At 34.4% G+C, this 115,343-nt stretch carries 102 protein-coding genes, 1 tRNA gene and 1 other RNA gene (1 of these 104 running past the window's edge); 66 read left to right on the top strand and 38 right to left on the bottom strand.

Features of this window, described 5'->3' with window-relative positions; translation table 11 throughout:
* The 19 genes from BUB89_RS10025 to BUB89_RS09935 form a co-directional block, all read left to right on the top strand.
* Positions 1-753 carry the 3' portion of a SusC/RagA family TonB-linked outer membrane protein gene (locus BUB89_RS10025; protein WP_073244600.1) on the top strand. Its footprint begins 2,277 nt before the window's first position, so 753 of the gene's 3,030 nt are visible here — the last part of the coding sequence; the start codon falls outside the window, past its left edge; it ends in the stop codon at positions 751-753.
* Between the two features lie 12 nt (positions 754-765).
* Complete coding sequence (locus tag BUB89_RS10020; RefSeq protein ID WP_073244597.1) at positions 766-2,373, top strand: RagB/SusD family nutrient uptake outer membrane protein; 1,608 nt, start codon at positions 766-768, stop codon at positions 2,371-2,373.
* Position 2,374: 1 nt separating this feature from the next.
* Complete coding sequence (locus BUB89_RS10015) at positions 2,375-4,015, top strand: glycoside hydrolase (RefSeq protein WP_073244595.1); 1,641 nt, start codon at positions 2,375-2,377, stop codon at positions 4,013-4,015.
* A 382-nt stretch (positions 4,016-4,397) separates the two neighbouring features.
* Positions 4,398-7,208, top strand: coding sequence for a sugar-binding domain-containing protein (locus BUB89_RS10010; RefSeq protein ID WP_083552666.1), 2,811 nt, complete (start codon positions 4,398-4,400; stop codon positions 7,206-7,208).
* Positions 7,209-7,516: 308 nt separating this feature from the next.
* On the top strand, positions 7,517-9,952 hold the full coding sequence (locus BUB89_RS10005) for a glycoside hydrolase family 2 TIM barrel-domain containing protein (RefSeq protein ID WP_083552696.1): 2,436 nt from the start codon (positions 7,517-7,519) through the stop codon (positions 9,950-9,952).
* Positions 9,953-10,268: 316 nt separating this feature from the next.
* Complete coding sequence (locus BUB89_RS10000) at positions 10,269-11,636, top strand: glycoside hydrolase family 27 protein (protein ID WP_073244593.1); 1,368 nt, start codon at positions 10,269-10,271, stop codon at positions 11,634-11,636.
* Positions 11,636-13,567: a glycoside hydrolase family 43 protein gene (locus tag BUB89_RS09995; RefSeq protein ID WP_073244591.1), complete on the top strand. Its 1,932-nt coding sequence runs from the start codon at positions 11,636-11,638 to the stop codon at positions 13,565-13,567. The genes BUB89_RS10000 and BUB89_RS09995 overlap by 1 nt, the downstream gene beginning before the upstream one ends.
* Positions 13,568-13,713: 146 nt before the next feature.
* Complete coding sequence (locus tag BUB89_RS09990) at positions 13,714-15,276, top strand: rhamnogalacturonidase (protein WP_073244589.1); 1,563 nt, start codon at positions 13,714-13,716, stop codon at positions 15,274-15,276.
* A 12-nt stretch (positions 15,277-15,288) separates the two neighbouring features.
* Positions 15,289-16,662, top strand: coding sequence for a TolB-like translocation protein (locus BUB89_RS09985; RefSeq protein ID WP_073244586.1), 1,374 nt, complete (start codon positions 15,289-15,291; stop codon positions 16,660-16,662).
* Positions 16,663-16,746: 84 nt separating this feature from the next.
* Positions 16,747-19,095, top strand: coding sequence for a hypothetical protein (locus tag BUB89_RS09980; protein ID WP_073244584.1), 2,349 nt, complete (start codon positions 16,747-16,749; stop codon positions 19,093-19,095).
* 88 nt (positions 19,096-19,183) lie between these two features.
* Positions 19,184-20,215 (top strand): GntR family transcriptional regulator, encoded by a 1,032-nt coding sequence (locus BUB89_RS09975; RefSeq protein ID WP_073244582.1) that lies wholly within the window; start codon positions 19,184-19,186, stop codon positions 20,213-20,215.
* Positions 20,216-20,411: 196 nt separating this feature from the next.
* Positions 20,412-21,482 carry an L-rhamnose/proton symporter RhaT gene (gene rhaT, locus BUB89_RS09970; RefSeq protein ID WP_073244580.1) on the top strand — a complete coding sequence of 357 codons (1,071 nt, stop codon included), beginning with the start codon at positions 20,412-20,414 and terminating at the stop codon, positions 21,480-21,482.
* 33 nt (positions 21,483-21,515) lie between these two features.
* Entirely contained in the window at positions 21,516-23,651 is a 2,136-nt protein-coding gene (locus BUB89_RS09965) for a bifunctional aldolase/short-chain dehydrogenase (protein ID WP_073244578.1), read from the top strand.
* 175 nt (positions 23,652-23,826) lie between these two features.
* Positions 23,827-24,141, top strand: a complete 315-nt coding sequence (gene rhaM, locus BUB89_RS09960; protein WP_073244576.1) for an L-rhamnose mutarotase — start codon at positions 23,827-23,829, stop codon at positions 24,139-24,141.
* Positions 24,142-24,156: 15 nt separating this feature from the next.
* The gene (locus BUB89_RS09955) at positions 24,157-25,431 is read left to right on the top strand and encodes a sugar isomerase (protein ID WP_073244574.1); all 1,275 of its coding nucleotides are present in this window, start codon (positions 24,157-24,159) and stop codon (positions 25,429-25,431) included.
* A 224-nt stretch (positions 25,432-25,655) separates the two neighbouring features.
* Complete coding sequence (locus BUB89_RS09950; RefSeq protein ID WP_073244572.1) at positions 25,656-27,008, top strand: FGGY-family carbohydrate kinase; 1,353 nt, start codon at positions 25,656-25,658, stop codon at positions 27,006-27,008.
* A 171-nt stretch (positions 27,009-27,179) separates the two neighbouring features.
* Complete coding sequence (locus BUB89_RS09945; protein ID WP_073244570.1) at positions 27,180-27,914, top strand: (Fe-S)-binding protein; 735 nt, start codon at positions 27,180-27,182, stop codon at positions 27,912-27,914.
* The gene (locus tag BUB89_RS09940; protein WP_073244568.1) at positions 27,911-29,299 is read left to right on the top strand and encodes a lactate utilization protein B; all 1,389 of its coding nucleotides are present in this window, start codon (positions 27,911-27,913) and stop codon (positions 29,297-29,299) included. The genes BUB89_RS09945 and BUB89_RS09940 overlap by 4 nt, the downstream gene beginning before the upstream one ends.
* Positions 29,299-29,886 carry a LutC/YkgG family protein gene (locus BUB89_RS09935; RefSeq protein WP_073244566.1) on the top strand — a complete coding sequence of 196 codons (588 nt, stop codon included), beginning with the start codon at positions 29,299-29,301 and terminating at the stop codon, positions 29,884-29,886. Before BUB89_RS09940 ends, BUB89_RS09935 begins: the two co-directional genes overlap by 1 nt.
* Positions 29,887-30,051: 165 nt before the next feature.
* Here the strand turns inward: BUB89_RS09935 and msrB are convergent, their stop codons facing one another.
* From msrB to BUB89_RS09920, 3 genes are read right to left on the bottom strand one after another with little or no spacing between them, the layout of a single operon-like run.
* Positions 30,052-30,498 (bottom strand): peptide-methionine (R)-S-oxide reductase MsrB, encoded by a 447-nt coding sequence (gene msrB / locus BUB89_RS09930; protein ID WP_073244564.1) that lies wholly within the window; start codon positions 30,496-30,498, stop codon positions 30,052-30,054.
* Positions 30,499-30,516: 18 nt separating this feature from the next.
* Positions 30,517-31,446 (bottom strand): aldo/keto reductase, encoded by a 930-nt coding sequence (locus BUB89_RS09925; protein WP_073244562.1) that lies wholly within the window; start codon positions 31,444-31,446, stop codon positions 30,517-30,519.
* Between the two features lie 4 nt (positions 31,447-31,450).
* A complete protein-coding gene (locus BUB89_RS09920) occupies positions 31,451-31,918 on the bottom strand; it encodes an META domain-containing protein (protein WP_073244560.1) in 468 nt (155 codons plus the stop codon).
* Between the two features lie 171 nt (positions 31,919-32,089).
* Here BUB89_RS09920 and BUB89_RS09915 point away from each other — a divergent pair, with 171 nt between their 5' ends.
* Positions 32,090-32,554: an OsmC family protein gene (locus BUB89_RS09915; RefSeq protein WP_073244558.1), complete on the top strand. Its 465-nt coding sequence runs from the start codon at positions 32,090-32,092 to the stop codon at positions 32,552-32,554.
* A 69-nt stretch (positions 32,555-32,623) separates the two neighbouring features.
* Here the strand turns inward: BUB89_RS09915 and BUB89_RS09910 are convergent, their stop codons facing one another.
* Positions 32,624-35,014, bottom strand: a complete 2,391-nt coding sequence (locus BUB89_RS09910; RefSeq protein ID WP_073244557.1) for a TonB-dependent receptor — start codon at positions 35,012-35,014, stop codon at positions 32,624-32,626.
* A 231-nt stretch (positions 35,015-35,245) separates the two neighbouring features.
* Between BUB89_RS09910 and BUB89_RS09905 the strand changes: the two genes are divergently transcribed.
* The 6 genes from BUB89_RS09905 (at position 35,246) to BUB89_RS09880 (ending at position 44,265) form a co-directional block, all read left to right on the top strand.
* Positions 35,246-35,788, top strand: coding sequence for an RNA polymerase sigma factor (locus BUB89_RS09905; protein WP_234982619.1), 543 nt, complete (start codon positions 35,246-35,248; stop codon positions 35,786-35,788).
* Positions 35,789-35,888: 100 nt separating this feature from the next.
* Positions 35,889-36,812: a FecR family protein gene (locus BUB89_RS09900; RefSeq protein WP_073244555.1), complete on the top strand. Its 924-nt coding sequence runs from the start codon at positions 35,889-35,891 to the stop codon at positions 36,810-36,812.
* A gap of 82 nt (positions 36,813-36,894) precedes the next feature.
* Complete coding sequence (locus BUB89_RS09895) at positions 36,895-40,344, top strand: SusC/RagA family TonB-linked outer membrane protein (RefSeq protein ID WP_073244554.1); 3,450 nt, start codon at positions 36,895-36,897, stop codon at positions 40,342-40,344.
* Between the two features lie 10 nt (positions 40,345-40,354).
* Entirely contained in the window at positions 40,355-41,782 is a 1,428-nt protein-coding gene (locus BUB89_RS09890) for a SusD/RagB family nutrient-binding outer membrane lipoprotein (RefSeq protein ID WP_073244552.1), read from the top strand.
* 13 nt (positions 41,783-41,795) lie between these two features.
* Positions 41,796-43,370 (top strand): calcineurin-like phosphoesterase family protein, encoded by a 1,575-nt coding sequence (locus BUB89_RS09885; protein ID WP_073244550.1) that lies wholly within the window; start codon positions 41,796-41,798, stop codon positions 43,368-43,370.
* Between the two features lies 1 nt (position 43,371).
* A complete protein-coding gene (locus tag BUB89_RS09880; RefSeq protein ID WP_073244548.1) occupies positions 43,372-44,265 on the top strand; it encodes a glycerophosphodiester phosphodiesterase family protein in 894 nt (297 codons plus the stop codon).
* Positions 44,266-44,354: 89 nt separating this feature from the next.
* On the opposite strand, the gene BUB89_RS09875 is transcribed toward BUB89_RS09880, so the two are convergent.
* Positions 44,355-45,407 (bottom strand): glutaminyl-peptide cyclotransferase, encoded by a 1,053-nt coding sequence (locus BUB89_RS09875; RefSeq protein ID WP_073244546.1) that lies wholly within the window; start codon positions 45,405-45,407, stop codon positions 44,355-44,357.
* 88 nt (positions 45,408-45,495) lie between these two features.
* Here BUB89_RS09875 and ffs point away from each other — a divergent pair.
* The 3 genes from ffs (at position 45,496) to fsa (ending at position 47,404) form a co-directional block, all read left to right on the top strand.
* Positions 45,496-45,593: signal recognition particle sRNA small type (gene ffs, locus BUB89_RS09870), an RNA gene on the top strand.
* A gap of 270 nt (positions 45,594-45,863) precedes the next feature.
* The gene (locus BUB89_RS09865) at positions 45,864-46,667 is read left to right on the top strand and encodes an SDR family oxidoreductase (RefSeq protein WP_073244544.1); all 804 of its coding nucleotides are present in this window, start codon (positions 45,864-45,866) and stop codon (positions 46,665-46,667) included.
* 80 nt (positions 46,668-46,747) lie between these two features.
* On the top strand, positions 46,748-47,404 hold the full coding sequence (gene fsa / locus BUB89_RS09860) for a fructose-6-phosphate aldolase (RefSeq protein WP_073244542.1): 657 nt from the start codon (positions 46,748-46,750) through the stop codon (positions 47,402-47,404).
* A 241-nt stretch (positions 47,405-47,645) separates the two neighbouring features.
* On the opposite strand, the gene fahA is transcribed toward fsa, so the two are convergent.
* Positions 47,646-48,929, bottom strand: a complete 1,284-nt coding sequence (gene fahA, locus BUB89_RS09855; RefSeq protein ID WP_073244540.1) for a fumarylacetoacetase — start codon at positions 48,927-48,929, stop codon at positions 47,646-47,648.
* A 106-nt stretch (positions 48,930-49,035) separates the two neighbouring features.
* Between fahA and glyA the strand changes: the two genes are divergently transcribed.
* The 4 genes from glyA to BUB89_RS09835 all read left to right on the top strand — a co-directional run bounded on the left by glyA (position 49,036) and on the right by BUB89_RS09835 (position 52,926).
* On the top strand, positions 49,036-50,310 hold the full coding sequence (gene glyA, locus BUB89_RS09850) for a serine hydroxymethyltransferase (protein ID WP_073244538.1): 1,275 nt from the start codon (positions 49,036-49,038) through the stop codon (positions 50,308-50,310).
* Between the two features lie 95 nt (positions 50,311-50,405).
* Positions 50,406-51,032, top strand: coding sequence for a MiaE family protein (gene miaE / locus BUB89_RS09845; RefSeq protein WP_304364771.1), 627 nt, complete (start codon positions 50,406-50,408; stop codon positions 51,030-51,032).
* Between the two features lie 351 nt (positions 51,033-51,383).
* On the top strand, positions 51,384-52,427 hold the full coding sequence (guaC, locus tag BUB89_RS09840; RefSeq protein ID WP_073244930.1) for a GMP reductase: 1,044 nt from the start codon (positions 51,384-51,386) through the stop codon (positions 52,425-52,427).
* Between the two features lie 4 nt (positions 52,428-52,431).
* Positions 52,432-52,926: a GNAT family N-acetyltransferase gene (locus BUB89_RS09835; protein ID WP_073244536.1), complete on the top strand. Its 495-nt coding sequence runs from the start codon at positions 52,432-52,434 to the stop codon at positions 52,924-52,926.
* 132 nt (positions 52,927-53,058) lie between these two features.
* Here the strand turns inward: BUB89_RS09835 and BUB89_RS09830 are convergent, their stop codons facing one another.
* The gene (locus tag BUB89_RS09830) at positions 53,059-53,718 is read right to left on the bottom strand and encodes an HAD family hydrolase (protein WP_073244534.1); all 660 of its coding nucleotides are present in this window, start codon (positions 53,716-53,718) and stop codon (positions 53,059-53,061) included.
* Positions 53,719-53,978: 260 nt separating this feature from the next.
* Here BUB89_RS09830 and BUB89_RS09825 point away from each other — a divergent pair, with 260 nt between their 5' ends.
* The 4 genes from BUB89_RS09825 to BUB89_RS09810 all read left to right on the top strand — a co-directional run bounded on the left by BUB89_RS09825 (position 53,979) and on the right by BUB89_RS09810 (position 58,329).
* Positions 53,979-56,231 carry an acyl-CoA dehydrogenase family protein gene (locus BUB89_RS09825; RefSeq protein ID WP_073244532.1) on the top strand — a complete coding sequence of 751 codons (2,253 nt, stop codon included), beginning with the start codon at positions 53,979-53,981 and terminating at the stop codon, positions 56,229-56,231.
* A 70-nt stretch (positions 56,232-56,301) separates the two neighbouring features.
* Positions 56,302-57,528 carry a multidrug effflux MFS transporter gene (locus BUB89_RS09820; protein WP_073244928.1) on the top strand — a complete coding sequence of 409 codons (1,227 nt, stop codon included), beginning with the start codon at positions 56,302-56,304 and terminating at the stop codon, positions 57,526-57,528.
* Positions 57,529-57,637: 109 nt separating this feature from the next.
* Positions 57,638-57,967, top strand: a complete 330-nt coding sequence (locus BUB89_RS09815) for a type II toxin-antitoxin system HigB family toxin (RefSeq protein ID WP_073244530.1) — start codon at positions 57,638-57,640, stop codon at positions 57,965-57,967.
* Entirely contained in the window at positions 57,967-58,329 is a 363-nt protein-coding gene (locus BUB89_RS09810) for a helix-turn-helix domain-containing protein (RefSeq protein WP_083552662.1), read from the top strand. Before BUB89_RS09815 ends, BUB89_RS09810 begins: the two co-directional genes overlap by 1 nt.
* Positions 58,330-58,699: 370 nt before the next feature.
* Here the strand turns inward: BUB89_RS09810 and BUB89_RS09805 are convergent, their stop codons facing one another.
* From BUB89_RS09805 to BUB89_RS17875, 3 genes are all read right to left on the bottom strand, one after another.
* Positions 58,700-59,539: a hypothetical protein gene (locus BUB89_RS09805; RefSeq protein WP_073244528.1), complete on the bottom strand. Its 840-nt coding sequence runs from the start codon at positions 59,537-59,539 to the stop codon at positions 58,700-58,702.
* Between the two features lie 72 nt (positions 59,540-59,611).
* Positions 59,612-60,568: a S41 family peptidase gene (locus BUB89_RS09800; protein WP_073244526.1), complete on the bottom strand. Its 957-nt coding sequence runs from the start codon at positions 60,566-60,568 to the stop codon at positions 59,612-59,614.
* A 159-nt stretch (positions 60,569-60,727) separates the two neighbouring features.
* Positions 60,728-61,495: an abortive infection family protein gene (locus BUB89_RS17875; RefSeq protein WP_083552659.1), complete on the bottom strand. Its 768-nt coding sequence runs from the start codon at positions 61,493-61,495 to the stop codon at positions 60,728-60,730.
* Between the two features lie 373 nt (positions 61,496-61,868).
* Here BUB89_RS17875 and BUB89_RS09790 point away from each other — a divergent pair, with 373 nt between their 5' ends.
* On the top strand, positions 61,869-62,687 hold the full coding sequence (locus BUB89_RS09790; protein WP_073244524.1) for an SDR family oxidoreductase: 819 nt from the start codon (positions 61,869-61,871) through the stop codon (positions 62,685-62,687).
* A 4-nt stretch (positions 62,688-62,691) separates the two neighbouring features.
* Here BUB89_RS09790 and BUB89_RS09785 read toward each other — a convergent pair whose 3' ends face one another.
* The 3 genes from BUB89_RS09785 to prfB all read right to left on the bottom strand — a co-directional run bounded on the left by BUB89_RS09785 (position 62,692) and on the right by prfB (position 66,427).
* The gene (locus BUB89_RS09785) at positions 62,692-63,261 is read right to left on the bottom strand and encodes a pentapeptide repeat-containing protein (RefSeq protein WP_073244522.1); all 570 of its coding nucleotides are present in this window, start codon (positions 63,259-63,261) and stop codon (positions 62,692-62,694) included.
* 217 nt (positions 63,262-63,478) lie between these two features.
* Positions 63,479-65,119 carry a DUF4139 domain-containing protein gene (locus BUB89_RS09780; RefSeq protein WP_073244520.1) on the bottom strand — a complete coding sequence of 547 codons (1,641 nt, stop codon included), beginning with the start codon at positions 65,117-65,119 and terminating at the stop codon, positions 63,479-63,481.
* A gap of 209 nt (positions 65,120-65,328) precedes the next feature.
* Positions 65,329-66,427, bottom strand: a protein-coding gene (gene prfB / locus BUB89_RS09775; protein WP_141384399.1) for a peptide chain release factor 2 whose coding sequence is annotated in 2 segments (ribosomal slippage) — positions 65,329-66,363 and positions 66,365-66,427 — 1,098 coding nt in all. Because the reading frame shifts where the segments join, the coding sequence is not laid out codon by codon here.
* An 84-nt stretch (positions 66,428-66,511) separates the two neighbouring features.
* Between prfB and BUB89_RS09770 the strand changes: the two genes are divergently transcribed.
* A complete protein-coding gene (locus tag BUB89_RS09770; RefSeq protein ID WP_073244518.1) occupies positions 66,512-67,531 on the top strand; it encodes a threonine aldolase family protein in 1,020 nt (339 codons plus the stop codon).
* 266 nt (positions 67,532-67,797) lie between these two features.
* Here the strand turns inward: BUB89_RS09770 and BUB89_RS09765 are convergent, their stop codons facing one another.
* On the bottom strand, positions 67,798-68,118 hold the full coding sequence (locus BUB89_RS09765; protein ID WP_073244516.1) for a YbaB/EbfC family nucleoid-associated protein: 321 nt from the start codon (positions 68,116-68,118) through the stop codon (positions 67,798-67,800).
* A gap of 145 nt (positions 68,119-68,263) precedes the next feature.
* On the opposite strand from BUB89_RS09765, the gene BUB89_RS09760 reads away from it, so the two are divergent.
* From BUB89_RS09760 to BUB89_RS09750, 3 genes are all read left to right on the top strand, one after another.
* The gene (locus BUB89_RS09760; RefSeq protein WP_073244513.1) at positions 68,264-70,324 is read left to right on the top strand and encodes a S9 family peptidase; all 2,061 of its coding nucleotides are present in this window, start codon (positions 68,264-68,266) and stop codon (positions 70,322-70,324) included.
* Positions 70,325-70,395: 71 nt separating this feature from the next.
* Positions 70,396-71,436, top strand: coding sequence for a cysteate synthase (locus BUB89_RS09755; protein WP_073244510.1), 1,041 nt, complete (start codon positions 70,396-70,398; stop codon positions 71,434-71,436).
* Positions 71,437-71,824: 388 nt separating this feature from the next.
* Positions 71,825-73,942, top strand: coding sequence for a TonB-dependent receptor family protein (locus BUB89_RS09750; RefSeq protein WP_234982617.1), 2,118 nt, complete (start codon positions 71,825-71,827; stop codon positions 73,940-73,942).
* Positions 73,943-74,084: 142 nt separating this feature from the next.
* On the opposite strand, the gene BUB89_RS09745 is transcribed toward BUB89_RS09750, so the two are convergent.
* Positions 74,085-74,951, bottom strand: a complete 867-nt coding sequence (locus BUB89_RS09745; protein WP_073244505.1) for an AraC family transcriptional regulator — start codon at positions 74,949-74,951, stop codon at positions 74,085-74,087.
* Between the two features lie 282 nt (positions 74,952-75,233).
* Here BUB89_RS09745 and BUB89_RS09740 point away from each other — a divergent pair, with 282 nt between their 5' ends.
* On the top strand, positions 75,234-75,998 hold the full coding sequence (locus tag BUB89_RS09740; protein ID WP_073244503.1) for an SDR family NAD(P)-dependent oxidoreductase: 765 nt from the start codon (positions 75,234-75,236) through the stop codon (positions 75,996-75,998).
* 139 nt (positions 75,999-76,137) lie between these two features.
* Positions 76,138-76,992 carry a fumarylacetoacetate hydrolase family protein gene (locus BUB89_RS09735; RefSeq protein WP_073244501.1) on the top strand — a complete coding sequence of 285 codons (855 nt, stop codon included), beginning with the start codon at positions 76,138-76,140 and terminating at the stop codon, positions 76,990-76,992.
* 62 nt (positions 76,993-77,054) lie between these two features.
* On the opposite strand, the gene BUB89_RS09730 is transcribed toward BUB89_RS09735, so the two are convergent.
* The gene (locus BUB89_RS09730) at positions 77,055-77,366 is read right to left on the bottom strand and encodes a DUF3861 domain-containing protein (protein ID WP_073244499.1); all 312 of its coding nucleotides are present in this window, start codon (positions 77,364-77,366) and stop codon (positions 77,055-77,057) included.
* 101 nt (positions 77,367-77,467) lie between these two features.
* On the opposite strand from BUB89_RS09730, the gene BUB89_RS09725 reads away from it, so the two are divergent.
* A complete protein-coding gene (locus BUB89_RS09725; RefSeq protein WP_073244497.1) occupies positions 77,468-77,746 on the top strand; it encodes a putative quinol monooxygenase in 279 nt (92 codons plus the stop codon).
* Between the two features lie 118 nt (positions 77,747-77,864).
* On the top strand, positions 77,865-78,443 hold the full coding sequence (locus BUB89_RS09720) for a DUF4142 domain-containing protein (RefSeq protein ID WP_073244494.1): 579 nt from the start codon (positions 77,865-77,867) through the stop codon (positions 78,441-78,443).
* A gap of 258 nt (positions 78,444-78,701) precedes the next feature.
* Here BUB89_RS09720 and BUB89_RS09715 read toward each other — a convergent pair whose 3' ends face one another.
* The 3 genes from BUB89_RS09715 to BUB89_RS09705 all read right to left on the bottom strand — a co-directional run bounded on the left by BUB89_RS09715 (position 78,702) and on the right by BUB89_RS09705 (position 80,120).
* Entirely contained in the window at positions 78,702-79,382 is a 681-nt protein-coding gene (locus tag BUB89_RS09715) for an SRPBCC family protein (protein ID WP_073244492.1), read from the bottom strand.
* Between the two features lie 62 nt (positions 79,383-79,444).
* A complete protein-coding gene (locus BUB89_RS09710; protein ID WP_073244490.1) occupies positions 79,445-79,651 on the bottom strand; it encodes a YtxH domain-containing protein in 207 nt (68 codons plus the stop codon).
* A 46-nt stretch (positions 79,652-79,697) separates the two neighbouring features.
* The gene (locus BUB89_RS09705) at positions 79,698-80,120 is read right to left on the bottom strand and encodes a hypothetical protein (protein ID WP_073244487.1); all 423 of its coding nucleotides are present in this window, start codon (positions 80,118-80,120) and stop codon (positions 79,698-79,700) included.
* A 312-nt stretch (positions 80,121-80,432) separates the two neighbouring features.
* On the opposite strand from BUB89_RS09705, the gene BUB89_RS09700 reads away from it, so the two are divergent.
* Positions 80,433-80,951, top strand: coding sequence for a CinA family protein (locus BUB89_RS09700; protein ID WP_073244485.1), 519 nt, complete (start codon positions 80,433-80,435; stop codon positions 80,949-80,951).
* A gap of 31 nt (positions 80,952-80,982) precedes the next feature.
* Here BUB89_RS09700 and BUB89_RS09695 read toward each other — a convergent pair whose 3' ends face one another.
* Positions 80,983-81,363 carry a SpoIIAA family protein gene (locus BUB89_RS09695; protein WP_073244482.1) on the bottom strand — a complete coding sequence of 127 codons (381 nt, stop codon included), beginning with the start codon at positions 81,361-81,363 and terminating at the stop codon, positions 80,983-80,985.
* Between the two features lie 364 nt (positions 81,364-81,727).
* On the opposite strand from BUB89_RS09695, the gene BUB89_RS09690 reads away from it, so the two are divergent.
* On the top strand, positions 81,728-82,303 hold the full coding sequence (locus tag BUB89_RS09690; protein WP_073244480.1) for a hypothetical protein: 576 nt from the start codon (positions 81,728-81,730) through the stop codon (positions 82,301-82,303).
* 10 nt (positions 82,304-82,313) lie between these two features.
* A complete protein-coding gene (locus tag BUB89_RS09685) occupies positions 82,314-83,432 on the top strand; it encodes a YCF48-related protein (RefSeq protein WP_073244478.1) in 1,119 nt (372 codons plus the stop codon).
* 467 nt (positions 83,433-83,899) lie between these two features.
* On the opposite strand, the gene BUB89_RS09680 is transcribed toward BUB89_RS09685, so the two are convergent.
* Entirely contained in the window at positions 83,900-84,529 is a 630-nt protein-coding gene (locus BUB89_RS09680) for a nitroreductase family protein (RefSeq protein ID WP_073244476.1), read from the bottom strand.
* A gap of 268 nt (positions 84,530-84,797) precedes the next feature.
* Here BUB89_RS09680 and BUB89_RS09675 point away from each other — a divergent pair, with 268 nt between their 5' ends.
* The 4 genes from BUB89_RS09675 (at position 84,798) to BUB89_RS09660 (ending at position 88,640) form a co-directional block, all read left to right on the top strand.
* Entirely contained in the window at positions 84,798-85,850 is a 1,053-nt protein-coding gene (locus BUB89_RS09675) for a DUF1852 domain-containing protein (protein WP_083552652.1), read from the top strand.
* Between the two features lie 30 nt (positions 85,851-85,880).
* Positions 85,881-86,957: a methionine synthase gene (locus BUB89_RS09670; RefSeq protein WP_073244473.1), complete on the top strand. Its 1,077-nt coding sequence runs from the start codon at positions 85,881-85,883 to the stop codon at positions 86,955-86,957.
* 13 nt (positions 86,958-86,970) lie between these two features.
* The gene (locus tag BUB89_RS09665) at positions 86,971-87,963 is read left to right on the top strand and encodes a bile acid:sodium symporter family protein (protein ID WP_073244471.1); all 993 of its coding nucleotides are present in this window, start codon (positions 86,971-86,973) and stop codon (positions 87,961-87,963) included.
* Between the two features lie 224 nt (positions 87,964-88,187).
* Entirely contained in the window at positions 88,188-88,640 is a 453-nt protein-coding gene (locus tag BUB89_RS09660; RefSeq protein WP_073244469.1) for an Lrp/AsnC family transcriptional regulator, read from the top strand.
* A 116-nt stretch (positions 88,641-88,756) separates the two neighbouring features.
* Here the strand turns inward: BUB89_RS09660 and BUB89_RS09655 are convergent.
* Positions 88,757-88,830, bottom strand: a tRNA-Arg gene (locus BUB89_RS09655).
* 92 nt (positions 88,831-88,922) lie between these two features.
* On the opposite strand from BUB89_RS09655, the gene BUB89_RS09650 reads away from it, so the two are divergent.
* The gene (locus BUB89_RS09650) at positions 88,923-89,435 is read left to right on the top strand and encodes an adenine phosphoribosyltransferase (protein WP_083552649.1); all 513 of its coding nucleotides are present in this window, start codon (positions 88,923-88,925) and stop codon (positions 89,433-89,435) included.
* Here BUB89_RS09650 and BUB89_RS09645 read toward each other — a convergent pair.
* The 3 genes from BUB89_RS09645 to BUB89_RS09635 all read right to left on the bottom strand — a co-directional run bounded on the left by BUB89_RS09645 (position 89,432) and on the right by BUB89_RS09635 (position 91,907).
* Entirely contained in the window at positions 89,432-89,572 is a 141-nt protein-coding gene (locus tag BUB89_RS09645; RefSeq protein ID WP_073244465.1) for an SsrA-binding protein, read from the bottom strand. The two genes, BUB89_RS09650 and BUB89_RS09645, sit on opposite strands and share 4 nt — an antisense overlap.
* 80 nt (positions 89,573-89,652) lie before the next feature.
* On the bottom strand, positions 89,653-91,545 hold the full coding sequence (locus BUB89_RS09640; RefSeq protein WP_073244463.1) for a M56 family metallopeptidase: 1,893 nt from the start codon (positions 91,543-91,545) through the stop codon (positions 89,653-89,655).
* 2 nt (positions 91,546-91,547) lie between these two features.
* Positions 91,548-91,907: a BlaI/MecI/CopY family transcriptional regulator gene (locus BUB89_RS09635; RefSeq protein WP_073244461.1), complete on the bottom strand. Its 360-nt coding sequence runs from the start codon at positions 91,905-91,907 to the stop codon at positions 91,548-91,550.
* 292 nt (positions 91,908-92,199) lie between these two features.
* On the opposite strand from BUB89_RS09635, the gene BUB89_RS09630 reads away from it, so the two are divergent.
* The 5 genes from BUB89_RS09630 to BUB89_RS09610 all read left to right on the top strand — a co-directional run bounded on the left by BUB89_RS09630 (position 92,200) and on the right by BUB89_RS09610 (position 95,861).
* Entirely contained in the window at positions 92,200-92,802 is a 603-nt protein-coding gene (locus BUB89_RS09630) for a DUF1684 domain-containing protein (RefSeq protein WP_073244459.1), read from the top strand.
* On the top strand, positions 92,802-93,455 hold the full coding sequence (locus tag BUB89_RS09625) for a TatD family hydrolase (protein ID WP_073244457.1): 654 nt from the start codon (positions 92,802-92,804) through the stop codon (positions 93,453-93,455). The genes BUB89_RS09630 and BUB89_RS09625 overlap by 1 nt, the downstream gene beginning before the upstream one ends.
* Positions 93,456-93,481: 26 nt before the next feature.
* A complete protein-coding gene (locus tag BUB89_RS09620) occupies positions 93,482-94,198 on the top strand; it encodes a tRNA threonylcarbamoyladenosine dehydratase (protein ID WP_073244455.1) in 717 nt (238 codons plus the stop codon).
* Between the two features lie 88 nt (positions 94,199-94,286).
* A complete protein-coding gene (locus tag BUB89_RS09615; RefSeq protein ID WP_073244453.1) occupies positions 94,287-94,961 on the top strand; it encodes an HAD family hydrolase in 675 nt (224 codons plus the stop codon).
* Between the two features lie 54 nt (positions 94,962-95,015).
* Positions 95,016-95,861 (top strand): DUF2911 domain-containing protein, encoded by an 846-nt coding sequence (locus BUB89_RS09610; RefSeq protein ID WP_073244451.1) that lies wholly within the window; start codon positions 95,016-95,018, stop codon positions 95,859-95,861.
* Between the two features lie 64 nt (positions 95,862-95,925).
* On the opposite strand, the gene BUB89_RS09605 is transcribed toward BUB89_RS09610, so the two are convergent.
* The 12 genes from BUB89_RS09605 to BUB89_RS09550 form a co-directional block, all read right to left on the bottom strand.
* Complete coding sequence (locus BUB89_RS09605) at positions 95,926-97,647, bottom strand: sodium:solute symporter family protein (protein WP_073244449.1); 1,722 nt, start codon at positions 97,645-97,647, stop codon at positions 95,926-95,928.
* Between the two features lie 173 nt (positions 97,648-97,820).
* The gene (locus tag BUB89_RS09600) at positions 97,821-100,346 is read right to left on the bottom strand and encodes a PIG-L family deacetylase (protein WP_073244447.1); all 2,526 of its coding nucleotides are present in this window, start codon (positions 100,344-100,346) and stop codon (positions 97,821-97,823) included.
* Between the two features lie 136 nt (positions 100,347-100,482).
* The gene (locus tag BUB89_RS09595) at positions 100,483-100,962 is read right to left on the bottom strand and encodes a hypothetical protein (RefSeq protein ID WP_073244445.1); all 480 of its coding nucleotides are present in this window, start codon (positions 100,960-100,962) and stop codon (positions 100,483-100,485) included.
* 351 nt (positions 100,963-101,313) lie between these two features.
* Entirely contained in the window at positions 101,314-101,793 is a 480-nt protein-coding gene (locus tag BUB89_RS09590; RefSeq protein WP_073244443.1) for a hypothetical protein, read from the bottom strand.
* Between the two features lie 153 nt (positions 101,794-101,946).
* Positions 101,947-102,255, bottom strand: a complete 309-nt coding sequence (locus BUB89_RS09585) for a hypothetical protein (RefSeq protein WP_073244441.1) — start codon at positions 102,253-102,255, stop codon at positions 101,947-101,949.
* An 86-nt stretch (positions 102,256-102,341) separates the two neighbouring features.
* Positions 102,342-104,156: a BamA/TamA family outer membrane protein gene (locus BUB89_RS09580; protein WP_073244439.1), complete on the bottom strand. Its 1,815-nt coding sequence runs from the start codon at positions 104,154-104,156 to the stop codon at positions 102,342-102,344.
* Positions 104,157-104,192: 36 nt separating this feature from the next.
* Complete coding sequence (locus BUB89_RS09575) at positions 104,193-104,723, bottom strand: mechanosensitive ion channel domain-containing protein (RefSeq protein WP_073244437.1); 531 nt, start codon at positions 104,721-104,723, stop codon at positions 104,193-104,195.
* 11 nt (positions 104,724-104,734) lie between these two features.
* Positions 104,735-105,319, bottom strand: coding sequence for a Maf-like protein (locus BUB89_RS09570; protein ID WP_073244435.1), 585 nt, complete (start codon positions 105,317-105,319; stop codon positions 104,735-104,737).
* A complete protein-coding gene (locus BUB89_RS09565; protein WP_073244433.1) occupies positions 105,306-106,238 on the bottom strand; it encodes a geranylgeranylglycerol-phosphate geranylgeranyltransferase in 933 nt (310 codons plus the stop codon). Before BUB89_RS09565 ends, BUB89_RS09570 begins: the two co-directional genes overlap by 14 nt.
* Before the next feature lie 96 nt (positions 106,239-106,334).
* Complete coding sequence (locus BUB89_RS09560) at positions 106,335-106,862, bottom strand: KdsC family phosphatase (RefSeq protein ID WP_073244431.1); 528 nt, start codon at positions 106,860-106,862, stop codon at positions 106,335-106,337.
* Positions 106,846-107,619 carry a Rossmann-like and DUF2520 domain-containing protein gene (locus tag BUB89_RS09555; protein WP_073244429.1) on the bottom strand — a complete coding sequence of 258 codons (774 nt, stop codon included), beginning with the start codon at positions 107,617-107,619 and terminating at the stop codon, positions 106,846-106,848. The genes BUB89_RS09560 and BUB89_RS09555 overlap by 17 nt, the downstream gene beginning before the upstream one ends.
* 85 nt (positions 107,620-107,704) lie before the next feature.
* The gene (locus BUB89_RS09550; protein ID WP_073244427.1) at positions 107,705-107,923 is read right to left on the bottom strand and encodes a DUF6500 family protein; all 219 of its coding nucleotides are present in this window, start codon (positions 107,921-107,923) and stop codon (positions 107,705-107,707) included.
* A gap of 220 nt (positions 107,924-108,143) precedes the next feature.
* On the opposite strand from BUB89_RS09550, the gene BUB89_RS09545 reads away from it, so the two are divergent.
* The 7 genes from BUB89_RS09545 to BUB89_RS09515 all read left to right on the top strand — a co-directional run bounded on the left by BUB89_RS09545 (position 108,144) and on the right by BUB89_RS09515 (position 114,494).
* Complete coding sequence (locus BUB89_RS09545; RefSeq protein ID WP_073244425.1) at positions 108,144-109,763, top strand: ABC-F family ATP-binding cassette domain-containing protein; 1,620 nt, start codon at positions 108,144-108,146, stop codon at positions 109,761-109,763.
* Positions 109,764-110,251: 488 nt separating this feature from the next.
* Positions 110,252-110,791: a bifunctional pyr operon transcriptional regulator/uracil phosphoribosyltransferase PyrR gene (pyrR, locus tag BUB89_RS09540; protein WP_073244423.1), complete on the top strand. Its 540-nt coding sequence runs from the start codon at positions 110,252-110,254 to the stop codon at positions 110,789-110,791.
* Positions 110,792-110,844: 53 nt separating this feature from the next.
* Positions 110,845-111,771, top strand: a complete 927-nt coding sequence (locus BUB89_RS09535) for an aspartate carbamoyltransferase catalytic subunit (protein ID WP_073244420.1) — start codon at positions 110,845-110,847, stop codon at positions 111,769-111,771.
* A 50-nt stretch (positions 111,772-111,821) separates the two neighbouring features.
* Positions 111,822-112,157, top strand: a complete 336-nt coding sequence (locus tag BUB89_RS09530; protein ID WP_073244418.1) for a ribonuclease Z — start codon at positions 111,822-111,824, stop codon at positions 112,155-112,157.
* 85 nt (positions 112,158-112,242) lie between these two features.
* A complete protein-coding gene (locus tag BUB89_RS09525; protein WP_073244416.1) occupies positions 112,243-113,148 on the top strand; it encodes a ribonuclease Z in 906 nt (301 codons plus the stop codon).
* Positions 113,149-113,175: 27 nt separating this feature from the next.
* Positions 113,176-113,829 carry a pyridoxamine 5'-phosphate oxidase gene (pdxH, locus tag BUB89_RS09520; RefSeq protein WP_073244414.1) on the top strand — a complete coding sequence of 218 codons (654 nt, stop codon included), beginning with the start codon at positions 113,176-113,178 and terminating at the stop codon, positions 113,827-113,829.
* Between the two features lie 158 nt (positions 113,830-113,987).
* On the top strand, positions 113,988-114,494 hold the full coding sequence (locus tag BUB89_RS09515) for a CAP domain-containing protein (RefSeq protein WP_073244412.1): 507 nt from the start codon (positions 113,988-113,990) through the stop codon (positions 114,492-114,494).
* Positions 114,495-114,615: 121 nt separating this feature from the next.
* Here the strand turns inward: BUB89_RS09515 and BUB89_RS09510 are convergent, their stop codons facing one another.
* Positions 114,616-114,990 (bottom strand): flagellar motor protein MotB, encoded by a 375-nt coding sequence (locus BUB89_RS09510; protein ID WP_073244410.1) that lies wholly within the window; start codon positions 114,988-114,990, stop codon positions 114,616-114,618.
* Positions 114,991-115,343: the final 353 nt, after the last annotated feature.

Here is a 115,343-nt window from a genome sequence, read left to right as displayed (position 1 = left end):
GCAAAAGGAGAAAAACTATTTGGTGCTAGTAACAGAACATTGACTGTTGAAGGGGATGAGCCAGGGTATTTTTATGGTTATGTAGCGGATGGTTTGTTCCAAAACCAAACGCAATTGAATTCGCATACTGACGACCATGGAACTAAATTACAGCCTTATGCTAAAGCTGGAGACATTCGTTTTAAAGATGTAAATGGTGATGGTAAATTAGACGATAAAGACCGTACCAAAATTGGTTCGCCTTGGGCTGATTACAATGTGGGATTGAATTTAAATTTTGCTTACAAAAATTTCGATTTAGTAGCTAATTTCTATTCAAGTATCGGTAATGATTTGGTTAACCAAAACATTTCAGATTTATACAATGGTACGAGTTTGACAAACAAAGTGAGTGGATTAAACGACATGGCTTGGCATGGTGAGGGAACTTCAAATTATGTTCCTCGCTTATCAAGAGATGATAACAACGAAAACTTTACAAAATTCTCTTCTTTCTATGTTGAAGATGGTTCTTTTGTACGTATGAAAAACCTGCAGTTAGGATATTCATTGTACAATAAATTTGGATTAGATAAATTGAGAATCTCATTATCAGGTCAAAATTTATGGACATGGACAAACTATTCAGGTGTAGAACCTGAAGTAGGTGGAGGAGATTCTAGCAAAGGTGATGGTGTTAAAGGATCAGGTTTCGGAGGATGGAATTACCCGGTTCAACCTACAATTCTAATGGGGCTTAATGTAGCATTTTAACAATAAACGAATATGAAAAAAATACTAGTATCAATACTAACTTTTGCAGCTGTTGCAGTTTCTTGTAGCGATTTTATCGAAAAAGAAGCAAGAGGAACTCAAACTTTAGAAAATTATTTTCAAACAGCACAGGAATGTGAAAATTACACCAATGAATTAACGCAGCGATTATTGCTGGCTAAAGATTGGTATACTTTACTTGCGCCAAGATTAGTTAATGAAGCATCTACAGATGATGCCTGGATGGGTAACACTGGTCAGGACAATGGTGCGTTTAGACCTTGTGCACAATATGTAGTAACTCCTGAGAATATGGGAGCTATGAATAGTATCTATACAGCACACTACTACACTATTCAATCTGCTAATATTGGGTTAGAGAGAATGGATGTTGCGCCAATTACCGATGCTCAAAAAAATCAGTATATGGGGGAATCTTTATTTGTTCGTGCTTATTGTTATTACGAATTGGTAAACCTTTTTGGAGGAGTTCCTTTGTACACACAATCTTTGGGTACCGGCGATTTGAATTTATCCCGTAGCTCAGCTGCTGAAGTTTATGCTCAAATTGAAGCTGATCTTAAAGAATCGGCAGAAAAATTAGAAAACGTTACTGTATCAAGAAATGGTAGAATAAATAAATGGGCTGCTTATGCTTTATTAGCGCGTGTGACTTTGTTCCAGGAAAAATGGGCTGATGCTAAATTATATGCAACTAAAGTAATTGCAGAAGGACCTTTCCAATTAGAAGAAAATTTCTTAGATATCTGGAGTGTAGATAATCATAACGGAGTTGAATCAATATTAGAAGCACAAACTTCATCAGTACAAGACAGATCTTTAGGTGCTGCTCTTCCTACTTTTGCCGGAGCTAGAGGAGAAGACAAGGAAAACTTTCCAAGTAATAGTACTGCCGATGTTATTGACGGATGGGGATGGTGTATGCCTACAAGCGATTTAGAAAACGCTTATATTTCTGAAGGTGACGTAATTCGTCGCAGAAGTACTATCACTAAATGGGGAGAAGCTGCTTATGGTGATGAAGTTTTGAACCCAACTCATAAATTCAGTTTGAATGATAATAAATCAGGACGTATTTGTCGTAAATATTATATTCCTATCGCTACACGTCGTGCATTAGATAAAAAAGACGGTCACTTACCATTGAATGTGCCATTGATTCGTTTGGCCGAAATGTACCTTACAAGAGCAGAAGCTAATTATCATTTAAATGATGCCGGTGGAGCCATGGATGATATTAATGTAATTAGAGATCGTGTAGATTTACCTTTAGTAGAAGGATTGGCAGGACCAAATCTTTTGAGAAAAATCTACAAAGAGCGCCGTTTAGAATTAGCTTTTGAAGGATTGCGTTTGTTTGATATTCGAAGACAAAAAGATCCAGGTTCAGGGAAAAAAGTAATTGAAACTTTGATGGGACCAAACGGAACTTTTGTACAATACAATTTGAATTCAACGGATCCTTATGAAACTACTAATACAAGAGAAGCTCAGGATAAAGGAATTAATTTTGATCCTAGTAAACACTTATTGTGGCCAATACCTCAGATTGAAAGAGATTTAAGTAATAACGTAATTACTCAAAACCCAAATTATTAAGATGAATTTATTAAAAAAATATAAAGTAAGCCTACTGTTAGTAGGTTTACTTTCCCTTAATTCAGCGTTTGTTAGCTGTTCATCTGATGATGCTAAGGATTCAGAAACTGAAGTTGAAACTACAACAGAACTGAAAATTAATCTCGATATGAACCTTCAAACTATGGAGAGTTTTGGAGCATCAGATGCCTGGCAATGTAATAATATTGGGAAAAACTGGCCTGCTGATAAAAAGAAAGCCATTGCTGATATGTTATTTAGCAGAGAGCTTGATAGTGAAGGAAATCCTAAAGGAATCGGATTGTCATTATGGCGTTTTAATCTGGGTGCAGGAAGTGCTGAACAAGGTGATGCAAGTGATATTACTGATGAGTGGAGACGTACAGAGTGTTTTACTACTGATGGCGTAACTTACAATATGAGTAAACAAGCAGGACAGGTGTGGTTTATGAAAGCTGCTAAAGAACGTGGAGTAGATAAATTATTAGCTTTTACTAATAGTGCTCCTGTTTATTTAACTCAAAATGGAAAAGCACATGCAACAATCAATACTTTTTATAACCTAAAGGATGGTAAAATGCCTGAATTGGCTGATTTTTGGGTTAATGCCATTGATAAGTTAAAATCAGAACACGGTTTAACAATTGATTATGTGAGTCCGTTTAACGAACCACAATATGAATGGGATGGTTCAGGACAAGAAGGATCACCGGCTTCTAATGCTAATATTTACAGTTTTGTAAATACATTAGCTCCAAAATTACAAGCTAAAGGATTGAATTCACAAATTATAGTGGGAGAAGCAGGTGCTTTTGAACCATTATATAAAACGGTTGTAGGAAAAGAAAATCGTTCTAATCAGATAGATTATTTCTTTGGTGTGAATTCATCAAAAAATATTGCGGGATTAACGAATGTTAAGAAAACCATTTCGGGACATAGTTATTGGCAAGCATGGCCGTTAAGCGAATTGATTTCTTCCAGACAGTCAGTTGCAGCCAGAGCAGCTACAGTTCCGGGATTAAGTGTTTGGGCTTCGGAATATTGTATTCTTGAAAGTCCGGGAACTGCTGAACTTCCGGGTGGAGCAGGACCAGGCAGAGATTTAGGTATGAAAACAGCACTTTGGGTAGCCCGTATTATCAGTACTGATATTTCCATCGGAGGAGTTACTTCCTGGCAGTGGTGGACGGCTGTTAGTCGCGGAGATTATAAAGATGGATTGCTTCATGTTGATGACGGTTCATCAAATGGTGCAGGTGATGCTAACTATTGCAAGTATGATGGTAATGTAAGAGAAACTAAAATTCTTTGGGCTTTAGGAAACTTTTCATACTTCGTAAAACCAGGAATGGTAAGAGTAATGATTCCGGAGTTTGATAATGCTGCTGCAACAACTAGTGTGATGCTTACAGCATACAAAGATGCAGCGAATAAAAAATTAGTAATTGTTGCAGTAAACAATAGTGCTACGGCAAAAACATACAAATTAAATCTTGCAGGTGGTACTTTAGTTGATAATAAATTCACACCTTACATAACTTCTGAAACAATGAGTTTGAAAAAAGCAGCAGCTGTTGATGCAACTGCTTTTGATATTCCGGCTAAGTCTGTTGTCACTTATGTAGGAACTTACAATTAAGAAATTTGATAAAATTAAAAAATGAGAATCAATACTCTCATTTTACAGATAAGAGTTTGCAGTGTAAAAACAGTAAACTCTTATTTATAAGACAAACTGGAGAAAAGCAAACTTTAAAAGTGACTTTAATAAGTCAGTTAAAGTCAGCTGAAGTTATTGTCAATGCAAAATAAGAATTAGTTAAGTTAGTTTATTTGGTGTCAATCAAGCTGTCTGTTTTTGGTTTGACAAACAGCTTGATTGTTTTTTTAGACTTTATAATAGGATCAAATAACACTTGACTTTTATGTTCGGGAAACTATTTTTTTGCTGAAATTACTAATCCAAAGGATTTATAAAAAAGCCTCGCAAAATAGTATCTGACAATAAAGAAATGTTAATAATGAAAAATAACAGCATGCAAATCAAACACATTCTAGCATCAGTTTTACTATTACTTTTTCTCTCTTCCTGGGATTCGAAAGATAAGCTGGTAATGAATATAGCCGGAGAATGGACTGTTCAGTTAGACAGTACTGATATTGGATTTAAAAACGGCTGGCAAAACAGGAGTTTTAAGCAGTCAATGAAATTACCTGGAACCACGGATGATGCAGGTCTTGGAGTTGCTAATACGTTAAAGCCAAGTCTGGAAAAACTCCAAATGACTCATTTAACTAGAAAAAACAGTTATCTGGGAGCTGCCTGGTACACACGTGAAATTACAGTTCCTAAAAATTGGAAAGGGAAAGAATTAATATTAAAATTAGAACGTGTTATTTGGAAAACAAATGTTTGGATTGATGGAAAACAAGTCGAAACAGAACAAAATAGTCTGATTGCACCGCATTATTTTAATCTTAGCAAATATCTTATTGCTGGAAAAACACATCGAATAAGCATTTGTATCGACAATCGAAAACTATTTGATATTAGTGTGGATAACATGGCGCATACATATACTAATCATACACAAATTATTTGGAATGGAGTTATTGGAAAAATGGAAATTGAAGCATTTGATGCTGTGCGAATCGCTAATTTACAAGTAAAACCAGATATCAGTACGGGAAAAGCAAAGTTGGCATTCACATTAAATAACAATACTAAGAAAACAGCAAAAGGCGTTTTAACGATTACTGCTGTAAATAAAAAAAGTAAAGTCTCCGTTGAAGCACTTCAAAAAGATATCCAAATAAAAACCGGGCAATCTATTGTGGAAGTGGAGTATGATATGGGTAAAGATGTAAAGCTTTGGAGCGAATTTTCACCGGAGTTATATGAACTAAAAGCAGAGCTTAAGGCAGGAAAAAACAAATCACAAACAGCTGTCGATTTTGGAATGCGTAGTTTCTCTAAAAAAGGATCGGTTTTAACCATTAACAATCATCCTGTGTTTTTAAGAGGAACATTAGAATGTGATATTTTTCCGCTTACCGGGCATGCGCCAATGGACAAAGAAGGCTGGCAAAAAGTATTTGTAACAGCTAAAAATTGGGGATTGAATCATTTGCGTTTTCACTCTTGGTGTCCGCCTAAAGCTGCTTTTGAAGTGGCTGATGAAATGGGTTTTTATCTTCAGGTTGAATTACCGGTCTGGACGCTTAAAATAGGTGAAGATCAAAAAACAACCGAATTTTTATATGCCGAAGCCCAACGAATGATAGAAGAATATGGTAATCATCCTTCTTTTTGTATGTGGTCGATGGGTAATGAATTACAGGGTGATATGACCGTTTTGACCTCATTAATGAATAGCCTAAAAGCGAAAGATAATAGACATTTGTACACTACAACTTCTTTTACTTTCGAAAATGGGCATGGAAAATGGCCGGAACCGGAAGATGATTTCTTTATTACACAATGGACTAAAAAAGGATGGGTACGTGGTCAGGGCGTTTTTAACAGTGAATCCCCTAATTTTAATAAAGATTATGTAGCTTCAGTGGAAGGAATGACAGTACCACTAGTTACGCATGAAATAGGACAATATGCAGTTTATCCTAAAATAGATGAAATTTCGAAATATACAGGAGTCTTAGATCCTATTAATTTTAAATCGGTTAAAGAAGATTTAGAACGAAAAGGATTAATCAATAAAGCCGCTGATTATACGCAGGCTTCAGGTAAGTTAGCTGTAATACTTTATAAAGAAGAAATAGAAAGAGCTTTAAAAACAGCTGGAATCAGTGGTTTTCAACTATTAGACTTGCATGATTTTCCGGGTCAGGGAACGGCTTTAGTGGGTTTACTGGATGCTTTTTGGGATAGTAAAGGTTTGATTTCGGCAGAAGAATTCAGAGAATTTTCAGCTCCAGTTGTGCCATTGATGCGTTTTGCTAAAGCAACTTATACTAATAATGAATCTTTTACAGCTTCTCTGGATGTCAGTAATTATGGAGAAAGCGATTTGAATAATCAGGAAATTCAATGGAGTATTAGCGATGAAAATACAGTAATAGCTTCGGGAAGTACTAAGGCCACAATTACCGTTGGCTACAATCATAAAGTTTTAGATTTAAACGAAAGTTTGCTTAGAATAACCAAAGCTTCAAAACTTACGATCAAAGTAAATTTAAAAGGTACAAACTATAAAAACCAATGGAATGTTTGGGTTTATCCTCAAAAACAGACTATTGATTACGGAAAAGTAGTGTACACCAGAAATTTGGACGAAGCCTACAAATTATTAAACGCCGGGAAAAAAGTATTATTAAACCCGGATTGGAAAAAGATTAAAGGAATCGAAGGAAAATTTGTTCCTGTATTTTGGAGTCCTATTCATTTTCCAAAACAAGCAGGTACTATGGGAGTTCTTTGTGATCCTTCGCATAAAGCCTTGGCTCATTTCCCAACAGATATGAATACTGATTGGCAATGGTGGGATTTGAACGTGAACTCAACAACACTTATTATGGATAGTGTTGTGGGAGGAAATCCTATTGTAGAAATGGTGGATAATTTTGCTAACAACCGCAAATTAGCTTCACTTTTTGAAGGAAGTGTAGGATCTGGAAAATTAGTAATTGCATCGTTTGATTTAAGTACCGATTTAGAAAAACGTCCCGTGGCAAAACAGATGTTGATTTCGATATTAGATTATATGAATAGCTCTTCATTTAATCCGGATACTATTAAAAATCCTGATGCTTTGAAACTGATTCTAAAAGAAGAAAAAGAAAAAGCTAAAGAAGGAGCTACAAGTATTTATTAGAGTAATTATCAAATTCAAAACAATAAACCTATTTGTAATAATTTATTTGAATAGGTTTGTTTTGTGGAATTATAAAGAACAATATGTTTGAAATACCCAAAAAATCAATTGTTACTTATGTAGGGTCTTATAAATGAAATTAGCGGTTAAAAGTAGGATTAATTAACTGAAAAAGTATATTTGTACTACTTAATTTGCGAATTTACCCCTCATTATTATAATTATTAAATCATTTCTTTGCTTCTGTAAGCTGTATTTATAGAATTTCTGAATTGTATAGCACTCTTATTTATTAAAAAATGTTAATTATGTTTAAAACAAAAAAAATCGCACTGGCATTTCTTATGCTTTCTTATGTATCTGTTTTTAGTCAGATCGCATTTGGAGATTCCCAAAAAATTAATAACCAATGGAAGTTTATTCTACAGGATAATCAGGATTTCCAAAAAGCGAGTTATGATGACAGCAAATGGCAATCTGTTTCGCTTCCTCATGATTGGAGTATCAAAGGACAATTGAGTCCTACTTTGGCCAGTGCTACAGGATTTTTACCTGGAGGAATTGGCTGGTATAGAAAAACGATGGATATTCCATCAGCAAAAAAAGGTCAAAAAGTATATTTGTATTTTGAAGGAGTGTATAACAGAAGCGAAGTTTTTATCAACGGACATTCGTTAGGAAAACGTCCTAATGGTTATATTTCTTTTGCTTATGATGCTACACCGTACGTTAAGTACGGAGCTGAAAATACGATTTCTGTTCGCGTGGATCACAGCAAGAGCGCCGATTCTCGTTGGTACACCGGTTCAGGAATTTACAGAGATGTTTGGGTAGTGTATGCAAATCCGGTGCATATTGAGCAATGGGGTGTTTATGCGTATCCGGAAATAAATAAGAAAACAGGAACTTTGAATGTTGAAGTCGCTGTAGAAAACGGTTTGGCAGAAAAAAGCACTGTAACTGTGGTAAACGAATTGATTGCAAATGATGGTAAAATTGTGGCAAAAAGTTCCAATAATGTAGCTATTGCTGCCAATCAATCGGGTAAAATTGCAACGAAAATAAAAGTAAATAATCCTAAAATATGGGATTTACAAAATCCTAATTTGTACCAATTAAAAACAACCGTTTTAAAAGACGGACAAGTTATTGATCATTCGATAACACAGACAGGTTTTAGAAATTTTACTTTCGATGCTAATAAAGGATTTGCTTTAAATGGCAAATGGATGAAAATAAAAGGAGTTTGTTTGCATCACGATGCGGGAGTTTTAGGTTCTGCTGTTCCTCGTGAAGTTTGGGAAGACAGATTGAAAACTTTGAAAGAAATAGGAGTAAACGCCATACGTACGAGCCATAATCCACAAGCGCCAGATTTTTATGAATTGTGTGATGCGTTAGGATTGTTAGTTTTAAATGAAGCTTATGACGAATGGGAATTTCCTAAACGCAAATGGTTAGAAGGTTGGAATCAGGGAACACCGGGATTTGAGGGCTCGTTTGATATTTTTGCTGATTGGGCAGAGAAAGATTTGGAAGATTTTGTACGTCGTGACAGAAATCATCTTTCTGTTTTTGCCTGGAGTATTGGTAACGAGGTAGATTATCCTAATGATCCGTATTCTCATCCTGTTTTAGATGGAGGGGGAGATTCAGGTTTCTCGCAAGCAGCTTATGGAGGCTATAAAAAAGATGCTCCGGATGCGATGCGTTTGGGAGCGATTGCAAAACGATTGGTTGCTGCAGTTAAAAAATACGACAAGTCTCGTCCTACTACTGCCGGTTTAGCTGGTGTTGCGATGTCTAACGAAACGGAATATCCGGGAGCATTGGATATTACAGGATACAATTATACTGAAAGTAAATACCAGTCAGATCATAAAAAATATCCTAAAAGAGTCATTTTTGGTAGCGAAAACCGTCATGATTATGAAGCCTGGTTAGCGGTTAAAAACAACGAGCATATTTTTGGACAATTCTTGTGGACAGGAATTGATTATTTAGGGGAATCAGGAAGATGGCCATCAAGAGGATTTTATTCAGGATTAGTTGATTTTGCTGGTAATATTAAGCCTAGAGGATATTTCCGTCAATCGCTTTGGTCAGATACTCCAATGATTTATATTGGAACTTATCTTTCGAGAAATCCTAATAAAAAAGACCTTTCTATGGATGCGTGGTCAATTTGGAATTACAAGGAAGACCAAACGGTAAAAGTGGTTTGTTATACCAATGCTGCCAAAGCACGTCTGGAATTAGACGGAAAAGTAGTGGGTGAGGTAAAAGATTACGATCAGGAAACCGGAATTATTTCCTGGGATATTCCGTTTCAATCCGGGAAATTAGAAGCAGTAGGATTGGATAAAAACAATAAAGAAGTAAGCCGTTATGCAATTACTTCTTCAAAACAACCACACGCAATAGTAGTTAAAAATGCCGATTCGGTTATCAATAAAGATAAAGGCGTTGCGGAAATTAAGTTACAAATAGTGGATGAAAACGGAGTTCCTGTAATGATTTCTGATAACGAAATTACATGTAAAATAATCAGTGGTTCAGCTAGTTTATTAGGCTTAGAAGCTGGAAATAATTCGGATATGACTGATTATACTGATAATGAGCAACGTGCTTATCACGGACGTATTTTAGCTTACATTCAGGCAAATGGAACAAACGAACCTATTAAAGTTCAGTTTTCAAGCCCATGGCTAAAAGCAGTTGAAGTTACTGTCAACGTAAAATAAGCGGCTTTTCTACAGTAATTTATCATTAAAAAATATCCGTTTCTTATACCAATTATTGAGAATGACACACAGATTAAACTGATTTAGATAGATTATCGCAGATTGTAATTTATAAAGAATTATAAAAAATCCGTTTTTACCTGTTCAATCAGTGTCATCTGTGGTCTATTTTTTTATTTAGTCCGCTTAGCGGACAGTCATTAAATAAAATATTTCTATAGAATTAAGCTGTTTGTTTTTTAACAGGCAGCTTATTCTTTTGATAAAAATGTTCACTATATTTGAAGTGTAATATTAACACATATAAAACCAAAAAATGAAATTAAAGAATAAAATTGCTCTGGCACTAGGAGTGGTATTGGTAGCGTTCACTACCAATGCACAAAAATCAGTTTTCCAAAAAGAGGAATTCAAACAATGGGCACAAACTCCGCCCATGGGATGGAACAGCTGGGACTGTTATGGCTCTACTGTTGAAGAACATGAAGTAAAAGCCAATGCTGATTACATGGTTAAAAAATTAAAAAAATCAGGTTGGGAATACATAGTGGTTGACATCAGATGGTTTGTAGAAAATGACAAAGCGGGAGGTTACAACCAGAAAGATCCACGTTATGTAATGGATCAATACGGGAGATATCTGCCGGCATTAAACCGTTTTCCTTCGGCAAAAGACGGACAGGGTTTTAAACCATTATCGGATTACATTCATAAAAAAGGATTGAAATTTGGAATCCACATCATGCGCGGTATTCCTAAAAAAGCAGTTGAAGAGAAGTTGCCAATTAAAGGAGCAAACGGAATTACGGCTGACCAAATTTACACGACGGCTTTACAATGCCAATGGCTGAAAGACAATTATACCATTCTTGCCGATAAACCGGGAGCTCAGGAATATTATGATTCATTGTTCGAATTGTATGCACAATGGGGAGTAGATTTTATCAAAATTGACGATTTGTCAAGACCGTATCACGAAGCAGAAATCAACTTAATTAGAAAAGCAATTGATAAATGCGGACGTAAAATAGTTTTGAGTACTTCGCCTGGAGAAACGCCAATTTCGGCAGCTGAACATGTAAGTTCACACGCTAATATGTGGCGTATGGTGGATGATGTTTGGGATACCTGGCCACACATTACACATTTAATGGATGTTGCTCAAAAATGGTATCCACACATTGCACCTGGAACCTGGCCAGATTGCGATATGATTCCGTTAGGAAGAATTTCGTTAAGAGGAGAACGTGGCGAAGACAGAATGTCCCGTTTAACAAAAGACGAACAATATACTTTGATTACCTTCTTTAATATTTTTAAATCGCCGTTGTTTTTTGGTGGAGATTTACCAAGTAATGATGCGTTTACTTTATCATTATTAACGAATAAAGAAGTCCTAAAAATGCACCGTGAAAGTACTGATGTAAAACAGCTTTTTCAAAAAGACGGAAAAGTGGCAGTGACTTCAAAAAATCCAAAAGACGGAAGCATTTACTTAGCATTGTTTAATATTTCAGATAAAAATGACGAAAAAGTATCCGTTTCTTTATCTGATTTGGGAATTAAAAATGCCGATGTTACTAATATGTGGACTGGGAAAAAAGTTGGTTCCGTTTCTAATGAAATTTCAGCTTCGTTAGCGGCTCATAGCTCGGTTCTTTATAAATTAAAAGCGAAAAAATAATGGGCAAATTACAATTCAGTTTAATTCTATTTTTACTATTAACTAGTTTTTCAAAAGCACAAAATAAAAGCGGTGTTCCGCCAGTTATTGCCGAAAAAGATCTGACCGCTTACCTGTTTGTTTATTTCACAGGAAATACAGTTGAGGAAGAGGCTGTGCGTTATGCAATTAGTGCTGATGGCTACCATTATTATCATTTAAACGATAATAAACCCGTTATTGACAGTAAATTAATTAGTTCAACTGGTGGCGTTCGTGATCCTCATATTTTAAGAGGAGACGATGGTAAAACATTTTATATGGTGTTGACTGATATGACTTCTTCTAAAGGTTGGGATTCTAATCGTGCGATGGTGTTATTAAAAAGCACCGATTTAGTCAACTGGAAAAGCAGTATAGTCAATATACAAACCACTTTTCCCGGAAACGAAAACTTAAAACGTGTTTGGGCTCCGCAAACGATTTATGATGCTAAAGCGGGTAAATACATGATTTATTTCAGTATGCAGCATACCGGTGGTCCTGATATTATTTATTATGCTTATGCCAATAAGGATTTTACAGCCTTAGAATCTGAGCCAAAAGTGTTGTTTGTTCCAAAGGCTAAAAATGCCTGTATTGATGGAGATATTATCGAAAAAGATGGTGTTTATCATCTTTTTTATAAGACTGAAACCAATACACCAGGGATTAAAGTCGCTACTACAACTGATTTAACTTCTGGGAATTGGAGAGAAAATGACAATTATTTGCAACAAACTAAAGAAGCTGTTGAGGGAGCTAGTGTTTTCAAATTGAATCATACTGACGAATATATTCTGATGTATGATATGTACATGAAAGGAAAATATCAATTTACTAAAACCAAAGATTTGGAGCATTTTACAGTAATTGATAATGATATTTCAATGGATTTTCATCCGCGTCACGGAACAATTTTACCTATTACCCGTTCAGAATTGAAAGCTTTGATTGCCAAATGGGGAAAACCGGCAGCTTATCCTCAAATTAATAATAATCCTGCTCTTGAAGGTTATCATGCTGATCCGGAGGTTTTATATGCTGAGAAAACGGGTAAATATTATATTTATCCTACCAGTGATGGATTTGACGGATGGGGCGGTTATTATTTTAAAGCTTTCTCATCAGATAATCTGGTAGATTGGAAACCGGAAGGAATTATTTTAGATCTTAAAAAAGATGTTTCCTGGGCAAACAGAAACGCTTGGGCTCCTTGTATTGTCGAGAAAAAAATAAAAGGTAAATACCAGTATTTCTACTATTTTACAGCAGCACAAAAGATAGGAGTAGCTGTTTCAGATAATCCTACAGGTCCTTTTATCGATAGTGGAAAAGCATTGGTAAGCACCCGACCTGAAGGTATAAAAAATGGTCAGGAAATTGATCCGGATGTTTTTACGGATCCCAAAACAGGTAAAAGTTATTTGTATTGGGGAAATATGTACATGGGAGTTGCTGAGTTAAATCATGATATGATTTCGCTAAAACCGGGAACTACAAAGGTAATTGCCGTAAATGATAGTTACCGCGAAGGTACTTATGTAATTTATCGAAATGGTAAATATTACTTTATGTGGAGTGAAGACGATACCAGAAGTCCTAATTACAAAGTGAGATATGGAATTTCAAATTCACCACTTGGACCAATTGAAACGCCAAAGGATAATATTGTCATTCAGGGAAACAAAGAAGAAGGAATTTATGCAACAGGACACAATTCGGTAGTGAAAGTCCCTAAAAAAGATGAATGGTATATTGTTTATCACCGTTTTTCATATCCTACAGGAATTAGTATGGGAGATGCAGCTGGTTTTCATCGTGAAGTGGCTATTGATAAATTAGAATTCAATAAAGACGGAACTATTAAACAAGTTGTTCCTACACATGCAGGGATTAGTCCGGTTAAATAAATATTCAACTCGATTTTATTTTAAATTAACAACCAGTAAGCAGATTTGTTTACTGGTTTTTTTATTTTAAAGCAGGATGCAACAGGATGAAGCATTTATTTTTATTTTGCAAATTGCTGTAAATTTAGATGTAATTGCTGTAGCTTATGAAAAAAAATAATGACTTTATTAATTTCTTTTTATTTAAATATAGATTCTGTTTTTGTATTCTATTAGTAAGTTTTAATACTCTTCTGGCAACTCCCACGACCGTTTTTAACGTTAAAGAATTTGGTGCAAAAGGCGATAGCAGCACCTTGGACACAGAAGCAATTAATACTACTATTGCCGCAGCAGCAAAAGCAGGTGGCGGTACAGTTTTCTTTCCTGCGGGAACCTATCTGAGTTTTTCAATTCGACTTCAAAGTCATATTTCACTTTATTTAGATCAGGGCGCTACTATTCTGGCAGCTACACCTTCAGGAGCGATAGGTTATGATGCTCCTGAAACAGCCGTTAACGATAAGTATCAGGATTTTGGACACAGCCATTGGCACAATAGTCTAATTTGGGGAGAAAACCTCGAAGATATTTCCATTTTAGGACCAGGGATAATTGATGGTAAAGGGCTTTCAAGAGGTGGTCCTTATCGAGCACCCATTGGCAATAAAGCTATAGCATTGAAGCTTTGTCGGAATGTAATCCTGAAAAATTTCACAATACTTTATGGCGGACATTTTGGAATATTAGCAACCGGAGTAGATAATTTAACGATTGACAATCTTAAGATTGACACTAATCGAGACGGTATTGATATTGATTGTTGTAAAAATGTTCGTATTTCTAATTGCAGCGTTAATTCTCCATGGGATGACGGAATTTGCTTAAAAAGTTCCTTTGCTTTGGGCTATGCCCGACCAACGGAAAATGTAACGATTACTAATTGTAGTGTCAGCGGTTTTGACCGGGGTACTTTTTACAACGGAACTTACTTGCGTAATGATGCTCATTTAGTGCCGGATAAAGAAGGACCTACCGGAAGAATAAAATTTGGAACAGAATCGAATGGTGGTTTTAAAAACATTAGCATTAGTAATTGTGTTTTTGAATATTGCCGTGGTCTGGCGCTTGAAACAGTAGATGGTGGTATATTAGAAGATGTAACAATTACTAATATTACGATGCGGGATATTATAAATTCTCCCATTTTTCTAAGATTAGGAGCTCGTATGCGGGGACCGGAAGCTACGCCAGTGGGTGTTTTGAGACGAATCAATATTAGTAATATAAATGTCTACAATGCCGATTCCCGTTTTGCAACGCTTATTAGTGGTATTCCTGAACATGCTATTGAAGATATTCGTTTGAGTAATATCAGTATTTGGTATCGTCCGCTTGAATCTGAAACTAAAATTCCACAAGAGGTTCCGGAATATGAAAAAGATTATCCGGAACCGCAAAAATTTGGGATAATACCTGCTTATGGTTTTTTTATCCGTCATGTTAAAAATATTGAGTTAAGCAATATCAATCTTTATCTGTTAGGCAATGAAACACGTCCCGCAATACTATTAGATGATATAAACGGAATAAAATTTAGAAATGTAACAGTAGCAAAAGGAAGTAATACAGCATCACTTGTAATAAAGAACGTCAGTAATCTGTCTGTAAAAGATAGTAAACCATTAAAAGACACAGATGCTAAACAAATAAAAGCAAGAAATTATTAATATTCTAAGTGTATGAGAAAGTTTATTTTTAGTGTCGTTTTGAGTAGTTTTTTATTTCTGCCTAATGCAAATGCCCAGATAGGCAAGCGTTTTCCCTCCGAACGAAAAGTGGTAAAAGATTCTGTAACCGGTACCATGCTCACATTTCTTACCAGTACACCAAGGGGAGATTCTAAAATTTATCAAACGCATAATCAATGGACATCTGATGGGAAGTGGCTTATTTTTCGTTCGAATAGGGTAGAAGGCGAAGCTATGGCAGTAAATGAACAAACCGGTGAAATAGTACAAGTTACTGAAGGCGGTTATGTGGGAATGCTAAACGTGGCTCGTAACAGCATGAAACTTTATTTTATGAGAAGACCACAAGATACTGTTGCTAAGCCAAATAATAATGGAAAAAATAGACAGAGAGAGCTGGTACCCATGCAAATTGTAGAAGTAGATTTAGAAAAATTATTTGCTGACAGTAAAATGGGTAAACTTAAAAAAGCCGATTACTATCAGCGTGTTTGTGGTTTGACTAAACCGGAAATGGGTGCCGGTGGCGATTTGGCTCTGGATGGTGATGAAAACTGGGCTTATTTTCGGGTAGGAAAAGAATATGCTGCTAAGCATTTACCCTCAGGTACAAAACTGGAAGAAAATTTTGGACCCAGAAAAATGGGAGCGGGACCAGCCGGAATTGCTGCGATGAATGTACATACAGGAGAAATTAAATATGTAATATCGGTTCCTTTTCAAATAGGTCATATACAAACTAACCCTTGGGTTGCTGGCGAAATTGTTTTTTGTTGGGAAACAGGAGGGAAATCTCCCCAACGTACCTGGACAGTAATGAGTGATGGTACAGGTCTTAGACCTTTATATCGGGAATCAGAATACGAATGGGTAACGCATGAAGCGGTGATTAGTAAAGATGAAGTGGCTATAGCAATTATGGGACATCGAAAAATTCAGGGGCTGGATACTACAGGAACTGCTGTAAGCGGAGCTAATCCCGGTCAGGAAGCAGCCTGGGGACCATCAGGAACCAGAGAAAAACCAACAGGATTGGGAATTGTTAACTTAAGAACCAGAGAAATGAAAATAGCCGGACAAACAGATTCCGGTAGTGGTTTATGGCATGTAAGTGGTTCGCCGGATGGTCGCTGGGCAGTAGGCGATGATTTCTCCAGAAGTATTTATCTAATTGATAGAAAAACTAATGAAATGATGCTGCTTTCTACTGGGCATAAAACCACTGCATCCGATCATCCACATCCAACGATGAGTCCCGATGGAACTAAAATCCAAATTCAATCGGCTATGCTAAGTGATGATAATCAAAGTATGAATATTTGTATTATTCCGGTTCCCGAAGAATGGCTAAAAAGAAAATATTGAAGGTTTTTGTGTTACAGAATCCTTTACTTTCATTATAAGTTAATTCTTTGCTAAAATCTAATTTTAACCTATTTAAAATAGAAGATGCAAGTAAAAAATCCTATTTTAATAATCGTATTAACTCTATTGCTATTCTATCTATTTACAGCAGTAAGCTATTCGCAAACTAGTGAAAGTATTGCTGATGCTATAGCAGAAAAAGTCCAAGTGTTAACCCAAAATCAGAATTTAGATAATGTTTATTTGCAAACCAGCAAAACCATTTATGAAACCGAGGAAGACCTTTGGTTTAAAGGCTATGTATTAGATGCGCAAAGTTTTATTCCTTCTAATCGAAGTAAAATATTATTTGTTCAGTTAGTAGAAGATGCAAGCGATAAAGTGGTATGGCAAAAAAAATACGAGATTGAAAATGGTTTTGTAAACGGACATCTTTTTTTAGAAAGTGCACTGATAGAAGGAAACTATACTTTATCAGCCTACAGTTCTAATTCTTTTACTAAAGAGCCTGGAGAATTTTATGCGTTAAAAAAAATAAAAGTTGTACAAACGATTAATCAAAATCCGACTGTAGTTCCTGTTGAAAAAGATAGTATTATCCACTTTACAAGTTTCCCCGAAGGGGGGCAACTCGTTTCAGGAATCAATAGTAATTTAGCTTTTAAATCGGTAAATTCAAAAGGATTGCCTGTAGCTGTTTCAGGTACTTTATTTGAAAACAATACTCCTTTAGTTGATTTTAAAAGCAGTCATGCAGGTATGGGATTACTTACTTTTACTCCCGATAATAACAAAAAATACCACATTCAACTTAGTGAACCAACATCAGATAAAATTTATGCTATTGCCCCTGTAGCTTCCAGTGGAAAAGTATTACGCTTGCTAAGGAATACTAAAGAAACATTGACTTTTAAAGTTACACAAAGTGATGGTCTTAAGGAAGAAAGAGTATATCTTCGATTACAAATACGAGGTGTTGTTTATAGTATTGCAACAGGACTTTTAAAAAAAGAATTGACAATTAAAATTCCGATAAAAGAACTGCCTCAAGGTATTGCTGAAGTCACTTTGTTTAATGAAAATGCGTTGCCAATTGCCGAGCGATTGGTGTATGTAAATCAGGAACAGCAATTAACGATTCAAACGGAATTGGACAAAAGCAGTTATACCACCAGGGAAAAAGCCAAATTAAAAATAAAAGTAACCGACCAAAACGGACAGCCCATTGTAGCACATTTGGGATTAAGCATCTATGACGGAATTTATCAAAACAAGCAAGACGTAAAAAACATACAAACACACTATTTACTATCCACTCAATTAAAAGGGAACATCTACAATCCTGTTTATTATTTTAATGAACAAAATAAAAATCGCAATCAAGCATTAGATTTATTGATGCTAACTCAAGGATGGCGCTCTTATGTTTGGAATGAAGCTAATTTAAAAGAGTTAGGAAATGCTTTCAAACCGATTATTTTTGAAGAAATCAAAGGAAAAGTCCACTTACAAAAACCGGATAAAAAAGCAACAACAGTCATTGGAGAAAAAGGAATGACAGTTTTTTCAGCTGACGAAAGCAAAGGAAGTGATTTTATGCTGACTGATACAACAGGTGTTTTTACTATTATTCCCAATGATTTGAAAAAAGGAGAAGGAGGTTATACCTATATCAAATTAATGAGTGCCCAAAAGCCAAAATATACTATGACTATTAAGGATTTTTCGTTTGAAACTATTAATAATGAATGCAGTACTAAAACCTTGCTGTATCCTTTGGCTAAGATAGAAAAAAGAAATACTCAAGTAGTTTCCCCTTTTACAGAACGGGAATCCATCAATAAATTAAAAGAAGTTACCATTACTTCGAAAAAGAAGGGAGTAGTATTTAGAGACAAGTATATTGGGAAATTAGATAGTTTGTATAAAGCACAAAATCCTACAGCTGATTTTGTATGTCATGATAACGTTTTAAACTGCGAACTACATAAAGGTTGTCCAGGGGATCGTAAAAGACCAATTGAAGGGGAGAAATACACAACATGTGATGGTCTTAAATGGCTTAAGGGTAGTGGTCCATGTGGAGGTTATTTTATATCTGGACATTGTAATGAAATTACTTATCATTATCCTGAGCTAACGGAAGCACAACTTTTAGAAATGTTTAATATTGTCATGATTGAAGGCTATTATGGTAAAAAAGTATTTTATGAAGCCGTGTATGATGAAGTGACAATAACTGATTCCACTCCAGATTATAGAAATACACTTTTCTGGAAACCGGATATCATTACTGACGATAAAGGAGAAGCTACAATATCTTTTTTCTGTTCTGATATTAATTCCTTATTTTTTGGAAATATTGAAGGCGTGAGTGGAGAGGGTTTATTAGGACGGGAAGCCTTTCAGTTTAATGTAAAAAAGAGCGAATAAAAGTTTAATCCAGTATTAAGATTTGATTTTTAAATGATTTTATAATCAAAATAGTAACTTTGTTTTATTGTAATAAGGAATAAAATAAATGAAAAAAACTTCTAAAATAACCAGTCTTATTATAGATGAATTTTCGTCTACGCCAAAATACCAACAGTTAGTAAACGCTATCTTGAATGCCATTAAGCAGGGAGTTTTAAAAAAAGGGGATGCAATGCCTTCTATTAATGAACTGAGTTTTCAATATGAAATTTCGAGAGTAACTATTGAAAAAGGCTATAATATCCTGAGGAAAATGGGAATTCTGGAAGCCTTTCATGGCAAAGGTTATTTTATTGCAAATACAGATGTGTCGCAGGATTTAAAAATATTTTTAATGTTTAATAAGCTGAGTGCTCATAAAAAATTAATTTATGACTCTTTTGTAGCAACATTAAAAGATAAGGCAGCAATTGATTTTTATATCTACAATAATGATTATGCTTTATTCAAAAAACTATTGAATCAACAAAAAACGGAGTATACACATTATGTAATTATTCCGCACTTTATAGAAAAATCAGATGCACACCGATTGTTGATTGAGGATATCCCAAAGGAGAAATTAGTTTTAGTAGGGAAAAAATTAAAAGGAATTACCGGAGATTATGCTGCCGTTTATGAAAATTTTGAACAGGATATTTATAATGCTCTGACAGAAGCATTAGAGCCATTGAGTAAGTACCATACGTTGAAATTAATTTTTCCGGTAAACAGTTATTTCCCTAAAGAGATTGTAAAAGGCTTTGAAAACTTTTGCTATAATTATGCTTTCAACTTTAAAATTGTCCATAATCTTGATGAAGAAGCAGTGGGAGAAGGAGAAGTTTATATCAATTTAATGGAAGAAGATTTAGTTAAAATTATTGATAAAATTATACGGTTAGATTTAACGGTAGGCAAGCAGGTAGGTTTGATTTCTTATAATGAAACGCCGCTTAAAAACTACATCATGAACGGACTCACCACTATTTCTACTGATTTTAAAACGATGGGGATTACTGCAGCTAATTTAGTGCTGAATAATTCTAAAGAACATATCGAAAACCCGTTTAAATTGATATTGAGAGGGTCTTTATAAGTTAACATATCAGGTTTTTTCTCGTGGCTTTTTAGTATATTTCTTAATTTTTTTTTTAACAATTAGGGTTGAATCTGTCATAAATGTATAAAATTGCAATAAAAATTGTTAATACAAGGACTGTACAGGACAGTTTTAAAATTCCTTTTTTTTTATTTTACACTTCTATTAATTAATCTTAACTCAAAACTCATTTATGGAATCAATTCTCGGTCTTCTTTTTCACTCAATTGGAGGTTTTGCCTCTGGAAGTTTTTACATGCCTTTTAAGAAAGTTAAAGGTTGGGCTTGGGAAAGCTATTGGATCGTTGGAGGTTTTTTTTCATGGTTGATTGTTCCGCCAGTTGCTGCTTATTTGACTATTCCTGCTTTTGCAGATATCATTGATGCTGCTGCACCATCAGTTAAAGCATTTACTTATTCAATGGGATTGATTTGGGGAATTGGAGGATTGACTTATGGTTTGGGTGTACGTTATTTAGGAATGTCCTTAGGTAACTCCATCACTTTAGGTTTTTGTTCTGCTTTTGGAGCATTAGTGCCACCTATCTATTATAATTTTAACCCAACGGAAGGAAAAGAGTCTTTTAGTGAAATGGCTGCTACTTCTGGAGGACAATTGGTTTTGTTAGGGGTATTAGTTTGTATTTTAGGAATTGTATTCTTAGGAAAAGCAGGATTGTTGAAAGAAAAGGATTTTGCTGTAGGTCATGAAGATAAAGACAAGGATTTTAATTTAGTAAAAGGACTTGTCATTGCTATAATTTCAGGTATTTTGAGTTCGTTTTTCAATTTCGGAATTGAAGCTGGAAAACCAATGGCTGATGTGGCTAATGAATCATGGAAAGCGTTAAATCCGGGGCAGGGAGAATTCCTTTTTCAAAACAATGTTACTTATGTAGTATTGCTTTGGGGAGGTTTGACTACTAATTTCCTTTGGTGTATGTACTTGAATTTCAAAAATAAAACATTTGGAGATTACACTAATAAGAGTACTCCTATCACTAAAAATGTTCTTTTTGCAGGACTCGCAGGAACAGTATGGTTTTTACAATTTTTCTTCTATGGTATGGGAGAAAGTAAGTTAGGAAATGGAGCTAGTTCATGGATTTTACACATGGCTACAATTATTTTGACAGCAAATTTTTGGGGATTTTACCTGAAAGAATGGACTGGAGTATCTAAAAAAACATTTAGAGTTTTTCTTTTCGGAATCTTTTTAATGTTATTGTCTGTCGTTGTAGTTGGAATAGGAAATTCTCTTTAATAAATAGATTAACAATTTAAAATTAATATAATAATGTCAAATACAAATACAATGACTTTTAAGCACGTAAGTTACCTTTGGGATGATGCAAAAGCTGCTGAATTAGCAGGAGATGAGGTTGCACTTTTTATCTATCGCTCTAATTTATTAGGAGCTGATTTGAGATTAACTAACTATGGAGGAGGAAATACTTCTGTAAAAATTACTGATAAAGATCCTTTGACCGGAGCTGCAACTGAGGTAATGTGGATTAAAGGTTCTGGTGGAGATATTGGAACATTAACAAAATCAGGTTGTGCTGCTCTTTATTTAGAAAGACTGCGTAATTTAGAAAACGTTTACAGAGGAATTGAGCATGAAGACGAAATGGTGGAATTATTCAACCACTGTATTTTTGATTTAGCTTCTAAGGCGCCTTCAATCGACACTCCATTACACGGTTTCTTACCATTTGCTCATATCGATCACTTGCATCCGGATGCTGCTATTGCTATTGCTGCTGCAAAAGACGGAGCTAAAATCACTGAAGAGTTATTCAACGGCGAGATTGGATGGGTTGGATGGCAACGTCCTGGTTTTGATTTAGGTTTGCAAATGCGTGCTTGTCTTGAAGAAGCTGCTGCAAAAGGAAAAAAACTAAAAGGAGTAATGTTAGGATCTCACGGTTTGTTTACCTGGGGAGATACTTCATACGAAAGTTATATCAATACGCTGGAAGTAATTGAAAAATGTGCAGAGTATTTAGAGTCTAATTACGGAAAAACGCGTCCGGTTTTTGGAGGTCAAAAAATTGAAAGTCTTCCCGAAGATGCTCGTAAAGTACAAGCTGCTAAATTAGCTCCAATCTTAAGAGGTTTCTGTTCTTCAGAACGTAAAATGATTGGTCACTATACTGATGATGCCAGAGTTTTAGAATTCATCAACTCTAATGATTTAGAAAAATTAGCTCCTCTTGGAACTTCTTGTCCGGATCACTTTTTGAGAACTAAAATCAGTCCTTTAGTAATTGAATTAGCTCCAAACGAAGATTTATCTGATGTTGATGCTATCAAAGCTAAATTGGCTCCGGCTTTTGAAGCCTATCGTCAAATGTACTCTGAGTACTATAACACTTGTAAAAAATCTAACTCACCAGCAATGCGTGATCCAAACCCAGTGGTTATTTTATATCCGGGAGTTGGTATGTTTACTTTTGCAAAAGACAAAACAATGGCTCGTTTAGCCTCTGAATATTATACCAATGCTGTAAACGTAATGAAAGGTGCTGAAGCAGTTTCAGAATATACTTCATTACCACGTCAGGAAGCTTTTGATATCGAATATTGGTTATTAGAAGAAGCTAAGTTACAGCGTATGCCAAAACCAAAAGCATTATCAGGAAGAATCGCTTTGATTACTGGTTCTGCAGGAGGAATAGGTAAGGCTATCGCTAAGAAATTTGCTGAAGAAGGTGCTTGTATCGTAATCAACGATATTAACGAAGAGCGTTTACAAGGTGCAACTGCTGATTTCATCAAAACTTTTGGTAAAGATGCTGTTTCCAGTACTTTATTAAATGTAACGGATGCTGACAGTACAGCTTTAGCTTTAGATGCTGCTTGTTTAGCATTTGGTGGTGCTGATATCATTGTAAATAATGCAGGTATCAGTATTTCTAAATCAATTGCTGAGCATTCACTAGAAGAGTGGGACAGATTATACGATATCCTTGTAAAAGGACAATTTATTGTTTCTAAAGCAGGAATCGAAGTAATGCGTAAGCAAGGTTTTGGTGGAGATATTGTAAATATTGTATCTAAAAATGCAGTAGTTGCAGGACCAAACAACCCTGGTTATGGTTCAGCTAAAGCAGCTCAGGCTCACTTAACACGTTTAATGGCAGCTGAATTAGGAGCTGATAAAATCCGTGTAAATACGGTAAATCCGGATGCTGTAATCTCTGATTCAAATATCTGGTCAGGCGGATGGGCTGAAGGTCGCGCTAAAGCTTACGGTATTACTGTTGCTGAATTACCGGCTTACTATGCTAAGCGTACTTTATTAAATGAAATTATATTGCCGGATGATATTGCTAACGCATGTTTTGCTTTTGTTGGAGGTTTACTTGGTAAATCAACAGGAAATGCTTTAAATGTTGATGGCGGAGTATCAATGGGCTTTTACAGATAGTTTTTAGATGTTAGTTTTTAGATTGATTTATCTAACGTCCGATGTATTTCGGACGTTAGATTTTTCTTAATCAGTCTATTCTTCATTTATTTTTATCGCTTCTTTTTAACAAATATTCATAACAATTCAGGGTTTCGAAATTGTTTTAAGTCTATCCTAATAATTCCATTTTTTTATGAAAAAAGTAGCATTCAAAATGCAGTTGCATCAAGGTCAGGTTCAGGAATATCAAAAAAGACATGATGAATTGTGGCCGGAACTAGCCGATTTATTAAAAAGTGTAGGAGTAGAAGATTACTCTATTTTTTTTGATGAAGATACACATGCCCTTTTTGGTGTTCTAAAAATTGAAGATCCAAGTCGTTTAGAGGAATTGCCTCAGCATGCTGTTATGCAAAAATGGTGGAAATATATGGGAGACATCATGGATGCAAATCCGGACAATTCGCCAGTGAGTGTTTCTCTTAAAGAAGTTTTTTATTTACCTTAAAAATTTATAATTATCATGATATTAGATTCTAATAAAATTGCTGCTCATAATGATGGGCTTTTTACAGCTCATAAAAATAAATTAGTTTTTTCTGTTTCTGAAATTGCAGAATCAGAAGCTATTATTAAAAAATTAGTTGATTTCCAAATCGCAATTCCATCTTGGGCTTTAGGTACAGGAGGAACTCGTTTTGGACGTTTCCCGGGTGGAGGAGAGCCTCGCTCTATTGAAGAAAAAATTGAAGATGTAGGTTTGCTACACGCTTTAAACAAAGCTTCCGGAGCAATCTCATTACACATTCCATGGGATACGGTATCTGATTATAAATCTATTAAAGCTTTAGCAGCACAACACGATTTAAAATTTGATGCTGTTAACTCTAATACTTTCCAAGATCAGGCTAATAGCGAGTATTCTTATAAATACGGTTCTTTGCAAAATGTAAACAAAGCAATTCGTAAACAAGCGGTGCAACACAATATTGACGTAATTCAGCAAGGTGTTGAGTTAGGTTCTGAATCTTTAACGGTTTGGTTAGCGGACGGTTCTAATTTTCCGGGTCAATTGAATTTCCGTAAAGCTTATGAAAACACTTTAGAAAGTTTACAGGAAATTTACGAAGCATTGCCTTCTAACTGGAAATTATTCTTAGAATACAAATGTGCTGAGCCTAATTTCTATTCTACTACAGTTGCTGACTGGGGACAATCGTATTCTTATGTAAAAAAATTAGGTGATAAAGCAAAAACTTTAGTTGATTTAGGTCACCACCTTCCAAACGCTAATATTGAGCAAATTGTTTCTATATTATTAATGGAAGATAAATTAGGTGGTTTCCACTTTAACGATTCTAAATACGGAGATGATGATTTAACTGCAGGAGCTTTAAAACCTTACCAGTTATTCTTAATTTTCAATGAATTAGTGGAAGGGATGGATGCAAGAGGAATGAATCATGCAACTGATCTTGGCTGGATGATTGATGCTTCTCACAACATTAAAGATCCAATGGAAGATTTATTACAATCTGTTGAGGCTATTATGATTGCTTATGCTCAGGCACTTTCTGTGGACAGAAAAGCATTAGAAATTGCTCAAAATGAAAATGATGTTGTTAAAGCTCAGGAAATTTTACAAAACGCTTTCCGTACAGATGTTCGTGCCTTAGTAGCTGAAGCTCGTTTACGTTCAGGTGCTGCTCTTAACCCGGTTGGATTATACCGCGAATTAGCTGTACGCGATGCCTTAATTGGTGAAAGAGGATTAAAAACTGTAGCAACAGGATTGTAAAAAACAAATAACTATCTGTTTTTAAGATTATCATTTTTTTCGCCACGAATTCACTAATTTTTTTTGAATTCGATGCCTTTAATTTCACTAATTACAATCCAAATGATTGATTATTTGTGTAATAACATAAGGAATTATTCGTGACCCGAGCGATAGCGAATAGACGAAGTAATTCGTGGCAAAAAAAGGTATAAGTAACGGGCAGTCATAAATAACAATAATAAATGAATGCAGTAGCCATTTTCGACATTGGAAAAACAAATAAAAAAGCCTTTCTATTCAATGAAAGCTATCAAATTGTCTGGGAAAATTCAGTAAATCTGCCGGAAACAACTGATGAAAACGGATTTCCATGCGAAGATATTCTAGCACTAAAAAACTGGTTTTTGCAATGTTGGGAAGAAATGAAATTGCAAACCCAATACCATCTGAAAGCCGTTAATTTTAGTACTTATGGTGCTAGTTTTGTATACATTGACGAAGAGGGAAATCCTTTAACGCCTTTGTACAATTACCTGAGACCCTATCCTGAAAAGCTTAAAAATAAATTTTATTCTAAAAATAAAGGAGAAGAAGTTTTTGCAGTAAAAACAGCTTCTCCTGTTTTAGGAAGTCTGAATTCCGGAATGCAGATTTACCGTTTGAAAAAAGAAAACCCCGAGGTTTTTGACAAAGTAAAATACTGTTTGCATTTGCCGCAATACATGAGTTTCCTTTTAACACAACAAGGTTTTACAGATATCACCAGTATTGGTTGCCATACTAATCTTTGGAATTTCAATAAAATGAAATACCACAAATGGATTGAAAAACAAAATATTACCGAAAAACTGGCTCCTATTCACAGTTCTGAAGATGCTGTTATTATCGAAAATGATATTGCAGTGGGAATAGGCTTGCACGACAGTTCTTCGGCATTGATTCCTTATATAATCAATTTTGAAGATCCTTTTGTTTTATTATCCACCGGAACCTGGGTGATTACAATGAACCCGTTTAATGATAAAAAGCTTACCTTTGAAGAATTACAAAATGATTGTTTGTGTTTTCTTCAATACAAAGGAAAGCCGGTTAAAGCTTCCCGCTTATTTGCAGGTAACGAACACGAAATTCAATCATTAAAATTAGCAAAGCATTTTGATGTTGCTGTTGATTCGTATAAGCACGTTCTTTATGATAAAGAAATTATTACTAAGTTGAGAGCTAAGTTTAAACAATATACTAAAGGCGATAGTAAGATTCTGAAAGATTGTCCTTTTAATAAAAGGGATTTATCTGAATTTGAAAATTATGATGAAGCTTATCATCAATTGATGTTAGATTTAATTGCACAACAAATAGTTTCTACAAAACTGGTTATTCATAACAGTCCTGTAAAGAAAATATTTGTTGATGGAGGTTTTAGTAAAAATTCTATTTATATGAATTTATTGGCAGAAGCTTTTCCTGAAATGGAAGTATATGCCGCCTCAATGGCGCAGGCCAGTTCGCTGGGAGCTGCTTTAGCCATTCATAAGAGTTGGAATACAAAACCAATTCAAAATGATTTAATTGATTTAAAATTTTACAAGCACTAAAAGAAATATGCCTATCATCATTCAACTAAAAAGAATACTGATAGGCAATTTTGCTTAAAGCGTTTAACAATAAATAAAACCTTATTAAATAAGCAGAGACTTATTGGACATCAGTACCAATAATTGTTATGCAAATTACATAGAATCTAAAAAAAAAATAAAAATCAGCATATGAAAGTTGGACTTTTTATACCTTGTTATGTGGATCAATTTTATCCTCAAATAGGTATTGCAAGCTTAGAGTTATTACAAAAATTTGGATGTGAAGTGAGTTTTCCAATGAACCAGACCTGCTGTGGTCAGCCTATGGCTAATAGCGGTTATGCTCATTTAACGGAAGGATGTGATACTAATTTTGTAGATAATTTTTCTGAATTTGATTATATCGTTTGTCCTTCCGGAAGTTGTACCATGCATGTGAAGGAACACCTTCATTCGAAAGAGAATGAAGCTGCTGCTACACATATCCGAAAAAATGTGTATGAACTTACGGAGTTTTTAACCGATGTATTAAAGGTAGAAGCTATCGAAGGAAATTTTCCTTATAAAGTAGGAATGCATCAAAGTTGTCACGGTCAACGCGGATTAAAGCTTTCGCAAATGAGTGAGTTAAATGCCGCTCCTTTCTCTAAACCAGATCAATTACTGAGTAAGATAAAAGGTTTAGAATTAGTTTCCTTAAACAGAAAAGATGAATGTTGTGGTTTTGGTGGAACTTTTTGTGTTACCGAAGAAGCTGTTTCTGTAAAAATGGGGCAAGACAGAATAAAAGACCACGCAGCACATGAAGTAGATTATATTACCGGAGGAGATATGTCCTGCTTAATGCATTTAGAAGGAATTTTAAGAAGACAAAAAAGCAATATTAAAGTAATTCACATTGCAGAAATTTTAAACTCAATATGAAAAATACAATAGATCATAGTACAGCGGCAGCTACTTTTAACAAAGATGTAGAACGTGTAAACTGGCATGATGAAACGCTTTGGTTTGTTCGTTCGAAAAGAGATAAATCAGCTCACGCCATCCCGGAATGGGAAGCGCTTAGAGATACCGCTTCTAAAATAAAGAATAATGTGCTTTCCAATATGCATCATTATTTGCAGGAATTTGAGGCTAAAGCCAAAGAAAACGGAATCATTGTACACTGGGCAGCAGATGGAGCTGAACACAATAAAATAGTGCATTCGATTATTGCAAAGCATGGTGTTACCCAAATGGTAAAATCAAAATCGATGCTTACCGAAGAATGCCATTTAAATGAATACTTAGCAGATAACGGCGTTCAGGTAATTGATTCCGATTTGGGGGAATTTATTGTCCAATTAAGACAAGAGCCACCCAGTCATATCGTATTACCGGCTATTCACCTTAAAAAAGAAGATGTAAGTGATACTTTTAATGAGCATCTTGGAACTGAAAAAGGAAATAACGATCCGCAATATTTAACCGAAGCGGCCCGAAAAGAATTAAGAGACACCTTCTTAACCAGAAAAGTAGCTTTAACAGGAGTGAATTTTGCAGTTGCCGAAACGGGAGAATTTGTGGTGTGTACCAATGAAGGAAATGCCGATATGGGAGCACATCTTGCTGATGTTCACATTGCCTGTATGGGATTTGAAAAACTGGTTCCGGAGCGTAAACATTTAGGTGTTTTTCTGAGACTTTTAGCCAGAAGTGCTACAGGTCAGCCAATCACTACTTTTTCCAGTCATTTTAAAAAACCAAGAAAAGGTCAGGAAATGCATATTGTGATTGTGGACAACGGAAGAAGTACGCAGTTAGGACGTGAAGAGTTTAGAAATTCTCTAAAATGTATCCGTTGTGGCGCTTGTATGAATACCTGTCCGGTTTACAGAAGAAGCGGTGGACACAGTTATCATAACGCGGTTGCAGGACCTATTGGTTCGATTTTGGCACCTAATTTGGATATGAAAAAGAATGCCGATTTGCCTTTTGCAAGTACCCTTTGCGGTTCTTGTACCAATGTTTGTCCGGTAAAAATTGATATTCATGATCAGTTGTATAAATGGCGTCAGGTTTTAGTAAAAGAAGGCTATACGCCAACTTCTAAAACAATAGCTATGAAAGGTATGTCAGCTGTTTTAGCGAATCCAACTGTGTTTAAAATTGCCGGAAAAGCAGGAAGATTTGTAATGAAAAACATGCCATTTATGGTAAACAACAATCTTAATGCCTGGTACAAGCAAAGAGAAATGCCGGCTCCTCCTGAAGAATCATTTAGAGAATGGTATGCCAGAAAAGCAAAAGAATCTAAAGACAAAAAATAATGAGCAGCAGAGATAGTATTTTAAGTAAAATAAAAAGCAACCAACCTGTATCAGTAAACGAATTGCCTGGTCTTAGTTTTTTAGGATTAGACAAAATTGATGTTTTAGAAACGTATAAAACGGTACTGAAAGGCATTGGTGGGTTTTGTGAGGAAGTAAGCAGTTTAGAGGAAGTAAAGGCCTATGTTGAAACTAAATATCCTGAAGCTAAAAGAAAGATTACTACCATTCCGGAATTAGCGGTTATAGCTGAAACCAACTGGGATGCTCATGATCCTCATACATTACAGGATGTAGAATTGGCTATTATAAAAGCACATTTTGGAGTAGCTGAAAATTCAGCTTTATGGGTAACCGATGCTATTTTAGGACAAAGAGTCTCTCCATTTATTCCGCAATATTTGGCTATCATTGTCAATAAAAAAGATATTGTTGCGACTATGCAGCAGGCTTACGAACGCATTGGAAATTCCGATTATGGTTTTGGAACTTTTATCGCTGGACCTTCTAAAACAGCTGATATCGAACAATCGTTAGTTCTTGGAGCTCATGGAGCCAGAGGATTGACCGTCTTTTTGATGGAATAGTTGTTTGTTGAAACCATTAAGAAATTAAGGTAATTTAAGTTTTGTTTTAAACTTATTTTAAAAATAAATAAGCCGACAAGTTTTTTAAAGACTGTCGGCTTTGCTTTTAATGTTCTAAATTTTTAATTCTTAATTTTTCTAAATTTCTTAATGGTTTAAATTTTTTTATTCTTTTATTTTCTCAATCGAAACCGCATTGATACAATAACGCAAACCACTTGGTTCCGGTCCGTCAGGAAATGTATGACCTAAATGCGCATCACAAATATTACAAACACATTCGATGCGGATCATGCCAAAGCTCACATCTTTATGATAAGCTACATTTTCAATTGCGATAGGCTGTGTAAAAGAAGGCCAGCCTGTTCCGCTTTCAAACTTAGTTGTCGAGTCAAACAGAGGAGTTTTACAACATTTACAGGCATATTTTCCGGGTTCAAAAAGAGAGCATAATTCGGAACTGTGTGCTCTTTCCGTTCCTTTTTGGCGGGTTACATAAAATTCTTCATCCGTTAATTCAGCTTTCCATTCTGCTGCTGTTTTTTCTACTCTTTTGGGCGGAGTAGGGTTGCCATGTGTGGCAAATTTTATAAGGTCGTTCCAGTTTAGCATAGTTTTGTGTTTTTAGGATTAATTCCAAATTAATTTTTTTCGGTTTTGCCAATATTCTTCAACGGTTTGTCTGGTCGTTTTTAATCGTTCCATTTCTTCTTTTGTTAAAGAAAAATCCATTGCTTTCAGGTTTTCTTTAATATGTGAAACTTCAGTTGCACCACTTAAAACAGAAAAAGGTTCCAGACTGTCAATCACAAACCGTAATGCAATTGCATCAATACCCACCTTATATTTTGTGGCCAATTCATTCAGATAATCAAAGTTTTTATTGTAGCTCTCCTTAAGAATTCTGCCGTTAGCCAATGCTTCTTTTACAATAATCTTTTTCGATTGTAATTGTTTCTTTATGTCTAAAATACTCTGATCAAAAAGATTGTAGGTAAGCTGAAAACTGTCAAATAAATCCTGATTATCCCTTTGAATCGTTAAGGCTTTTAAAATAACTTCTTTTTGGTTTTCTCCTGTTGAAGAAAGTCCAATTTCAATATGGTGGTCTTTTTTTAATTCGAATAAACGTTCGATTACGGCTTCATTTTCTAAAACACGACTGTCTAAAGTAGCCGAATGAATTTGGTATATTCCGATATTCCTGAATAATTGGGAAGATTTGGCCCATTGTTCATTTAGTTTTTCTAACGAATGTTCTTTTACTTCGTGAATTGTAGCATTAGGATCAAAGTCAGCAACATACGTATAACCCCATTTTGTAGAAAGCACTAGCGATTCACTTTCATTTTCATTTAACCATTCGGCTAAAATTTCTTCCGCTATTCCATAACCGGGAGCTGTATCAAAATGACGGATTCCACTGTTGTACGCTGTTGTTAATAGCTTTTTTGCTTTTTCCTTAAAAGAACTATAATCAAAAGAATTGACAGTATTTGACGCGTCTTTAAGATTGATATAGTGTGGCCTTCCAATGGCCGCCATGCCTAGTCCAATCATCTTTTTATTTTAAATATACAGCTACAAATTTAGCTAAAGGAGCCATTCTGGCTTTGTTCAATTGTAAAGTGTCATTTTTCACCGTATAATTATCAACCGTTTCTAATACATTAAAAAAATCGGCTTCTACTGTTGGTTTTATACAAGCCATTCGGGTAGAACCTATTTGGGAAAAAGAAATTCGGTTAACATCAGCTTGTAATTCATAGGTTCCAAAAAAGGAATTACAGCCGCCATTTCCGTTTACTCTGTTATCTTCTGATTTTAATATAAGATGTGGTTCTTTCGAAGCAAAATTTTCAGCAGTTACTTTTTGGCCTCTGATTTCGATTAATTTCCAATATTTTTCTACAATTTCAACCGGTTTCTTGGAGGTATCAGTATCTGATGAAGTTGCTTTTTTACCGGCACAACAGGAAATAAATAACACCGATAAAGAAAATAAACTAATTGTGGTTAAGTGGGATTTCATTATTTGAATTTTAAGTAAGGAATTATGATTTGGATTTTTACAGGCATTGCTGTATTACAAATATAAAAAAGCATTTACACATTCCCTGTTTATAATTTCCTAATTTTTTCGAAATCGAAGCAGCAGTAATTATTTGGTTATATTTGGTTTTTCTTAAAAACAAAAAGGAATATGAAGCATTTATTCAAAGCAAAATTACATTGGGATGCTGTTCCAAAAGAAGGAATACCACTTTCGAAAAAATATACTAAAACGCACCAAATTACTATTGATGAAAAAGCAATTTTAAATGTTTCGGCTGCTAAAGCATTCAAAGGCGATCCCGGCTTGTACAACCCTGAAGATTTGTTATTGAGCAGTGTGGTTTCCTGCCACATGATGTCGTATTTGTATGTATGCTCACAAAATGGAATAACGGTGGTTTCTTATCAGGATAATGCCGTAGGAACTCTTGAAGTTGCTGAAAATGGTTCAGGACGTTTTGTCGAAATACGTCTAAATCCTGAAGTTATCATTAAAGAAAAAGAAAAAACAGAACTGGCTTTGAATTTACATACTAAAGCAAACGAACTTTGTTTTATTGCTAATTCCTGTAATTTTCCAATTTTGCATTTTCCCGGTTGTGAAGCAGAATAGAAAAAAACATAAAAAAAGGCTTGTACTCCGGAGATTAGCAAGCCTTTTTAGCATTAAAAGTGTAATTGTTTAAAATTTATAAGTAACACCCACTCTTACATTTCTGGGTGCTTCTGTTTGCCAATAGTAGGCATTTAGATAGGAGTAATAAGAACCGCTGTATAGGTATTCGTTTAAAATATTAAACATGTTGGCCGTAATTTTAAACTTTCCGGTTTCGTACGATAATCCGCCATCCATTTTGAAATAATTAGGCAATTTTTCCAGCCCTACACTCCAGGTATCAGTTTGACGACCTGCCAAATAAGTTCCTCCAACAGATGCTCCTAATCCTTTTAGTTTTCCTGAAGTTACTGTATAATTCAACCAGGTATTAGCGGTGTGTTTAGCAAATCCGGGAACAGTAGAACCTACAATAATTGTTGCTACATTTGATTCTTTCACAGTAGATTCGGTAAAAGCATAATTAGCTATAAGATTTAAACCATCCACAATTTTTCCTCTTACGTCAAACTCCAGACCTCGGGCTCTTTTTTCACCTAAAACGACACTAAAGTTTTGTTGAGGTGTGTTAGCGGGGTCAGATGTTAACTCGTTTTTCTTTAAGATGCTGTAGGCAGAAAAAGTACTGCTCCATGCTCCGTTAAACCAGTCCTGTTTGATTCCGAATTCTACATTGTTACCCGTTAATGGTTTTACATCAGCTCCACTTTTAATAATTCCCGATTGAGGTGAAAATGCCTGATCATACAAACCATAAACGGAGGTATTCGGAGTAAGAGAAACACTCAATCCTGCACGAGGCGTAATATGACTGTCAGAAAGGGGATCGCTGTAACTGCTGGTTTGCTTAATCCAGGTGTATCGGGCAGCAAGTGTTAATCTGATTTTGTTTTTAAAGAACCCCATTTCATCCTGAATATAACCCGCTGCATATTCTGAACCATATAAACCTACCGCTCTTTGTTTTAAAGGTGTTTCACGGTCAAAATCAGGTAAGCCATTTGCCGGTGGTCCATAATCAGGATTGTTTACATTGAAAGGATCGTCAAAAGTATCTAAATCATGGGATTGTCCCCAATCGGCCATGTAATCTTTACTTCCTAAATCGATTCCTCCTAATACTTTGTGCGAAACATTTCCGGTATTAAATTTTCCGTTTAGGAACATTTGTCCTAAATACATAGTGCTTTCAGCATCCCAAATCCCTACATTTCGTATAATTTCTCCATTTGCTAAATCGGCTGTTGGACCTACAGCAGTAGGCCAGGAGCTGTATCCTTGTTGTAAGTATTTAAAATAAGATGTTTGAGCAGTCAGTTTCCAATTTGGATTAAAATGATGTTCCAATAATAAATAACCACTGTGATCATTAATTTTTGTATCGGGTAAGCCCGGTTGTGTCATTGTAAAATCGATAGGCATCGTGGCATAACCATCATTAGTAGGGCCAAAGATGTAGTAAGAACCTACTTCGCTCATATTAGCTCTTTGATAATTATATTCAGCAGTAATTTTAGTTTTATCATCCAGCTGATAAGAGATTACCGGAGCAATTACATAACGATCATTGTGCTCAAAATGGCGGTGCGAACCTTTATTTTGTCCCATGGCATTAAAGCGATACAATAATTTTCCTTTTTTATCGAGTTTTCCGTCTAAGTCTATACTGGCTCTGTAGAAGTCAAAACTTCCTCCCATTACTGACGCTTCACCTTTTGTGATTCCGCTTGGTTTTTTAGTCACTACATTATACAGTCCGCTGGGATCTCCGCTGGAAAGCATAAATCCTGCAGGTCCTTTTACAAATTCAATATGATCTACAAAACTCATGTCCTCAGTAAGTGGTCCCCAAAAAGAAGATACCACATTAAATCCGTTTCTAAAAGCTTGTATCTGGGAGCCACGCATGGTAATATTGGTATACAAATCACCCCAGTGTTCTAAGCGGACAGCGCCACTCACATTTCGAATTACACCATCGCTCATGCTTGTAATTTGCTGGTCTTGCAAAGTTTGTCCGCTAATAATCTGGATATTTTGCGGAATTTCTAAAACAGGCGTGTTCAGGCGTAATGACAACGAAGGATTATTTTGCTTGTATTTACTTCTTTTTATAATTACCTCATTCAGCTCTTCTTTGCTTTCGTTTAACTTAAAGTTTTTAGTGAGTGTCTGATTGGCATTTATCGTAATGGTTTCGGTTATTGCTTTTATTCCAATACCATTAATGCTTAAAATATAGGTACCGGGCTTTAAATTTTTAAACTGATATTGCCCGCTAAAGTTAGTCATGGTATTGTATTTAGTGTTTTTTAGAGCTATAGCTATACTCTCGGCAGGAGTATTATCACTCAATGTCACTTTTCCCGTAATTTTTCCAAAACCCTGACCTGTGATGTGCAATGAAGTCAAAAAAAGGAGCGAGAATAAAACTTTTTGTAGAGGAATCATTTTCATTTAACTTGTTATTTAGAATTATTCTACAAAAGTATATTCTAAATATTTCCTAAACAAATTATTTTTAATTATTCTAAATAAAAATATAATTATACTGTTTTTCCTAGTAAAATAGACGTTTAACCTGTTTTTTCGAAGGGAAAAGAGAGTTAACAAAAACTTAAAATCAATAATTAGCGGCTTTATAAAAGATTGATTTCATTTGTGACTATGAAAAAGGATTTAAAATCAATGTCAGATGAAGAGCTGCAGTTTCAGCTTAAAAAAGGCAATAATTTAGCCTTTGATGTGATTTTTGACCGCTATTGGAAACGTTTGTATACCTATGCTTATAATATTTTTAAAGAAGAAGAAGTTTGTGAAGATATCGTTCAGGAAATCTTTATCAGCTTTTGGAAAAATATTGAAACGGCAACCATTTTACATTTAGAATCATATCTTTTCAGAGCTGTTAAATATAAAATAGCAAACCACATCAGAGATCTAAAATTCACTCAGGAACATCTTGATGTTTTAGAATTTACCGGAACTTCCGCTAACACCATTAACGATATTGAATATAAAGACTTTGAAAAAGAAATAATGATGCGTGTAAACGAACTTTCTCCTAAATGCAGAGAAGTTTTTTTGATGAGTCGTTTTGAAGAATATTCCAATCAGGAAATTGCAAGCAAACTCAACCTTTCTATTCATACAGTTGAAAAGCATATTAGTAATGCTTTAAAAGTACTTCGCTCTACAATTTCTTCTCATTTACACCAAATGTTTCCTTAACGTTACCGGAATTTCTGGGATTTTAAGAAAAAGTTAAGACTAAAGATTCCACTACTTGTTTGTTCTGAAAAATGTGACTTATAGTTAAAATCATATTATTTTGAATAAAGAACAATTTAAAATCATTGCAAAAAAGTACGCCGAAAATGATTGCACTGATGCCGAAAAAAAGAATGTAGAAGCATTTTTTGATGAAATGCAAAATAGAGCCAATACAGATATCATATTGCTTTCGGATAAAAAAGGACAGAAGATTGCTCAGGCAGTTTACACCACCAGAAGGAAAACCAGAAAAAAAGCACTATCCGTAAAAATAATGCGTGTTGCAGCTGTTTTAGTTCTTGCAATGGGAATTGGTTTTGTAATAAAACAATCTTTAATCCCTGCTCAAATTGTTCAAATTACAAACAGAGGAGAAAAAAAAGAAATCACTTTGCAAGATGGTAGTATTGTTATCTTAAACAGAAACAGTAGTATTTCTTACCCTCAAACATTCGAAGAGACCCGAAATGTAAAACTCACAGGAGAAGCATATTTCAAAGTAAAAAGAAATCCTGAAAAACCCTTTATTGTCACAATGCATGATATGACCCTAAAAGTTTTAGGGACTTCATTTAATATCAATTCCTATTCCACAACTCCTACTAAAGTAAGTGTACTTACCGGTGTTGTGGCACTTAAATCCCATTCAGGACAGCGTGTTATTTTGACTAAAAACCAACAGGCAGATTTTAAGAATACTGTTTTTAATATTACCAAAGAAGAAAGCCGGGAGAAAATAGCCTGGGTCAGCAATATTATAATTCTAAAGCAGTCCACACTGGCTGAAACCGCAAAAATACTGGAAAACTGGTACAATGTTGATATTGTTTTTGAAGATTCTCAACTGGAACAACTACTAATTAATGGAAAATTTAAAGAAGAAAAACTAGATAATATATTAGCAAGTATTGCTTTTGTAAAAAAACTTAAAATCGATTATTTAACTAAAAATAAAATTATTATAAGAAGAGATAACAAGTAATTATTAAAAAAAAACAAACCCGTTTCTGGTTGCAACAGAAACAGGTTTTAATTGAATGACTAAAAAAATATAGCCCATACTAATGAACACAAACGTACAATTTTTAAATCAGTTATTAAAGAAAAATTTTTACCATTTTTCTTTCATTTTCTTTATGTTGACTTCTCTATTTACCTCAGGAAACATGTATTCGAAGGAGGAGCAACACAAAATTTCTTTAGATATTCAAAATGCTTCTATTACCGAAGTTTTTGATGCTATTGAAAAAAGAAGTTCGTTAACATTTGTTTTTGACGAACAAATAGCACGCAATTCTCAGCACATTTCTATTAAAACTAAAGAAGAAAGTGTGGAGAATGTACTTAAAATAATTTCGAATAAAACGGGATTTACATTTAAAAAAATCAATAATACCGTAAGTGTTATCAAAGGAAATCAGGTTCAAAAAACGATAAAAGGAACTGTTAGTGATGAACAGGGAATGCCTTTGCCGGGTGTTTCTATTTTAGAAAAAAACACACAAAACAGCGCTATGACTGATATTGATGGAAACTTTACGATGTCTGTGAGTACTTCAAATCCGGTTTTAGTGATTTCTTATGTAGGTTTTATTTCGAAAGAAGTTAAAGTAACCAATCCAGCTTCAGTAAAAGTAATGCTGAAAATGGATACTAATGAGTTGAATGAAGTGGTAGTAACTGCTCTGGGAATCAAACGCGAAGAAAAACGTTTGGGTTTTAAGCAGGAAACCATAAAATCAGAGAGTTTAGCACAAACTACACCTAACAATTGGTCATCAGGATTGAAAGGAAAAGTGGCGGGTTTAAATATTATTTCTACCGGTTCCGGGCCTTTAAATTCGCAACAAATCACGTTGAGAGGAAATAACTCCTTAGATCCTAAAGGAAATTATGCATTAATTGTTGTAGATGGTGTTCCTGTAAATACCGAAATGACTACAGCGGGTTCAGACAGCGCTTACATGGGGCAGGATTCCCCAATAGATTACGGTAACGGAATTTCGGATTTAAACTTAGATGATATAGAAAGTGTTACTGTTTTAAAAGGAGCAGGAGCAACAGCACTTTATGGAAACAGAGCTGCCAATGGTGCTTTGATTATCACGACCAAATCAGGTAAAAAAGCAAAAGGTTTTGGGGTTACTCTTAATTCAGGGGTGACTTTTGATGTGATCCAGAGATGGCCGGATTATCAGTATAAATACGGGCAGGGTACAGGAAGATCCTTCGATAAAGAAGGAAATCCGTATTATTCCTATGGAAGTTCAGCTGATGGAACCAGTACAGGTGGTACCAGTTCCGCATGGGGACCGGCTTTTGAAGGTCAATATTTTTACCAGTACGATCCTGTAACCGAAGGTCAGTCAGCCGAAAGACAATTATGGAAGCCTTATAAAGACAACCGTAAAGATTTTTGGAGAACCGGTTTCACCATCAATAATAATATTTCTTTACAAGGAGGTGATAAAAACGGTTCTATGCGAGCCTCTTTTGGACATTCTAAAAATGAATGGATTATGCCTAATACCGGTTTTGAGCGTATTACTGCAGCCGTAAATGCCAATTATCAGATTTCGACTAAAATAAAACTGAATACTTCGGTAAACTATAACAACAGAAGTAGTGATAATTTACCTTCAACGGGATATAATAACGGTTCGATTGCTTATTTTATGATTTTTCAGCAACCTAATATTCCTTTGGATTGGTACCGCCCAATTTGGGAACAGGGAGCAGAAAATATTGCTCAGGTACACCCTTTTAGTTCTTATATCGACAATCCTTATCTGATTGCTTATGAAGCGACTAATTCATTAGAAAGTAATCAGTTAGTGGGGAATGTATCGGCAACTATTGATTTGGCTCCTAATTTGAATTTAATGGTACGAACGGCTATTAATACCTATACTCAAAACAGAGAACAACACAGACCGTATAGTATTAACCGTTATGCGAAGGGGTATTTCAGCAGACAGGATGTTTCCAAAACTGAAACCAATTCCGATTTTTTATTGTCTTACAAAAAGAAATTTAGTGAAGCTTTCTCATTTTCTGCATCTGTGGGAGGAAATGCTTTGAGTTATAAATATAAAAGTTTAAGTGCCAGTGTAGAAGGACTTGTGGTTCCGGATGTTTATAAACTTTCTAACGGAGTGAATATGCCCAATATTTCTGCCGGAGACAGAAACAAAAAAATAAATAGTTTGTACGGCTTAATTTCTTTTTCTTTCAAAGACAGATTGTTTGTTGATGTTACCGGAAGAAATGATAAATCAAGTACGCTTCCTGAAGCCAATAACTCCTTTTTCTATCCTTCGGTAAATACCAGTTTGATTGTTTCTGAAATGCTGGATTTACCTAAAAGCATTAACTATCTTAAGTACAGATTCTCATTTGCTCAGGTAGGAAATGATACGGAGCCTTACAGAACAAAAAAATATTACGATCAAAATGCTTTTGCAAGTTCAGCAATATTACCTTCTCTAAAGAATAACGAGAATTTTAAGCCTGAAATCACTTCCAGTTTTGAAACAGGTTTTGAGCTTTTAATGCTGAATAAAAGATTAAATTTTGATGCAACGGTTTATGAAAGTAAAACTAAAAATCAAATCATTAAAGTACCGCTGGACTGGAGTGTAGGATATAGTGATGCTATTTTAAATGCGGGAGAAGTGAGAAACCGTGGTATTGAATTAATTTTTGGAGGAAAGGTTTTTGACGGAAAAGTTTTTAAATGGAAAACTTCGTTAAACTGGTCGCGTAACTGGAATAAAGTGATGGATTTGCCGGATGGTATTAATGGGCAACAAATAATTGGTCAAGGAGGTACAGCTTCTATTATTGCAAAAGTAGGAGGGACTGCTACTGCTATTTACGGATTTGGATTTGTAAGATCTCCTGAAGGTGAAATTGTGTATGATGCAGCAGGATTGCCTGCCTATCCGGAAGAAATTCAATATATAGGCGATGCAAGTCCGGACTGGAAGGCAGGTTTTGTGAATAATTTTAGTATTGGAAATTTCAGAATCGGGGTAACTATTGACGGTCAGTATGGTGGAATCGTGTATTCGCAAACGCATCATAAATTAATGGAGCAGGGAAAACTTACTTCTACTTACATGGGTAGAGAAGACGGATTCATAATTGGTGACGGTGTAGTCCTGAATAGTGACGGTTCTTATTCTCCTAATACCACAAAGGCAGGTACTCCGGACTGGTACACACGCTATTACCGAAGAGCAAATATAGAATCTAACTCTTTTGACGCCTCTTTTGCTAAACTGCGTGAGGTAAGTTTTCAATATGATTTTCCAAGAAAATGGTTGAAAAGTACCAATTTAGAATCAGTTCAATTGTCTGTTTTTGGAAGGGATTTAGCTGTAATAAGTGATTTCCCAATTTATGATCCTGAGGTAGGAGCTCTTAACGGAGATACTATTTTGCCGGGACTTGAGATGGGACAAATGCCATCACCGGCGAGTTATGGATTTAATTTAAAAGTAAATTTCTAATTTAAAAATAATGAAAAGAATAAACTATTTAGTAGCAACCTTAGCGCTGATTTTTTTAGTATCAGCTTGCTCAAATGATTTTAAGGATGTTAATGATGACCCTAACAGGATTTCGGCTATTAGCCCGGGAACATTATTAAATCCAATAATCTACGGAATTGCGTCGCATAACGCAACCCGAAGCGCCAGTGTGACTTTCGATTTAATGCAGGTTTCTTTGCCTTTTCCGAGTGTTTCCGGAGGTTTGCATCGTTATGATGTAAGCCCGGGTATTGGAAACTCTTCGTGGAATACATATTACAAATATCTGGCTAATATCAGAGAAATGCGTATGGCAGCTCAAAAATATGAGGATGCTAATTATGAAGCCATTGCTCTGACACTTAATGCTTTGGTGTATGCTAATCTGACGGACATTTTTGGTCCTGTTCCAATGACTGAAGCGGTACGATCTGAAGACGGTATTTTGTATCCTAAATATGATACCCAACAGTTTATTTATGAAACTATTTTAGCCGATTTAGAGAGAGCAAATGCTATGTATACTACTAAAGCAATGATATATGCCGAAGATATTTTGTTTCATAACGATGTGAAAAAATGGCAGAAATTTACTAATTCTCTTCATATGAGATTGCTGCTAAGAATATCTAACCGAACAGAAACGAATGCTTTTGCTAAGTTAAAAACAATGGCAGAAGATGCCGTAAAGTATCCTGTTTTTACCAGTACGGCTGAGTCGGCAATATTACAGGTTACCGGGGTGACTCCTAATGTGTCTCCGTGGGGAAGACCTCAGGATTTTCCGTTAGGAGCTAAAATGGCTTCCTTTTTCATAGACAATCTTAATAATTTTAATGATCCAAGAAGGAATATTATTGCTACAGTTGCCCGAGATTTACAAAATAATGCTATTGGATATAAAGGTATACCAAGTGGTTATGAAGGAGCCGATTCTCAATTTCAATACAATGCTTCTACTTTAATGCAGGCACAAGTTATAAACCCTATGCAAATCTTTTTATTAACGTATGCAGAAGTTGAATTTATTAAAGCCGAATTAGCCCAACGCGGGTTGATTTCTGATGCAGAAACTCATTATAAAAACGGAATTAAAGCAGCTATTGAACAAGTAAAAGCGGTGATGCCGGCAAATTATTTTGATAATACTGTAGTGCAATACAACGGAACATTGGAACAAATTATGCTGCAAAAATATTATGCATTGTATTTTACAGATTATCAGCAATGGTTTGAATACCGCCGAACCGGTTTACCTGTTTTGCCTACAACCGCAGCCATGGGAAATAATGCTGTTATGCCATCCCGATTTACTTTTCCTACTGACCAGCAGCTGTATAATGTAGACAATTATAAAGAAGCGGTGCAGATGATAGGTACAGATGATATTAATGCTAAAGTGTGGTGGGATAATTAATAAAAGATAAAAAATGAAAAAAAATATTATTAGCAGTATAATGCTGTTTTTTACGCTGGCTGTTTCTGCTCAAAATACAGTAAAAGGCGTTGTTTTTGAAGATAAAAACGGCAACGGAAAGAAAGAAAAAAGCGAAAAAGGAATTGCTAATGTTGCTGTAAGCAATGGAGTTGAAGTAGTACTTTCGAATAATAAAGGGCAGTATGAATTGCCGCTTAAAAACGATGCTATTATTACAGTAATAAAACCGGCAGCTTACAGAGTTCGTATCGACGAGAACAACAAACCACAGTTTTTTTATATTCATAAACCTTCGGGTTCTCCCAAAATGAAATTTGAGGGTGTATCTCCTACGGATAAATTACCTGAATCTGTTGATTTTGCATTGATTCCTCAAAAAGAAGAAACTGATTTTACAGCACTTATTTTTGGTGATCCGCAACCTTATAATTTAGAAGAAGTGGATTATTTCTACAGAGGAATTGTTGCTGAGGTTGAAGGGGTTAAAAATGTTTCATTTGGTCTTAGTATGGGAGATCTTGTGGGGAATGATTTGAGTTTGTTCAATCCTTATATTCAAGCGGTAAAAAAAGTTGGAATTCCGTGGTACAATCTTTTAGGAAACCACGATCTTAATTTTGATGCTACCCGAGATGATTTGGCCGATGAAACTTACGAAGCGCATTTTGGACCGGCTAATTATGCATTTAATTATGGAAAAGTACATTTCATTGTATTGGATGATGTATTATATCCGGATCCCAGAGACAGCAAAGGTTATTGGGGCGGATTTACTCCTGAACAATTACAGTTTGTAGCAAACGATTTGAAATTTGTACCTAAAAATAATCTGATTGTACTGGCTTTTCATATTCCAATAAGTGAACCAGATGCAAAAGATGATTCGTTTAGAGATGCCGATCGTGACCAATTATTTTCTTTGCTAAAAGATTTTCCTAATACCTTGTCTTTATCAGCACATACTCATTTACAACGTCAGGATTTTTTAGGAAAAGAACAAGGATGGCTGCAAAATAAACCGCATCATCATTACAATGTAGGAACAACTTCAGGCGACTGGTATTCGGGAAAATTAGACGAAAAAGGAATTCCTATTTCAGTAATGCGTGACGGAACTCCTAAAGGATATGCATTTATTAACTTTAAAGGTAATACCTATACGGTTGATTATAAAGCAGCAGGAAAAGAAAAAGAACACCAAATGAATGTTTTTTTACCAAAAGTGGTTGCCAAAGGAAAAAATACAAAATCGGCATTGTATGTTAATTTCTTTATGGGAGGAGAAAACGATCAATTAGTTTACCGGGTTGATAATGGCGAATGGAAAGCCATGGAACGTGTTGTTGAAGCCGATCCTTCGTATGTAGAATTAGTATACGAATGGGATTTGGCAGAGCAATTAATGCCGGGAAGAAGATCTTCTGATCCTTCCGCTTCAACCCATGTATGGAAAGGAAAAATCCCTGCAAATCTGGAATTAGGAACGCATAAAGTGGAAATAAAAGCTACGGATATGTTTGGGAAAACACATACCGCAAGTGGAAGTTACAGAATAGATACGCTATAAAATGAATAGTTATAAAATAAGTGTACTGCTGTTGTTTTTCGTAGTTTTTTTTGGATGCAAAACAAAAAAAGAAGAACTTAAAAAACAGCATGTTGAAGTACAGGGACATCGCGGCGATCGGGGAAATTTTCCCGAAAATACAATTCCGGCCTTTTTAAGCGCTATCCATAAAGGAGCAGATGTAATCGAGATGGATGTGGTGATTTCTAAAGATAAAAAAGTAGTGGTTTCACATGAAGCTTTTATGTCTTCATTGTATGTGCTAACTCCCGATGGTCTCGCTATTGCAAAAGAAAAAGAGAAAACCTACAGCTTATATGAGATGAATTACGATAGCATTAAAAAGTTTGATAGTGGCTCTAATGGAAATCCTCTTTTTCCTCAGCAAAAAAAGCTGAAAACATACAAACCATTGCTGGCTGAGGTGATTGATAGTGTCGAAAAAGAGATTGAACAGCATCATTTTAAAAGAGTGATGTATAATATCGAAATCAAATCGGAAAAGAAAGAATACGGTATCCATCAGCCACAACCGGAAGAATTTGTTGATTTAGTGATGAATGTTATTCAGCAAAAGGGAATCAAACCCTTTATGAATATTCAGTCTTTTGATCCGCATCTTTTAAATGTCTTGCATAAGAAATACCCAAAGGTGAAAATAGCTTTATTAACTTCAAAAGCCGGGATTGATAAAAACCTTAAGCAACTGATTTTTAAACCTCAGATTTACAGTCCAAATTACCTCTTGGTAAATGCTGCATTTTTAGATTCACTAAGAGCAACGCATATCAAAGTTATTCCCTGGACAGTCAATGATAAGGATGCTATTAGTAAAATGCTGGATTTAAAAGTAGACGGAATAATAACTGATTATCCGGAACGACTACTGAATTAGTATCATCATTACAAGCTAAAATTTTGCATAAAAAAACCGTCTCGTTCTAGAAAAAATGAGACGGTTTTTTACATTTATATAAGAATCAATTATTCCGAAACACTTATTTCGAACATCTTGTCCCAGTTTTTACCGGTAACAAAAATGGTTTTAGTTTTAGGGTTGTAGGCAATTCCGTTTAAAACATCATCCGGAGTTGCTTTAATCAATTTTCTTAATCCTGACATATCAATAATTCCTTCCACAGCACCACTTTGAGGATTTACAACAGCGATGGCATCTTTTTGCCAAATGTTAGCATAGAATTTGCCATTGATAAGTTCTAATTCGTTTACCGATTTGATTTTAGAATTTCCTGAGTAAACATTGATGTAATCGACCATTTTTTGCGTTTCAGGATCCATTTTCCATATTTTCTCTGTCCCGTCTGATTGGTAAATGTATTTGCCGTCATTAGTCATTCCCCAACCTTCAATGTCTTTCGTATAGGTAAAAGTTTTTTCCAGTTTTAGTGTATTGGCATTATAAATAAAACCTGTTTTTTCCTGCCAGGTCAATTGAAACAATTTTCCGTTGATAAAAGTAATTCCTTCACCAAAATACTTATCTTTCTCTAAATTAATTTGTTCGAATATTTTTCCGGTTTTGTAATCGTATTTTCTTAAATAAGAATTTTCTTTTTGTCCTGTGCTTTCATATAAAGTGTCTTTGTAAAACTCTAAACCTTCGGTAAATGAAGCGGTATCATGAGGATAGGTATTTACAATTTTGTATTTTAATAATTTAGGAGTTACATTCGAAACTACTTCAATTCGGGTAGTCGTTTCTGCATTTTCGCCTTCAAAATAGACTAAAGCTTTGATGTTTTGGTACCCTAATTTTTGATCTTTAAGTTCAAAAGAAAGCTTCTCCAATCCTTTTACCGTTTTAACTTTAGCATCGTTTACATAGTACACAATGCTATCCACTTGCTTGGATTTTGGATTCAAAATAGTCAAATCAACCGTTTGTTGCGGCTGATATTGTGCCGAAATTTTAGAGGTATCAAAATTAAATATAGTATTTTCTCTATTTTTTGTATCTCCACAATTAGAAAGCAGCGTTCCTAATAAAATGAAAGATAGTAAGTTATGTTTTTTCATGTTGCAAATTTTAAAAGTCCTAATATACAATGTTATTTTTAGCCTACAAAAGGGCTTGCAAAAATATAAAAAGATTGTATATTTGCACCGGCAAGTCCTACACGACCAGCTCCTGCAGACTCCCCCAGGATGGGAACATAGCAAGGGTACGTGGTTGAGCGGTGCGATGTAGGTCGCTTGCCATTTTTTATTTAATCTGTACCGAAGCATCGGGATATTTCAGATTCTTTTTTCAGAATTAAAAACAAAAGTAGTCTTCCTTCGGGAGGATTTTTTTATTTTTGCCCCTTTGGGAAGAAAGAAGTGGAGAGTTAGAAGTTAGAAGAGGGAAGTTAGAAGAGGGAAGTAGGTAGAAATAATAGTAAGCCAATAACCCCTAACCCATAATTCATGACCCCTAACGATAACCCCTAATCCCTAACCCATAATTCATAAATTATAATTCATAACTTAAAAATGAACAAAGTCGTATTGATTACAGGTGGTTCTTCAGGAATAGGAAAATCTGTTGGAGAGTTTTTACATCACAAAGGCTTTGTTGTTTACGGTACCAGTAGAAACCCCGAAAGAGTTTTAAATTCTGTTTTTCCATTAGTGGCATTAGATGTTCGAAATACAGAGAGCATTCAGTCAGCAATTGCAAAAATAATAGCGGTAACAGGACGATTAGATGTTGTAATAAATAATGCAGGAGTAGGGATTACAGGACCATTGGAAGAAATTCCAACTTCGGAAATTAAGAATAATTTTGAAACCAACTTTTTTGGTCCCATCGAAGTCATGAAGGCAGCGTTGCCACAAATGCGCCAGCAAAAATCAGGATTAATTATTAATGTTACTTCGATTGCAGGCTATATGGGCTTGCCTTACAGAAGCGTTTATTCAGCTTCTAAGGGAGCTTTAGAACTAATTACAGAAGCGTTGAACATGGAAGTAAAGTCTTTTGGAATCAATATAACCAATGTGGCTCCGGGTGATTTTGCTACTAATATTGCCTCTGGACGTTTTCATGCACCATTAATTAAAGGTTCTGCTTATGAAATCCCATACGCAAAAACCTTAGCCATGATGGATGAACATGTGGATAGCGGAAGTAACCCAAATGAAATGGCTTTGGCAATCTATAACATCATTCAGACCAAGAATCCTAAGGTACATTATAAGGTGGGGGCCTTTATGCAAAAGTTCTCTATCGTATTAAAACGTTTATTACCAGATAAAATTTATGAAAAAATGCTGATGAATCATTATAAATTGTAAATTTGCAAGCGTTAAATGAATTTTAAGTGTTGAATAAACACTTTTTAAAAATAATCTAAAAACAATTAAATATATAAATTATGAAATTTTTTATTGACACGGCTAATTTAGCTCAAATTAAAGAAGCACAATCTTTAGGTGTATTAGATGGTGTAACTACAAACCCGTCTTTAATGGCTAAAGAAGGAATCACAGGAAAAGATAACATCTTAAAGCATTATGTAGATATTTGTAATCTTGTTGATGGTGATGTAAGTGCTGAGGTGAATGCTTTGGACTTTGAAGGAATGGTAAGAGAAGGTGAAGAGTTAGCTGAATTACATGAGCAAATTGTTGTGAAATTGCCTATGACTAAAGAAGGTGTTCAGGCTGCTAAATATTTTTCTGATAAAGGAATTAAAACGAATGTAACTTTAGTTTTCTCTGCTGGTCAAGCTTTATTGGCTGCTAAAGCAGGAGCTACTTATGTTTCTCCATTCTTAGGAAGATTAGATGACGTTTCTACTGACGGATTGAACCTAATCCAGGAAATTAGAGATATCTATGATAATTATGGTTACGAAACTCAAATTCTTGCAGCTTCTATTCGTCACACTATGCACGTTGTAAACTGTGCTAAAATTGGTGCTGATGTTATGACAGGACCTTTATCTGCAATTTATGGTTTGTTGAAACACCCATTAACTGATATCGGATTAGCTCAGTTTATTGCTGATTTCGAAAAAGGAAACAAGTAATTCGTTACTTTATCTCATAAAAAAAGTCCCATCTCGTTTTAGAACAAGATGGGACTTTTATTTTTTTATGAATTTATTAGTTGTACTAATTTTAAAAAGGGTACACGAATGACAAGGATTCAAACTGATAAAAACAGATTTTTATATAACAATCAGTGAAAATCTGTCTAATCTGTATTATCCGTGTGCCAATATTGAATTTTTAGTCTGCATAGGGACAATCAAGTTTTGAAATATTTTTTTATTTCCTTACAAATGGAGGAAGCAATTTACTGCAAACTTCTCCAAAACCAATACGTACCTGACTGTTTTCGCAAAAACCCTTTATGATAACAGTATCATTATCGTTGATAAATTTACGTTCGCTGCCATCATTTAATTTTAATGGTTTTTCTCCGCCCCAGGTTAATTCCAACATGGAGCCATAACTGTCTTCACTTGGTCCTGAAATAGCTCCTGAACCCATCATATCACCGGAATTTACACGGCAACCGTTAGAAGTATGATGTGTTAGTTGCTGGTTCATTGTCCAGTACATGTGCTTGAAATTAGATTTAGAAACCGTAGTAGTTTCGGCATTTTCAGGTTCAATACATACTTCCAGATTGATATCAAAAGAATGTTTTCCTTTTTGTTGTAAATAAGGAAGCGGACTCGGATTTTGTTTTGGGCTCGCTACTCTGAAAGGTTCTAATGCATCCATGGTTACAATCCATGGCGATATGGAACTGGCAAAACTTTTGGATAAAAAAGGACCTAAAGGCATGTATTCCCATTTTTGTATATCACGGGCAGTCCAGTCATTTAATAATACCATCCCAAAAATATAATCTTCGGCTTCGCTGATAGGAATCATTTCGCCCATAACATTCGCATCGGTAGTGATAAAAGCGGTTTCTAATTCGAAATCAATAGAACGCGAAGCTCCAAAAACAGGTGTAGAGCCGTCCTGAGGTAAAGTCTGCCCAATAGGTCTGTGAACCGGAATTCCGGACGGAATAATGGTAGAACTCCTGCCGTGATAACCGATAGGCATTTGAGGCCAGTTAGGTAACAAGGCATTTTCTTCGTTACGAATCATTTTCCCAACATTGGAAGCATGAATTTTACTCGAATAAAAATCAGTATAATCACCTATTAAGACAGGCAATTGCATTTCTACTTCGTCGATATTAAAAATAATGATGTCTTTATGAGCGGAATTGTCACGCAGTTTAGGATTGTTTTCGTCAAAAATATCAGCAATGCGATTGCGAACCAGACGCCATGTTTTTTTTCCGTCAGAGATAAAATCATTCAAAGTATCCTGAATGAACATATCATCGGTTAATTCGATACCTGAAAAATACCCAAGCTGCTGCAAAGCGCCTAAATCAATAGCCGAATCTCCAATGCGGGTTCCTACCGTCACAACATTTTCTTTGGTTAAGAAAACGCCAAAAGGAATATTCTGGATTGGGAAATCGCTATTTTCAGGAACTTCAATCCATGATTTTCTTTTTGTATCGTTGGCTGATATTGGCATATTTTGTTAATTTTTTGTTGAAAATTATATATCAAATATATCATAATCTAACTGTTTAGCAAACGTTTTTTTGTATTTTTGCGCTAAATTATTTAAAATCTAAAAAATGCAACGCGACAAACAAATTTTTGAACTTATTCTTGAAGAACAAGAAAGACAAATACATGGCTTAGAACTTATTGCTTCTGAGAACTTTGTAAGTGACGAAGTAATAGAAGCTGCTGGTTCAGTTTTGACAAATAAATACGCAGAAGGATATCCTGGAAAAAGATATTACGGAGGTTGTGAAGTAGTAGATATTGTTGAGCAAATTGCAATTGACAGAGCTAAAGAATTGTTTGGTGCAGCGTATGCTAACGTTCAGCCTCACTCTGGTTCTCAGGCTAATGCATCTGTTTTTCATGCTTGTTTGAAACCAGGTGATAAAATTTTAGGTTTTGATTTATCGCACGGTGGTCACCTGACTCACGGATCTCCGGTAAACTTTTCAGGACGTGTTTACAACCCGGTTTTCTACGGTGTTGAAAAAGAAACAGGTCGTTTGAACTATGATAAAATTCAGGAAATTGCAACTAAAGAGCAACCAAAATTAATCATCGCCGGAGCTTCGGCTTATTCCCGTGATATGGATTTTGAGCGTTTTAGAGCAATTGCTGATAGTGTAGGTGCTATTTTAATGGCTGATATCTCTCACCCGGCAGGTTTAATTGCTAAAGGTTTATTGAATGACCCAATTCCTCACTGTCATATTGTAACTACTACAACTCATAAAACATTACGTGGACCTAGAGGAGGTTTGATTTTGATGGGGAAAGATTTCGAAAATCCATGGGGATTGACTACTCCAAAAGGTGAAATCAGAATGATGTCTTCTTTATTAGACTTAGCTGTTTTTCCTGGAAATCAAGGTGGACCATTAATGCATATTATCGCTGCTAAAGCGGTTGCTTTTGGTGAAGCTTTACAAGATGAGTTTTTCACATATGCGCGTCAATTGCAAAAGAATGCTAATGCAATGGCGGATGCTTTTGTAAAAAGAGGATATGATATTATCTCTGGAGGTACGGATAACCACATGATGTTAATTGACTTAAGAAACAAAGGAATTTCTGGAAAAGATGCTGAAAATGCATTGGTAAAAGCCGAAATCACTGTAAATAAAAACATGGTTCCATTTGATGATAAATCGCCATTTGTTACTTCCGGTATCCGTGTGGGAACTGCTGCAATCACCACTCGTGGTTTAGTAGAAGAAGATATGGAAACTATCGTAGCGATGATTGACAAAGTATTGATGAATCATACTAACGAAGATGTTATCGAAGAAGTAGCTGAAGAAGTTAACGAAATGATGAGCGAAAGAGCAATTTTCGTTTTCTAATTTTATAGTTCCAATTTAAGGTTTCAAGTTTAAAGTTTTGTGATTGCCGAAAGTCATAGCAAAACTTTAAACTTTTTTTTTGGAAAACTTTAAACATGAAACAAATTTTAACTTCAAACAAAAAAATCATGGGCGTATTACGATTACAATTACCAACCGACCCAAGATGGGTAAATATTGTAGAGAAAAACATAGAAGAAATCCTGACTGATCATGCCTGGTGCGAGCAAAAAGCAGCGACTAATGCTATAACTATTATTACCAATAATTCCGAACATCAGGATTTGGTTAAAGATTTATTGGCTTTAGCCAAAGAAGAAATCGATCATTTCGAGCAGGTACATAATTTAATTATCAAACGCGGATTGAAGTTAGGTCGCGAGCGAAAAGACGATTATGTAAACGAATTGTACCAATACATGAAAAAAAGCGGCAACGGAAGCCGTGTTTCCGGATTGGTTGAAAGATTGCTTTTTTCGGCGATGATTGAAGCCAGAAGTTGCGAACGTTTCAAAGTACTTTCAGAAAATATTCAGGATGAAGAACTGGCTGTTTTTTACAGAGAATTAATGGAAAGTGAAGCAGGACATTACACCACATTTATCACTTATGCCCGAAAATATGGAGAAGGAATCGATGTAGAAAAACGTTGGAGAGAATGGTTAGCATTCGAAGAATCTGTTATTGCTAATTACGGTAAAGGCGAAACGATTCACGGATAATTTTTAGTGTTCCGTATTTAGTCCCGTAGCCCAATATCATTAAGTTAAGCGTATTTTGTGTCATTTCGACGAAGGAGAAATCACATAACCCAATCAACTCGTGAGATTCCTCCTTCGTCGGAATGACAAAGCATAAGTGATTTTTTAACTTAATGACATTGCCCGGGATTAGTATTCAGTCTTGGTTTGTAATTCCTAATTATGATTGAAAAGCTTTAAACTTTGTGCATCTCTGCTTAACTTTTCTGAATCAAAAAAAACTATTTTTTGTTGCACAATTCCCGCATAAAATTCATTACTTTTAAGAAAAACAAAAGTTATTTAGCAGTAACCCATTTAAAAGTGATAATTATGCGAATAGAAAGCGATTTGAAATTAGGCTTTAAAGATGTAATGATTAGACCCAAACGTTCTACACTAAAAAGCAGAGCAGAGGTTTCCTTAGAAAGAGAGTTTAAATTTTTACACAGCACTACTAAATGGAATGGAATTCCTATTATGGCTGCTAATATGGACACCGTAGGAACTTTTGAAATGGCATCTGAATTAGCAAAACACAAATTGTTTACTGCCATTCATAAACATTATTCGGTTTCAGAATGGAATGATTTTTTAAAAAATGCGACTCCTGATTTTTACGATTATATAGCGGTTAGCACCGGAACAGGCAAGAATGATTTTAAAAAAGTAATCGAAATTGTCACCGCTAACCCTTTACTGAAATTCATTTGTATTGATGTGGCAAATGGCTATTCGGAGCATTTTGTGAACTTCTTAAAACAAACCCGAAAACAATTTCCTGATAAAGTAATCATTGCCGGTAATGTGGTTACTGGCGAAATGGTGGAAGAATTACTTTTGGCGGGAGCCGATATTATAAAAGTAGGTATTGGACCGGGTTCGGTTTGTACAACCCGAATAAAAACGGGTGTGGGTTATCCGCAACTTTCGGCAATTATCGAATGTGCCGATGCCGCTCATGGTTTAGGCGGACATATTATCAGTGATGGTGGTTGTACCACTCCGGGTGATGTAGCCAAAGCTTTTGGAGCCGGTTCTGATTTTGTGATGTTGGGCGGAATGCTCGCCGGACATACCGAAAGTGGGGGAGAACTACTGGAAATTAACGGCAAAAAATTCAAACAGTTTTACGGCATGAGTTCCGCTACGGCAATGAACAAGCATGTAGGCGGTGTTGCCGAATACCGAGCCAGCGAAGGAAAAGCGGTAAAACTTCCTTTTAAAGGCAATGTAGCAGATACGGTTTTGGATATTTTGGGTGGTTTACGCAGCAGTTGTACTTATGTGGGGGCTTCCCGATTGAAAGAGCTGACTAAAAGAACTACTTTTATCCGTGTGAGCGAACAGGAAAACAGAGTATTTACAACCGAATAATAGAATGATACATATTGTTAAAGCTACTACTGCCGATTTAAAAACAATTAGTGAAATTGCGCATAAAACCTGGCCGCTTACTTATAGCGAAATCTTATGTCCGGAGCAGTTAGCGTACATGCTCGATGCTTTTTATTCGGGTGAAGCTTTGCTGGAGAATATAGCAAACGGTCACGAATTTATCTTAGTAAAAGAAAATGAGATGTATTTAGGTTTCGCTTCTTTCGAACATCATTATGAAGAGGGAAATACTACAAAAATTCATAAAATTTATATTCTTCCCGAAACTCAGGGCAAAGGAATTGGGAAACTGCTCATTAATGCCATAGCAGATTTTGCAAAAACAAATCAGTCCCATACATTATTACTAAATGTCAACCGATTCAATAAAGCGTTGACTTTTTATCAAAAAATGGGTTTTGAAATCATTCAGGAAATTGATATCGAATTAGAACATGGTTATTTAATGGAAGATTATATTATGGAAAAACGGCTTTAATCTCTTTAGGTTAAATTCTTCGAAGTTCTGCTTCGGTTTTTGCCACGAATTCACGAATGAAAAAGAAATTAGTCAATTCGTGACGATTATTTCACTAATACCTCATGGACTCAGCCCTCCGGCAGTTTATTATTAGTCATTTAATAACTCTAAAATTTTAGCTGCGTTTATTTCGCTGTAATCATTAATATAAAAATCACATGGTGGTAATTCCTCTTTTGTATGTGAACTCAATACACCCACTACTTTCATACCTGCATTAATAGCTGCTGTAACTCCTGAAAACGAATCTTCGAAAACAACACAGTCAGATGGATCAACACCTACACACTCAGCAGATTTTAAATAAACTTCCGGATTAGGTTTATGAGCGCTAACATCTTCGCTTGCCATCATAGAATCCATTTTATCGCCAATTTTTAAATTACCAATAATCAGGTCAAGATTGGCACGTGGGGCAGAAGTAGCAACAGCTGTTTTAAAATGATGCGATTTCAATTCTTCTAAAAACTTCAAATAATGTGGAATTGTTTCTACTTTATTTTTATAAACCTCCCTAAACATGGACTCTTTTTCGTCTTCAAGCTTTCTAAGTTCTTCACCGGCAATAGAACGCTTAAAAAAATATGTCATAATATAACCATTGTGTTTTCCATACATATGCTCTTCAAATTCCTGTTTTGAATGCGGAATCTGGTAATTATCAAAAAAGGCTTCGAAAGCTTTTGCATGATGTGGATTTGTGTGGCAAATCACGCCGTCCATATCAAAAATAACACATGGTTGTTTCATTGTAAATTTTGTTTTTAATGTTTGCAAGATACAATCATTTCAATTGTTTTGCAGCATTTAAAACTGATTTTGACTTTTAAAAAGATATAGTTTATGTTCCTTATTACTGTTTTGTAGAAAGAGCTAAAAGTGTACAGTATTTTTTTTGTTTTTAGGAATGCGATTTCAAAATTATAAGAACCTTAACAGCGAATCCAAATCAGAATCCGTATTTTCATAATCTATTATTTATAAACTGTTCCCATTTCTAAATATATCTTATGACAAATACTAAATTACAGGCGTTTATTCCCCTTTTCTATCTGGTTTGGTCTGATGATCTTTTAACTAAAAAAGAGTTTGCTACCTTACAGCAATTCATCCATTCACAAGATTGGCTTTCGACAGAAGAAAAACAAGAATTGCTTTCAAAAACAAGTATTTCTAATCCGCCTTCCCGTCAGGATATCACGGATTGGAAAAATAAAATAGAACAAACTATTCAGGAGCATACAGCTGTAAAATCTATTTTTGAAATTGTTTTGGCTTTATCTCAAAACGATGCTACTATTCAAAATTTAGAGACTTCTTTTGTCCAACTGGAAAATGATTTAGGAATTCTGGGCGAAGAAGCACTCAGTAATTTCAGAACAAAATCAGAAACACTTACCGTTACCCATCATACAGATGCCAATTTTGATGTTCAAAAACTCACCAGCTTATTAGACGGAGAACAAGCTACTATTATTAATAAAGTAAAAGCAGTGATTTCCCAACCTGAATTTCGTTTAGAAACCACTACAGACATCAATTTTTACCGTCAAAAGGTTTATTACTGGTGCAAAATTCTGGCTGATGAAAATCTGGGGAATATGGCTTATCCCAAACAATATGGAGGAGGAGAAAACATCGCCGATTATTTTAGCATTATGGAAACGCTGAGTTATCATGATTTGAGTCTGGTGATTAAATTTGGCGTACAGTTTGGGCTTTGGGGAATGAGTGTGCAATCGCTGGGGACAGAGAAACATTATGCCAAATATTTAAAAGATATTGGTAGTTTAAAGTTGCCGGGCTGTTTTGCAATGACCGAAACGCATCATGGTTCGAATGTAAAAGGCTTAGAAACTACGGCAACTTACGATCACGAAACGCAGACTTTTACGATTCATACGCCACATCCTAAAGCGCAAAAAGAATACATAGGGAATGCAGCACTGCACGGACAAATGGCTACTGTTTTTGCCAAGCTGATGATAGCGGGACAGGATTATGGTGTCAATGCTTTTATTGTGCCGTTGCGTGATGAAAACGGCGTGGTTTTAAAAGGAATTACTATTGGTGACTGCGGTCATAAAATGGGACTGAATGGTGTAGATAACGGTACTATTCGGTTTGATAATATGGTTATTCCAAAAGAAAATATGCTGGATCGTTTTGCTTCGGTGAATGAAGAAGGAGCGTTTGAAAGTCCGATTCCCAGTGATAACCGACGTTTTTTTACGATGTTAGGAACCTTAGTAGGAGGCAGGATTGGTATTCCTCGTTCGGCATTGGCTGCAGCCAAAACAGGACTTACTATTGCCATAAAATACAGTGACCAACGAAGACAATTTGGTCCCGAAGGAGGCTCCGAAGTCCCGATTCTGAATTACCGTATGCACCAGCGAAGATTGTTGATTCCACTGGCTAAAACCTATGCGGTACATTTTGCTTTGCAGTATTTAACACAGCGTTTTTTGAAAAAAACAGAAACCGAAATGCAGGAAATCGAAGCCTTAGCAGCAGGTTTAAAATCCTATTCTACCTGGAGTACTACCGCCATTTTACAGGAATGCAGGGAAGCCTGTGGAGGGAAAGGTTATTTGTCTGAAAACCGGATAGATGCATTAAAAAACGACACCGAAATCTATACCACTTTCGAAGGAGATAATACCGTTTTGATGCAATTAGTCGCTAAAAACAGGTTGTCAGAATTTAGAAAAGCCTTTGGTGAAATGGGGTCTTTCGGAATTATTAATTATGTGTATGAAAATGCCAAATCCGTCATAGCCGAGAAAAATCCCATTGCCATCCGAAAAACCGATGAAGCTCATTTACTAGACAGTGAATTTCATTTGCAGGCTTTTGAACACCGGGAAAAAACCATATTAGCTTCGGCAGCCAAGCGTATTAAAAAATTAGTTGACGATGGTTTAGACGCCTATGATGCTTTTAATGTGGTGCAGCACCAAATGATAGATGTGGCCGAAGCTTATCTGGATCGTGTGGTTCTGGAGCAGTTTCAAATTGCCATTGCCGCAGTTAAAGAGCCAGACACTAAGCAGGTTTTAAACCGATTGTGTCAGTTGTATGCGCTTTCGCAAATAGAAAAAAACAAAGCCTGGTATCTGGAAGATAATTATATGGAAGCCGTAAAAACTAAAGCCATCCGAAAAATGGTTAATCAGCTGTGCTGGGACATTCGTCCTGATGCTGTGGCGCTGGTCAATGCTTTTGCCATTCCGGAGAGCTGTTTGGGAGAATTGGTGTAGACTATAATTGTTTGTTTCTTTTTATGGCTTACTTTTGCAGAAAAATAAAAAAAACGATTTTCTGATCATGATGACTAAGGCAAGATATTTCCAACTGATTTTAATTTTAGGTTCCATGACTGCTCTTGGACCTTTTTCGATAGATATGTATTTACCCGGTTTTTCAGGGATTGCAGCCGATTTGAATACTACAGTTGCTAAAGTCTCGATGAGTTTATCGAGTTATTTTATCGGGATTTCGGCAGGGCAGTTGCTTTATGGTCCGTTATTAGACCGTTTTGGACGAAAAAGACCTTTGTTTATAGGCTTAATGGTTTATATTTTGGCTTCGTTAGGTTGTGCATTTGTTACTGATATTGATACTTTTATTGGTTTGCGTTTTGTACAGGCAGTAGGAAGTTGTGCTGCAACGGTAGCTTCGCTGGCAATGGTTCGCGATTTATTTCCTGCTAAAGAAACACCTAATGTTTTGTCTAAATTAATGCTGGTAGTTGGGCTTTCGCCAATGCTGGCACCCACAGCCGGCGGATATGTAACGACTTATTTTGGCTGGCATACAGTGTTTTTAATTCTGGCAGCTATGGGAGCTTTTGTACTGCTGGCTACTCAGTTGGGTTTGCCTGATACGCACAAACCCGATACTTCCATTTCGCTGAAACCCAAACCCATTATTACTAATTTTATTTCCATTTTAAAAGTACCACAATTTCATACCTATGCTTTTACGGGTGCCGTTGCATTTTCAGGTTTGTTTACGTATGTGGCAGCATCACCGATTATTTTTATGGATATTTTAAAAGTAGATGCCGAAACGTACGGATGGATTTTTGCAATAATGTCAGTAAGTTTTATAGGTTCCAGTCAGTTAAATTCGGTTTTATTGAGACGTTTTACCAGCGAGCAAATGATATTTACGGCTCTAATCTCGCAGTCGGTGATTAGTTTTATCTTTTTGATTTTAGCCTTTAATGATTTGTTAGGATTGTATGAAACCATCGGAATGCTTTTCCTGTTTTTGGCTTGTTTAGGGATTTCAAATCCCAATACGGCAGGATTATCATTAGCTCCTTTTTCTAAAAATACAGGAAGCGCATCGGCATTGATGGGAGCGACACAGTTAGGGATTGGTGCTTTGGCTTCTTTTGGAGTTAGTCTTTTTGTAAAAGATGCTATTACCCCAATGGTTGTTATTATGACTTCCACCACTATTCTTGCCCTTGTGATTTTGATATTCGGCAAAAGCAAAATCAAAAAAACGATTGTCAGCAGCAGTGATGATGCAGTGATGGTTCATTGATTTGTATTAAAACTATTTATACTTACTAAATGATCTTATATTTTAGAAATCAACGAGATAGGTAGAGTAATTTGTTTGCAAATTGAAAACTTTTATATATATTTGCTCAATGAAAATACTTGTAAGGAAAACAGTTTCATATTACATCAACAAATACCCGACAGCGGAAGTACAACTGCTCATTTGGTATAATGAATTTTCAAAACAAAAATTCAATAATTTCAACGAGTTGAAGAGAATGTATGGAAATGCAAGTATTGTAAATAATAATCGTGTGGTTTTCAATATTAAAGGAAATGATTTTAGATTAGTTGTTTCAGTTAATTTTTTACAAGATGCTTGTTATGTAATCTGGTTTGGGACACACAAAGAATATGATAAAATAAATGTTGAAACAATCGCCTTTGACACCTCAATTTTAACAAACAAAAAGATATAATGATGAACTGGAAAGTATTAAAAACAGAAGACGATTACAATAAAGCTTCTATACGAATGATGGAAATTTTTGAAGCTAAACCCAATACTCCGGAAAGCGATGAGTTGGATTTACTTATTCTTTTGATAAAAGACTATGATGAAAAACATTATCAATTACCAGAACTGGATGCTTTGGAAGTAATTAAATATAAAATGGAGGAAATGGGACTAAAGGCCAAAGACCTTGAACCGATTATAGGAAGTAAAGGTCATGTTTCAGCAATTCTTTCAGGGAAAAGAGAAATTACTTTGAAAATGGCTCAGAAATTAAAGAATTATTTTAGCATTCCAGCCGAAGTATTTTTACACAATGCGAGTTAATGTATTAGGTATAGATGCTTTGTAACAGCTATAGAAAACTCGGCAATAGCGGAGTTTTTTTTTGGAGTCAGAGTAGTTTATTATAAGTATTGTGTTATCTGAATAATGTACTTCACTAAAGAATTTATGTTTGATATAGCTCAAGCCAAATGTCATTAACTTATAATTAATTGTATAAAAGAGTAAGTCTCTTAACACAGAAAAGCCCACCCCGCCTTACAGGCACCCCTCCGGAGGAGGGGAAATTATGCAACTTCCCCTCTGGAGGGGTGCCCAGCGGGCGGGGTGGTGCTACATTTATTATAATTCAAATTAGTGCTATTGAGCAGGAGTTATCAGGAGGTTAGTAAAAATTAAGTGCGTTTAATAATTAATTCTTCTCGTCTTTAATTTTTTCTGTTTTTTCAAACATCTTAGTAAATGCTTCTGAGGTTATTACTTTAAGCTCATCGGTTGTGCAATTCCATATAGATGCATAGTTTTTAGATAGTACAATATGATTTTTCCAATTAGTAAACTTTTCATAAAGCATTAATGTACAAATATCTGTGGCAGTAATAAAATCGCCTGTTTCTTCTTTATGATTGTGCATGGTTTCTACTTCGGTCTGATCTTTTGTGTATTGTATCGGAATTAAGTTTTTGTGTAGTGCTTTCAGACTGATGAAATTATTGTTTTTATCAAAGTTCAATAAATAATCATTTCCCAGTAAAACAACTCCATTAACATTCGGTCCTGTTAAAATATAAACCTTTTTCTCACCGTTAGAAATCATGGGGATTAGATTTAATTTGCTGTTGTTGTAACTTTTGATAACAGTATCTTTTTCTAAAGCTTTTTTTGCATTTTCTCTTAACGTATAATAATCAAGTTCATTGGCAGTAAATGTTCTTTCTTCTAATACTGTGGTTGCTTTATTAATATCAAAGCTTCCATCAAAAATAATAGTTCCAATAACTTTTGGACTTGCTTCTTTTGAAAAGAAAACACATTTAGATTTCTCCTTTTCTGAATACGAAAAGTAACCGCCAATTTTTTCTTTGTCCGGGTATTTTGCCAGAAAAATATCAGTTCCATACCAGGAAGCCATTTCTGACTGATATAATTTTTTTCCTTCCTCAATAATAGGTTTGGTTAGTTTATCTGTTTTTGATTGTGCAATACAATTGAATGTAGCAAAAACTAAAGCTAAAAGGTGAAGTTTTTTCATGGTTATTTTGGTTGAGAAGTTATTACTGTTTTCTTTTGCGGACATAAGTGGGACACTTGTGTAGTTGGGAGGTTATATAATGCTTTTTATCCATTCAATTGCTAATTTTAAAGATTGTTCTGAGGTACACTCAATATCTGGAATTATTCCTTCTTCTAAAGTTTTTTTATTTTCGTCACATATAAAAGATGTCGATAAACCTAGTCTTGCTCCGCTAACATATTCAAATACCTGAAGGTCAGATGTAAGACCTCTTGTTTTTGTTCCGAAAATTAATGTTTGTTTTTGAAACTTAAATGACTGAGCGGTTGATTCTCCTAAACTTGCAGTTTTTTCATTTACTAATATTGCAATTGGTTTATTTTTATTGATTAAAGTGTCAGTTAATTTTATTGTGTTAATTATATTATCCCCATAATAATAGTTGTTATTTGATAATTTATGTTTTATGTATTTCCCTTTATTATTGATAGATAAACCAATTATTGTATCTGTGTATAAAGGCGCAAGCCCTAATGAAAAAGTGCCTAATTTGCCCCCTCTATTATTTCTTAAATCAATTATCCATCCAGATAAATTGGGATAAATATCTAATTTTTTTAATGCCTCTCTAATTTTTAAAGAATATAACGAACTGATACTGTCATTGGCAGCTAGTCCTAATATCTTTATGTATCCAATTTTGTTGTCTAAAATTTCATATTTGATTTTTGGAATAATCACAGAGTCATTGATGAAAAAATTAGATTGATTTTTAGGAGGTAAGAAAAAACTATGTTTGTCGTTAATTTGTTTTAGAGTATATCTAATTCCGTTATAAACATCAATATTATTGCGAAACTTAGGTATAGAATCATTTATATTATTTTCAATTTCAATCCAATTTAGTTCTCCAGTTTTAATATATTCTTTTTTGATAAGATTAAAAGATTGATTAAAATAATGTTTAAAATTTGGTTTTTTTACTTCATTTTTACAAGAAAAAAGTAGTCCTAATAATACAAAAATAGTGATTGTTTTTATTCTCATTCTTCTGAAAAAATTAATGTTATATAACGTTTGGTTGCTTGGCGATGTGGCAGATTATGGAAGCCTAATCTTTCGGTTAATGAATGACTATTTTACATAGTACAAAATTTCTTCAAATTCAGCCTAACACCGCCATATTGCCATGACGGTTAGGCGACGTCACTTAGCACTTTTTTCAAAACTAAGAAATAAATATTCAGAAATTGTTTTTGCTAAATTCACAGTTAGTATTGAATGTCTTTCGTCGATTCTATAAACAGCTTTTGAAGGCGATGAACCATGAGAATCACTATAATTATTTCTCAATCCAGAAACACCATTAATGATGCTAAAAACTCCAGATAAAATTTGTTTTAAATAATCATCTTCATAATCACCAGGCGACATATGTAGAATTGATGCAACTGCTTTGTAAAGTTTAACCATGTTTCCGTCATATTCGTGTTTTTCACTAGTTTTTGATTCCAAAATAAACAAACAAATAGATTCTATTAGATTTCTTGCGCTTGTAATTGCGCCGTCAAAATCTTTTTCTGCTATTTTATCATTACATTTTCTGATTTGTTCATGAATATAATCAAATGAAATCCGCTCAAGTTCTTTAACTTCCACTAAGTCGTGAGCTTCGATATCAAAATCAGGATAAAATGTTATTTCTGTTATTTCTGGTTCGTTATCCTTTAATGGAAAAATAACTAAAACAGCGTTTTTAATTTCCTCAATATCTTCTTTGGCAAGCTTGTCAAGTTTATTTTGCGTTAATGGATGAGATTTAATTTCAAACGTACTCAATCTCGAATACCAACGACTTCCAAAAGTAGAAGATTCACTAAGTTCCGATGTCGAATGTCTCAATAAATCTGATAAATCTTCTCGTCCTTTGTATGATAGAACTCTGCGTATTTTCTTAATGGTAATGTCTTCCATATACGTTTTTTTGTGGTGTTGCCTAACTAGTTTTTATGCTTAATTGGCATTATTATACGCAAGTTTTATTAATTATTAATGCATATCATTCATCTCTCAAATATATTAAAATATTCTTACAAAAAGGAGTGTTAAAAAACAAACGAAATAACTAGCCCTGATAGAGCCGATATCCTCGTGTAGCGCAGCGGAACGAGATAAAGGCGAAAGCAGGAGGGAAGTGGTTATGGAAAGGGGGATTTCTGCTCCTAAAAATATAATTTTATAAAACCCATTAATTTACAGATAGTTTAACGACTGCTTAACACAAATTGTAGCGAAAAGGCTGTTACTTTATAATACCCTCATTTATAGAACTTAAAAACGAAAGTGTATGCAAAACCCAAATAACAGACTGGCGGGACAAACCGCGATAGTAACAGGAGCTAATTCAGGAATAGGGGAAGCGGTTGCTACGGGATTAGGCCGTGATGGCGCTAATGTGGTGGTGAATTATATTTCGCATCCTGAGGTTGCCGAAGAAATAGCGCATCGAATTTCACTGGATAATTTATGTGGTGATGCCATAGCGATACGCTGTGATGTGAGTAAGGAAGATCAGGTTCAGGCGATGTTTAAGCAGACAATTAACCATTTTGGTACGGTAGATATTTGTGTTCCTAACGCGGGATTGCAAAGGGATGCTGCTTTGCATGAAATGTCGCTTGCCGACTGGCAGTTAGTGCTGGATGTGAACCTGACGGGGCAGTTTTTATGTGCCAGAGAAGCGATTAGGGAATTCCTGCGAAGAGGGATGCGTCCTGAGGTTTCAAAATCTATTGGTAAAATTATCCACATGAGTTCTGTTCACGAGATTATTCCGTGGGCAGGGCATGCAAATTATGCTGCTTCTAAAGGGGCAATTGTGATGCTGATGGAAAGTATTTGTCAGGAATATGCGCATCATAAAGTACGCTGTAACAGTATTGCTCCCGGTGCGATTAAAACGGAAATTAACCGACTGGCATGGGACACCGAGGAATCACTGAAGAAACTGAATAAGCTGATTCCGTATAAGCGAATTGGGATTCCGGAGGACATAGGTAGTGCGGCGGTTTGGCTGGCTTCGGATGAGTCGGAGTATGTTAACGGTACGACTATATTTGTGGATGGCGGAATGACGTGTTATCCGGGGTTTACTACTAATGGTTGAGGAATTATTCTACAATAATATCATGTTTATACAGCAAGCCTTTTAATCCTTCGAGAGCAAATTGTGCTTTTTTGAGTTTGGTTTTTGCAGGATCGATGGTGTAGTTGTAGCTGTTTCTAAAATCGACTTTGTTGGCAATGGCTTTATCAAATTCAGAGCGGTATAAATCGCAGTTATAGAATTGTGCTCCTGTTAAATCAGTAGCCATGAAATCGGCCGCAATCAGGCTGGAATTAGAGAAAGTGATGCCTTTGAGTTTCAAGGCGTAGAATTTTGAGAAGTCTAAGGTGCAGTTGTTAAAATGAATTTCGAAAATGAGTTTGTCGCTCATGGCAAAATTGACTTCTTTGATTTGGCACTCGTTAAAAAACACGGTTCTAAAAGCGGTGTGATTGATCCTGGCGGTATTGAAATTGCAGTTATTAAACTGGCAATCAATAAAGGTAACGCCTATAAAATTACAATCTGAAAAATTGCAATTGGTAAACGTACAGGATTCAAATTCTTTAAGGTTCAGCGTTTCCTGTCCGTAGCGGAGGTTGTGGTAGTGCTGCTCAAAGAAATATTCAGTCATTTTTTTAGGTTAGAGGTTAGAAGTTAGAAGTTAGAAGTGGGAAGTTGGGAGTGGGAAGTTAGAAGTTAGAAGTGGGGAGAGAGAGAAGAAAAATAGAATTTAGAAAGCAGACCGCAGAATTTTAAAATCTGCAATCTGTTTTCTAAATTCTAAATTCTGTAGTCTGAAATTTGCCTTCTGCTTTTTGCTTTCTGAAATCTATGAACTAATGCTTCCTTTACAAATTGCTTATGTTTTTGTCTTTTGGATATTTGACTTTGTAACTAATTCTGATTTTTTTGGACTCATTAGGTGATAGTTTTAAATTCCAACTGAGTTTTCCGGTTTCCTGATTCACTTTGGCTTTGCCATTTTCTGTAAGTTCTATGGTGATTTCTTTGTCGGTACTTAATGGATACTGGTCTTCCAGTGTTATTTCGACTTCTTCTTTTTTATTGTTTTTAACCGTTATGTCATAGGTAAAAGTTTGTTCTTTATAGGAAGACAGGAATTTTGTGCCTGATTTATCCGCTATTTTTTCACGTGTAATGGCTATTTTTTTATCTCTTCCCATACTTAATTTCAGTGTATCGGCAGTTTGATTGGGATTAATAGTGGTTTTCCCTACATACATGCCTTCAAAAATAATATTGGCTTCGCCCGGTAATAAATTATATTTAGAATAATCATTTATTTCGGCTAATAAAAAGGCTTCTTTATCTCCTTTTGGCGCAGCATAATAGGTGTAAGTAGCCGGAAGTTTTATTTCTTTTAATGCTACACTGTGTGCTTTCCAGTTAGATAATATGTCATAAGGAATGTCAATATCAAAGGAAACATTGAGCTGGTTTTCATTAATTGAGGTGTATCTTGAAATGTCAGATTTATTAAGTTTTTTATCTGCTGTAACAATGACTTCTCTTAACCCATCTTTAGGGCCTGAACCAGCAGGAGCTACTTGGATTCCAGAAACTTTTCCTTGTAAAGCATTTGAAATATATTCTGGTTGAGAATATGTTAAAAACCAAGGCTGTAATTGAGGAGCCTGATTATTCTGATTTGGGTTTCCGCTTGATAAAGTCAGTTTTACTTTTTTCCAGTCAATTCCGGAGTTTTGAAATACCTGAGCTTTATACATCATGTTGATTGGGTTTTTGATACTTTCGGCACGCAGATCATAAAAGGGTTTCCAAATTGCCGAATTAGTAATGTATGTGATATCTAAAGGGATATTTCCGGCTACATCATTCATCACCTGGAGAATTAGTTTTCCTGTTGAATACTTTTCTTCATTTTTAGTATTGAACGCTAATTTATTATTGAGTGCCGTTAGTTTTTTATTCCAAAATTCTTCTTTTTCCATTAAGTCAACGATGGTATTTTCCAGTTCTGTTCTTTTGGCTTTAGAATATTCGACAAGTTTCATTAATTCTGCAACATTTAAACCTGTATTTGTTCCGGAAACCGATTGGTTATTATCTAAAAGAGCAATAGTTTGCTTGTTAGAATTATTTAAAATCTGAATTCTTTTGATTTCTCTTTTTACCCAATTAATACTGTCGTTAACCTTTTTTATAGCCGGATTGCTTTCATCGATTTCAAATTCAGAGATGTAATTATTAGTAAACTGAACCGATAAAACAGTCACCGAAGCCGGAGCGCCAATTTGGATTGTATTTTGATTTAAGTTATTTGCAATATTTTTGATCACGATTTCACTTGTTCCTGCCGGCAGATTTACCGAAGTGTTTTGTGTAAGTTCGGCGGCATTAAAGTAAACGGTAGCTGCTTTAATTTTAGCAGTCGTAAAAACAGGTTTTTGGGCAAATGCCATTGCAGAAATGAATAATGCAAGCAGTATTAGTGAAGTGTTTTTCATCTAAATTAAATTTTGAATTATTTATAAGGGTAAATGTAATTATAAAACTACAATAGAAACTAAGAATAAATTAGTTTTAATGTATAAATAATAAACCCGACTAATCAGCTGACTGTCGGGTTTGATTATTTTAAGAATTCTAAATCCGGTCTGACAACGTATTAGAATAGAAGATTTCGATTAAAAATCTAAAATATGCAATCTCAAATCTATTCCTCTTCTTTCTGTCCCATCATCATCAGATAGGCTTTCAGGAATTCGTCGATTTCACCGTTCATGACGCCATCAACGTTGCTGGTTTCATAACCGGTGCGAACATCTTTGACTAATTTATACGGTTGCATCACGTAATTTCGGATTTGCGAACCCCATTCGATTTTCATTTTTCCGGCTTCAATATCGGCGCGTTGTGCCTGTTTCTTTTTCAGTTCGATTTCGTACAACTGCGAACGTAGCATTTGCATGGCACGCTGTCTATTGTCCTGTTGCGAACGGGTTTCTGAACACTGAATCTGGATTCCGGTAGGTTTGTGGTACAGCTGTACTTTAGTCTCTACCTTATTTACATTCTGTCCTCCGGCACCACTGGAACGGGAAGTAGTAATTTCGATATCAGCAGGATTAATGTCAATTTCGATACTGTCATCTACTAACGGATACACATAAACGGAAGCAAATGACGTATGACGTTTGGCATTACTGTCAAATGGAGAAATACGTACTAATCGGTGTACACCGTTTTCACCTTTCAGGTAACCAAAAGAATAATCGCCTTCAAATTCCAGCGTTACGGTTTTAATTCCCGCCACATCACCTTCCTGATAATTGAGCTCTTTTATTTTGAAACCGTATTTTTCGCCCCACATCATGTACATACGCATCAGCATCGAGGCCCAGTCGCAACTTTCGGTTCCACCGGCACCGGCTGTAATTTGCAAAACAGCACTTAAAGTGTCTCCTTCATCCGAAAGCATATTTTTAAATTCGATGCCTTCAATATGATTTTGAGTCAGTTGGTATTGTTCGTCTAATTCTTCCCCTGTGAGTTCGCCTTCTTTGTAAAATTCGTATGCCAATTGTAGTTCGTCAGCAAGAGCAATGGCTTTATCGTAGTCTTCGATCCACTTTTTTTTGTTTCGGAGATTTTTTACAATAAGTTCCGCTTCTTTGGCGTTGTTCCAAAAATCGGGAGCAAAAGTTTTCTCTTCTTCGTTAGCAATTTCGATAAGTTTAGCATCAACGTCAAAGATACCTCCTCAACGCACCAAGGCGCTCCACAATACCTTTAATTTGTTCGGTAGTTGTCATAAATTATGTAATTTTGTTGCACAAAAATAATAAAAAAAATCACGTAGGGACTACAGCCCATGTATCTCTATAAAAAATATAAAAATGCAGATAAATTTAGTTAGTGATACGGTAACAAAACCTTCTTACGAAATGTTACAATATATGTTTAATGCTGATGTGGGGGATGATGTTTACAAAGAAGACCCTACAGTTACGGAGCTTGAAGAAAGAGTAGCTGCCATTTTTGGGATGGAAGCTGGTTTGTTTTTTCCTTCGGGAACAATGGCTAATCAAACAGCGATTAAACTGCATACCCAGCCAGGCGAACAGCTTATAGCCGATAAATATTCGCATATTTTTCATTTTGAAGGCGGAGGTGTTTCTTTTAATAGTGGGGTTTCCTGCTGCCTGCTCGAAGGAAACCGCGGCATGATAACAGCAAAACAAGTGGCGGCAGCGATTAACGATCCTGATTTTTTCCACAGTCCGTTAACGAGTCTGGTGTGTATTGAAAACACCACTAATGTAGGTGGCGGAGCCTGTTATGAAATGGAAGAACTGCAAAAAATAAAAGCGGTTTGTGATGCTAATGATCTAAAACTGCATTTAGACGGCGCCCGAATTTGGAATGCTTTGGTTGCCAAAAGACAGAATCCTAAAGATTTTGGGAAAGTATTTGATACGATTTCGGTTTGTTTTTCCAAAGGATTGGGAGCGCCCGTAGGATCCGTTTTATTGGGAAATAAAAAGATGATTCAGCGTGCTTTGCGCATTCGAAAAATATTAGGAGGAGCGATGCGTCAATCAGGATATCTGGCTGCGGGAGCCATTTATGCTTTAGAAAATAATATTAAATTGTTAACAGAAGATCACAGACGAGCCAAGGAATTAGCTAATGTTCTGAAGAAAAAACCATGGGTTGCCACAGTGGAACATGTAGAAACAAATATTTTGATTTTTTCACTGGTTCCTGAATATCAGGATGAAGTATTAATAGAAAAACTGAAACAAAAAAACATTTCCATTAGTTCAGTAGGAAATAGAAAGTTACGCATCGTCACTCATTTAGATTATCGCGAAGTGATGCATACGTATGTGATTGAAACCTTGGCGAAAATGTAGGTTTTAGAGATGGAAGTGGGAAGTTAGAAGTTAGAAGTTAAAAGTTTTTCGTTTGCTACTAAATAAGAAACTATTCATTTTCAATTCTTACTTTATTTCAGTAGAAATAGGCTTTAGTTTTAGTTTAAGAATTAAAAAAAGCTTTTGTAGAATAAATTAGTTTATTCTACAAAAGCTTTTTTTATGTTAATTATAAAAGAGTTGAATTGAATAGCACGAGCAAAAACTTCTAACTTCTAACTCCCCACTTCCAACTTCTAGCTTTTTTACTTAAAAAGATTATCCATTCCCGGAATCATTGGCATATCCATTTTGGCCACAGCATCCAGTTCAGCTTCGTTTACTTTAGTGGCTTTTTCGATGGCTTTATTCATGACTAAAATCATATAATCTTCCAGTTGTTCCTTATCTTCTAATAATTCATCAGCAATAGTGATGGATTTTATTTTTCTGTTGGCAGTAATTGTTACTTTTAATAAGCCATCAGTACTTTGTTCATCAACAAGCACGGTGTCCAGACGTTTTTTAGTTTCTTCAATTTTATTTTGGGTTTCTTTTAATTTACCCATCATTCCCATTAAATCCATTTTTACTTTTTTTAGTTAGATTAGTTCACGAAATTACTATTTTTACGGGGATTACAATGTTAAAATTGATGAAAAAGAAGGGTGAATTAGTGATTGTTTCCCCTATTTTTGTGCGAACTATTATAAAAAATGTCAAGAAATACTAATGATAGAAAAATTACAACCGCCAGTTGCTAAAATAATTCCTGTAACATTTGAAAAGTTTGGAGACCTTAGAACCGATAATTACTTTTGGCTGAAAGACAGAGAAAATCCGGAAGTTATTGATTATCTGAACAAGGAAAATGAATATTATCAGCAGATGACGGCTCATACGCAGGATTTTCAGGAAGCCTTATTTGAGGAAATGAAAGCGCGGATAAAAGAAGACGATCAGTCAGTTCCCTATTTATATAACGGCTATTATTATATCACCCGATATGAAACAGGCCAAAATTACCCTATTTATTCCCGAAAAAAAGGCAGCCTTTCGGCAAAAGAAGAAATTCTGTTTGATTGTAATGTTCTGGCAGAAGGTCAGGCTTATTTTAAATTGGGCGGCATGAGTATCAGCCCCGATAATAAGTTGGCTCTTTTTAGTACAGATGTCATTGGAAGACGCATTTACACCATTCAGGTAAAGAATTTAGAGACTAATGAAATTCTGGAAGATAAAATAGAAAAAGTAACAGGTTCGGCAGTTTGGGCCAATGATAACAAAACTATTTTTTATTCCAGCCAGGACGAAGTGACGTTGCGTTCGGATAAAATTTTTAAGCATAAACTGGGAACCACACAGCAAGAGGATGTGCTGGTTTATTTTGAAAAAGACGACACTTTTAGTGTGGATGTATCCAAATCTAAATCCAGAAAATATCTGGCGATAGAATCAGGAAGTACTTTGACTACTGAGTATCGCATCCTGAATGCTGATAATCCGGATGGAAAGTTCAAAATTTTTCAAAAACGAAAAAGAGGAGTAGAATACAGTATTAATCATTATAAAGACAGTTTTTACATTCTGACTAATAAAGACGATGCTGAGAATTTTAAATTGATGAAAACTCCTGAAGAAGCGACTTCTGCTGAAAACTGGGTTGAAATTATTGGACATCGTGAGGATGTTTTATTAGAAGATATTGAGATTTTTTCGAATTATTTAGTCCTTGAAGAACGTACTGGTGGTTTGAACAAAATCAGAATCATGAGATGGGATGGCAGTGAAGAATATTATTTGCCTTTTGGCAGCGAAACCTACACGGCATATACATCAACCAATGTGGATTTTGAAACCGAAATTCTGCGTTACAGCTATCAGTCAATGGCAACACCATCATCGGTGATTGATTTTAATATGCGTACTAAGGAAAAGGAAATCAAGAAAGAGCAAGAGGTTTTAGGAGGAAATTTCGATAAAAATAATTATACTGAAGAACGGGTTTGGGCTACAGCCAAAGATGGCACCAAAGTTCCTGTTTCGATGGTTTATAGAAAAGGCATAAAAAAAGATGGTAAAAATCCGTTATTGCTTTATGCTTACGGTTCGTATGGTCATTCTATGGATGCTTACTTTTCATCTACCCGTTTATCCTTATTAGACAGAGGGTTTATTTATGCAATTGCACATATTCGCGGTGGCGAAGATTTAGGCAGACAGTGGTATGAAGACGGAAAATTGCTTCAAAAGAAAAATACGTTCACTGATTTTATTGACTGTTCTAAATATTTGATTGAGCGAAAATACACATCGCCGGAACATTTATATGCCGAAGGAGGCTCAGCAGGAGGACTGTTGATGGGAGTGATTGTCAATGAAGCACCGGAACTGTATAACGGCGTTATTGCTCAGGTGCCTTTTGTAGATGTCATGACCACAATGTTAGACGATACTATTCCGTTAACAACCGGAGAATATGATGAATGGGGAAATCCAAATGTTAAAAAATACTATCAGTACATGAGATCTTATTCTCCTTATGATAATGTAAAAGAGCAATATTACCCTAATATGTATGTTTCTACGGGCTTACATGACTCTCAGGTACAGTATTGGGAACCAGCTAAGTGGGTTGCAAAACTAAGAATTAATAAAAAAGAAGGTACTGTTTTGTATCTGGATACTAACATGGATGCAGGGCATGGTGGGGCTTCAGGAAGGTTTGAAGCACTAAAAGAATTAGCGAAAGAATTTAGTTTTTTACTAGATTTGGAAAAAATTAAAAAGTAATTAGTTTTTTTTTGTTAAATTTGCTGCGTATCCAGGTTAAATAAAACTTAATCTTGATTAACTATTTTTTTATGAAAGAAGAAATAAATGCTTATAATAATGTTTTAGAACTGATAGGAAATACACCTCTTATCAAGATAAACAAAGTCACCGAAAATTTAGAAGGTAATTTCTATGCTAAGGTAGAAGCTTTTAATCCGGGACATTCCTCTAAAGATAGGATTGCTTTATACATTATTGAAGAAGCAGAAAAAAAAGGTATTTTATCTCCGGGCGATACTATAATTGAAACTACATCCGGGAATACCGGTTTTAGTTTAGCAATGGTTAGTATCATAAAAGGGTATAATTGCATATTAGCTGTAAGTTCTAAATCGTCTAAGGATAAAATTGATATGCTTCGCAGTTTAGGTGCAAAGGTATATGTTTGTCCTGCACACGTTTCTGCCGATGATGAACGCTCTTACTACAGTGTAGCTAAGAGATTGCATGAAGAAACAAAAGGATCGGTTTATATCAATCAGTATTTTAATCAATTAAATATTGATGCACATTATAATACTACCGGACCGGAAATCTGGAAACAGACTAATGGTAAAATAACACACTTAGTTGCCTGTAGCGGAACAGGAGGAACCATCTCAGGAACTGCTAAATATCTAAAAGAGCAAAATCCTAATATTAAAGTTCTTGGTGTAGATGCTTTTGGTTCAGTATTAAAAAAGTACCACGAAACAAGAGAGTTTGATACCGATGAAATTTACCCTTACCGTATTGAAGGTTTAGGTAAAAATCTAATTCCATCAGCTACTGATTTTGACATGATCGATAAATTCATGAAAGTAACTGATGAAGAAAGTGCGCATTCAGCAAGAGAAATAACCAGAAAAGAAGGATTATTTGTTGGTTATACTTCAGGAGCTGTTTTACAAGCCATAAAACAATATGCAGAAGAAGGTGAATTTGATAAAAATAGTAATGTAATTGCCATTTTCCCTGATCACGGTTCTCGCTATATGAGTAAAGTTTTCAGTGATGACTGGATGAATGAACAAGGATTCTTCGACAGTATAAACGAAGAAGAAGTACAAAAAATTGAAATGATAAAATAGATTTTTCTATTTTCGATATACTAAACTCCGGAGCAATCCGGAGTTTTTTTTTTTAGCCTATTTTTACCATTAAGAAATTAAGAAAATGAAGTCTTAGAAATTATAAAATTTAATATGGCTATCGGTTTCTTATCCCAATCAATGAGAATGGTATACAGATGAAACTGATTGTAACGGATTATCGCAGATTGTGACAATGCGAAGGGCAGTAAAAATCCGTTTTCATCTGTTTAATCGGTGTCATCGGTGGTCTATTTTTTTATTTAGTCCGATTAGCGGAAACTCATAAAACTTAATGTCTTAATGGATTATATTTTTTTACATGAAAATCAGGTTTTATTAAAGTCGATTGGGAATAAAACAATAAATTTGAAAATACTCTATTTATATGATTAGAATTATCAATATGCTAATGACACTAAACCTAAATACATTTTCAAAGTTTCTTCTTTTTCTAATTTTATTTTCTTGTGCTACTGTTTTTGGACAAGTAAAAAAAGATACCGTTTCATTGTCAGAATTGACCATAATGAATGCTCCCATTCGCAACTCCATTCAGCATTCAGCGGCAGCTGTTTCCATTATTACTGAAAAAGAAATCAATCAGGCGGATGCTGTGATTCTGACTCCTGTTCTCAATAAAATCCCGGGAGTTTTTATGCAGCAAGGAGCTTTGAATACCAGCAGAATTACTATTAGAGGAATAGGAGCAAGAACACAATACGGAACCGCTAAGATTAAGGCTTATTTTGAAGGAATTCCGCTTTCTAATGCCGAAGGAGAAACCGCATTAGAAGATATTGATTTAGAGGTTTTAGGAGGAGTTGAAATTATAAAAGGGCCTAATTCAACTAGTTTTGGCGCAGGATTAGGAGGTGTCATCAATTTGAGGGCAAAACAATTGGATTCAGGAGCTTCTTTTGCAAAAACAGCCACTACTTTTGGAAGTTTTGGTTTGACCAAACAAATTGTTTCTGCCGGTTACAGCGATTCGCAATCCGGTATTTTTGCTAATTACAGCAATTTACAACAAGATGGCTATCGGGATAACAGTGATTATAACCGACAATCTCTAAATCTTTTTGGAAAACAAAAACTTTCTGAAAAATCGACACTTTCGTTTTTCGGAATTGCCACGCGGTTAAAAGCGTATATCCCGAGTTCGATAAGTGAAACTGCTTTTAAAACCAAACCAGAGTCGGCTGCTGCTACCTGGCTGGCTGCTCAGGGATTTGAATCTTATGATAAATTGCTGGCAGGAATCGGACTTGAACATCAGTTTTCAAAAAAATGGTCGGCAGATTTGAGTCTTTTTTCGAATTTCAGAGATGCTTATGAGCCGCGTCCTTTTGATATTTTAGAAGAAAAAAATAGCATGCTTGGCTTTAGAGCCAAAGTAAATTATAAAGCTTCTTTGTTTTATTTGCCTAACACCATAAGCCTGGGAACTGAATTTATGACCGAAAATTATGCTTTCTCACTTTTTAGAAATTTATACCAGTCTTCCCCCGGGCAAGGCAGTATTCAGGGAGATCAATTTAGTGAGATGGAGCAAAAAAGAGGTTATTGGAATGGGTTTATCCAGATGGAAACGAAACTTTCGGATAAGTTGAATTTAGAATCCGGTTTGGCTTTTAACACAACCAATTACAGTCAGCAAGATGTGTTTTTAAGTGGTGAAAATCCGAAAGAGAAATACACTTTTGGTTCGGTTTGGTCTCCCAGATTGGCGCTTTCGTATACAATAGGTGAAGCTAAAAATGTGTATGTTTCCTTTAGCAAAGGTTTCTCAGTTCCTACAGTGGCCGAAACATTAACTCCTGATGGGAAGCTTAATACCAATTTACAGTCCGAAAAAGGGGTTAATTATGAAATAGGTTTTAAGGCAAATTTCTTAGATAAAAAACTGTATACGGAACTGATTTTCTATTCCGCTCAAATTAAGGATTTACTGGTAGCACGCCGGGTTGCCGAAGATCAATATGTAGGGATTAATGCAGGAGAAAGTTCTCATAAAGGATTAGAATTTTTACTGAATTATAAATTCCGCCCACATTCTAATATTCAATTGAACCCTTATTTTTCGGCAACTATCAATCGTTTTGAATTCAAAGATTTTGTAGATAACGATACTGATTATTCCGGAAAATTATTGCCGGCAGTGCCTGATACGCAATTTAATTTCGGATTTGATGTTGTTAGCGATACAGGGTTTAATTTTAATGCTTCTTATCGATTAACAGGCAAGATGTATCTTGATGATGCCAATTCGAAAGAAACTTCGGGATATCAACTTTTAGATGTCAAAGCTGGATATGGTTTTTTTATTCTTAAAAATGTAAAAATGGAAATCAATCTGGGGATTCAAAATGCACTGAATGAAAAATATGCAGCAAGTGTTTTGCCTAATGCAGTAGGTTTTGGGACAGCTCCGGCGCGTTATTATTATCCCGGAAATCCCGTAAATTATTATGGAGGTTTTAGTGTAGTGTATGCGTTTAAGTAAGAGACTGTTTGAGTTTTTTCAATACATTATTTATTTCATCTTACTGTCACACTGAGCTTGTCGAAGTGTTTTTCACTATCTAACAAGGAGGTCTTCGACAGGCTCAGACTGACATAAAATTTTAAAGAGTCTATAAGAGATCTTAACGCGCTATTTTATTTTTGTATTCCTTAGGTGTGTTTCCGGTATTTTTTTTGAATAATTTATTAAAATTAGAAACCGTTTTGTAGCCGCATTCATAGGCAATTTCCGAAACACTCATGTCGCTTTCTATAAGATGTTTACAGGCGTTAGAAATGCGTATTTCATTAAGGTATTCGATAAAATTTTTCTTAGTTTTTGACTTGAACATTCTGCAGAATGAAGTAGGGGTTAAGCTGGCAATCTGAGCAACTTCATCCAATGAAATTTCTTTTTTGTAATTTTCTTTTACATATTGGTAAACCTCGCTTAGACGGTCTTTTTTAAAAGAATCATTCGTAGGAGAATAGCTTTCGGCATTTATAAACTCAATATCAGCGGCTTCAGAAAGGACAGATAAGATTTCGAAAAGTCCAATGATGACTTCAAAATCTTTTTTAAGAACTAATTGTTCTAATTTTTGAGCAATCAGCTTGTTTGTTTTTCCGGTAATCGATAAGCCTTTTTTAGCTTTTTCAAATAGGGAATTGATTTTTTTAGCTTCTTTTAATTCATAAAATGCCGGTCCAAAAATATCTTTGTTAAAATAAACTACAATCGCCTGAGCTTTTAACTTGTTGATATTATGGTAGTAGATTTCGTCATTTAACCAGACATGCGGAATATCTGAACCCAGAAAAACCATGTCTCCTGCTTCAAAATTGCTGACTGAATTTCCTATAATCCGTTTGCCAAAACTTTCTTTTACATAGACCAATTCTAATTCCGGATGAGAATGAAAAGGAGCCTGAAAAAAAGCTTCCTCTCTGGAAAGTACAGAAATGGCACTATTGAGATAAGATGATATTTTTGTTTTTTCAAGTTTCATAAGCGGTCAAAGATAAATAATAATTAGATAAGGATAAAATCGAATTATTATATGGTAATATAGGATATTACCTTTATTTCCTGAATTTTGAAATGGCTTTTTAGTGTTAAATATTTGATTAACAAAGATTAAATATTTCTTTTTTTAGAAAAAATGGATTTGTTTTCTAAAAAATAAAAAGAAATTAATGCAATATTATCTCTTGAAAACGAACTGTTTATTTATAAATTTGCCTTTTTGAAATACGTTTATTCATTTTTAATAATTTAATACTACTATAAAATGTTCTCATTAAAAGATAAAAAAGCAATCATTACTGGCGGAGGTAGTGGAATAGGGAAAGCAATCTCGGTTTTATTTGCAAAACAAGGAGCTGAAGTTCATATTGTAGAACTAACTGCCGAAAGTGCTCAGGTTACTGTTGACGAAATCACAGCGAGCGGAGGAAAAGTTTTTGCACATGCCTGTAATGTGGCTAAACATGATGAGGTTGTAGCTACTTTTGAAAAAATTGGAAACATTCATATTTTAGTAAATAATGCAGGAATTGCTCATGTAGGTAAGGTAGATACTACTCCTGAAGCAGATTTTGACCGCATAATGGCTGTAAATGTAAAAGGAGTTTACAACTGTTTGTTTGCTGCAATTCCGCAATTCCGTAAGTCGGGCGGAGGGTCGATTGTTAATCTGGCTTCTATTGCTTCATGGGTAGGAATTCCGGATCGTTTTGCATATTCTACGGCTAAAGGAGCAGTAATGTCGATGACTTTATCTGTGGCTAAGGATTATATCAATGAAAATATTCGTTGTAATTCTATTTCTCCGGCTCGTGTACATACACCGTTTGTAGATGGATTTATTTCGAAAAATTATCCCGGAAATGAAGCTGAAATATTTGATAAATTATCAAAATCACAGCCAATCGGAAGAATGGGAAAACCGGAAGAAATTGCTACTTTAGCATTGTTTTTAGCCAGTGAGGAAGCCGGATTTATTACCGGTTCAGATTACCCAATTGATGGAGGATTTATAAAATTAAATAATTAAATAAGAGTTGCTAAGATTCTAAGCGGCTAAGTTTCTAAGATTGAAACTAAGAAAAGGCTAAGAATCTAAGCTATTAAGTAATAAGATTAAAAAAACTTAGAAACTCAGTAACTCAGTAACTTTTAAAAAAAATAAAGAAATGAAATTAATACGTTTTGGAGCCGAAGGCAAGGAGCAACCCGGAATTTTAGTTGGAGAAAAAAGATATGATGTTTCTTCTGTTGTAAGTGATTATAACGAATCTTTTTTTGAAAATAACGGATTAGAAAAATTAAAGGCAGCTATAGAAAACGGAACTTCTTTTCCTGAAGTTGCTGGTGATGTTCGTTTAGGTTCACCGGTTGCACGACCTTCTAAAATCATTTGTATTGGTTTAAATTATGTAGATCACTGCCATGAAACAGGAGCTCCAATTCCAACAGAACCTATCATTTTCTTCAAATCAACTACTTCTTTATGTGGGCCAAATGATAATGTAATTATCCCTAAAGGAAGCGAAAAAACCGACTGGGAAGTAGAATTAGCTTTTGTAGTAGGAAAAAAAGCAAGTTATGTAGATGAAGCAGATGCTTTAGATTATGTTGCCGGATATGCTTTATTAAACGATTACAGCGAGAGAGCTTTCCAGATTGAAATGGGAGGACAATGGGCTAAAGGAAAAGGTTGTGATACTTTTGCACCTCTTGGACCTGTTTTAGCTACTCAGGATGAAATTGCTGATGTAAATAATTTGTCAATGTGGCTGACTGTTAATGGTAAAAAATTCCAAAACAGTAATACGTCTAACTTAGTATTTAAAATTCCGTTTTTAGTACATTATTTAAGTCAGTTTATGACTTTACTTCCTGGTGATATCATTAGTACAGGAACGCCTCCGGGAGTAGGTTTAGGAATTAAACCAGATCCTGTTTATGTAAAAGCAGGTGATGTTATCGAATTAGGTATTGAAGGTTTAGGTTCAAGTAAACAAGTTGCTGTAGCTTATTCTAAATAAAAAATAGAACAATAAATGTAAAAGAGCATTGAATCTTCCTGATTTAATGCTCTTTTCTGTTTTTATTCTGATTCGTTTTGAGAGATGCCTTTAAGTTTTTTTATAAAGATTCCAAAAGCAGGGCCTAATTCTTCAAACAAAGGATTTTTTCGGTTTTTAAGCATTACTTCGCTAAAGAGTTTTAATCCAATGGCAAATTCGGTAGCCTGTTGTTTATTTCCAAATAAATTTTTGTCTTTCTGTTTTTCGATAATAGAAAAAATATTATCATGATTTTCAAATAAAAATTCGATAGGAGATTCTGAAACAGCTTCTCCTTTAGCGTCTTTCACATATTCCAGTGTAAGTTTGTATTGATGGGCTCTTTTTTCCATGAGTTTATTTTTAAGTTAGAATTTTAAAATAAGATCAGTTTTCGTTATTAATGATACTAAATTAACTAAATTAGTTATTAGAATACTAAAAGTACAGCACTATGATTTCAATTACAGCTATTATAAAAAGTAAAAAAGAAACTACAGAAACAGTTAAAAACATGATTCATAATCTTGTTGCCAATACAAGAAAAGAAGCAGCGTGTATCCGCTATGATTTGCATTACACCGAAAATGTGTTTATCATCTGGGAAGAATGGAAAGATCAGCCAGGATTAGATATACATAACGAACAGTTGTATTTAAAAGATTTTATCACCAATAGTGAAAGTTTATTGGCTTCGCCTATTCAGGTCTATAAAACGACTCAGGTTTTATAGTAAAATCGGCTGAAAAAAGAAGTGAATCTACAAATAGTATAAAATTTATAAAAAATGTTGTAAAATCTTTTATCGTAATAAAAGTAGTTTTGAATTAAACTTTAAAACCTCAATTATTATGAAAAAGATTATATTAAGCAAAATTGTTTTAGGTGCGGCGTTAGCACTATTTACTTTGAACTCTTGTAAAAACGAAGCAAAACAAGAAGATCCTGTAGAAATGGCAGAAGATCAAAATGAAGCCAACATTCAAAATGAAAACGTTGAAGATGATGCTGATTACTTAGTGGAAGCAGCGGCAATAAATTTAAAAGAAATCGAAATTGGTAAACTGGCTCAGGAAAAAGGAGTAAGTCAGGATGTTAAAAATTTTGGAAAAATGCTTGTTACAGACCATGAAAAAGCATTAGAAGAAACAAAAACTTTAGCAGATAAAAAATCAATTACATTGCCTACATCAATTTCTGAGGATGATCGTGATAAATACAATAAACTAAAAGAAGAATCAGCGGAAGATTTTGATAAAAAATTTGCTGATATGATGGTTGACGGTCATCAGGATGCTATTGATAAAATGGAAAAGATTTCAGAAAAAGCAACAGATGCTGATCTTAAAAGCTGGGCTGCAAATCAACTTAGTCCTTTAACAGCTCACCTTAATGAAGCTAAAAGAATAAAAGAAATGCATAAAAAATAAATAAGTATTGTTCTAAAAAAAAATGAAAAAGCTGTTGAAATCGTTCAACAGCTTTTTTTATGGGTTTTAGATTTGGGTTTAAAACCCTGTAATTTATTGAAGTACTTTAGGAATACGAAAAAAATATTTCAGTGCAGAGAGTTTGCTTAGTAGTCGTGATTTTTAAATTTATTCCAGATGTAAAAGTGTTATTTATAGTCGAAATTTTGCCATAAAAAAACCTGCAATTCGCAGGTTTTTTTATAATTTGAAATACTACTAATTATGCCCGGATTCTAAATAGCTTTTTAAATTCTGGACATCATCACGTACTATTTTTTCAAAAAACGGATTGATAAGTCGGGCAGCTTTTTCACCTGCTACCCCCAGAGGAGCGTGGTACGAAATTGTAATATCAAGTTCAGTTCCGTTGCCTTTAGATTTAAAAACTACTTTTCCGGCATTTTCGATAGAAGAATCAGCTAATGAATGCCAGCTTAAAAGTCGTTCTTTTTCATCTTTAACAATTTCAGCTTTCCAACTTAATCTGCCAATTCCTGCGGGACCTTTGGCTGTCCATTCCGAAACGGTAGAATCAATAGTTTTAACAGACTCTAAGTGATTCATGAATTTAGGCAGATTTTCTAAATTTCGCCAAAAAGCATACACTTCGCTAACAGGCTTATTAATAAAACTGCTCAGCCTGATGTTTACATTGTGTGCTTTGTCATTTTTTAAATGATCTACGGCATCATAAACGGGACAGTAGCCGCTGATACCTCTTAAAAGCATACCGCCGCCAAGGCTGCTTTTTGTCAGATCTTTTTCTTTTTGTTTCAAACCGCTATATAACAAATAGGCACCGCTTGTAACCATTATTATTCGTTCCAGTGTTGAAACATTGTTTTTAATCATCGGTTTATGCGCTTTTTGCGTCAAAGATTGTGTTTGTGTTTCCATAATGTAAAATGTTTTGTAGCCTTGTAAACAAATATTCATTTACAATGCTTTTTATTATAAAATTATAAAGGTGGATTGGATGTTCCTGAGTCAGAAATGTTTCCTTTAAAATCGCTGATGAGATCTTTAATAGTATTAAAACCATCTGATTCCAGTTCAACAATTTTTTTGATTAAATCTTTTCCTTTTTCAGAGGTTAGTAAAGCTCCCAGCACTGCACCTACAGCCACTCCTGTTAACAATGCACCTACTACTTTGCCTGATTCCATAATGTTGTTTTTTAAAATTAATATTCGGGATTTTCCTGTTTTACTTTTATTTTAATCTTGAATCTTCTCGTTTTTGAACGCCCAGTTCCGGATCATATCCTGAATCACTTAAATCATCTTCTTCATCTTCGTTATCTTCCTCCTCATAAAAATCCGGATCCACTATATCTTCTTCTTTTTCATCTCCAAATTCTTCAAAATTATCAACTCTCTTTATTTCTTTTTTCTGATCGGGTTGAGAATCATCTGGTTTAAAAGTGTTGGTTTTTTCATTAAATTCAATATTTTCAACAGCGATATTATGCAAATCGGAATTTAAATTCTGATTCTCATCGGTATTAAATTGGGGTTGATCGGTACTGAATTCTTCAAATTGCTCTTTGTTTTGTTCTTTATCAAAGTATAAATCATTTTCTATTGGGGTGTCACGTTCATCCTTTTCGAAATCACGTTTTTTATCATTTTCCATGGCTAATTATTTTAAGAATTTGTAAATATTTATGGGGGATTTTTTCATCAATTAAAGAAATTAGTAATTGATTATTTTCAAAAGTACAATTTCACGTAGCGTTTGGCTTATAGAATTAAAGTCAATCATTATATAATTCTAAGATGCTAATATGTGGATTATGAGTAGTATAGCTTGGATTTTTGTAAGCGATGATAATAATTATATAAGACAGCTGCTGTTATTGATTCTTATTTTTGTAAAAGAAGTTTTTTCGATAAAATTTTCGAATAAGAGTTTTATTGATTTGTAATAACAAAAATTCTGAAAGCAATGATATCTCAAAAAGTTGTAGAATGCAGTAATGCACTTGTAAAAAAGAATTGGAGCATAGCATTTGTAGAAAGTATGTCAGCAGGAAAAATGTGCTATGAGTTCTCCAGAGTTCCGCAATCAGGTAAAATACTTATTGGTGGAATGGTTTGTTATGATGGGGAAATGAAAGAAGAATTGCTGGCTATTCCGCATTATTTATTAGAAAAGTTCACCCCTGAATCAGCTGAGGTTACAAAAGCCATGGCGCAAAATTTTTGCAGAACGGTTCCCTCGGATATTTGTGTAGCTATAACGGGACTGAGTACTTCCGGTGGTAGTGAAACTCCTGAAAAGCCTGTGGGAACTATTTTTTTGCATTTTATTTTTCCCCATAAACAACTAGCAAAACGCTATGAGTTTAAAGGTGATGCAGAAGATATTGTTGATCAGTCTATAGATGTAGCTGCTTCGGTTATTATTGAAGAACTGGATGAGTTTGATAAACAAAATAAAAAGAATTATGAAGAAATAAGCTGATGATTCGGTAAAATCACAAAGTCAGTTTTTGTTATTCTTTCAAAAGCAACTCCTCTGAAACCCAATGGATCGCATGGTCGTATTCTTCTTTCTTGAAACCTTTAAATTCACCGGGAACTAAATAACAGAAACCATTTGTAAAAGAAATAATCCTTTCTGAATCAGTTACAATGGCACCTCTGTTCCATCTGCCCATATTTTGCAAACCTAACATGGCATCCTGAGCCCAGGCACCGGTCGTGAAATTCTCCAGATTACTATCCAGTACCAGTAAAAAATTAATGTAATCAATCTGTTTTATCAGCCGTTCCACCTCAGGAATAACAATATTGTTATAATCTTCTTTAGTAACTGCTCCGGTCACTCTAAAAGCAGCAATAGTATGTGGTGTGGTATTTATTACTTCTATCATGATATGGTTTTTTTTATTCTCCTAAAGTTATGCTTAAAAATTGGTTCTTGCCTTACATTTAATTTATAAAATTTTACAAAATTTCAATATATTGTTGAAAATAAGTAGGTTGTAAGTTGTTTTGTTAGAAGCCAAGCATTAATATAATTAGTAAATCTAAAGATTTTGTGATTTGTGGTACAAAAACTTGAATCACTGTTAGAGGATTTGAAGAATTGGAACAATTTATTTTTAGTAAAATTTATTCTTAAGTTTGTCTGTAATTTTTTTTAGCATATCTAAAAGAGCATTGGAAACACTAAATTAATGATAGAAAAGGAAAAGAAATTTTAGAGCTAATAATGACCATAAAATAAACTGTTAAATGAACGAAATAAAAATATTTTTTTTTGCCTTGGGATCCTTTTTTGGAATGGATGATGCACGAATTACGGCCGATAAAACTACCGTACTCATTTATCCGAAGGAAAAGCAAATAGAGATTATTCAGGAAGATTTGTTTGCCTTGATCCAGTCTGAAAAAGACGAGAGACTTGTATTTGAACAATGGGACAAAATTTACAAATGGAAAGAGAAGCATACAGCCTGGGCGAAAGAATTGGATAATTTTACCTCCAAGGATTTTAAGCTTACTCCTGTGAAAATGACTACTCAAACCTATTTGGTTTTAATTAGACCGCACCTTACCCTTAAATATACCCATGAAAAAGATTTAGCTTCTATGGGGATCTGGTTCAATGCTGCTAAAAATAAGTTTTACTTAAACAATATACCTGAAGATAACATTCAAAGCAGCAATGGAAAACTAGAAGGTAATTATTGGGTTTTTGATGCTGACGATAGAATCAGTTTCACTATAGAACCTTATTTAAAGAAGACAGAAAAATTTAAAAACTCAAGAATTCCTTTGAAAAAATTATTAAGGAAATATAAAGAGTAAAAAACAAGCAATGAGTAGTATGAACAATTACATTTTAATATTTTTGATATCACTTTTCTTATCGTGTTCAAAAAACAATTACATTCCCATTAAAGAAGTTCCCGAAATAGAATTCAGTACTATTGATACTAGTACCCAAACAGATCTTTCTTTTATTAATACCGCAAATAACCAAAACGTTTCTATACTCAATAGTTTAGAGGAAACAGGATTTCACTTTTATAACAGCATCAAATTTAAAACGGAAGATATTGGAATATTGGCTGGCGGAACGGGGTTAAGAGCCAGAATCACAAAAAATGGAGGTGCTAATTGGAAAGAATATTCTTTTTCAAAATTTGCCAATGCTTTTCATTCCGTTTCCTTTTCCGGTAATACTATATTTATTGTTGGAGAAAGTAACTATATTTTCAGGAGTAATGATTTTGGCGGATCTTGGAGCGTTTATAATGCCGAAAATCTTTTTGAAGAGGGAAATTCTTTCGGCCAATTTAAATTCTATAAAATTCATTTTTTTAATGAAAAATCAGGCTTTATCGTTGGTGAACATAATACTATTCCCCTTATTCTAAAAACGAATGATGGAGGAGAGCAGTGGGAAATAATTGATACTAATGAAGCATTAAAAAATAGCGGAGCCATAACAGATTTTGCTATTCATTCTAGTGAAAAAATTACTATCGTGACCTCATTTGGAGAATGTTATACAACAAATGATGGTGGAAAGACTTGGAAACTACTTCTCAAGACAAAGCCTTTAAATTCGATTGCTTTCAAAAACAGTAATGAGGGCTATGTAGGAGGAATCAATGGAAAACTACATTATACCGATGATGGTGGGGAAAATTGGCGCATAATCGAAGTTCCAGAGAATCCCAACATCACGGACATTGAGTTTATCAAGAATAAAGCGCTTATAACCACTTCAATTTCCTTTTCTAAAAACAGAGCTGTTTTTATGTATGAAATTGATAAAAATGGAAAGAATATCCATCCCTTTCTAACTAAAACAGATGAAAACATTCTTTTTATGGGAGATTCTTATGCTATTGATGTTTTTGAAAATAACATTTACATTCTGGATAGAAATAACTTATATAAAACTACTAATGAATACTTTTATAAGTAATAAAAAAGAATACGGTGTATAAAATATTAAGAATAAGCACCATCATTATATTAGCTATAGGCTTCATATCTTGAATTATTGCGGTTTTATTGCAGTCTTTAGTTTCTTTTATAGGATATTCTATTGGGGCACTATTTTCCTATTATATAATTGTTCTATTGCTGCTTACTTCATTAAAAGAAAAAACAAAGTACAAGAGAATTTTCGAACCATAAAAAAAACCTGATATTTTATCAGGGTTTTGCGACAGGAACAGGACAAATTTCTATAAAATTTATTTAAGATTCGCCTTAGTTTTTTGTGTGAAAAAGGTATCAAGTCCAAATGCAACGTGCCATAATGCTGCCACATATCTTATGCAGGATAAAAACTGTATAATTCGCCTGAGCTTTTTGTGGCAGAAAAGGTAGCAAGTGCACAAGGTTCAACATATACTTTTACTTAATAATTAACATGTATAAATAACATTAGTAAACTTTAGTTATCATTTCATCTATAGGCAAACGAACTTTTTTAGTAGCTGCCATATAGTCTTTTTCAGAATCCCTATATCCTAAAGCGAGGATAACTGTAGCATATAACCCTTTTTCTTTCAAACCTAAAACTTCATCGATAGTGGCGGCATTAAATCCTTCGATAGGAGTGGCATCCACTTTCAATTCTGCCGCAGCAATAAGTGCAGTTCCTAGTGCAATATAAGCCTGTTTGGCCGCCCAAAGGGCTTTTTGTTCTTCGTTAATAGCACTGAAATAGGAATGCAGTCCATTTCTAAATCCTGATAAGGCACCAGCATCAAGACCTCTTTGCTTTTCTGTCATTGTCATGTAATCGTCAATGTAACGCGAAGTCATGTCATTGAATGCAGCAAAAACCAACAAATGAGAGCAAGAGCTAATCTGTCCATTATACGAATCAGCACCTAATTTTTTTTGGATTTCCGGGTTGCTTACAACAAAAACACGGTAAGATTGCAGACCACAAGAAGATGCTGAAAGATTTATAGCCTCTAAGATCTGATCGACCTTCTCTTCTGTTACTTTAATGTTACTGTAAGCTTTTGTGGCGTAGCGCCATTTTAAATTTTCTATCAAATTCATTGCTATGTCTATCTTAATTTTTGGCAAATATAAATGATATTGTTTTCTTTTTCGACGCTTGAATTGCTATGGGAAACTTCAAATCAGTCATATCCTAGTTATCTAAAGAATAATTATCTGTTTTCCTTTATTATTACATTTATAAAAAGATTAATAATCTGTAAAAATATTATAAAAAAGAATAATTATCTTATTTTTTCGGTTTTGTAAAATATTAAATCTTTTATTTTCAAATTTGCAGGGTAAAAAAACTAAATAGCATCATCAGATGAAAGCGAACATACAAGAAGATAGGGGAATAAACGAAAAGAAGGATATTGAAAACATCCAGAATACAATCCAGAATGATTTTGCATTCACACTAAAGAGCACTCGTTTAGATGAAAACTATCACCCCTCAAGCGAAACGCGTTTGACAACCAATTTTGCAAACTTGGCTAGAGGCGGTAATCGCCAACAAAACTTACGTAATGCATTAAATATGATTAACAATCGATTCAATGCATTGGCTCATCTGGATAATCCAAAAGGGGATCGTTACCTTGTAGAACTTGAAATCATCACAGTAACGATGAGTATTGATGATAAGAATGGTATTAAAAATCTGCCTTTGATTGAAGTTTTAAAAACCAATATTTTTGACCACAAAACTGGCCAGCGTATTGAGGGTATTGCCGGAAATAATTTTTCGTCTTATGTTCGTGATTATGATTTCAGTATTTTATTGATCGATTACAATAAAAATAAATCTAGTTTTTGTACTCCTGAAAATTTTGGTGATTTGCATGGAAAACTTTATAAGTGTTTTGTGAATTCAACCACTTATAAAGAGTACTTTAAGAAGTCACCAATCATTTGTCTAAGTGTATCGAGCAACAAAACTTATACTCGTACTGAGTATCAGCATCCGGTTCTGGGTTTTGAGTATTTGCAGGATCAATATTCTATCACTGATGAATATTTCTCTAAAATGGGCTTAAAGGTTCGTTTTTTCATGCCTCCGAATAGTGTGGCACCGATGGCTTTTTATCATTCCGGAGATCTGCTTGCGGATTATACAGATCTTGGATTAATCAGCTCAATCAGCACGATGGAGACTTTCCAGAAAATTTATCGCCCTGAAATTTACAATGCAAATTCAGTGGCTGGGAAAATCTATCAACCTAGTATTAAACACGAAGATTATTCACTGACTCGCGTGGCTTATGACCGCGAAGAGCGCAGCCGACTGGCTCTTGAACAGGGTAAATATGCAGAAGAGCATTTCATTAAACCTTACAAAAGTCTCCTGGAACAATGGTCTGCTAATTTTACACTTTAATTGATTACAACGCATTAAAATTATACTATTATGAAGAAATTATTATTACCTACCTCTATTGTCGGAAGTTTACCCAAACCTGCCTGGCTTGCACCACCCGAAAAACTTTGGTCACCATGGAAATTAGAAGGCGATCAGCTACTTGAAGGAAAACAAGATGCGTTGCGCATTTCTCTGCACGAACAACAATTGGCAGATATAGATATCATTTGCGACGGCGAGCAGACACGCCAGCATTTTGTAACGACTTTTATCGAACATTTAAGCGGTGTAGATTTTGAAAATCGTAAAACAGTAAAAATCCGTAATCGTTATGACGCGAGTGTTCCAGTAGTGGTAGGTGAGGTTGCACGTCAAAGAGCAGTTTTTGTTGAAGATGCTAATTTTTTACGTAAACAGACTAATAAGCCTATAAAATGGGCATTGCCAGGCCCGCTTACAATGGTAGATACCTTGTACGACGACCATTATAAAAGCCGGGAAAAATTGGCGTGGGAATTTGCAAAAGCACTCAATGAAGAAGCAAGAGAACTTCAAGACGCAGGGGTAGATATTATTCAGTTTGATGAACCTGCATTTAATGTGTTCTTTGATGAAGTAAACGATTGGGGAATGGCAGCATTAGAAAGAGCTATTGAAGGTTTACACTGTCAAACTGCGGTTCATATTTGTTATGGTTATGGAATACAGGCAAATACTGATTGGAAAAAGACATTAGGTTCAGAGTGGAGACAATACGAAGAAATTTTTCCGAAAATTCAAAAATCTAAAATTGATGTGGTGTCTTTAGAATGTCACAACTCCAATGTGCCTTTAAATTTAATCGAACTTGTTCGCGGTAAAAAAGTAATGGTCGGTGCCATTGATGTGGCAAGCAACACTATCGAAACACCAGAAGAAGTTGCTGCTACGCTGCGTAAAGCTCTTGAGTTTGTAGATGCCGAAAATCTTTACCCTTCTACAAACTGCGGTATGGCCCCGCTATCTCGAAACGTAGCCAGAGGCAAGTTAAGTGCTTTAAGCGCAGGAGCAGAAATTATACGCAAAGAACTTGGGGTTTGGTCTCAATGTATTAATAATGGTGTCCGTGCCTCCACGGAGGAATAATATTTAAAACACATTGAAGAAATTATTAGAAGTATTAAAAAAAGCAGGTTTCGACGGTTTCCTGTTAATGATAGCCGCCATGATTCTGATGGCTTATTTTTTGCCAAAGCCAGGCATGGTCAAAGAACCTGTTTCGCTGGAGGAGATTGCCAATGCTGGAGTTTCGTTGATTTTCTTGTTTTATGGCTTACGTTTAAGTGTTGAGAAACTAAAAGCCGGACTTTCCAATTGGAAAATGCACATTGTCGTCCAGTTGACAACCTTTTTATTTTTTCCGCTTATTGTTTTGGCATTTCGCCCGTTGTTTATCAATAACGGCTTTGAGCTGCTTTGGCTGGGTGTATTTTTTCTGGCAGCATTACCATCTACAGTATCCTCTTCGGTGGTCATGGTTTCCATCGCCAAGGGAAACATTCCCGCAGCCATTTTCAATGCAAGTATTTCCAGTTTGATCGGAGTAGTTGTGACGCCGATCTGGGTTGGGTTATTTATAGCTTCTGCTACAGGCGATTTTGATATCACTCAAATCGGCTTAAAGTTGATTCTTCAAGTTTTGCTGCCTGTCATCATTGGTATAAGCCTCAATTCCCGTTTCGGCGCCATTGCCGAAAAATACAAGAAACAGCTCAAATATTTCGATCAGGCAGTTATTCTAACGATTATTTACACGTCGTTTTGCAAGTCATTTTCCGAACATCTTTTTGAAGGCTTCACCGCCCTTGAACTTGCTGGACTCGCTGCAGGGATGATGGCGTTGTTTTTTGCCGTATTCTTTTGTGTAGGACTACTCAGCCGCCTGCTTGGTTTTTCTGATGAAGACCGTATTACTGTCTTATTCTGCGGGTCTAAAAAGTCATTGGTACACGGCACGGTTATGTCAAAAGTACTTTTTCAGCACAGTACCATCACCGGTATCATATTGCTGCCGCTCATGCTTTACCATGCCTTACAATTGATTGCCGCAAGTATCATCGCTCAGGGTATGGCTCGACGAAAAGAAGTATAATTTTATTTATGACGTGGTCCTTTATCTTTTTAGATAAAGGGCACCAAGAATAATGCTCCCTGCTATAAAATAATGCCTTTTAGATTTTTATACTGTGAAGATAAAAGCTGCAGTATGTTATGTTTTTAACTTGTGCGAAATAAGATTTTTGTATTGTTTTTGGTTATATTTGAAGAATTTTATTCTGATTTAAAATAAATTAAACCTGTTTAAAGTAATATTCTATGGAGCAGATAGATGAAATTGATCTTCGGTTATTAAATATACTTCACGATAATTCTAAATACACTGTAAAAGAGCTTGCTAAAATGGTAAATCTTTCGGCATCGCCTGTTTTTGAGCGTATTAAAAGATTGGAAAATAACGGTTATATTAAGAAATATATAGCCCTGCTGGATCCAGAAAAACTAAACAGGGGATTTATCGTTTTCTGTAATATCAAACTTAAACAGCACGATCGTAACATAGGGAATCAGTTTGTTAGTGATATTATGAAAATAGAAGAAATTGTAGAATGTTACAATATATCAGGTGATTACGATTTTTTAATGAAAGTTTCAGTCAAAGATATGAAGCATTATCAAGATTTTGTGTTTAATAAATTAGGATCAGTTGAAAGTATAGGGAGTACCCAAAGTACCTTTGTTATGTCGGAGATAAAAAATCTCTACGGATAGGCTAAAGGAAAGCTTATTGTTCTAATAGGAAACTTTGTATATTTTTGTTTTAGGAGATTGAATCTTAAGTTTAGAACAAAAAAAAACTCTAAATCATTGATTTAGAGTTTTTTAAGTGACCTCGACTGGATTCAAACCAGTAACCTTCTGAGCCGTAATCAGATGCGCTATTCAGTTGCGCCACGAGGCCATTTGCAGACGTTTTGTAAACGTGATTGCGGGTGCAAATATAGGGATAAATGTGTAACTTGCAAGCATAAATTTCAATAAATACTAAAAAAAATGAAGTTAGAAAATTATATCCGTGATATTCAGGGTTTTCCAAAAGAAGGAATTTTGTTTAAAGATATAACTCCGCTGTTAAATGATGCAAATGCAACCCGGGAATGCCTGAAAACATTAGTGGAATCCTTAAAAGGGCAAAAAATAGATAAGGTTATTGGTGCAGAAAGTAGAGGTTTTTTATTCGGAATGTTATTAGCACAGCAATTAAATGCCGGATTTGTACCTGTACGTAAACCTGGTAAGTTGCCATACGAAACCATTTCTGCTTCTTACGACTTAGAATACGGAACCGATAATCTGGAAATTCATATTGATGCGATTCAAAAAGGGGATAAGGTATTAATTCACGATGATGTGCTGGCAACAGGGGGAACAGCCAAAGCAGTTTGCGAACTGGTAGAAAAACTAGGTGGCGAAATTATACAGTTAAATTTCCTGATGGAACTCACTTTCTTAAATGGAAGAGAGAAAATAAAAGAATACGATATTTTTGCAGCGGTAACCTATTAGTCTAATGCTCTTGTAGTAACATAATAGCGATACCCAATAATAGCCAACTGCCATTTCTTGGCTTTCGCCAAATCCAGTCTCTGCTTAGTAAAACTAGGTAAAATGAGTTTGTTGATTTTAGCTAAAATTTTAAACATAACTTTATGGTTTTCTCAAAGATACAAAAAAGACGGTAGTTGTGAAGTACCGTCTTTTGCGTTTTAAATTTAATTTTGGATTATTTAGTTTTAATTTCTATAACACCATTTTTTCCTTTTTCTCCATATTTATCTAGTGCAATTTTACCTTTCAATACTTCGATTTTTTTAATCTGGTCTTTAGGAATATCTTCCATATTGAAATTTGGCTCCTTTGTTTTTTCATCAACAACAATTAACGGCTTTGTTCCATCAAGGGAGGAAAAGCCAGTAACTTTCCAACCATTAACTTCCTTATCTTGTTGTTCTGCATAGCCTAAAACTTTGATTGGTTGAGATTCTTTTGCAATATTACCTCTTTTGTCTTTCATAGTAATTTCAATTACACCATTCTTACCACTTTCATTATATTTCATGGTAGCATGATGATCTTTTAATACAGTTATACTTTTTATGTTATCCGGATCTACATCTTCAATTTTAAAATTAAAATCTTTTTTTATTCCATCAATTACAATAAGTGGTTTTTCAAAATCTTGTTTAGTATTCGAATTTCGAAAAGATAATCCACTGCCAGTACTATTTTTATTCTCCTCTTTTTTCGTTTTTGTAGTAATTCTAATTGTTTTTTCATCTAGGTTTCCATGCGAACACTCAATCATTTCAGGATTGAATGAATAATACTCTTGAGGTGTTACTTTTTTATCATCAATATAAAAGGTAAATTCTTTACTTTTTTTTAGCCAATCTTTAGTGAAAATTCGTATTTCTTTTTTGTCTTTAATAACATCCATTGATTCAATTTCTTTAGGATCTAATTTATCCAGTTCTTCTTTAGTCGATTTTGCACCATTAATGTAAATGTCTTTATCAGTAACTTTAATTGTAGTTTTATTATTATTGTGTTTTGTAGTTACCAGAATCGTCTTTTTACCAGAAATTGTATCCACATCAATTTTTTCAATATCATTAGGATCTAATTTAGCTAATTCTTCCTCGGTTGATTTCTTACCATTAATATAAATTTCTTTTCCTTCTGATATATTATTTAAATCTTTTTCAACTTTAAATGATTTTAAATCAACAGATTCTGACTTCGTTTCTTTTTCCTGTGCAACTACTTCAATTTGGAATAAAAAAACAAAAGCAACAAGTGCAGGGAATACTGTAATATACTTCCACGAATTCGATTTTTTAGATGGGTTTTGGTTCAACATAATAATTCTTTTTTTGATTAAGGATTGATAGAAATGATTAGTAAGTGCAACACAATTGTCCAGTGTGGTTATTTTTAAAAGAGTTAATTGGTAGGCTTTTTTGTCTGCTATTCTTTTAGCCGCTTCGTTATCGGCAATGAATTCCAGATTTTGCGCAATAGCTTTTTTGTACAGCCAAATCAACGGATTGAACCAAAAGAGGATACAAAATAAGCTTGAAAGCAACACATCAACACTGTGTTTTTGCTGACTGTGTACTTTTTCATGTTCTAAAATATTTTCTAATTCAACAACAGAATACAAAGACGAATTGAACACGATATATTTAAAAAAAGAGAAAGGAGCAATGTTTTCGGCAATATCTATTAATTTGAAATTACCTTGCTGTTGTATTGTTTTTCCGTTTAATAATTTTATCAGACTATTAAAATCAAAAATCAGTCTGAGAAACGAAATTGCAATTCCTATAATGTAAACACCAGCTACGATTAGATACCAATTAATTTCCGGTTCAGGAGCATTTACCAAAGTTGTCACCGGAATATTCGACCAATCGAACGAATCTGTTGTAGGTTCTATCCAAATGACTTTGGTGATAAAAAATAAGGGTAAAAGGCCCGAAGTGATTAATCCTGATAGTAAAAACCATCTGTTACCATTGAAAAAAGTCTCTTTTCGTAAGAGCAATATATACGCCAGATAAAACAAACCAATCAGCCCACTTGCTTTGATGAGGTAAATAAATACGTTTTCCATAACTATTGTTTTTTTTCAATCATCGCTAAAATTTCCCGTAATTCATCGGCAGATATTTTCTCTTCCTTGGCAAAAAAGGAAACCATATTTTTATAAGAACTATTAAAATAGGTATCGATGGCAGTATTCATGAACTTTTTTCGGTAGTCTTCCATTTTTACAATAGGGTAGTACTGATGCGTTTTTCCAAAGGCGTTATAAGAAACATATCCTTTTTCTTCCAGATTTCTAATAATCGTAGAAAGGGTGTTGTAATGTGGCTTTTCGTCTTTGATTTCGGCCATGACTTCTTTTACAAAAGCTTTTTCCAGCTTCCACAAAATTTGCATGATTTCTTCTTCTTTATTGGTTAATTTTTCCATAACTGTTTAATTTGAATACAATTATATAACTATGTTTTTAGTTTAACAACTATTTTTATAGTTATTTAACTATTTTTTTAGTTTTTGAAAGAATTAAGGTTGATAGATTACACAGATTCCCCCCAAGTTAAAAAGTATTAGATTGAATTAAAAAGGTCTAATCGGTATAATCAGTGGCAAAAAAGGATGCCGGTTTGGGGGCAAGAATCGTTAATTCTTATAGAAGCATATTAAAAGCTTAAGTCTTTGTGGCTTTGCAACATTTACCGTATTTTTGCATAAAATTTTGAAGATGAGGTTTATTCTGTTATTTGTATTTTTAGTTTCATGGAGTTTTGGCTTTAGCCAACAAAAATTTGATGCGGCTGCTGCCAAAAAATACCAGCAGAAATTAAATAAAGAGTATGTTGACCCCAAAACCAGTCCGCTGGAAGCTCAGGATTTAGCTGCATTTAAAAGTTTAAATTTTTATCCTGTTAGTGAAAAGTACTTTGTCAAAGCTCGTTTTGTGAGAACTCCAAAAGAGAAACCATTCCAAATGAAAACTTCGACGGACAGAACGCCGATTTTCATAAAATATGGAGAAGCACATTTTGAAATCAATGGTAAAAAATGCAAACTAAATCTTTATCAGGATGTGGTATCAGCCAGAAATCCACAATACAAAAACGATTTGTTTTTGCCTTTTTTTGATGAAACATCAGGTAAAGAAAGTTATACAGGCGGGAAATACATTGATTTAAAAATCCCAAAAGGAAATACAATAGCTATCGATTTTAATACTTCATACAATCCGTATTGTGCTTATAATTATCGCTATTCTTGTCCAAAAGTACCTTTGGAAAACGATTTAAAAGTAGCTATTCGTGCGGGTGTTAAAAAATTTCATGATTAATGCAGTACTTTAATTTACATACCCACGTTTATACCCGTAGAGAGAATATATTGGAATTAGTCAATCAATATCCTCAGGAATTTGATGCTGCTTTACCTAATTATTCAATAGGAATTCATCCTTTATTTATTGATGAAAGCCGGTTAGAAAGCGACTTTGAAGTAATTGAACAGAAAATAAGTTCTCCTTCCTGTCTGGCTATTGGTGAATGTGGCTTAGACAAACGAAGCGAAACAGCATTTGAAATCCAACTGCAAGTTCTAGAAAGACAATTTTTATTGGCAGAAAAACATCAGAAAGCGGTTGTTATTCATTGTGTACATGCTTTTCAGGAATTGGTAGCGTTGAAGAACAAATTAAAGCTGACCATTCCCATTGTGATTCATGGTTTTTCTAAAAAAGAACAATTGGCTAAACAACTTTTGGACAATGGTTTTTATCTTTCTTTTGGTAAAAATTTATTGCAAAATCCTGAAATGGAAACTGTTTTTGTGAACACACCCAATGATCGTTTTTTTCTGGAAACAGATATGGTTGAAGAAGGAATTGAGGAAGTATATGCCCTTGCGGCAAAATATAAAAAGATTACGATAACGGAATTGCAACAACTGATTTCGAATAATTTCAATTCCGTTTTTAAAAATAAACAATAACTAAATAACCGAATATACTTTTAATTATGGCTGAATGGACCGAAAGAGCTGAATTATTATTTAGAAAAGAAGGATTAGAAAAACTGCAAAATGCTCATGTACTTGTTGTAGGATTGGGTGGTGTAGGTTCGTTTGCAGCCGAGTTTCTGGCTAGAGCAGGAGTTGGGAAAATGACGATTGTAGATGGTGATGTGGTCGATATTACTAATATTAACCGACAATTGCCTGCTTTGCATTCTACCGTGGGTCAGCCCAAAATTACCATTGTGGGCGATCGATTGATGGATATAAATCCGGAATTGCAGTTAACCCGTGTGCAGGAATTTCTTTCTCCGGAGCGTGCATTCGAAATTGTAGATCCGCAATTTGATTATGTTTTAGATTGTATCGACAGTATTACGCCTAAAATCAATTTGATTGTTGCTGCTAAACGAAAAAGAGTGAAAATCATTTCCAGTATGGGAGCAGGAGGAAAGATGGAAGCTTCGAAGGTAAAAGTAGCCGACATTGGAAAAACCATCAATTGTTATTTTTCTAAAGCCATTAGAAAGCGATTGAAAAAGATGAAAATAAACAAATTGAAAGTGGTTTTCTCCTCAGAAATCCAGGATGAAGGCAGTTTGAAATTAACCGATGGTTCTAACTATAAAAAATCATTTTATGGTACAAATAGTTACATGCCGGGTTTATTTGGCTTACACGCTGCCGAAACCGTAATTCGTTATATTATTAAAAAAGAGTAACTCTAGTCCTTAGTGGTTAGTCCTTAGCTACTAAACTTTAAACATTTTGCTAAGTACTAGGTACTAAGAACTAAAAATCTAAAAAAAAATGATACAAACAGTAATTTTTGACATGGACGGTGTAATTGTGGATACAGAACCAGTACATCGCTATGCCTATTACAAACAATTTGAAGAATTAAATATTGAAGTTAGTGAAGAATTGTACACTTCATTTACAGGGAATTCTACCCGAAATATTTTTCAGAAAATAAAAGATATTTTCAAGCTCGAAAATGAAGTAGAAGATTTAATTCAAAGAAAACGCAGTATTTTTAATGATGCTTTTGATACCAAAAAAGATTTGGAACTACTGGATGGTGTTCGAAATTTAATAGTTGATTTACATCAAAATGGGGTACAGTTAATTTTAGCTTCTTCTGCATCCAAAGTTACTATCGAGCGTGTTTTTAACCGCTTTAAATTGCATGATTATTTTACACATAAGGTAAGTGGCGAAGATTTTCCTAAATCCAAACCGCATCCTGCTATTTTTGAGCATGCTGCAAGCTTATCTCTAGCGTCAAAAGAGGAATGTATTGTTATAGAAGACAGCACAAATGGAATTATTGCAGCAAAAGCGGCAGGGATTTTGTGTATAGGATACAACAGTGTACATTCAAAAAATCAGGATTTATCCATAGCAGATTATGTTGTCAATCATTTTGATGAGTTGAATTATGCTTTAGTTAAAGATATGGATTCTAAATTATGTAATTCTTAACAGCATAATACAGAAGAAGTTGTAATTTTAAATGTTTAAAAAAATATTCCGATTATGAAAAAAATAGTTATTGTTTTATCGCTTATTATATCTCATTTTACCGTTGAAGCTCAGGTAAAAATTCCTGAGACAAGTCCTAAAGCTATTGTAAAGCAAGTTGTAGGTTTGACGGATGTAGAAATTGTTTATTCGCGTCCATCTGCAAGAGGAAGAGCTGTTTATGGAAATTTGGTTCCTTTTGGTCAGTTATGGCGAACAGGGGCTAATGATAACTCTACAATTTCTTTTAGCGATGATGTTGTCATTAATGGAAAAACGCTGAAAAAAGGAAAATATGCTTTGTATACCATTCCTAATATTCAAAGTTGGGAAGTTATATTTTATACTAAAACGGATAATTGGGGAACTCCTAAAGAGTTTGACGAGTCTAAAGTGGCTTTGAAAACATCTGTAAAAGAAGAAGCTTTGCCTAAACCTGTGGAAACATTTACATTGGCAATTAATAATTTAGACAGTAGTTCAGCTACTCTTGATATTTCCTGGGAGAACTCTTATGTGTCTTTAAAATTCGAAGTTCCTACAAAGAAACTGGCTATTGCAAGTATCGAAAAAACATTAGCAGGTCCTTCACCTGAAGAATATTATACAGCAGCTCAATATTATTATCAATCCAATAGTGATATTGAGAAAGGAAGAGCCTATATTGATAAAGCTGTTGAATTGTCTAAAGCCGTTCCTTTTTATTATTTAAGATTAAAATCATTAATCCAGGCCAAACAAGGAGATAAAAAAGGTGCTATCGAAACCGCTAAATGGTCTATTTCGGCTTCGGAAGCAGCAGGGAATAAAGAATATGTTGAAATGAATAAAGCGAGTATAGAGGAATGGAGCAGGTCATAAATTCCATTTTTAAATAAAAAAGAAATCCCATTTGCAGTTTTTTGATGCAAATGGGATTTTTTGTTTATGCAATATTCTTCTCGTTCTTGAAAATGGTGACTTGCAGTAAAGCGGATAGCACAATAGTCATCATCGCCCCAATAAAATTCAACCACAAATAACCCAGTTTTTCTTCGCCACTTGGATAAATGAAAATAGCAAAATAATAAATAACTAAAATACTTAGCTGAGTAATAAAAGCACTGTAGAAAATAGCTTTGGCTTTAATAAATTTGATGTAAAAACCAACCAGAAATATTCCTAAAACGGTTCCGTAAAAGATAGAGCCAATGATGTTTACTAATTGGATTAAATTTTCGAAAAGCGTTCCCACACAAGCAAAAAGAATGGCTATAATTCCCCAAAAAAGAGTGAAGAATTTAGTAGCATTCAAATAATGTTTTTCTGTTTTAGGTTCTTTTAAATTACGCTTATAAATATCAATAGCCGTTGTTGAAGCCAGAGCATTAAGTCCGGAAGCAGTTGATGACATGGCTGCCGAAATAATTACAGCCAGCAATAAACCGATCAAACCTTTAGGTAAATAGTGCAAGATGAAATGGAAGAAAACATAATCTTTATCGTTGGTTTCGCTTCCACTATCGGCTTTGTGGATGATTTCTTTCGCATGATCTCTTAAATCTTTTTCTTTGGTCGAAATAGCCACTAATTCTTTTCTCAGGATAGGGTTGTCATAATCCTGATTCAGCTGATCAATGTATAAAAGATTAATAACTTTTTTGTCTTCGGAAAGGGTTTCCAAATCTTTTTCTAAAGCGTGGTATTCGTCTTTATATTGTGATTTTTCAATCGTTGTTTTGTTATTCGGATTGAAATTTAAAGGCACAGGATTGAATTGGAAAAAGACAAAAACCATAACTCCCGTAAGTAATATAAAGAACTGCATTGGGACTTTTAACAGACCATTCATGATTAATCCCATTTGGCTCTCCCGCACTGATTTTCCGGATAAATAGCGTCCTACCTGTGACTGGTCAGTTCCAAAATAAGCCAATGCTAAGAAAAAACCACCGGTGATTCCGCTCCAAAAAGTATATTTTTCTTCCGGATCAGTAGAAAAATCCACAATATTCATTTTGCCATTAGCACCTGCAATATGAAGTGCATTACTAAAAGTCATGTCATTAGGTAAAAAACGAAGAATAAGAAAGAAAGTGATAAACATACCCGACATAATCACAAACATCTGTTGTTTTTGGGTTACGTTTACTGCTTTAGTTCCTCCGGTAACGGTATAAATAATAACCAGAATTCCTATAACAATATTCATATAGGTTAAATTCCAGCCCAATAATGCCGACAAAATAATAGCAGGAGCATAAATAGTTAATCCTGTTCCCAGTCCTCGCTGAAATAAGAACAGAATAGCCGCCAGCGAACGCGTTTTTATATCAAAACGTTTTTCTAGATATTCATAAGCGGTAAAAACTTTGTATTTATGATAAATGGGAATAAATGTCAGACAGATAACAATCATGGCTATCGGGAGACCAAAATAAAACTGGACAAATCCCATTCCGTCATGATAAGCCTGTCCGGGTGTAGAAAGAAAAGTAATGGCACTTGCCTGAGTTGCCATCACCGAAAGTCCCACCATATGACATGGTGTTTCATTGCTGCCCAGAATAAAATCTTCTACATTTTTACTTCCTTTGGTTTTCCAGGCACCATAAATTACTATAAATAATAAGGTGATAACAAGTACAATCCAGTCGAATAATTGCATGGCTTTAAGAGTATAATTTCATTATTAAATAAAAAACTAAGATGTAAACAGCATTTGCAATTAATACCCAGGTGTAATTTGCCTTCCAGTTTTTTTCTTTTTTTAATCCCATTTTACTTCTTTTAGAGTGTTGTTTTTTGAAAATATATTAGTTTTCAATGTTTTGTTGTGTTTTATTTTGGTGCTTCTTCGGTCTCGGCAGTTTTTAATGAAATCATATTAGCCACTAAACGATACGCACCTGAAACTCCCATTGGGAGTTCTCTGAACAAACTTAAACCAGTATAAATATAGTGCCCTTTTCCATAAGCTGCGACTAATAATGCTCCTTTTTTATCCGTTTCTCCTTTGTCATGGGAAGACAGGATAGGGGTGAAAGCTGCGTCAAATTGATTGGGATAATACAAGCCCTGCTCCTGAGTCCAACCTTTAAAATCTTTTTCGGTTATTTTATTCGGATAATTTAAAATAGCATGATTAGGTGCTAAAAATTGAACCGTTGCATTCTCATCCGTAACTCTGTCACTGGATATTGTTAATGGATAAGGTGCAATGTTATTGGGAATATTTCTATCAGGCGTGTTGTATTGTACAATTAAAGTTTTTCCTCTTTTCACAAATTCCAGTAATAAATGCTGTCTGTTTTTTAAAGTAGGAAGTACATTATAAGCACGAATTCCGGTAATAATAACATCAAAATTGTTTAAATTTCGGGTGTTAATATCTTCTTCTACAGTGAGTAAAGTCACGGGGTATCCCATCTGAATCAGGCATTCAGGGACTTCATCTCCGGCACCCATTATGTAACCAATTCTTTCATTGGTGATTTTTAAATCTAATTTTTTGAATTTAGATTCTGCTGCCAGCAGCACCTGTTGTTTTGAAATATGATCATAATCGATGATAATTTGTTCTTTGTCAATTTCCTTAGAATTAACAACTGCAACACTTTTAGCTATAATTTCGGAGGTGTTTTCAGGAGGTGTGACATCAAAATAAACTGTTTTTTCATGTTCCTTTTTTTCCAGATTAAAAGAGGTTGATAGAGGATCAACAATCCAGTTTTCGGCAACTTCTAATCGTACATTTCCATCAATATTGTCTTTACCTGCTTTTACCTGAACGGCTATTTTTTTAGTTTTGCCATCATTAAAAAAAGAAACCTGATCTAAAATTCGGGTACTGACCTCCGGAATAATATCAAGGTAATTATACATTTCTCCGTTAACCTTGTCATTGTATTTATAAACAACGGTACGTTCTACAGGAATAGCAATTCCGTTAATTTTTAAATTAAATTGCAATTTGATATTCCTTATAATATCAGGGATACCTATATTCTTTTGCTCTGAAACCTGATACATTCCTGTCGTTCCTTTTTCTTTTAACCAGTAAGGCTGACTGTATTCTAAATTTTCAGGCAATTCTAAATCTACAGAGAAATTCTCTGAAAAATTGTTGTTTAAAACCTTATTTAAAACCGTGTTTTTTTGAGACGGAAATGCAGTAATACTGTTCAGTTCTACAGGAGTAATACTTCTGTTAATAGCTTCAATTCTTAATTGAATCGTACTTCCGGGTGTGGTTTGCTGTACATTAGAAACAGCTTCAAGATACAAACCGGAACAGGCGGTGATAATATTTTTCAGTTCTTCTAATTTGACCGTTTTCCAATGATTTTCATCTAAATCAGCAATCAGTGTATAGGCTTTAACCAAATCAGGAACAGAAGCAGCGGGATTGGAAAAATTAAAATCAGTTTCTATTTTAGTTACTAATTCGCCAATCTCTTTTCCATTTTTGATCCGATTCCAGCTGGTGTCTATACCATCAAACAAATTGGCTTTATCTTTTATTTTTTCTCCGTCAATAAGTTCCAGATATTCGCTTTCTTTTCCACGGGATCCAGTACTTCCAAAACCTTGTGATTTATGGCTGCTTCTGCTTAATGCGGCAATTTCCTGATTGGATTTCCCTAAACCGGCATAATAAACCCCTGTTTCAAGAGTAATGAAATTAGATTTATCAGCTGCATCAAATTTTTCCTGGCTTCCATAAAACCAAACAGAAGGATTAAAGAAAAGTCTTTTAGGCTGCCACGGATTATAGTGTTTTAATTGTTCAGGAAAGCTTTTTGGGTTGTTGCTGAGGTCAAAACTTTCGACACTTAAAATAGCCGAAGCGGTATGATGTCCATGAGTTGTTCCGGGTGAGCGGTGGTCAAACCGATTAATGATAACATCAGGACGGAATTTTCGGATTGCCCAGACTACATCAGCTAATACTTTTTCTTTATCCCAAATTTCGAATGTTTCATCAGGATTTTTTGAAAACCCAAAATCATTGGCACGGGAAAAAAATTGTTCTCCACCATCAATTTTTCGAGCCTCAATAAGTTCCTGAGTTCTAATCACACCTAATAATTCTCTTAATTCGGAACCAATTAAATTTTGTCCTCCGTCACCACGCGTTAACGATAAATAAGCGGTGCGGGCTTTTTTTTCATTGGATAAATAGGAAATGAGTCGGGTATTTTCATCATCAGGATGTGCAGCAATATAAAGAACACTCCCCAGAAAATTTAATTTCTGAATTTGGTTATGTATTTCAACAGCATTCCATTTTTGTGGTTTTTGTGCTGATGAAAATTGAAATATAAAAAAGGATATAAAAATAAATAGCTGTTTATTATTAAGCATCTTAATGTAATTTAATTGCAATAAGTCCAAATGTAGTAATTATTTTCATGGAATGAAATGTCTTTCCGGCATAAATGGGTTCAACGTAAAAAGGCGAATTTCAAACGAAATTCGCCTTTTTTATCTTGGAATAACATTAGTCGTCATGACGCCAGTGATTATTCTTTTTATAATGTTTGCCGTTTGATTTACGGTTATCAGCATAGTAATGATGCTTGTTGTAACGGCGTCCTTCGGAATATCTGTTATTATAATTTCGGTCATTATAATATCTCACTTTATGGTTATTATAATAATTGTAAGGACGGCTTCCATGGTAACCTCTTAGTGCAATTCGATGAGCATGGTTCAAATCATAATTTCTGTAGTGTACAGGAACGTATCTGGTGCGAACCCAGTTTCCGTTATTTAAATACACATACAAAGAAGCGTTTACATCATAATAGGACTGGATTTCCGGAATATAATAAAAATCTACGTTTACATGATTTTGAGGAATCCATGCCGGTCTTACAACAACTGGCGCACCTATATTTACATTTACTGAAACTTGTGCCTGAGACGTGCCTGCACCTAATAAAAACATAGCTGCAGCGATTAATTTTAATGTTTTCATGATTTCTACTTTTTTAAAGTTATTTTGGGGTTTATGTTTTTTCTTCTGTTAGGTTATTTTCAATTAGTATGCCAAAATTATTTTATTAACTTTTTATTAACTATTTTTAATTTCGAAAAAAGCTTTTTTCTGTATTTTTATTATAAACAGCATTTGTTTTTCTTCGTGTTTGTTTGCTTTCTTAATCAATCCATTTAGATAAAATAGTTTTTTATAAAAAAGATATTTAAAATTGAGTTGAGTTCGAATTACATACAAACGTTTTTTCTGTTAACTTTTTTTTAACATATAGAAACGGTACAAAAAAAGAAACGCAAATAGCGTTTCTTTAGTATTTAGAGTTTATAAAAATTAATGTTTTCCGTTACCATTTCCTTTTCCATTTCCATTCCCACGATTAGAATTATGGTTTCCGGAATTGTGTTTGTAGTCATGCTTACCATTGTTTCTGTGACCAATTGCTTTTTGTGGTTTTCCTTTATATCCTTTGTGGTATTTTGCTTTATGAGTTTTGTAATGAACATAAGGAGATCTTCCATGGTAATCATGCAGGACTACTTTGTAACCGTTGTATAAGTCGTAATTACGGTATTGTTGTGGCAGGTTTCTGGAACGTATCCATCTTCCGTTTCCAAAATAGATAAATTGCGAAAGGCGTATGTCATAATAACTTTGGATATCAGGAATATAATAATAATCAATGTTAGAATATCCTGCCGGTCCCCATGCAGGTGGTGTTCCTATGTTTACATTTACAGATACTTGTGCCTGAGTAGTTGCAGTAGTTGCTAATAATAGAATCCCTGCAGCTAATAATTTTAATGTTTTCATGATTTCTATTTTTTTAAAATGTTTTTAAAATTCATTGTTATATGTCTAAAGCCAATTATTGTGCCAAAAAAAGAGTGGAAGTTTAATTGGTACTAAAAAAAACGCAGCTCATTATAAAAAAGGAGCTGCGTTTTAAAGCCAATATATTGATTTTTAAATCAATAAAATTAATAAAAGTATAATTATAATAATTGCCCCAACCGACAGGTAAATTCCATGACCTGATGATTTTAAAGTCTTTTTAATTGTTTTAACTTCGGTTCGCAGCTCTTTTTTTTCAGAAGAAGATAAATTTGATTTATCCATTTCTTTAATTTCATTGAGGCGGTTAAGCATTGTCTGAACTTCAGCAGGGATTTCTTTAGGGGTTTCTGCTTTGGGTTTTTCTGCCGCATAAGTGCTTGTTGGTAATACTCCTAATGATAGTATCATAACCATCAAATAAAAACTTAGTTTTTTCATACTTAATAAGGTTAAATTAAAAATCAGAATTCTTTTTATAAATATACTTAATAATTTGTTTAAGTAAACTGTTAAGACTATTTTTTTTATTTAAAAGGAATAATGTTGGGTTGTTCTAATTCAAAATTCTGAAATCCAAAGTCAGTAGTTTCAAAAGCATTGGTTTTAAAAATTCCATTACCCTGAAACGGAATTTTTGGGTAATAAGACAAAGAGAGCTGAAAGGAACTGAAAACCAAATAATCATTGCTAATCAGGATTCCTATTCCAATTTTAGAATAGGTCTGATTCTTTTGCATAGGATTGTTTTTATTTCCTATCATCGCTAAACTGTAGTTAATGTAAGGATTAAGTCTGAAACCCCATATTTCTCTTGGAGCATACGATTGGGTCTGGAGCGTTAACAGCATTTTTTGAGTGCCATATACCGGACTGTTAAATCCCTGAATACCGTTGTTTTCATTAATGGTTAACAAATCACCTAAACTATTTTGCCTGTTGATACCAATGGTTATTTGAGGTTTTATAAACTGCCTTATTTTCCATTTACCAATTTCTAAAAGATTGGTGAAATAATTGGCTTGGAATGCAATTGTAGTCTGTTCTGTTTTTGATTTATTAAAATAACTGCCTATTTCAAAATTAGTACTTAAAAATCCCCATTTATGGTAATTCCCAAAAGAAACCTGAGCACCCAGATACCTTCGCCACTGTTGGTTTTTGTATTGGTAACCACCGGTTATACCGTAAATTCGGCCTATGGGTACATCTTCTATCTGACCATTTTTAAAAATATAGCGTTCCTGAACAAATTGCCGGGTGTTAATTCCTATTCCGCTAAGGAGTAATTTTTCTGACGTATAAAAATTAATTGGATCTAAAACTGCTGATGGAGCAATAGTATAATCGGTATTTGAAAATCGGGCACTTACAATTAAATTTGTCGTTCGGTCAGTAACTGCATCGGCTTTAAAGATGTTGAAAGCTTTTCCAACCCAGAAATTTTGATTATTGTATTTAAAATCCTGTGAAATATAGGCATTGTTTGTATCCTGAATACTATCCTTTAAATAATTTTGACTAATTGCAATTCCGCCTGCCCATTTTGTCAAAGGAGAGTAAAAAGGACGTTCGATGATAATTCCTTTAGAATAATAATTTTCGAAATCATTCCTATAGTTCAATTGTGTGCTAACAAAAGAGTTTTTGATATTTGGTATCAGATAACTAATCGTATTGGCATCTTTTTTATCTGCTGTACGATGAGAATAGTAATAATCCAATTGATGTCCTATACCAAAAAAATTACGCTCCTTGAGACCAATTCCTATTCGGGAACCCGAAGCAGAAAATTTAGGAATGGAACTCCAGGAATCTAAAACCCGTATATAGACATCAACGGAATCTGATTCCGGACCAACTAATTTTTCAGTAATGGTAACCCTGTTGATGAATTTCTGACTTCTCAATAAACGTTCGGATTCCTTGATTTCCAGTAAACTATAAGCTTTGTTTTTCTTGAAAAGCAGTATGTTTTTAATAGCGAGTTGTTTTGATTTCAAATGCAGCCAGTTTCCCGTTTTTTCAGACCAGTTATTGGGAACTTTGGTAGTATCAATTTCGGAATACCCAAAAGGATCCAGCGTGACAATATTGATATTTCGAATGATTTTACCATCAGCATCTAAATGTTTTGGATCAACCGTTTTTTTTCTTGCTTTTTTAGATTTAGTGGGTTTAAATATTAACTTATGAAAAAATTTGGCCGTCTTATTTTTTGGCTGTGCTAAAATAGCAGGAAGTTTTGAAGGGTCTTTTTGCGCTGTTTTATTTTGCGAATGCAAAAATTGAAAGCAAAAGAACAATAAAATAAAAGTGGCTATTTTAGAGAGGGTTGACATTAAAAAGTCGTTTAAAAGATTTCTTTTCTACAAAAATTAATCCATAAATTCTTTTTCTTCATAATGGCTGGTAAAAATTGAAATGCCTTTTTGAAATAAAAGATTGTTAGGGTAAACAACCTGTTCGCCTTCTTCTGTTTTTAAAAGAATGTGAAAAGCCGTAATGTCTTCTATTTCGCCCATAATTGGGAAATCTTTATCATGAATTCGGATGCTGTCGCCAATTTTAAAAGGAAAAGAAAAAAACAAAATAACTCCGGAAGTTATATTACTCAATATTGACCATTGTGCTACCATAGCAACTCCCACAACTGTAGCTATTGATGATACGGCAATAACAATATCTTTAGGGTGTACTCCCCAAATAACAACTACGGCAATAAGTGCTAAAATAGTAATCAATAAATGAATGTATTTAATCACTAAATTAGTTCGGTATTCAATAATATGGGAAGTTTTAGCAAACCGACGTACTAAATTAGTAGATACCATTCGTAAGATGATAATAAGTACCACTAAAATGCCGCTTATAATTAATTCGTGTGTATAATCTTTAAAAAAAGTCATTTTTTCTGTTTTTAAGCTAAATTAGTCAAATATTGGTACACTTTATCTACCGGAAGCCCAATTACATTGGCATAAGAACCTTCGATTTTTGAAACGCCAATAAACCCAATCCATTCCTGGATTCCATAAGCTCCCGCCTTGTCAAAAGGTTTGTAGTTTTCAATGTAATAAGCAATGGCTTCATCACTTAGTTTGTTAAAAGTGACTTTGGTAATTTCATACAGCATCTCCGTTTTTAAATTGCTTTTAAAGCAAACAGAAGTAATTACTTCATGAGTAGCATTAGACAAGGATTTTAAAATAGCAAAAGCATCCTGAGCATCTTTTGGTTTTCCTACTGCTTTTTCGTTATGCCAGACTATAGTGTCACTGGTTACCAGAATCTCATTGCTGTTTAATTCTCCTTCAAATGCAGCAGCTTTTAATTGAGCCAGATAATTAGTGATTTCTTCTCTTTGTAGTTCCGGCGGAAAGATTTCTTCTATTTCTTTTAATCGAATTTCAAAATCCAAATCAAGATCTTTGAAAAACTGTTGCCTTCTGGGAGAACCCGAAGCTAATATGATTTTGTAATTTTTTAATTTATCTCGAAGCATTCCATTGTATATTTAAAGTGATAATTAATACAGATACAATTCCGAAAAAAAGGATCCATTTCAGGACTTTACTTAAATGAATAAATTCCGTTTTTGATTGTGCAGTTGCTATTTTGATACTAAAATAAAGCATTGGACCTAAAATAAAAAGCAAACCGTAAATAACAGCCACAATCAGATTATTGGTAATCAGATAGGTGTTCATGTAATTCAGTAAACACAGTATCGGGATGATACTTAATACACAAACTAGTTTTGATGTTTTTTTTATTCCTAAATAAATAGCTAATGTTTTCATTCCCTGCTTGTAATCGCCATCAAAATCTTCCAGATCTTTTACAATTTCACGCAGCAAATTAATCATAAAAGCAAAAATAGCATAGTCTATAAGAATGGAAAACATATTTGCCATTACTTCCTGATTGGCATAATCCGTTGCCGGAAAAACATCAAATACGCCAATAATCAGAACACTTACAGATAACAATAAAGCAACAATAATATTGCCTATGAGGAGCATTTGTTTCAAACTCGTGGCATAGATGTAAAGGGTTGCGGCAACTAAAACGAAAATAGCGGCAAAATTAGGACGCAAAATCACATTAGACAAATAAAACCCTATCGCAACTCCGCTGATGTTTAAAAGAGCATACATATTATAAGCCTTGTTTTCTGAAATGCTTTTGCCTACAACGACTTTATGAGGTTTGTTTTCAAGATCAGTTTGCTGATCAAAAATATCATTGATTACATAACCTGCCGCAGCAATCAGGATCGTACTTAAAACCAATAAACCGTATTGCCAGTCAGTCAGCGCCAAACCGATATTTTGTAGTTTCAAAAATCCATACCTGAAAATAAGCTGCATTAAAGCAAGCATCAATAAATTTTTATATCGAATGAGTTTTAGGAAATTCATGTTTTTTATTGGGAGTTAGAAGTAGGGAGCTGGTAGCCGGAAGACAGATTTCAGAATATAGAATACGGATTACTTCTAACTTCAAACTTCTCACTTTTAATCATATTTGGCATCAAAATTTTTCATCCATTTACCCTGTACTTTCATAACTTGTTCTATGACATCCCGTACAGCCCCTTTTCCGCCTTTTTTGTGCGAAATGTATTTGCTGATACTTTTAATTTCAGGACAGGCATCCTGCGGACAAGTTGGTAAAGCTACTAATTTCATCACATGATAATCAGGAATGTCATCACCCATATATAAAATTTGCTCCTGTTTTATTTGATGAATATCAATGTATTCGTCAAAAGTTTCTACTTTGTCCGGTGTACCTAGATGAATATTGGTAATTCCTAAATTGCGCAAACGCACCCGTACACCTTCATTGCTTCCGCCCGAAATTACACATACATTATAGCCATTTTCTACAGCTGCTTTCAGGGCATAGCCATCGCGGATATTCATAGTTCGTGACATTTCACCATCATTGTTTACAAATACGGAGCCATCGGTAAGTACGCCATCAACATCAAAAATAAAGGTTGTGATGTCGTTCATTATTTCTTTATAACTTTTTGCCATTCTGCTGAATTGATTGGGTTAGGGTTTTATATAATTTTAATTGGTTTTCGTCTTTTAAAAAGGCCTCGTGAGCAGCAATTGTTTTCTCATCATTGCGAACAGCCGGACCGGTTTGTGCTTCATCAGGCAAAAGAGTCATTACTTTATCTACAGTTTCCTGCATTAATGGTTTTAAAATGTCAAACGGAATTTGGTTTTCAATGCAAATTTCGTTTCCAATTGCATACAGGTGATTGGTAAAATTATTGACAAAAACGGCTGCTACATGCAAGGCTTTTCTTTGTTCGGAATTGATTGCATACACTTTATCTGAAATTAGTTTGGCCACTTTGTCTAACAGTTGATAATCATATGCGTTTTCTGCTTCCAGACAAATAGGAATTTCTCTGAAATTGACTGCTTTTCCCTTAGTAAAAGTTTGCAAAGGATAAAATACCCCTTTTCGATTATTAGAATCCAATACTGTTAAGGGAACACTTCCTGATGTATGCACGACCAAACGATTTTTGAATGGAAGCTGAGCCGAAACACTTTGTATCGCATCATCAGAAACGGCAATGATATATAAATCAGCTTCTTGTAGCTTATTGAAGTCGTCCGTTATTTTTTCAAAACTAAGCAGCGGTGTGAGACTTTCTTTTTTTCTGGAGAATACCTGTGTCAATGCTACATCATTACTCAGTTCTTCAAGATGCAGAAAGGTAGTAATAAGATGTTGTGCCACATTTCCGGAGCCAATAATACTTATTTTAATCATAACGCAAAATTAACAAAAAAACTCATTCTCTGTGAATAATAAAAAGGCACTATAATCGGGAGAAATGAAAATCACCCAGAAGAATTTATAAGCCTTTTTGAATCATATCTCTAATTTTTACTGCTTTTTCAAAATGATCCAGTTGATGTTTCATTATCCACCATTGTGCAACTTCCATTAAAAGAGCAGGATTATCATTTTTATTGGCAAAAAAAGCATAAAAAGAGAGTCCGACATTTTCTCCCTTTTTTTCAATTTTCTCATTGCAAACTGTAATTATTTTTTGGATTATTGAGGCGTTCATTTTAATTTTTTTTATAGTTTTTTTTTTCGAAATTTAAATAAAGAATATACTTTCAGAAACTATTTTTAATCAAATGTATGTTTTTTTACTCTCAGCACATGATTTTTTGAAAAATCGGATCCAGAGCATATCAAAACCTGGTTTTAAAAACCTTTAGAATGACATTCGCTGGTATAGGTAATTTTTTGTACTTTTGCAGCAAATTTTATAAAAAATATTCATGTTAACAGTAAATAATTTATCAGTTCAGTTTGGCAAACGAATTTTATTTGACGAAGTAAATACCACTTTTACTCACGGTAATATCTATGGCGTTATTGGTGCTAATGGTGCTGGAAAATCAACTTTTCTAAAAATAATTTCCGGCGAAATGGATCCTACTTCGGGACACATACATCTTGAACCGGGAAAACGTATGTCGGTTTTGAACCAAAATCACAACATGTTTGATGAGCATACGGTTTTAGAAACAGTGTTGATGGGAAATAAAATCCTGTATGCTGTTAAGAAAGAAATGGATGAATTGTATTTAGATTACAATGATAAAAATGCCGACAGAATTGGAGAATTGCAAGTGCAGTTTGAAGAAATGAACGGTTGGAATGCTGATTCAGATGCTGCGTCAATGTTGTCTAACTTAGGTATTGGCGAAGAACATCATTATACATTAATGGGGGATTTAGAAGGTAAAATAAAAGTTCGTGTCCTTTTGGCACAGGCACTTTTTGGAAATCCTGATGTATTGATTATGGATGAGCCTACTAACGACCTGGATTTTGAAACGATCGCCTGGTTAGAGAATTTCTTAGCTAACTATGAAAATACCGTAATTGTAGTATCGCACGACCGTCACTTTTTAGATGCAGTTTGTACGCATATTTCGGATATTGATTTTGGAAAAATAAATCATTACTCCGGAAACTATACTTTCTGGTATGAATCCAGTCAATTAGCGGCAAAACAAAGAGCACAACAAAATAAGAAAGCCGAAGAAAAGAAACAGGAACTGGAAGAATTTATTCGTCGTTTTAGTGCGAATGTTGCCAAATCAAAACAAGCAACTTCCCGTAAAAAAATGATTTCCAAATTAAATATTTCTGAAATTAAACCTTCAAGCCGTCGTTATCCTGCTATTATTTTTGATCAGGATCGTGAAGCCGGAGATCAGATTTTGAATGTGGAAGGCTTAAGTGCTTCTGTTGATGGCGAACTTTTGTTTAAAGATGTTCATTTAAACATGGCAAAAGGCGATAAAATTGTATTATTTTCTAAAGATTCCCGCGCTACTACTGCTTTTTACGAAATTTTGAATGGAAATCAAAATGCTGATTCCGGAACTTTTGACTGGGGAATTACAACAAATCAGGCTTATTTACCGGCTGAAAATCATTCTTTTTTTGAAAATGATTTGTCATTAGTAGATTGGTTGCGTCAATACGCAAAAACAGAAGAAGAGCGTGATGAGGTTTTTATCAGAGGGTTTTTAGGGAAAATGATTTTCTCAGGAGAAGAAGCTTTAAAAACAAGTCGTGTATTGTCAGGAGGAGAAAAAGTACGTTGTATGTTGTCCAGAATGATGATGGAACGTGCTAATATTTTGATGCTTGATGAACCTACAAATCACCTGGATCTGGAATCGATTACAGCTTTTAATAATTCATTAAAAAACTTTAAAGGTTCGGTTATTTTTACCACTCATGACCACGAGTTTGCACAAACTGTGGGTAACAGGGTAGTGGAGTTAACACCTAATGGTGCTATTGACCGTTACATGACCTTTGATGAATATCTTGATGATGAAAAGATTCAGGAACAAAGAAAAAAGATGTACAACTTGTAATAGTTATATCAATAAAGAAATCCCGTCTCGTTTTTTTAGAACGAGACGGGATTTTTTTTATGTTTTTATCGGAACAATTTAACGAAAATCCAAATGATTATGGCGATTACAAATATCACAAGAAATATTCCGACTCCCATTCCGGCTTGAAAAATGTCTCCAACGAGTTCGCAACTTGTAAATGAAAATAGTATTACGAATACCATTAACAAACGGGTAATATTGTTTTGCATGATTTTGAGGTTTTAATTAATTTCTATGTAGTAAAATTACAGGAAACCCTTAAAAAAGAGTTTACAGAATTTTTGAGAAAAGTTCTAATATTTAAGGATTTAAATAAAACTAACAATCAGAGGTTGTTTTATTTTTAAAAAATTATCAGTTTGATTTGATTTAAAGTTTATGATCATCGCTTTTTTATACGTTGATTAATAATAAATCATTAAGGGGAATTTGTATATTTGCACCACCCAATATAATATTTTACTATGACTCAAAAAGTTTTACTTAATTCCAAAGAAGTCAATATCATCCTTCATCGCTTAGCTTGTCAGCTAATTGAAAAACACCTCGATTTTAAAGATACTATATTAATAGGGATTCAACCCAGAGGAACATTCTTAGCAGAACGCCTTAAAGAAGTGTTAGAAAAAGAATATGACACACCGGAAATTAAATTGGGATATTTAGACATTACTTTTTTCAGAGATGATTTTCGAAGAACCGAAAAACCATTAGAAGCTAATAAAACCAACATTAATTTTATTGTAGAAAATAAAAAAGTCATTTTTATTGACGATGTATTGTATACCGGAAGAAGCATCAGAGCAGCTTTAACAGCAGTTCAGTCTTTTGGGAGACCTTCAGAAATAGAATTACTGGTTTTAATAGACAGACGTTTTAGCCGTAATTTACCCATTCAGCCTGATTATAGAGGACGACAAGTAGACGCTATTAATAATGAAAAGGTAAAAGTGAGTTGGAAAGAAAATGATGGAGAGGATGCCGTTTATTTAGTTACTAATTAATAGCAATTAAAAACAACTAATTCCCTCTATAATAAAATAATAATCGTAAAAGAATGAAAGAGTTAAGCGTAGATCATTTATTAGGTATCAAATATATTAACAAGAATGATATAGACCTTATTTTTGAAACAGCCGATCATTTTAAAGAAGTCATCAATCGTCCTATTAAAAAAGTGCCTTCGTTACGAGATATTACCATTGCCAATATTTTTTTCGAAAATAGTACCAGAACCAAACTTTCATTTGAATTAGCTCAAAAAAGATTATCAGCCGATGTAATTAGTTTTTCGGCAGCACAGTCTTCCGTTAAAAAAGGGGAAACGCTTATTGATACCGTAAATAATATTCTTTCGATGAAAGTAGATATGGTTGTTATGCGTCATGCTAATCCCGGAGCGGCACACTTTTTATCACAAAATGTAAAAGCAAGTATTGTAAATGCAGGTGATGGTGCTCATGAACATCCTACTCAGGCTTTGCTGGATAGTTATTCGATAAGAGAAAAACTAGGTGATGTAGCAGGGAAAAAAGTGGTTATTGTGGGTGATATTCTCCATTCCAGAGTGGCTTTGTCTAATATTTATGCTTTGCAAATGCAGGGTGCCGAAGTAAAAGTTTGCGGGCCTAAAACTTTGATCCCCAAATATATTGAATCACTGGGTGTAAAAGTAGAACCTAATTTAAGAAAAGCGTTAGAATGGTGTGATGTGGCTAATATGTTGCGTGTTCAGAATGAAAGAATGGATGTGAATTATTTTCCTTCAACCAGAGAATATGCACAGCAATACGGTGTGGACAAGCCATTATTAGAATCCTTAAATAAGGAAATTGTAATCATGCATCCGGGACCTATAAACAGGGGAGTAGAGATTACATCTGAAGTTGCTGATTCCGGACAATCTGTTATTTTAAATCAGGTTGAAAACGGTGTAGCAATCAGAATGGCAGTTATATATCTTTTGGCTTCAAAAATTAAGTAAGTCAAAAAATCTTAGTAACTTTAGATTTTGTAATCTTAAAAAATAACTTTATGAAAGTAGATCAAAAAGACCATACAATTACTATAAAGGACACCCAGGGTGATTTTACAGCTTTTTTGATGAAAGTTACGCATCAATATAAAAGTTATGAAAAACATAATATCATTATTGACCTTTTAGGATACAAAGGAGCATTAGAAGTAAGTGATTTAAAACTGCTTTTACCATTGTCTAAAAAGCATAAAAAATCTAAAAAATCGTTTATTGTTGTGGTATCTGATTTTGATTATAATGCTTTACCTGAAAAATTTACCGTTGTTCCGTCTTTATTAGAAGCTCATGATATCATTGAGATGGAAGAAATAGAAAGAGACTTAGGATTTTAAATCGTTTAGTAGTTTATTCGTTAAAAGTTTAATCGAATGATTTATACATAACGATTAAACAAATAACCAGTTAACCAAATAAACTTTGAAATTAACTATTCTGGGCTGTTATGCAGCAACTCCGCGTACCTTTACAAACCCTACTTCACAGTTACTTGAAATTAAAAATCGCTTTTTCCTTATTGATTGTGGCGAAGGAACTCAAGTGCAACTACGCAAAAACAAAATCAAATTTTCTAAAATTAACCAAATCTTCATTTCGCATTTGCATGGGGATCACTTTTATGGGTTAATAGGTTTGATATCTACTTTTTCGTTACTCAATCGCAATAATGATTTGCACATTTATGGTCCAAAAGGAATAAAGGAAATTATCCTGCTTCAATTGCGATTATCAAATTCATGGCCTAATTTTGGTCTGCATTTTTATGAATTAGAAAGTAAAGAAAGTGAACTTATTTATGAAGATGATAAAGTGCAGGTAAAAACCATTCCTTTAAAACATCGTGTGTACACCAATGGATTTTTATTCGAAGAAAAAATTGCCGAGCGAAAGTTAAATGTAGAAGCTGTTCGTCACTACCAGATTGAGAAATGTTATTTTCAGAATATAAAAAACGGAAAAGATATTGTTCTGGATGGCGGAACAGTTGTTTTAAATAACCTTCTTACTTTTGACCCTGAAAAGCCTAAGAGTTATGCTTTTTGTTCTGATACGGTATATAATGAAGCTATTGTGCCCATAATTAACGGAGTTGATGTTTTGTACCATGAAGCTACTTTTTTGCAATCAGAAGAGCAATTAGCCGCTAAAACAATGCACACGACCGCTATAGAAGCAGCTACGATTGCTAAAAAGGCTCAGGTAAGCAAACTTATTTTAGGGCATTACTCCACACGCTACAGTACTATCGATTTATTTAAAGCAGAAGCAGCAACTATTTTCCCTAATGTCTTGTTAGCAGATGACGGGCTAAGTTTTGATTTGTAGTTTTATAATTTTTATAATTAAAATATAATGGAAGATTTAAGTAATTACAGAAGATCTTATGAGAAAAGCGAATTATTAGAAACTAATATTCCGGAAGATCCTATTAATCTTTTTCATCGCTGGTTTCACGAAGTAGAAGATTTCACAACTGAAGCATCTGGAGCAGAAGTTAACGCTATGACGGTTTCTACATTTGGTCTGGATGGTTTCCCTAAAGCCAGAGTCGTGTTATTAAAAAAATACAACGAAGAAGGTTTTATTTTTTATACCAATTATAATTCGGAAAAAGGAAAAGCAATTGCAGAAAACCCGAATGTGTGTCTTTCTTTTTTTTGGCATACTGCCGAACGTCAGGTTATTATAAAAGGAATTGCAGAGAAAACACCGGACATTATTTCAGATAATTATTTTGATTCCAGACCAGAAGGAAGTAAGCTGGGAGCTGTTGTTTCTAATCAAAGTGAAGTGATTCCTTCTCGTGAATTTTTAGAAAATAATCTAAAAGAATTAGAAATTATTCATGATAATAAAGTTATTGAAAGACCTAAGCATTGGGGAGGTTATCTTGTTCGTCCGGTAGAAGTTGAATTCTGGCAGGGAAGGGCTAATAGATTGCATGACAGAATTAGGTATTTGTTACAGGAAAATTATTTATGGAAAATAGAACGATTATCGCCTTGATGTAAGAAAAAACACTTTTTTTATAAAAAAACATGCATTTCATCGATTTTTTTTGTAGTTTATCGAGAAAGTGTTGTATGTTTGAGTAAGTAATAAAACAAAAACTAATACTTTAAAGAGTTTGCCCCCAATCTACTTTAAACTTAAACTACTAGCTTATGAAAGTAAAATTACTCCCATTAATGTTGCTAATTGCGGTGATGTTTACAATGAATTCTTGCTCTTCAGATTCTGCTGAAACAACAGCTGATTTAACTACAGCGGTACTTGTAGAAAATTATGAGTATAATGAAGGAGAATTAGAGACGATGAAGCTTATTAATGATTACAGAGTAAGTATAGGTTTGAATCCATTAGAAAAAATTAATCATATATCTTATAAATCAGAGGAGCATGATTATTATATGATAGATAATAAAGTGGTAAGCCATGATGGTTTTGTTGAGCGTTCTAATAATATTATGAAATTATTAGGTGCTAGCACAGTGGGAGAGAATATTGCTTATAATTATAATAGTGCACAGGCAGCTTTAACTGCATGGTTAAACAGTCCGGCACACAAGAAAAACATAGAAGGTAATTATACACATTTTGGAATATCAATCAGACAAGATGCTGCTACAGGAAAAAAATATTATACTAATATTTTTGCAAGAATAGATTAATTATTTTCAGTTTAATATAAAGAATAAGAAAGGTATTTGCCCCAAATCTATCTCTCTTAAATTAGAAAAGAGTTTATAATTGGATATTATAAACTCTTTTTTTTTGTTAGCAAAAATAAGATCATTTACTGCTTAATTTATTATTTAATTTTGCCACAATAGTATTGGCTTTTTCATTTTCTCCAATAGCAAATAATGATTTTGCATATTGATCATAATATATGGCATCTAAATCAGTTGTCATAGCAAATAATTCACCATACCATTTGGCAGCTTTAGGCATGTTTAAATCACTATAAAAAGCATTTCCCAGCTTCTGAAATAAATCAATTGATTTATATCCTTTTTCAGCAATTCTTTCATAAGTTTTAGTCACATTTACAAAAGCATATTTTTCTACTGTTTTATCAACAGTAAGAACTTTTGAGTTTTGTGAATAGCCATTACAGCATAACAAGCTTCCTAAAATGATAAAAAAGACTGGGGTTATTTTCATACTTGTAAATTAATCGCAGCTGTTTTTTTGATAAAAATTAGTTAGTATTTTTATTTAAATAAAAAAATATCTGCTAAATTTAACAGAAATATATATATGTTTAACATTCTAATGTCTTTTTTTTGATAAAAAGCAGAAATATAACTGAATTTATGATTTTTTGTAGCCTTTTTTGGTTGAAAAAAGAAATCGTTTCAGGTTATAAAAAAACCTCGAAGTCAATTCGAGGTTTTTTTTATTGTTTTAAAAAGGAGTAGAATTACAAATCCGTAATGATAAATTCACTTCTACGATTCATCTGGTGTTCTTCTTCGGTACATTTTACATTGTCGGCACATCTGTTAACCAGTTGG

It is taken from the genome of Flavobacterium flevense (genome assembly GCF_900142775.1).
Lineage (GTDB): Bacteria > Bacteroidota > Bacteroidia > Flavobacteriales > Flavobacteriaceae > Flavobacterium > Flavobacterium flevense.
Note: the sequence above shows the minus strand (reverse complement) of the source record. Positions and strands in the feature narration are given on the sequence as shown.

Coding starts and splice junctions, on each gene's coding strand:
- BUB89_RS09515 (WP_073244412.1), top strand. CDS start 113,988: ATGAAAGTAAAATTACTCCCATTAATGTTGCTAATTGCGGTGATGTTT.
- BUB89_RS09565 (WP_073244433.1), bottom strand. CDS start 106,238: ATGAATTTCCTAAAACTCATTCGATATAAAAATTTATTGATGCTTGCT.
- BUB89_RS09760 (WP_073244513.1), top strand. CDS start 68,264: ATGATAGAAAAATTACAACCGCCAGTTGCTAAAATAATTCCTGTAACA.
- BUB89_RS09625 (WP_073244457.1), top strand. CDS start 92,802: ATGCAGTACTTTAATTTACATACCCACGTTTATACCCGTAGAGAGAAT.
- BUB89_RS09910 (WP_073244557.1), bottom strand. CDS start 35,014: ATGAAAATGATTCCTCTACAAAAAGTTTTATTCTCGCTCCTTTTTTTG.
- BUB89_RS09640 (WP_073244463.1), bottom strand. CDS start 91,545: ATGGAAAACGTATTTATTTACCTCATCAAAGCAAGTGGGCTGATTGGT.
- BUB89_RS10015 (WP_073244595.1), top strand. CDS start 2,375: ATGAATTTATTAAAAAAATATAAAGTAAGCCTACTGTTAGTAGGTTTA.
- BUB89_RS09975 (WP_073244582.1), top strand. CDS start 19,184: ATGAAAAAAACTTCTAAAATAACCAGTCTTATTATAGATGAATTTTCG.
- BUB89_RS09555 (WP_073244429.1), bottom strand. CDS start 107,619: ATGATTAAAATAAGTATTATTGGCTCCGGAAATGTGGCACAACATCTT.
- BUB89_RS09995 (WP_073244591.1), top strand. CDS start 11,636: ATGGGCAAATTACAATTCAGTTTAATTCTATTTTTACTATTAACTAGT.
- BUB89_RS09885 (WP_073244550.1), top strand. CDS start 41,796: ATGAAAAAAAATATTATTAGCAGTATAATGCTGTTTTTTACGCTGGCT.
- miaE (WP_304364771.1), top strand. CDS start 50,406: ATGAAACAAATTTTAACTTCAAACAAAAAAATCATGGGCGTATTACGA.
- BUB89_RS09785 (WP_073244522.1), bottom strand. CDS start 63,261: ATGACTGAATATTTCTTTGAGCAGCACTACCACAACCTCCGCTACGGA.
- BUB89_RS09935 (WP_073244566.1), top strand. CDS start 29,299: ATGAGCAGCAGAGATAGTATTTTAAGTAAAATAAAAAGCAACCAACCT.
- BUB89_RS09545 (WP_073244425.1), top strand. CDS start 108,144: ATGTTAACAGTAAATAATTTATCAGTTCAGTTTGGCAAACGAATTTTA.
- BUB89_RS09675 (WP_083552652.1), top strand. CDS start 84,798: ATGAAAGCGAACATACAAGAAGATAGGGGAATAAACGAAAAGAAGGAT.
- BUB89_RS09745 (WP_073244505.1), bottom strand. CDS start 74,951: ATGAAACTTGAAAAAACAAAAATATCATCTTATCTCAATAGTGCCATT.
- BUB89_RS09695 (WP_073244482.1), bottom strand. CDS start 81,363: ATGATAGAAGTAATAAATACCACACCACATACTATTGCTGCTTTTAGA.
- BUB89_RS09815 (WP_073244530.1), top strand. CDS start 57,638: ATGAAAATACTTGTAAGGAAAACAGTTTCATATTACATCAACAAATAC.
- BUB89_RS09920 (WP_073244560.1), bottom strand. CDS start 31,918: ATGAAATCCCACTTAACCACAATTAGTTTATTTTCTTTATCGGTGTTA.
- BUB89_RS09810 (WP_083552662.1), top strand. CDS start 57,967: ATGATGAACTGGAAAGTATTAAAAACAGAAGACGATTACAATAAAGCT.
- BUB89_RS09750 (WP_234982617.1), top strand. CDS start 71,825: ATGATTAGAATTATCAATATGCTAATGACACTAAACCTAAATACATTT.
- BUB89_RS09705 (WP_073244487.1), bottom strand. CDS start 80,120: ATGGAAAATGATAAAAAACGTGATTTCGAAAAGGATGAACGTGACACC.
- BUB89_RS09650 (WP_083552649.1), top strand. CDS start 88,923: ATGAAGTTAGAAAATTATATCCGTGATATTCAGGGTTTTCCAAAAGAA.
- BUB89_RS10000 (WP_073244593.1), top strand. CDS start 10,269: ATGAAATTAAAGAATAAAATTGCTCTGGCACTAGGAGTGGTATTGGTA.
- BUB89_RS09615 (WP_073244453.1), top strand. CDS start 94,287: ATGATACAAACAGTAATTTTTGACATGGACGGTGTAATTGTGGATACA.
- BUB89_RS09790 (WP_073244524.1), top strand. CDS start 61,869: ATGCAAAACCCAAATAACAGACTGGCGGGACAAACCGCGATAGTAACA.
- fahA (WP_073244540.1), bottom strand. CDS start 48,929: ATGCCAATATCAGCCAACGATACAAAAAGAAAATCATGGATTGAAGTT.
- BUB89_RS09955 (WP_073244574.1), top strand. CDS start 24,157: ATGATATTAGATTCTAATAAAATTGCTGCTCATAATGATGGGCTTTTT.
- BUB89_RS09700 (WP_073244485.1), top strand. CDS start 80,433: ATGATATCTCAAAAAGTTGTAGAATGCAGTAATGCACTTGTAAAAAAG.
- BUB89_RS09825 (WP_073244532.1), top strand. CDS start 53,979: ATGACAAATACTAAATTACAGGCGTTTATTCCCCTTTTCTATCTGGTT.
- BUB89_RS09820 (WP_073244928.1), top strand. CDS start 56,302: ATGACTAAGGCAAGATATTTCCAACTGATTTTAATTTTAGGTTCCATG.
- BUB89_RS09660 (WP_073244469.1), top strand. CDS start 88,188: ATGGAGCAGATAGATGAAATTGATCTTCGGTTATTAAATATACTTCAC.
- BUB89_RS09580 (WP_073244439.1), bottom strand. CDS start 104,156: ATGTCAACCCTCTCTAAAATAGCCACTTTTATTTTATTGTTCTTTTGC.
- BUB89_RS09755 (WP_073244510.1), top strand. CDS start 70,396: ATGAAAGAAGAAATAAATGCTTATAATAATGTTTTAGAACTGATAGGA.
- fsa (WP_073244542.1), top strand. CDS start 46,748: ATGAAATTTTTTATTGACACGGCTAATTTAGCTCAAATTAAAGAAGCA.
- BUB89_RS10005 (WP_083552696.1), top strand. CDS start 7,517: ATGTTTAAAACAAAAAAAATCGCACTGGCATTTCTTATGCTTTCTTAT.
- BUB89_RS09945 (WP_073244570.1), top strand. CDS start 27,180: ATGAAAGTTGGACTTTTTATACCTTGTTATGTGGATCAATTTTATCCT.
- BUB89_RS09865 (WP_073244544.1), top strand. CDS start 45,864: ATGAACAAAGTCGTATTGATTACAGGTGGTTCTTCAGGAATAGGAAAA.
- BUB89_RS09805 (WP_073244528.1), bottom strand. CDS start 59,539: ATGAAAAAACTTCACCTTTTAGCTTTAGTTTTTGCTACATTCAATTGT.
- BUB89_RS09905 (WP_234982619.1), top strand. CDS start 35,246: ATGTCAGATGAAGAGCTGCAGTTTCAGCTTAAAAAAGGCAATAATTTA.
- pyrR (WP_073244423.1), top strand. CDS start 110,252: ATGACTCAAAAAGTTTTACTTAATTCCAAAGAAGTCAATATCATCCTT.
- BUB89_RS17875 (WP_083552659.1), bottom strand. CDS start 61,495: ATGGAAGACATTACCATTAAGAAAATACGCAGAGTTCTATCATACAAA.
- BUB89_RS09605 (WP_073244449.1), bottom strand. CDS start 97,647: ATGCAATTATTCGACTGGATTGTACTTGTTATCACCTTATTATTTATA.
- rhaT (WP_073244580.1), top strand. CDS start 20,412: ATGGAATCAATTCTCGGTCTTCTTTTTCACTCAATTGGAGGTTTTGCC.
- BUB89_RS09635 (WP_073244461.1), bottom strand. CDS start 91,907: ATGGAAAAATTAACCAATAAAGAAGAAGAAATCATGCAAATTTTGTGG.
- BUB89_RS09890 (WP_073244552.1), top strand. CDS start 40,355: ATGAAAAGAATAAACTATTTAGTAGCAACCTTAGCGCTGATTTTTTTA.
- BUB89_RS09740 (WP_073244503.1), top strand. CDS start 75,234: ATGTTCTCATTAAAAGATAAAAAAGCAATCATTACTGGCGGAGGTAGT.
- BUB89_RS09830 (WP_073244534.1), bottom strand. CDS start 53,718: ATGAAACAACCATGTGTTATTTTTGATATGGACGGCGTGATTTGCCAC.
- BUB89_RS09535 (WP_073244420.1), top strand. CDS start 110,845: ATGAAAGAGTTAAGCGTAGATCATTTATTAGGTATCAAATATATTAAC.
- BUB89_RS09950 (WP_073244572.1), top strand. CDS start 25,656: ATGAATGCAGTAGCCATTTTCGACATTGGAAAAACAAATAAAAAAGCC.
- pdxH (WP_073244414.1), top strand. CDS start 113,176: ATGGAAGATTTAAGTAATTACAGAAGATCTTATGAGAAAAGCGAATTA.
- BUB89_RS09595 (WP_073244445.1), bottom strand. CDS start 100,962: ATGAAAACATTAAAATTAATCGCTGCAGCTATGTTTTTATTAGGTGCA.
- BUB89_RS09590 (WP_073244443.1), bottom strand. CDS start 101,793: ATGAAAACATTAAAATTATTAGCTGCAGGGATTCTATTATTAGCAACT.
- rhaM (WP_073244576.1), top strand. CDS start 23,827: ATGAAAAAAGTAGCATTCAAAATGCAGTTGCATCAAGGTCAGGTTCAG.
- msrB (WP_073244564.1), bottom strand. CDS start 30,498: ATGCTAAACTGGAACGACCTTATAAAATTTGCCACACATGGCAACCCT.
- glyA (WP_073244538.1), top strand. CDS start 49,036: ATGCAACGCGACAAACAAATTTTTGAACTTATTCTTGAAGAACAAGAA.
- BUB89_RS09915 (WP_073244558.1), top strand. CDS start 32,090: ATGAAGCATTTATTCAAAGCAAAATTACATTGGGATGCTGTTCCAAAA.
- BUB89_RS09735 (WP_073244501.1), top strand. CDS start 76,138: ATGAAATTAATACGTTTTGGAGCCGAAGGCAAGGAGCAACCCGGAATT.
- BUB89_RS09680 (WP_073244476.1), bottom strand. CDS start 84,529: ATGAATTTGATAGAAAATTTAAAATGGCGCTACGCCACAAAAGCTTAC.
- BUB89_RS09800 (WP_073244526.1), bottom strand. CDS start 60,568: ATGAGAATAAAAACAATCACTATTTTTGTATTATTAGGACTACTTTTT.
- BUB89_RS09985 (WP_073244586.1), top strand. CDS start 15,289: ATGAGAAAGTTTATTTTTAGTGTCGTTTTGAGTAGTTTTTTATTTCTG.
- BUB89_RS09710 (WP_073244490.1), bottom strand. CDS start 79,651: ATGGAATCAGGCAAAGTAGTAGGTGCATTGTTAACAGGAGTGGCTGTA.
- BUB89_RS09980 (WP_073244584.1), top strand. CDS start 16,747: ATGCAAGTAAAAAATCCTATTTTAATAATCGTATTAACTCTATTGCTA.
- BUB89_RS09670 (WP_073244473.1), top strand. CDS start 85,881: ATGAAGAAATTATTATTACCTACCTCTATTGTCGGAAGTTTACCCAAA.
- BUB89_RS09630 (WP_073244459.1), top strand. CDS start 92,200: ATGAGGTTTATTCTGTTATTTGTATTTTTAGTTTCATGGAGTTTTGGC.
- BUB89_RS09610 (WP_073244451.1), top strand. CDS start 95,016: ATGAAAAAAATAGTTATTGTTTTATCGCTTATTATATCTCATTTTACC.
- BUB89_RS09510 (WP_073244410.1), bottom strand. CDS start 114,990: ATGAAAATAACCCCAGTCTTTTTTATCATTTTAGGAAGCTTGTTATGC.
- BUB89_RS09560 (WP_073244431.1), bottom strand. CDS start 106,862: ATGGCAAAAAGTTATAAAGAAATAATGAACGACATCACAACCTTTATT.
- BUB89_RS09880 (WP_073244548.1), top strand. CDS start 43,372: ATGAATAGTTATAAAATAAGTGTACTGCTGTTGTTTTTCGTAGTTTTT.
- BUB89_RS09875 (WP_073244546.1), bottom strand. CDS start 45,407: ATGAAAAAACATAACTTACTATCTTTCATTTTATTAGGAACGCTGCTT.
- BUB89_RS09645 (WP_073244465.1), bottom strand. CDS start 89,572: ATGTTTAAAATTTTAGCTAAAATCAACAAACTCATTTTACCTAGTTTT.
- BUB89_RS09530 (WP_073244418.1), top strand. CDS start 111,822: ATGAAAGTAGATCAAAAAGACCATACAATTACTATAAAGGACACCCAG.
- BUB89_RS09585 (WP_073244441.1), bottom strand. CDS start 102,255: ATGAAAAAACTAAGTTTTTATTTGATGGTTATGATACTATCATTAGGA.
- BUB89_RS09620 (WP_073244455.1), top strand. CDS start 93,482: ATGGCTGAATGGACCGAAAGAGCTGAATTATTATTTAGAAAAGAAGGA.
- BUB89_RS09725 (WP_073244497.1), top strand. CDS start 77,468: ATGATTTCAATTACAGCTATTATAAAAAGTAAAAAAGAAACTACAGAA.
- BUB89_RS09895 (WP_073244554.1), top strand. CDS start 36,895: ATGAACACAAACGTACAATTTTTAAATCAGTTATTAAAGAAAAATTTT.
- BUB89_RS09715 (WP_073244492.1), bottom strand. CDS start 79,382: ATGGAAACACAAACACAATCTTTGACGCAAAAAGCGCATAAACCGATG.
- BUB89_RS09765 (WP_073244516.1), bottom strand. CDS start 68,118: ATGGATTTAATGGGAATGATGGGTAAATTAAAAGAAACCCAAAATAAA.
- BUB89_RS09965 (WP_073244578.1), top strand. CDS start 21,516: ATGTCAAATACAAATACAATGACTTTTAAGCACGTAAGTTACCTTTGG.
- BUB89_RS09600 (WP_073244447.1), bottom strand. CDS start 100,346: ATGCTTAATAATAAACAGCTATTTATTTTTATATCCTTTTTTATATTT.
- guaC (WP_073244930.1), top strand. CDS start 51,384: ATGCGAATAGAAAGCGATTTGAAATTAGGCTTTAAAGATGTAATGATT.
- BUB89_RS09925 (WP_073244562.1), bottom strand. CDS start 31,446: ATGATTGGACTAGGCATGGCGGCCATTGGAAGGCCACACTATATCAAT.
- BUB89_RS09780 (WP_073244520.1), bottom strand. CDS start 65,119: ATGAAAAACACTTCACTAATACTGCTTGCATTATTCATTTCTGCAATG.
- BUB89_RS09835 (WP_073244536.1), top strand. CDS start 52,432: ATGATACATATTGTTAAAGCTACTACTGCCGATTTAAAAACAATTAGT.
- BUB89_RS09690 (WP_073244480.1), top strand. CDS start 81,728: ATGAACGAAATAAAAATATTTTTTTTTGCCTTGGGATCCTTTTTTGGA.
- BUB89_RS09570 (WP_073244435.1), bottom strand. CDS start 105,319: ATGCTTCGAGATAAATTAAAAAATTACAAAATCATATTAGCTTCGGGT.
- BUB89_RS09685 (WP_073244478.1), top strand. CDS start 82,314: ATGAGTAGTATGAACAATTACATTTTAATATTTTTGATATCACTTTTC.
- BUB89_RS10020 (WP_073244597.1), top strand. CDS start 766: ATGAAAAAAATACTAGTATCAATACTAACTTTTGCAGCTGTTGCAGTT.
- BUB89_RS09770 (WP_073244518.1), top strand. CDS start 66,512: ATGCAGATAAATTTAGTTAGTGATACGGTAACAAAACCTTCTTACGAA.
- BUB89_RS10010 (WP_083552666.1), top strand. CDS start 4,398: ATGAAAAATAACAGCATGCAAATCAAACACATTCTAGCATCAGTTTTA.
- BUB89_RS09730 (WP_073244499.1), bottom strand. CDS start 77,366: ATGGAAAAAAGAGCCCATCAATACAAACTTACACTGGAATATGTGAAA.
- BUB89_RS09720 (WP_073244494.1), top strand. CDS start 77,865: ATGAAAAAGATTATATTAAGCAAAATTGTTTTAGGTGCGGCGTTAGCA.
- BUB89_RS09990 (WP_073244589.1), top strand. CDS start 13,714: ATGAAAAAAAATAATGACTTTATTAATTTCTTTTTATTTAAATATAGA.
- BUB89_RS09940 (WP_073244568.1), top strand. CDS start 27,911: ATGAAAAATACAATAGATCATAGTACAGCGGCAGCTACTTTTAACAAA.
- BUB89_RS09550 (WP_073244427.1), bottom strand. CDS start 107,923: ATGAACGCCTCAATAATCCAAAAAATAATTACAGTTTGCAATGAGAAA.
- BUB89_RS09575 (WP_073244437.1), bottom strand. CDS start 104,723: ATGACTTTTTTTAAAGATTATACACACGAATTAATTATAAGCGGCATT.